Origin of the sequence: Microbacterium enclense (genome assembly GCA_038182865.1) — a bacterium.
GTDB lineage: Bacteria > Actinomycetota > Actinomycetes > Actinomycetales > Microbacteriaceae > Microbacterium > Microbacterium enclense_B.
Genome location: CP116226.1, coordinates 1482967 through 1598309, shown reverse-complemented (window position 1 = coordinate 1598309; position 115343 = coordinate 1482967). Strand labels below are relative to the sequence as shown.

Annotated in this window: 104 protein-coding genes (2 of these 104 only partly in view); 48 read left to right on the top strand and 56 right to left on the bottom strand. The window is 71.1% G+C overall.

Annotated elements, in window-relative coordinates; genetic code table 11:
• Positions 1–230, bottom strand: the start of a protein-coding gene (locus PIR02_07515) for an LssY C-terminal domain-containing protein (GenBank protein WZH38511.1). 646 nt of this gene lie to the left of the window's left edge; only the first 230 of its 876 coding nucleotides appear in the window; the start codon lies at positions 228–230; its stop codon lies off the left edge, out of view.
• A 7-nt stretch (positions 231–237) separates the two neighbouring features.
• Positions 238–1302, bottom strand: a complete 1065-nt coding sequence (locus tag PIR02_07510) for an enoyl-CoA hydratase/isomerase family protein (GenBank protein WZH38510.1) — start codon at positions 1300–1302, stop codon at positions 238–240.
• Between the two features lie 109 nt (positions 1303–1411).
• Between PIR02_07510 and PIR02_07505 the strand changes: the two genes are divergently transcribed.
• Both PIR02_07505 and PIR02_07500 read left to right on the top strand, forming a co-directional pair.
• Positions 1412–2665, top strand: a complete 1254-nt coding sequence (locus PIR02_07505; protein WZH38509.1) for an ATP-binding cassette domain-containing protein — start codon at positions 1412–1414, stop codon at positions 2663–2665.
• Complete coding sequence (locus PIR02_07500) at positions 2662–3477, top strand: ABC transporter permease (protein WZH38508.1); 816 nt, start codon at positions 2662–2664, stop codon at positions 3475–3477. The genes PIR02_07505 and PIR02_07500 overlap by 4 nt, the downstream gene beginning before the upstream one ends.
• Positions 3478–3485: 8 nt before the next feature.
• Here PIR02_07500 and PIR02_07495 read toward each other — a convergent pair whose 3' ends face one another.
• A complete protein-coding gene (locus tag PIR02_07495; protein ID WZH38507.1) occupies positions 3486–4058 on the bottom strand; it encodes an NUDIX hydrolase in 573 nt (190 codons plus the stop codon).
• Positions 4059–4183: 125 nt separating this feature from the next.
• On the opposite strand from PIR02_07495, the gene PIR02_07490 reads away from it, so the two are divergent.
• Complete coding sequence (locus PIR02_07490; GenBank protein ID WZH38506.1) at positions 4184–5002, top strand: TSUP family transporter; 819 nt, start codon at positions 4184–4186, stop codon at positions 5000–5002.
• Positions 5003–5107: 105 nt separating this feature from the next.
• Here the strand turns inward: PIR02_07490 and PIR02_07485 are convergent, their stop codons facing one another.
• A complete protein-coding gene (locus PIR02_07485) occupies positions 5108–5497 on the bottom strand; it encodes a hypothetical protein (GenBank protein ID WZH38505.1) in 390 nt (129 codons plus the stop codon).
• A gap of 108 nt (positions 5498–5605) precedes the next feature.
• Here PIR02_07485 and cofG point away from each other — a divergent pair, with 108 nt between their 5' ends.
• The 6 genes from cofG to PIR02_07455 all read left to right on the top strand — a co-directional run bounded on the left by cofG (position 5606) and on the right by PIR02_07455 (position 13173).
• Positions 5606–8032 (top strand): 7,8-didemethyl-8-hydroxy-5-deazariboflavin synthase CofG, encoded by a 2427-nt coding sequence (gene cofG, locus PIR02_07480; protein WZH38504.1) that lies wholly within the window; start codon positions 5606–5608, stop codon positions 8030–8032.
• Positions 8029–9519: an NAD(P)/FAD-dependent oxidoreductase gene (locus PIR02_07475; GenBank protein ID WZH38503.1), complete on the top strand. Its 1491-nt coding sequence runs from the start codon at positions 8029–8031 to the stop codon at positions 9517–9519. The genes cofG and PIR02_07475 overlap by 4 nt, the downstream gene beginning before the upstream one ends.
• The gene (gene fgd / locus PIR02_07470; protein ID WZH38502.1) at positions 9516–10526 is read left to right on the top strand and encodes a glucose-6-phosphate dehydrogenase (coenzyme-F420); all 1011 of its coding nucleotides are present in this window, start codon (positions 9516–9518) and stop codon (positions 10524–10526) included. The genes PIR02_07475 and fgd overlap by 4 nt, the downstream gene beginning before the upstream one ends.
• An 82-nt stretch (positions 10527–10608) precedes the next feature.
• Entirely contained in the window at positions 10609–11247 is a 639-nt protein-coding gene (cofC, locus tag PIR02_07465; protein ID WZH38501.1) for a 2-phospho-L-lactate guanylyltransferase, read from the top strand.
• A 281-nt stretch (positions 11248–11528) separates the two neighbouring features.
• Complete coding sequence (locus PIR02_07460) at positions 11529–12110, top strand: RNA polymerase sigma factor (protein ID WZH38500.1); 582 nt, start codon at positions 11529–11531, stop codon at positions 12108–12110.
• Positions 12103–13173 (top strand): CU044_5270 family protein, encoded by a 1071-nt coding sequence (locus tag PIR02_07455; protein WZH38499.1) that lies wholly within the window; start codon positions 12103–12105, stop codon positions 13171–13173. The genes PIR02_07460 and PIR02_07455 overlap by 8 nt, the downstream gene beginning before the upstream one ends.
• A gap of 211 nt (positions 13174–13384) precedes the next feature.
• Here the strand turns inward: PIR02_07455 and cofD are convergent, their stop codons facing one another.
• The 7 genes from cofD to PIR02_07420 all read right to left on the bottom strand — a co-directional run bounded on the left by cofD (position 13385) and on the right by PIR02_07420 (position 19541).
• The gene (cofD, locus tag PIR02_07450) at positions 13385–14350 is read right to left on the bottom strand and encodes a 2-phospho-L-lactate transferase (GenBank protein WZH38498.1); all 966 of its coding nucleotides are present in this window, start codon (positions 14348–14350) and stop codon (positions 13385–13387) included.
• 46 nt (positions 14351–14396) lie between these two features.
• Entirely contained in the window at positions 14397–14585 is a 189-nt protein-coding gene (locus PIR02_07445) for a hypothetical protein (GenBank protein WZH38497.1), read from the bottom strand.
• A gap of 78 nt (positions 14586–14663) precedes the next feature.
• Positions 14664–16004: a glutamate-1-semialdehyde 2,1-aminomutase gene (hemL, locus tag PIR02_07440; GenBank protein WZH38496.1), complete on the bottom strand. Its 1341-nt coding sequence runs from the start codon at positions 16002–16004 to the stop codon at positions 14664–14666.
• Between the two features lie 78 nt (positions 16005–16082).
• On the bottom strand, positions 16083–17066 hold the full coding sequence (gene hemB, locus PIR02_07435; GenBank protein ID WZH38495.1) for a porphobilinogen synthase: 984 nt from the start codon (positions 17064–17066) through the stop codon (positions 16083–16085).
• Positions 17063–17878 (bottom strand): uroporphyrinogen-III synthase, encoded by an 816-nt coding sequence (locus PIR02_07430; protein ID WZH38494.1) that lies wholly within the window; start codon positions 17876–17878, stop codon positions 17063–17065. Before PIR02_07430 ends, hemB begins: the two co-directional genes overlap by 4 nt.
• Entirely contained in the window at positions 17875–18873 is a 999-nt protein-coding gene (gene hemC / locus PIR02_07425) for a hydroxymethylbilane synthase (GenBank protein ID WZH38493.1), read from the bottom strand. Before hemC ends, PIR02_07430 begins: the two co-directional genes overlap by 4 nt.
• A complete protein-coding gene (locus PIR02_07420; GenBank protein ID WZH38492.1) occupies positions 18870–19541 on the bottom strand; it encodes a chlorite dismutase family protein in 672 nt (223 codons plus the stop codon). The genes hemC and PIR02_07420 overlap by 4 nt, the downstream gene beginning before the upstream one ends.
• Positions 19542–19696: 155 nt before the next feature.
• Between PIR02_07420 and PIR02_07415 the strand changes: the two genes are divergently transcribed.
• Positions 19697–20485, top strand: a complete 789-nt coding sequence (locus tag PIR02_07415) for a DUF4239 domain-containing protein (GenBank protein ID WZH38491.1) — start codon at positions 19697–19699, stop codon at positions 20483–20485.
• Between the two features lie 248 nt (positions 20486–20733).
• Here the strand turns inward: PIR02_07415 and PIR02_07410 are convergent, their stop codons facing one another.
• From PIR02_07410 to hemE, 5 genes are all read right to left on the bottom strand, one after another.
• On the bottom strand, positions 20734–21012 hold the full coding sequence (locus PIR02_07410) for a hypothetical protein (GenBank protein WZH38490.1): 279 nt from the start codon (positions 21010–21012) through the stop codon (positions 20734–20736).
• A complete protein-coding gene (locus PIR02_07405; GenBank protein WZH38489.1) occupies positions 21002–21412 on the bottom strand; it encodes a phage holin family protein in 411 nt (136 codons plus the stop codon). The genes PIR02_07410 and PIR02_07405 overlap by 11 nt, the downstream gene beginning before the upstream one ends.
• A gap of 3 nt (positions 21413–21415) precedes the next feature.
• Entirely contained in the window at positions 21416–21817 is a 402-nt protein-coding gene (locus tag PIR02_07400) for a hypothetical protein (protein WZH38488.1), read from the bottom strand.
• Positions 21818–21928: 111 nt separating this feature from the next.
• Positions 21929–23443 (bottom strand): protoporphyrinogen oxidase, encoded by a 1515-nt coding sequence (gene hemG, locus PIR02_07395; GenBank protein WZH38487.1) that lies wholly within the window; start codon positions 23441–23443, stop codon positions 21929–21931.
• Entirely contained in the window at positions 23440–24477 is a 1038-nt protein-coding gene (gene hemE / locus PIR02_07390) for a uroporphyrinogen decarboxylase (GenBank protein ID WZH38486.1), read from the bottom strand. The genes hemG and hemE overlap by 4 nt, the downstream gene beginning before the upstream one ends.
• Positions 24478–24577: 100 nt before the next feature.
• Between hemE and PIR02_07385 the strand changes: the two genes are divergently transcribed.
• The 10 genes from PIR02_07385 to eccCa all read left to right on the top strand — a co-directional run bounded on the left by PIR02_07385 (position 24578) and on the right by eccCa (position 35599).
• Positions 24578–25912 carry a glutamyl-tRNA reductase gene (locus PIR02_07385; GenBank protein ID WZH38485.1) on the top strand — a complete coding sequence of 445 codons (1335 nt, stop codon included), beginning with the start codon at positions 24578–24580 and terminating at the stop codon, positions 25910–25912.
• 160 nt (positions 25913–26072) lie between these two features.
• Positions 26073–26354 carry a hypothetical protein gene (locus tag PIR02_07380; protein WZH38484.1) on the top strand — a complete coding sequence of 94 codons (282 nt, stop codon included), beginning with the start codon at positions 26073–26075 and terminating at the stop codon, positions 26352–26354.
• A gap of 145 nt (positions 26355–26499) precedes the next feature.
• Entirely contained in the window at positions 26500–27087 is a 588-nt protein-coding gene (locus PIR02_07375) for a Fe-S cluster assembly protein HesB (protein ID WZH38483.1), read from the top strand.
• A 121-nt stretch (positions 27088–27208) separates the two neighbouring features.
• Entirely contained in the window at positions 27209–27541 is a 333-nt protein-coding gene (locus PIR02_07370; GenBank protein WZH38482.1) for a hypothetical protein, read from the top strand.
• A gap of 28 nt (positions 27542–27569) precedes the next feature.
• Positions 27570–27881, top strand: coding sequence for a pore-forming ESAT-6 family protein (locus tag PIR02_07365; protein WZH38481.1), 312 nt, complete (start codon positions 27570–27572; stop codon positions 27879–27881).
• Between the two features lie 129 nt (positions 27882–28010).
• A complete protein-coding gene (locus tag PIR02_07360; protein ID WZH38480.1) occupies positions 28011–28784 on the top strand; it encodes an FHA domain-containing protein in 774 nt (257 codons plus the stop codon).
• Positions 28784–29041, top strand: a complete 258-nt coding sequence (locus tag PIR02_07355; GenBank protein WZH38479.1) for a hypothetical protein — start codon at positions 28784–28786, stop codon at positions 29039–29041. The genes PIR02_07360 and PIR02_07355 overlap by 1 nt, the downstream gene beginning before the upstream one ends.
• Positions 29038–30387, top strand: a complete 1350-nt coding sequence (locus PIR02_07350) for an EsaB/YukD family protein (GenBank protein WZH38478.1) — start codon at positions 29038–29040, stop codon at positions 30385–30387. The genes PIR02_07355 and PIR02_07350 overlap by 4 nt, the downstream gene beginning before the upstream one ends.
• On the top strand, positions 30384–31178 hold the full coding sequence (locus PIR02_07345) for a hypothetical protein (GenBank protein WZH38477.1): 795 nt from the start codon (positions 30384–30386) through the stop codon (positions 31176–31178). Before PIR02_07350 ends, PIR02_07345 begins: the two co-directional genes overlap by 4 nt.
• Entirely contained in the window at positions 31175–35599 is a 4425-nt protein-coding gene (gene eccCa, locus PIR02_07340; GenBank protein WZH38476.1) for a type VII secretion protein EccCa, read from the top strand. Before PIR02_07345 ends, eccCa begins: the two co-directional genes overlap by 4 nt.
• A gap of 283 nt (positions 35600–35882) precedes the next feature.
• On the opposite strand, the gene PIR02_07335 is transcribed toward eccCa, so the two are convergent.
• From PIR02_07335 to PIR02_07315, 5 genes are all read right to left on the bottom strand, one after another.
• Complete coding sequence (locus tag PIR02_07335) at positions 35883–40574, bottom strand: hypothetical protein (protein ID WZH38475.1); 4692 nt, start codon at positions 40572–40574, stop codon at positions 35883–35885.
• A 77-nt stretch (positions 40575–40651) separates the two neighbouring features.
• Positions 40652–42352: an amidase gene (locus tag PIR02_07330; GenBank protein ID WZH38474.1), complete on the bottom strand. Its 1701-nt coding sequence runs from the start codon at positions 42350–42352 to the stop codon at positions 40652–40654.
• Positions 42349–43383 (bottom strand): agmatine deiminase family protein, encoded by a 1035-nt coding sequence (locus tag PIR02_07325; GenBank protein ID WZH38473.1) that lies wholly within the window; start codon positions 43381–43383, stop codon positions 42349–42351. Before PIR02_07325 ends, PIR02_07330 begins: the two co-directional genes overlap by 4 nt.
• Positions 43380–45122 (bottom strand): amidohydrolase family protein, encoded by a 1743-nt coding sequence (locus PIR02_07320; protein ID WZH38472.1) that lies wholly within the window; start codon positions 45120–45122, stop codon positions 43380–43382. Before PIR02_07320 ends, PIR02_07325 begins: the two co-directional genes overlap by 4 nt.
• The gene (locus PIR02_07315; GenBank protein WZH38471.1) at positions 45119–46378 is read right to left on the bottom strand and encodes an MFS transporter; all 1260 of its coding nucleotides are present in this window, start codon (positions 46376–46378) and stop codon (positions 45119–45121) included. Before PIR02_07315 ends, PIR02_07320 begins: the two co-directional genes overlap by 4 nt.
• 199 nt (positions 46379–46577) lie before the next feature.
• On the opposite strand from PIR02_07315, the gene PIR02_07310 reads away from it, so the two are divergent.
• Both PIR02_07310 and PIR02_07305 read left to right on the top strand, forming a co-directional pair.
• On the top strand, positions 46578–47576 hold the full coding sequence (locus PIR02_07310; GenBank protein ID WZH38470.1) for a LacI family DNA-binding transcriptional regulator: 999 nt from the start codon (positions 46578–46580) through the stop codon (positions 47574–47576).
• Positions 47577–47782: 206 nt separating this feature from the next.
• A complete protein-coding gene (locus tag PIR02_07305) occupies positions 47783–50629 on the top strand; it encodes an ATPase (protein WZH38469.1) in 2847 nt (948 codons plus the stop codon).
• On the opposite strand, the gene PIR02_07300 is transcribed toward PIR02_07305, so the two are convergent.
• The 8 genes from PIR02_07300 to menC all read right to left on the bottom strand — a co-directional run bounded on the left by PIR02_07300 (position 50626) and on the right by menC (position 58761).
• Complete coding sequence (locus PIR02_07300; GenBank protein ID WZH38468.1) at positions 50626–51429, bottom strand: ABC transporter permease; 804 nt, start codon at positions 51427–51429, stop codon at positions 50626–50628. The two genes, PIR02_07305 and PIR02_07300, sit on opposite strands and share 4 nt — an antisense overlap.
• On the bottom strand, positions 51426–52436 hold the full coding sequence (locus PIR02_07295) for an ATP-binding cassette domain-containing protein (GenBank protein WZH38467.1): 1011 nt from the start codon (positions 52434–52436) through the stop codon (positions 51426–51428). Before PIR02_07295 ends, PIR02_07300 begins: the two co-directional genes overlap by 4 nt.
• A gap of 133 nt (positions 52437–52569) precedes the next feature.
• Positions 52570–52833, bottom strand: coding sequence for a hypothetical protein (locus tag PIR02_07290; protein ID WZH38466.1), 264 nt, complete (start codon positions 52831–52833; stop codon positions 52570–52572).
• Positions 52834–53115: 282 nt separating this feature from the next.
• Complete coding sequence (locus tag PIR02_07285) at positions 53116–54162, bottom strand: hypothetical protein (protein ID WZH38465.1); 1047 nt, start codon at positions 54160–54162, stop codon at positions 53116–53118.
• 1 nt (position 54163) lies between these two features.
• Complete coding sequence (locus PIR02_07280) at positions 54164–55477, bottom strand: AAA family ATPase (GenBank protein ID WZH38464.1); 1314 nt, start codon at positions 55475–55477, stop codon at positions 54164–54166.
• A gap of 7 nt (positions 55478–55484) precedes the next feature.
• Positions 55485–56873, bottom strand: a complete 1389-nt coding sequence (locus PIR02_07275; GenBank protein ID WZH38463.1) for a glycine--tRNA ligase — start codon at positions 56871–56873, stop codon at positions 55485–55487.
• Positions 56874–56929: 56 nt separating this feature from the next.
• Positions 56930–57610: a hypothetical protein gene (locus tag PIR02_07270; GenBank protein ID WZH38462.1), complete on the bottom strand. Its 681-nt coding sequence runs from the start codon at positions 57608–57610 to the stop codon at positions 56930–56932.
• Positions 57611–57627: 17 nt separating this feature from the next.
• Positions 57628–58761 carry an o-succinylbenzoate synthase gene (gene menC / locus PIR02_07265; protein WZH38461.1) on the bottom strand — a complete coding sequence of 378 codons (1134 nt, stop codon included), beginning with the start codon at positions 58759–58761 and terminating at the stop codon, positions 57628–57630.
• Between the two features lie 294 nt (positions 58762–59055).
• On the opposite strand from menC, the gene PIR02_07260 reads away from it, so the two are divergent.
• Positions 59056–59865 carry an SDR family oxidoreductase gene (locus tag PIR02_07260; GenBank protein ID WZH38460.1) on the top strand — a complete coding sequence of 270 codons (810 nt, stop codon included), beginning with the start codon at positions 59056–59058 and terminating at the stop codon, positions 59863–59865.
• Between the two features lie 8 nt (positions 59866–59873).
• Positions 59874–60083, top strand: a complete 210-nt coding sequence (locus PIR02_07255) for a multidrug transporter (protein WZH38459.1) — start codon at positions 59874–59876, stop codon at positions 60081–60083.
• A gap of 3 nt (positions 60084–60086) precedes the next feature.
• Here PIR02_07255 and PIR02_07250 read toward each other — a convergent pair whose 3' ends face one another.
• Both PIR02_07250 and PIR02_07245 read right to left on the bottom strand, forming a co-directional pair.
• The gene (locus PIR02_07250) at positions 60087–60770 is read right to left on the bottom strand and encodes a GNAT family N-acetyltransferase (protein ID WZH38458.1); all 684 of its coding nucleotides are present in this window, start codon (positions 60768–60770) and stop codon (positions 60087–60089) included.
• Positions 60771–60951: 181 nt separating this feature from the next.
• A complete protein-coding gene (locus PIR02_07245; protein WZH38457.1) occupies positions 60952–62280 on the bottom strand; it encodes an MFS transporter in 1329 nt (442 codons plus the stop codon).
• Positions 62281–62391: 111 nt separating this feature from the next.
• On the opposite strand from PIR02_07245, the gene PIR02_07240 reads away from it, so the two are divergent.
• The gene (locus tag PIR02_07240; protein ID WZH38456.1) at positions 62392–63597 is read left to right on the top strand and encodes a cobalamin-independent methionine synthase II family protein; all 1206 of its coding nucleotides are present in this window, start codon (positions 62392–62394) and stop codon (positions 63595–63597) included.
• Between the two features lie 7 nt (positions 63598–63604).
• Here PIR02_07240 and PIR02_07235 read toward each other — a convergent pair whose 3' ends face one another.
• Complete coding sequence (locus tag PIR02_07235) at positions 63605–64180, bottom strand: TetR family transcriptional regulator (GenBank protein ID WZH38455.1); 576 nt, start codon at positions 64178–64180, stop codon at positions 63605–63607.
• Between the two features lie 83 nt (positions 64181–64263).
• Between PIR02_07235 and PIR02_07230 the strand changes: the two genes are divergently transcribed.
• Positions 64264–65382 (top strand): zinc-binding alcohol dehydrogenase family protein, encoded by a 1119-nt coding sequence (locus tag PIR02_07230; protein ID WZH38454.1) that lies wholly within the window; start codon positions 64264–64266, stop codon positions 65380–65382.
• A 62-nt stretch (positions 65383–65444) separates the two neighbouring features.
• Positions 65445–66326, top strand: coding sequence for a formyltetrahydrofolate deformylase (gene purU, locus PIR02_07225; GenBank protein WZH38453.1), 882 nt, complete (start codon positions 65445–65447; stop codon positions 66324–66326).
• 203 nt (positions 66327–66529) lie between these two features.
• Here the strand turns inward: purU and PIR02_07220 are convergent, their stop codons facing one another.
• The 5 genes from PIR02_07220 to PIR02_07200 form a co-directional block, all read right to left on the bottom strand.
• On the bottom strand, positions 66530–67285 hold the full coding sequence (locus PIR02_07220) for a FadR/GntR family transcriptional regulator (GenBank protein WZH38452.1): 756 nt from the start codon (positions 67283–67285) through the stop codon (positions 66530–66532).
• Positions 67286–67295: 10 nt separating this feature from the next.
• Positions 67296–68456 carry a mandelate racemase/muconate lactonizing enzyme family protein gene (locus PIR02_07215; protein ID WZH38451.1) on the bottom strand — a complete coding sequence of 387 codons (1161 nt, stop codon included), beginning with the start codon at positions 68454–68456 and terminating at the stop codon, positions 67296–67298.
• Positions 68457–68487: 31 nt separating this feature from the next.
• The gene (locus PIR02_07210; protein WZH38450.1) at positions 68488–69393 is read right to left on the bottom strand and encodes a carbohydrate ABC transporter permease; all 906 of its coding nucleotides are present in this window, start codon (positions 69391–69393) and stop codon (positions 68488–68490) included.
• The gene (locus PIR02_07205; GenBank protein WZH38449.1) at positions 69380–70255 is read right to left on the bottom strand and encodes a sugar ABC transporter permease; all 876 of its coding nucleotides are present in this window, start codon (positions 70253–70255) and stop codon (positions 69380–69382) included. The genes PIR02_07210 and PIR02_07205 overlap by 14 nt, the downstream gene beginning before the upstream one ends.
• A 74-nt stretch (positions 70256–70329) precedes the next feature.
• Positions 70330–71700: an ABC transporter substrate-binding protein gene (locus PIR02_07200; protein WZH38448.1), complete on the bottom strand. Its 1371-nt coding sequence runs from the start codon at positions 71698–71700 to the stop codon at positions 70330–70332.
• A gap of 220 nt (positions 71701–71920) precedes the next feature.
• On the opposite strand from PIR02_07200, the gene PIR02_07195 reads away from it, so the two are divergent.
• Positions 71921–72445 (top strand): helix-turn-helix domain-containing protein, encoded by a 525-nt coding sequence (locus PIR02_07195; protein WZH38447.1) that lies wholly within the window; start codon positions 71921–71923, stop codon positions 72443–72445.
• Entirely contained in the window at positions 72442–73659 is a 1218-nt protein-coding gene (locus tag PIR02_07190; protein ID WZH38446.1) for an MFS transporter, read from the top strand. Before PIR02_07195 ends, PIR02_07190 begins: the two co-directional genes overlap by 4 nt.
• Positions 73660–73662: 3 nt before the next feature.
• Here the strand turns inward: PIR02_07190 and PIR02_07185 are convergent, their stop codons facing one another.
• Positions 73663–74631, bottom strand: coding sequence for a class A beta-lactamase-related serine hydrolase (locus PIR02_07185; protein ID WZH38445.1), 969 nt, complete (start codon positions 74629–74631; stop codon positions 73663–73665).
• A gap of 42 nt (positions 74632–74673) precedes the next feature.
• Entirely contained in the window at positions 74674–76650 is a 1977-nt protein-coding gene (locus PIR02_07180) for a peptidase M13 (protein WZH38444.1), read from the bottom strand.
• 92 nt (positions 76651–76742) lie between these two features.
• On the opposite strand from PIR02_07180, the gene PIR02_07175 reads away from it, so the two are divergent.
• Positions 76743–78071: an MATE family efflux transporter gene (locus PIR02_07175; protein WZH38443.1), complete on the top strand. Its 1329-nt coding sequence runs from the start codon at positions 76743–76745 to the stop codon at positions 78069–78071.
• 78 nt (positions 78072–78149) lie between these two features.
• Here PIR02_07175 and PIR02_07170 read toward each other — a convergent pair whose 3' ends face one another.
• Positions 78150–79202 (bottom strand): hypothetical protein, encoded by a 1053-nt coding sequence (locus PIR02_07170; GenBank protein WZH38442.1) that lies wholly within the window; start codon positions 79200–79202, stop codon positions 78150–78152.
• A 96-nt stretch (positions 79203–79298) separates the two neighbouring features.
• Positions 79299–79946 (bottom strand): RNA methyltransferase, encoded by a 648-nt coding sequence (locus PIR02_07165; GenBank protein WZH38441.1) that lies wholly within the window; start codon positions 79944–79946, stop codon positions 79299–79301.
• 70 nt (positions 79947–80016) lie between these two features.
• Between PIR02_07165 and PIR02_07160 the strand changes: the two genes are divergently transcribed.
• The 3 genes from PIR02_07160 (at position 80017) to PIR02_07150 (ending at position 82714) form a co-directional block, all read left to right on the top strand.
• On the top strand, positions 80017–81294 hold the full coding sequence (locus PIR02_07160; protein ID WZH38440.1) for an Nramp family divalent metal transporter: 1278 nt from the start codon (positions 80017–80019) through the stop codon (positions 81292–81294).
• Positions 81295–81304: 10 nt separating this feature from the next.
• Entirely contained in the window at positions 81305–81940 is a 636-nt protein-coding gene (locus PIR02_07155) for a metal-dependent transcriptional regulator (GenBank protein WZH38439.1), read from the top strand.
• A gap of 342 nt (positions 81941–82282) precedes the next feature.
• On the top strand, positions 82283–82714 hold the full coding sequence (locus tag PIR02_07150) for a hypothetical protein (protein ID WZH38438.1): 432 nt from the start codon (positions 82283–82285) through the stop codon (positions 82712–82714).
• Positions 82715–82739: 25 nt separating this feature from the next.
• Here PIR02_07150 and PIR02_07145 read toward each other — a convergent pair whose 3' ends face one another.
• Both PIR02_07145 and PIR02_07140 read right to left on the bottom strand, forming a co-directional pair.
• Complete coding sequence (locus tag PIR02_07145; GenBank protein ID WZH38437.1) at positions 82740–85178, bottom strand: HAD-IC family P-type ATPase; 2439 nt, start codon at positions 85176–85178, stop codon at positions 82740–82742.
• Positions 85179–85220: 42 nt separating this feature from the next.
• Positions 85221–86168 (bottom strand): SDR family NAD(P)-dependent oxidoreductase, encoded by a 948-nt coding sequence (locus tag PIR02_07140; GenBank protein ID WZH38436.1) that lies wholly within the window; start codon positions 86166–86168, stop codon positions 85221–85223.
• Positions 86169–86359: 191 nt separating this feature from the next.
• Between PIR02_07140 and PIR02_07135 the strand changes: the two genes are divergently transcribed.
• From PIR02_07135 to PIR02_07125, 3 genes are all read left to right on the top strand, one after another.
• Complete coding sequence (locus tag PIR02_07135; GenBank protein ID WZH38435.1) at positions 86360–86530, top strand: CsbD family protein; 171 nt, start codon at positions 86360–86362, stop codon at positions 86528–86530.
• 91 nt (positions 86531–86621) lie between these two features.
• A complete protein-coding gene (locus PIR02_07130; protein WZH38434.1) occupies positions 86622–87452 on the top strand; it encodes an HAD-IIA family hydrolase in 831 nt (276 codons plus the stop codon).
• Positions 87453–87477: 25 nt separating this feature from the next.
• Entirely contained in the window at positions 87478–87621 is a 144-nt protein-coding gene (locus PIR02_07125; GenBank protein WZH38433.1) for a hypothetical protein, read from the top strand.
• A 143-nt stretch (positions 87622–87764) separates the two neighbouring features.
• Here PIR02_07125 and pyrE read toward each other — a convergent pair whose 3' ends face one another.
• On the bottom strand, positions 87765–88343 hold the full coding sequence (gene pyrE / locus PIR02_07120; protein WZH38432.1) for an orotate phosphoribosyltransferase: 579 nt from the start codon (positions 88341–88343) through the stop codon (positions 87765–87767).
• Between the two features lie 368 nt (positions 88344–88711).
• Between pyrE and PIR02_07115 the strand changes: the two genes are divergently transcribed.
• The 3 genes from PIR02_07115 to PIR02_07105 all read left to right on the top strand — a co-directional run bounded on the left by PIR02_07115 (position 88712) and on the right by PIR02_07105 (position 91510).
• Positions 88712–89557, top strand: coding sequence for an exodeoxyribonuclease III (locus PIR02_07115; GenBank protein WZH38431.1), 846 nt, complete (start codon positions 88712–88714; stop codon positions 89555–89557).
• Positions 89558–89842: 285 nt separating this feature from the next.
• Complete coding sequence (locus PIR02_07110; GenBank protein ID WZH38430.1) at positions 89843–90268, top strand: YciI family protein; 426 nt, start codon at positions 89843–89845, stop codon at positions 90266–90268.
• Between the two features lie 6 nt (positions 90269–90274).
• A complete protein-coding gene (locus tag PIR02_07105; GenBank protein WZH38429.1) occupies positions 90275–91510 on the top strand; it encodes an RNA polymerase sigma factor in 1236 nt (411 codons plus the stop codon).
• On the opposite strand, the gene PIR02_07100 is transcribed toward PIR02_07105, so the two are convergent.
• Positions 91507–91776, bottom strand: a complete 270-nt coding sequence (locus PIR02_07100) for a hypothetical protein (protein WZH38428.1) — start codon at positions 91774–91776, stop codon at positions 91507–91509. The two genes, PIR02_07105 and PIR02_07100, sit on opposite strands and share 4 nt — an antisense overlap.
• A 141-nt stretch (positions 91777–91917) precedes the next feature.
• Positions 91918–92490 (bottom strand): NAD(P)H-dependent oxidoreductase, encoded by a 573-nt coding sequence (locus tag PIR02_07095; GenBank protein ID WZH38427.1) that lies wholly within the window; start codon positions 92488–92490, stop codon positions 91918–91920.
• A 143-nt stretch (positions 92491–92633) separates the two neighbouring features.
• Between PIR02_07095 and PIR02_07090 the strand changes: the two genes are divergently transcribed.
• The 5 genes from PIR02_07090 (at position 92634) to PIR02_07070 (ending at position 98036) form a co-directional block, all read left to right on the top strand.
• Positions 92634–93893 carry a sensor histidine kinase gene (locus PIR02_07090; protein ID WZH38426.1) on the top strand — a complete coding sequence of 420 codons (1260 nt, stop codon included), beginning with the start codon at positions 92634–92636 and terminating at the stop codon, positions 93891–93893.
• The gene (locus PIR02_07085) at positions 93886–94551 is read left to right on the top strand and encodes a response regulator transcription factor (GenBank protein ID WZH38425.1); all 666 of its coding nucleotides are present in this window, start codon (positions 93886–93888) and stop codon (positions 94549–94551) included. Before PIR02_07090 ends, PIR02_07085 begins: the two co-directional genes overlap by 8 nt.
• Positions 94552–94786: 235 nt before the next feature.
• Positions 94787–95671 (top strand): ATP-binding cassette domain-containing protein, encoded by an 885-nt coding sequence (locus PIR02_07080; protein ID WZH39091.1) that lies wholly within the window; start codon positions 94787–94789, stop codon positions 95669–95671.
• On the top strand, positions 95668–96780 hold the full coding sequence (locus PIR02_07075) for an ABC transporter permease (protein ID WZH38424.1): 1113 nt from the start codon (positions 95668–95670) through the stop codon (positions 96778–96780). The genes PIR02_07080 and PIR02_07075 overlap by 4 nt, the downstream gene beginning before the upstream one ends.
• Positions 96781–96878: 98 nt before the next feature.
• The gene (locus tag PIR02_07070) at positions 96879–98036 is read left to right on the top strand and encodes a hypothetical protein (GenBank protein ID WZH38423.1); all 1158 of its coding nucleotides are present in this window, start codon (positions 96879–96881) and stop codon (positions 98034–98036) included.
• 7 nt (positions 98037–98043) lie between these two features.
• Here the strand turns inward: PIR02_07070 and PIR02_07065 are convergent, their stop codons facing one another.
• The 3 genes from PIR02_07065 to PIR02_07055 all read right to left on the bottom strand — a co-directional run bounded on the left by PIR02_07065 (position 98044) and on the right by PIR02_07055 (position 101118).
• On the bottom strand, positions 98044–98424 hold the full coding sequence (locus PIR02_07065) for a VOC family protein (protein ID WZH38422.1): 381 nt from the start codon (positions 98422–98424) through the stop codon (positions 98044–98046).
• 14 nt (positions 98425–98438) lie between these two features.
• Positions 98439–99137: a hypothetical protein gene (locus PIR02_07060; protein ID WZH38421.1), complete on the bottom strand. Its 699-nt coding sequence runs from the start codon at positions 99135–99137 to the stop codon at positions 98439–98441.
• A 208-nt stretch (positions 99138–99345) separates the two neighbouring features.
• Complete coding sequence (locus PIR02_07055) at positions 99346–101118, bottom strand: glycoside hydrolase family 15 protein (GenBank protein WZH38420.1); 1773 nt, start codon at positions 101116–101118, stop codon at positions 99346–99348.
• A gap of 102 nt (positions 101119–101220) precedes the next feature.
• On the opposite strand from PIR02_07055, the gene PIR02_07050 reads away from it, so the two are divergent.
• The 3 genes from PIR02_07050 to PIR02_07040 all read left to right on the top strand — a co-directional run bounded on the left by PIR02_07050 (position 101221) and on the right by PIR02_07040 (position 104552).
• Positions 101221–102582: a glucose-6-phosphate dehydrogenase gene (locus PIR02_07050; protein ID WZH38419.1), complete on the top strand. Its 1362-nt coding sequence runs from the start codon at positions 101221–101223 to the stop codon at positions 102580–102582.
• Positions 102583–102727: 145 nt separating this feature from the next.
• On the top strand, positions 102728–103312 hold the full coding sequence (locus PIR02_07045) for a nitroreductase family protein (protein ID WZH38418.1): 585 nt from the start codon (positions 102728–102730) through the stop codon (positions 103310–103312).
• A gap of 139 nt (positions 103313–103451) precedes the next feature.
• Positions 103452–104552, top strand: a complete 1101-nt coding sequence (locus PIR02_07040) for a hypothetical protein (GenBank protein ID WZH38417.1) — start codon at positions 103452–103454, stop codon at positions 104550–104552.
• Between the two features lie 76 nt (positions 104553–104628).
• Here PIR02_07040 and PIR02_07035 read toward each other — a convergent pair whose 3' ends face one another.
• Both PIR02_07035 and PIR02_07030 read right to left on the bottom strand, forming a co-directional pair.
• Positions 104629–106827, bottom strand: a complete 2199-nt coding sequence (locus PIR02_07035) for an AAA family ATPase (protein WZH38416.1) — start codon at positions 106825–106827, stop codon at positions 104629–104631.
• A 360-nt stretch (positions 106828–107187) separates the two neighbouring features.
• The gene (locus PIR02_07030) at positions 107188–108177 is read right to left on the bottom strand and encodes a helix-turn-helix domain-containing protein (protein ID WZH38415.1); all 990 of its coding nucleotides are present in this window, start codon (positions 108175–108177) and stop codon (positions 107188–107190) included.
• A gap of 87 nt (positions 108178–108264) precedes the next feature.
• Here PIR02_07030 and PIR02_07025 point away from each other — a divergent pair, with 87 nt between their 5' ends.
• On the top strand, positions 108265–108660 hold the full coding sequence (locus tag PIR02_07025) for a hypothetical protein (GenBank protein ID WZH38414.1): 396 nt from the start codon (positions 108265–108267) through the stop codon (positions 108658–108660).
• Between the two features lie 7 nt (positions 108661–108667).
• Here PIR02_07025 and PIR02_07020 read toward each other — a convergent pair whose 3' ends face one another.
• The 5 genes from PIR02_07020 to hutI form a co-directional block, all read right to left on the bottom strand.
• Positions 108668–109954, bottom strand: coding sequence for a glycosyltransferase (locus tag PIR02_07020; GenBank protein WZH38413.1), 1287 nt, complete (start codon positions 109952–109954; stop codon positions 108668–108670).
• A gap of 4 nt (positions 109955–109958) precedes the next feature.
• The gene (locus tag PIR02_07015) at positions 109959–111191 is read right to left on the bottom strand and encodes a glycosyltransferase (GenBank protein WZH38412.1); all 1233 of its coding nucleotides are present in this window, start codon (positions 111189–111191) and stop codon (positions 109959–109961) included.
• Positions 111192–111323: 132 nt separating this feature from the next.
• Complete coding sequence (locus PIR02_07010) at positions 111324–113369, bottom strand: ABC transporter ATP-binding protein (GenBank protein WZH38411.1); 2046 nt, start codon at positions 113367–113369, stop codon at positions 111324–111326.
• Entirely contained in the window at positions 113366–115093 is a 1728-nt protein-coding gene (locus tag PIR02_07005) for an ABC transporter ATP-binding protein (protein WZH39090.1), read from the bottom strand. Before PIR02_07005 ends, PIR02_07010 begins: the two co-directional genes overlap by 4 nt.
• Positions 115094–115202: 109 nt before the next feature.
• Positions 115203–115343 carry the 3' end of an imidazolonepropionase gene (gene hutI / locus PIR02_07000; GenBank protein WZH39089.1) on the bottom strand. The gene runs 1002 nt beyond the window's last position, so only the last 141 of its 1143 coding nucleotides appear in the window; its start codon lies beyond the right edge, outside the window — the gene reads right to left on this strand; it ends in the stop codon at positions 115203–115205.

The following is a 115343-nucleotide window of genomic DNA, read 5'->3' as shown; positions in this document are numbered from 1 at the left end:
ATGAAGTAGTCGGGGACGTAGACGGCGGTGAGGATGCGGTGCAGCCGGGGAAGGACGAGGTACGCGAGCAGTCCCCAGAAGGCGATCGCCAGCAGCACCCCCGCCCATCCCACCTGGAACGCCTGCGTGAGGCTCAGGTACGCGAGCCAGATGGCCGCGAGACCCGCGAACACGAAGAAGAAACCGTCGAGCAGGCGCCCGATCGACCATCGACGACGTGCGCGGCTCACGGGCGCGTCACCAGAGCGCGAGCGCGGGTTCGTAGGCGAGGGCGGATGCCACGATCCCGGGATCGAGATCCTCGTGCCGCCGGGGCGACCACGAGGGCGACCGATCCTTGTCGATCAGCTGCGCGCGGATGCCCTCGACCAAGTCGGGCTGGGTCTGGGCGAACCACATGACGAGACCGTACTCCTGCGCGAGCGCCGCGCGCAGGTCCGGGAGGCTGCGTGCCTGACGGACCGCGGCCAGCGTCACGGCCACGGCGGCCGGCGCCGACGAGGCGAGCAGATCCGCCGTCTCGTGCGCCTCGGGTTCGGACCGCGCGCGCAGACGCTCCAGGATGCCGTGCACGTCGTCGGCGGCGAAGGCGTCGTCGATCCACGGGCGGGACGCCTCGAGCCGCGAGGGTCCCGCGGTCTCGTCGAACAGCAGCACGAGCTCGGTCGGGCTGGCGGGGTCGGCGCGCACCTGGAACGCGTCGTACAGCGCCGCCAGGTGAGCCGTGGGGACCAGGTGATCCGCGAAGCCCGCGTAGATGGCGTCCGCGGCATCCATCGTCGCCCCGGTGAGTCCGAGGTACTCGCCCAGCCGCCCCGGGGCGCGCCCGAGCAACCACGATCCGCCCACGTCGGGCGTGAACCCGATGCGGGTCTCGGGCATCGCGAGACGCGAGTTCTCGGTGACGATGCGGATCGCGGCGTGGCCGGCGAGACCGATGCCGCCGCCCATCGTGACCCCGTCGGCGATCGCGACGACCGGTTTCGGGTACGTGGCGATCAGGTGGTCGAGCGCGTACTCCTCACGGAAGTAGGTGTGCACCTCGTCGACGCGGCCGTCGACCACCAGACCGTGCAGGGCCCGCACGTCGCCCCCCGCGCAGAATCCGCGCTCGCCCGCGCCGTCGAGCAGCACGAGCTCGATGTCGGTGTCGTGCTCCCACCGCTCCAGGGCTGCGGCCAGATCGCGGATCATGTCGAGCCCGAGGGCGTTGATGGCCCGGGGTCGATTGAGGGTCAGATGCGCGACGCCGCGAAGGGCTCGCGCCAAGACGGCGTCGTCGTCGGCTCGCTGAGCGTTCACGCTGCCACGTTACACAGCCGCGCGGCGGCCCCTCCGCCCCGCCGGAGATGGGTTTTCGGCCCCGGATCGGGGAAGATGGGCTGAACGCCCGCCCAACGAAAGGTGCCGTATGCCCGACGGACAGGTGCTCGAACTCTCCGGCCTGACCAAGCGGTTCGGCGCGGTCTCCGCCGTCGACTCTCTCGACGCCCGCATCGAACCCGGGCTCGTCACCGGCTTCCTGGGTCCCAACGGTGCCGGCAAGACCACCTCGTTGCGCATGCTCCTGGGTCTGGTCCGCCCCACGTCGGGCACGGCGACGATCGGCGGCCAGCGGTACGCCGACCTCTCGTCGCCCCTGCAGACGGTCGGCGCGGCCCTCGAGGCATCGAGCTTCCACCCGGGCCGATCGGCCGCGAACCACCTCAAGGTCTACGCGCGCGCCGCGAAGCTGCCGACCTCCCGCATCGACGAGGTGCTGGGTCTCGTGGGCCTCGCCGACGTCGCGGGACGCCGCGTCGGCGGGTACTCGCTCGGCATGCGCCAGCGCCTCGGCCTGGCCACGGCGCTCCTCGGCGACCCCGGCGTGCTCGTGCTCGATGAACCCACGAACGGGCTCGACCCCGAGGGCATCCGCTGGATGCGTTCACTGCTGCGCCACCTCGCCGAGGAGGGGCGCACCGTGCTCATCTCCTCGCACCTGCTCGCCGAGGTGCAGCAGACCGTCGACGCACTGCTGATCATCTCCCACGGACGCCTCGTGTTCCAGGGCGGCGTCGAAGACCTCGCCGACCCCGACGAGTACGCCACCGTCGTCGACTCCCCCGACCGCGCGGCGCTCTCCGCGCTGCTCGACGAGCGCGGCATCGACTACCAGCTGCTTCGCAACGGTTTCACGATCCGACACCTCGAACCGGTCGAGATCGGAGCGCTCGCCGCGGGCGCCGGTATCGCGCTGTCGCACCTGCAGAGCAAGGGCGCCAGCCTCGAAGACATCTTCCTCGAGCTCGTCAGCGGCGTGCGGGTGCACGCGAGCGCGGGAGGCACGACGGTTCCGGATGCCACCTCGGTTCCGGATGCCGAGACCTCGGCGACCGGCGCTCCTCCGGCCGAGTCGCTGCCGGTCGCCGCGCCGGTCGCGCTGCCGGTCGAGGCGCCCGCCGAAGCGCCCGTCGCTGACGTGCCGGCTTCCGTGCCCGATTCGGCTCCGGAAGAGCCCGCTTCCGTCTCGACCGAGATGGTCGCGATCGTCGCGCCGCCCCGCTCCGCCCGCGCCGCCCACGCCGAGGCGCCGCCCGAGGATCCGCGGCCGTCGTACTCCGTGGCATCCACGGGTGTCATCGACGTCGTCCCGCCCGCCCCCGACACGGAGGTGCAGCGATGAGCCTCGTCGCCGTCACGCGTTCCGAGTACACCAAGCAGTTCTCCACCGTGGGGTGGTGGGTACTCGCGATCGTGCTCGTGGTCTACGTCGCCTTCACGGCAGGCGTGCTCGCCCTCGTCTTCGGTGGCGTCGCCTCGGGTCGGTTCACCGGCAACGGCCCCACCCCGCAGACGGAGGGGCTCGCGGGTCTCGTCTACAGCTCCGCCAGCGGAGTCGGCTACGTCTTCCCTCTCCTGGTGGGCACGCTCATGGTGACCACCGAGTTCCGTCACAAGACGCTGACGCCGACGTTCCTCGCCACCCCACGTCGTGGGATGGTGCTGGCGGGCAAGTTCTTCGTGGGCATCATCGTGGGCCTGCTCTACGGCGTCCTCGGGTCCGCCGCGGCGCTCGTCGCGGGGGCGGGCGTGCTCAGCATCTTCGGCGTCGACGCAGAGCTCACCTCCGCTGACACGTGGACGCTCGTCGGACGGATGCTGCTCGCCTTCGCCCTCTGGGCCGTGGTCGGCATCGGTGTCGGCACCGTGGTGCGAAACCAGGTCGCGGCGATCGTCATCGTCCTTGCGGTCACGCTGTTCATCGAACCGATCGTGCGCACCCTGGGCGGGCTCGTCTCAGGCTTCAGCGACGTCGTGAAGTGGTTCCCCAGCGCCGCGAGCGACGCTCTGGTCGGCAAGACGATCTTCGGCGCGATGTCGAGCGGCGGCTCGGGTGCGCTCGACTGGTGGGTCGGCGGGCTGGTGCTCCTCGCCTACGCGGTCGTCTTCCTGGTGATCGGGCTCTTCACGACCTGGCGTCGCGACGTCGACTGACCGCGGCATCACGCGGTCGGGCCGAGCGGCGGGAGAAGTCCGCGCGCGGCGGCGCTCGCCCGCGCCACGATCAGTGACGGATCGACGATGTCACCGCGTGCGATCGCGGCATCCAGCTCCCTGAGGGAGATCCGAGAGTGCCGGACCTGCTCCGCGGGGTCGGAGGCGTCGGCGGTGCCGCGACGAGTGCCGGCACGGCAGAGGAAGAGGTGCACCGGCCACGCGGCACGACCCGGGTTCACGAAGAACGTCTGGAGCGGGACGAGCTCGCTCGGCACGAGCCCCAGCTCTTCCTCGAGTTCGCGTCGTGCGGCGGCCTCGGGCGACTCGTCCCGGTAGCCGGCCCCGCCGGGCAGATCGTCGATCCAGCGGTCGAGCGGGTACCGATACTGGCGGGCGAGGACGACGTCCTGCCCATCGATCACGAGCGTCGCCACGGCGAAGGGCACGCTTTCATCCACCTCGTACGTCGAGGGCGATCCGTCGGCCAAGATCACCGCGTGCTCGACGATGCGGACCCGACCGGCGTAGACCTCTCGACGACCGGCCGTCTCCCACCCCCGCTCGGTTTCGTCGCCCACGCACCCACGCTACGCGCCCCGTCGCACACGGTGCGCGGGAGGAGCTCCAGCGGGCCGGGCTGCGCGATCCGGCCGGCGACGTCCGGCGCTTTTGGACTCGCTCGCGGCACCGGCGAGAATCAACTGTGCTCGATGGACCGGTGATCGCCGAATGGCTCCCCGTGTCGGTGGCATCCCTGCTCCTGCTGCTGCTCGCCGCGGGCGTGGCCGGATGGGTCGATGCCGTCGTCGGCGGGGGCGGGCTGATCCAGCTGCCGGCGCTCGTCATCGGCGTACCGAAAGACGTCGCGACCCCGTTCATCCTCGGTACGAACAAGCTCTCGTCGTTCTTCGGCACGCTCTCGGCCAGTTGGGTGTACCTGCGCAAGATCCGGGTGCAGCTCGTGCTGCTGCTCCCGCTCGTCGTCGGGGCGTACGCGGGGTCGACGATCGGCGCCGCGCTCTCGCGATACATCGCGCGCGAGGTGCTGACACCGATCGTCCTGGTGGCCGTGATCGCCGTCGCCCTGTACACGCTGCTGAAGCCCCGCATGGGTCTCGAGCACGAACCCCGGCACAGCGCCAAGAAGGCCATCGCCTGGCGCGCCGCGGCCATCGGCCTCGCGGTCGGCTTCTACGACGGCATCCTGGGTCCGGGCACGGGATCGTTCTTCGTGATCCTCATCGTGAGCGTGCTGGGCTACGGGTTCCTCCAGGCGAGCGTCAACGCGAAGATCGCGAACCTCACCACCAACCTCGCAGCTCTTGCGGTCTACGGCGTGCACGGCGAGATCCTGCTCGTGCTCGGTCTCGCGATGGCCGTGATGAACGTCACCGGCGGCTTCATCGGTGCGCACATGGCCACGCGTCGCGGCAGCGGGTTCGTGCGCATCGTGTTCCTGGTGACGCTGTCGATCCTCATCGTGAAGCTCGCCTGGGACACGGTGGTGCAGTTCACGTCGTGAGCGCACCTTCGCACCACGGTTGAGTGTCCAAGACACCCGGACGATTTTTCGCGGGCTCCGGGTGTTCTGGACACTCAACCGGCGTTGGGCGGCAGAGCGTGCGCGTCAGGCGACGATGTCGGCCACGTCTTCGGGCTCGGATGCCACGTCGAGACGCAGCGCCTTGAGCAGCGGCACACCGTGCTTGGTGGTGAGCACGAGACGCTCGAACTCGTCGTGACCGGTGAGGTCGATCACGACGCTGGGCTTGCGACCACGGATGATGACGAAGTCATTGCCGCCCGCGGACTTCCACGTGCCCGCGCCGACCGCCACGGGCAGGTTTATGCCGGGGTTCGGAACGCCGCGCAGCCACGTCCAGGCGTCGTCGGTCAGCTGGACGCGCTCGATGTGCTCGCGCGGGACGACGATGTTGTTCTTCCGGAACGACACAGCGCGCTCGGTCGGCGACAGCACGACCTCGAGCTGCGTCGCATCGAGCAGCAGGGTCACCATGGCATCCATCCTGCCAGCCACCGCTGACACTCACCGGAGAGCGACCTCACGAGAAGGCAACGATCGGGCACCGGCCCGGATGTCGGAGCCGAGGGATAGCCTGGAGCGATGAGTACGGGCAGTGTTGCGCCGAGAGTCGCACCGGCCCGAGGCGCATCGATCGACGATCTCCTCGATCGCGTGCGTGCGGGCCACCGGCCGGACGTCGACGAGACCGAGACGCTGCTGCAGGCTCCGCTCGACGACCTGTTCCGCGTCGCCGGGGCCCTGCGCGACGACGGCCTGACCCGCGCGGGACGCGCCGGGGTCCTGACGTACTCGCGCAAGGTCTTCGTCCCGCTGACGACCCTGTGCCGCGACCGGTGCCACTACTGCGTCTTCGTCGACACCCCCGGCCAGCTGAGCCTCCTGCGCAAGCCCACCTACATGAGCCCGGAGCAGGTGCTCACGGTGGTGCGGCAAGGCCAGGCCCTCGGCTGCAAGGAGGCGCTGCTCACCCTCGGCGACCGCCCCGAGGAGCGCTGGCCCGAGGCCCGGGCGTGGCTCGACGAGCACGGCTTCGCGTCCACGATCGACTACGTCGCGCACATCGCCCGGCTCATCACCGCCGAGACCGGCATGCTCGTGCACGCCAACCCCGGCGTCATGCATCCCGACGAGCTCGCGGCGCTGCGGCCGGTGTCACCGTCGATGGGCATGATGCTCGAGACCACCTCCCGGCGTCTCTACGAAGAGCCCGGCCAGGTCCACTACGGCTCCCCCGACAAAGACCCCGACCTGCGCCTGACGGTCATCGACGACGCCGGAGCCGCCGGCATCCCGTTCACCACCGGCATCCTCGTCGGCATCGGCGAGACGGTGCGCGACCGCGCCGAGTCGCTCGTCGCGCTGCGCGACCTGAACGACCGCCACGGCCACGTGCAGGAGGTGATCGTGCAGAACTTCCGCGCGAAGCCCCGCACCGCCATGCAGGGCGCTCCCGACGCCGACATGGCCGAGTACCTCGCGGCCGTCGCGACCGCGCGGATGGTGTTCGGCGCCGACATGCGCATCCAGGTGCCACCCAACCTGTCCGACCCGCGCGAGCTCGGCGCCCTCATCGCCGCGGGCATCGACGACTGGGGCGGGGTCTCCCCGTTGACCGCCGACCACGTGAACCCCGAGCGTCCGTGGCCGCAGATCGACGACCTCGCCGCCCAGACAGCGGCCCACGGCTACACGCTGCGCGAGCGGCTGACGGCGCACCCCGAGTTCGTTCAGGATGCCGAGACCTGGATCGACCCGGCCCTGCACGCCCCCGTGCGGGCTCTGGCGGACGCCGAGGGGCTCGCGGCCGACATCATCCCGCGCGCCGCCGTCGGTCCCCGGACGGGAGGAGATCCTGCCGACGGAGGAGACTCCGGCCGCGCGGCATCCTCCGCTCCCCGGATCTCCTCCGCTCATCACCAAGACCCCGTCGTAAGTGTCCGCGACCCCGGCGTGAAGCGCCTCGCCGAGCGGGCGGCATCCGACCCCCTCGCTCTCGACGACCCCGAGTGGACGCGCCTGCTTCGCGCCACGGGCACCGACCTCGACGACCTCGCCGCCACCGCCGACGACGCCCGCCGCTACACGGTCGGCGAACCCGTCACCCTCGTACAGAACCGCAACCTCACCTCCACGGGTTTCCGCCGCGGCGGGCGGAGCGCCGCGGGCGAGTTCGATCTCGACGACGCAGCGGCCATCGCCGCCGACGCTGCGGAACACGGCGCGACCGAGATCTGCATCCAGGGCACGCTGCGCCCCGACGAAGATCCGACGGGCTACCTCGACCTCGTCCGGGCCGTGAAGCGCGGGGCTCCCGGCATCCACGTCCACGCGTACCGCCCCGCCGACGTCCGCGACCTCGCCGACCGCGGCGGGCTCGGCCTCGACGGTGCCCTCGCCGCGATGCGCGCCGTCGGCGTCGACACCGTACCCGGCACGGGCGTGAAGGTCCTCAGCGAGCGTGTCCGCGCACTCATCGCCCCGGGCGACCTCGAGATCGACCGCTGGGTCGAGGGCATCACCGCGGCCCATCGCGCGGGATTCCGCTCGACGTCGGTGCTGTTCTACGGCCACGTCGAGACGGCCGGCGAACGGATCGCGCACCTGCGCCGACTGCGCGAGATCCAGACCGAGACCCGGGGCTTCGCGGAGTTCGTGCCCATCCCGCTGCCCGGCGGCGACGTGCCCCTCGTCGACGGGCGCGCCCCCATCGACGAGCACCGCGCCATGGTCGCGGTCTCCCGCCTTCTGCTGTCGGGGAGCATCCCGCACGTGCAGATCCCGTGGACCCGCGTGGGTCGCGAGACCGCCGGCGCGCTGCTCCGCTCCGGTGGCGACGATCTCGGCGGCACCCTGTACGACGGACGCGTCCTGCCCGACACCGGCATCGAACAGGGGCTCGAACTGCCGGTCGCCGCGGCCGAGCGCATCGCCCGCAGCCTCCTCCGACCGTTCCGCCTGCGCACGACCGATTACCGGGTCGCCGCAGAGAGCGCGGTCCGCGCATGAGGATCATCGACGTCGCGATCGTCGGCGCCGGCTTCGCCGGTCTCGCGATGGCCGGCGCGCTCCGGCGCGCCGGTCGCGACGACATCGTGGTGCTCGAACGCGCCGACGACGTGGGCGGAACCTGGCGTGACAACACCTACCCGGGTGTCGCGTGCGACGTGCCCGCCCACCTCTACAGTCTCGCCGCGCACCCGAACGCCCGGTGGTCGCAGACCTTCGCCCCCGGTGGCGAGATCCAGTCGTACCTGCGCGACGTCGCGGCACGAGAGGGTCTCGGCGACCGACTCCGCCTGCGCACCCCGCTGCTCGGGGCGGAATGGGATGCCGTCGACGCGGTGTGGCGGCTCGACACCGGCGCCGAACCGCTCGTCGCCCGCTCCCTCGTCCTCGCGTGCGGCCGTCTCACCGAGCCGCATGTGCCCGCCATCGAGGGCCTTGAGTCGTTCGATGGTCCGCTCTTCCACTCCGCTCGGTGGGATCACGACGTCGACCTCACCGACGCGCGCATCGCCGTCGTCGGCACGGGTGCCAGCGCTGTTCAGCTCGTGCCCGAGCTCGCGCGCCGAGCGGCGCACGTGACCCTGTTCCAGCGCACACCCGCCTGGATCGTGCCGCGCGGCGGGGGCGACATCCCCCTCGCCGAGCGCGAGCGCCTCGACGACAGCCCGGGAGATCTCGCCCGCTTGCGCGCGGGCCTCTACACCGAGGGGGAGGCACGGTTCGCCTCGCGGTCGGGCGACGCCGCCGCGTCCGCCGCCGCCCGCGCCGTGGCCCTCGATCACCTGCACGCCCAGGTCGCCGACCCCGCACTGCGCGACGCCCTGACGCCCGACTATGCCTTCGGGTGCAAACGCGTGCTGCTCTCCGACACGTTCTACCCCGCCGTCGCCTCGCCGGCCGTGACCCTGGAGCCCACCGCGCTGGCCGCGGTCGACGGGTCCACGCTCACCGCGGCGAGCGGGGAGCGGTACGAGGCCGACGTCCTCGTGCTCGCGACCGGATTCGCCTCGACGCAGCAGCCGTACGCCGAGCTGGTGCGCGGCGACCACGGCAGCCTCGCGGAGCACTGGTCCGCGGGCATGACCTCGTTCGGATCCACCGTCGTCGCGGGCTTCCCGAACCTCTTCGTCCTGAACGGCCCGAACGCGAGCCTCGGGCACAACTCGGCCGTGCTCATGGCCGAAGAGCAGGCGGCGTACGTGGTGCGTGCGCTCTCGGAGCGCGACCGGCGTCCCGACCGGGCGCTGCGTGTGCGCCCCGAAGCCGAAGCGGCATACACCGAGGAGATCGCCGCCGCCGCGGCATCCACCCCCTGGCTGACCGGCGGGTGCCGCAACTGGTACGTCGACGACCGCTCGGGGCGCTTGACCCTGCTCTGGCCCGGTACCGTACAGGCGTTCCATGAGCGGCTCGTCGGCACCGACGGGTCGGAGTTCGAGCCCGCGCACACCCCCGTGCGCGGCTGCGAAGTTGGAGGAGAGAAATGACCGTTCCCCTGCGATTCGGATACAAGGCGTCGAGCGAGCAGTTCGGACCCAACGAGCTGCTCGACTTCGGCGTGCTGGCCGATGAGATGGGCTTCGACTCCGTCTTCCTCTCCGACCACCTCCAGCCCTGGATGCACGACGGCGGCCACGCCCCCAATGCGCTGCCGTGGCTCGGCGCGCTGGGGGCACGCACCGAGCGCGTGATCATCGGCACGAGCGTCCTCACCCCGACGTTCCGCTACCACCCGGGCGTCATCGCCCAGGTCTTCGCGACCCTCGGCGTGATGTATCCGGGACGCGTCGTGCTCGGCGTCGGCACCGGCGAAGCGCTGAACGAGGTGACGCTCGGCCTGGAGTGGCCCGAAGCCCCGGAACGCTTCCAGCGGCTCAAAGAGGCCATCACGCTCATCAACGAGCTGTGGGCGGACGAGCGGGTCACGTACGAGGGCACCTACTACTCGGTGAAGGATGCCACGATCTACGACCGCCCCGAGCAGAAAGTGCCGATCTACATCGGCGCCTCGGGCCCGGCGGCCACCCGTCTGGCCGGCCGCATCGCGGAGGGCTACATCACCACGAGCGGAAAGGAACCCGAGCTCTACACCGAGAAACTCCTCCCCGCGCTCGACGACGGGCTGTCGAAAGCCGGTCGCACGCGCGACGACGTGGACACCCTGATGGAGGTCAAGGTCTCGTACCACCCCGACCACGACACCGCGCTGGAGAAGACGCGTTTCTGGGCCCCTCTGGCCCTCACCGCCGAGGAGAAGATGAGCGTGCACGACCCCCTCGAGATGCAGCGGCTCGCGAACGAGCTGCCCATCGAGCGGGCGGCATCCCGGTTCATCGTCTCGACAGACCCCGACGAGCACGTCGAACGCATTGCGCGCTACGTCGACCTCGGGTTCCGTCACCTCGTCTTCCACGACCCTGGCCACGACCAGGAGGAGTTCCTGCGCATGTACGGCGCAGAGATCCTCCCCCGCCTCCGCGCGCGCTTCGCCTGACGCCGCGACCCACTCGCACGTTTTGCGGGCACACCGCTACCCCCATCCGGAAATGTCGGGGGCACGACCCACAATGGATGCGATGAGCACTCCCGAGATCCGCGACGGCTGGTTCGTCGTCGTGCCGGTCAAGCCCGCCGCGCTCGGCAAGACGCGGCTGACCGTCGCGACGTCCGACCGAGAGGCACTGGCCCGCGCCATCGCGCTCGACACGATCGCCGCTGTCGCGTCGACGGCCCGCGTCACGCGCGTCCTCGTGGTGACCGACGACGCCGAGGTGCGCACGCAGGTCGCTCAGTGGCCCGCGGTCGACGTGATCGCCGAGGGCGACGTGCGCGGCCTCGACGCGGCGATCGCGCTCGGTGCCGATGCCGCGGGTGTGGGTGCCGCCCGGGCGGCGTTGCTGGGCGACGTGCCGGCCCTCCGGCCCCACGATCTCGAGGCGGCACTGACACTCGCGGGAGACGTGGAACGGGGCCTGGTGTCGGATGCCGAGGGCACCGGCTCCACCCTCGTCACCGCCCGCCCCGGGGCGGTGTGGGTCTCGGCGTTCGGCGCCGACTCCGCTGCCCGCCACCGCCTGCTGGGGTGCACCGACCTCGCGGTTCCGCGAGAGTCCACGCTGCGCCGTGACGTCGATACGGCTGCGCAGCTGGCCGAGGCCGTGGCGCTGGGCGTGGGCCCGCGGACGGCCGCGGTCCTGCGCGCCGCGGTGGCCTAGCCCCCGAGCGCACGCCGAGGTCGCAGAATTCTTCGCACTTCGCCGCTGTGCGGCGAGATTCTCCGAACGTCGCTCGATCCTCCGAGAAATCGCTCGCGTCCTACGCGCGCACGGCGGCTCGTGCGGCTCCGGGACGTTCCTCGCGCCCCGCGACGACATCGGACGCGTGCATCGGAGTCGGCCTCGATCAGCCGTGGCATCCGAATCCGTCGCACTCGTCGCGATTCCGGGGCGATCGCGACGAATCGAGAACTGATTCCGCGAATCGGACAATACCCAGTGTGAGCATCCACGACGGCGACATCATCGTTCGGTCCCTGACGCACGGGGCCGTCTTCGCCGACCTGTACGACCGGCACGAGCGCGTCATCCACCGCTACGTCAGCAGGCGCCTCGGCACGAGCTTCGCCGAAGACGTGACGTCGGAGACGTTCCTCGTCGCCTTCGCCCGCCGAGCGTCGTTCACCGGCGGCCTCGACGCGCGACCGTGGCTCCTCGGCATCGCCACGGTGCTCATGCAGAAGCACGCGCGGCTGGAGGCGCGTGCATGGCGCGGCATGCAGGCCGCCGACATCGCCCGCGTCCACGTCGACGACATCGAGAGCGCCGACGAGCGGATGGATGCCGACGGCCTCGCACCGCACCTCGGTGCCGCCCTCGCGGGCCTCTCTCGCGGCGACCGCGACGTGCTGCTGCTCCACACCTTCGGCGAGCTGGACTACGCCGGTATCGCCGAGGCCCTCGGCGTCCCTCTCGGGACCGTCCGCTCCCGCCTCAGTCGCGCGCGCCGGAAGATCCGCGCGGCCCTCGCCCCGCATACGACCCCGACCATCGGTCGAGAAAGAGAGCACCACCATGGATGACATCTCGCTGCTGAACCGTGTGCGAGCCGACGTCCCCGACCGCGCTCCGCAGGACGTGATCCGCGGCCGCGCGGCACTGCTGCGCGCGATCGATGCGCCGCCCGCTCCCGCTCCCGTTCGCCACCCGCGTCGGCGGTGGATCTGGGTCGGATCGGCCGCGGCGGCCACGTGCGCCCTCACCGGGGTGATCGTCTTCGGCGGAGCCTTCGGCGCACCCGTCGGCGCCGACCCGGCCGCCGCCGCGGTGCTCGGCACGGCGGCCACCGCCGCACGGAACGTCGTCGACCCGGTCGTCGGCGCCGGTCAGTACCTGGAGATCCGGACGGATGCCGTGTACGCCGCGTCGGGGACGACCGAGGCGGATGCCGAGGAGGCGCGCGAACGCGACGGCACCACCGAGGAGGGCGACGTCACGTCGTTCCTCGAGCGAGACGTGAGCGCCCTGTGGGTGCCGGCCGACCGTTCGGGCGAGTGGATCGAGGTCCGGTGCGCACGGACCCCGGTGCAGACCTTCGGCCCCCAGTCCGAGACGTTCGCCGCCGAGATGGGCATCGTGGGAGGCGATAGGCGCACGGTGTTCCCGGGGGGAAAGACGGAGTACGGCGCGCCCATCACGATGTTCGACGCCGATACCGCCGCCGACCTCCCCCGCGATCCTCATCGGTTGCTGGAGAGGATCTACGAGGAGAACGGCAACGCCGGCCCCTCGCGGGACGGCGAGGCGCTCGTGTGGCTGGCCGACCGGCTGCGCTCGGGCACCGTCCCGGCCGATCTGCGCTCGGCCTTCTACGAGACGGCCGCGCTGATCCCCGGCGTCACGATCACGGAGGAGCAGGCGACCCTGAACGGCCGAACCGGCACCGCGATCGGCCGCGATGAGGGTGCGAACGGCTTCCGGCAGGACATCATCATCGACCCGGAGACGGGGGCGTTCATCGGCGAACGCCAGGTGCTGCTGCGCCCCGGCGCCGACATGCCCGCGGGAACGGCCATCGGATCCACGTCGGTGACGACCACCGTCGTCGATGCGGCACCCGAGGGGACGAGCCTGTGCGCGGGGTGACCGGTGTCGGACCCGCCGATCTGGTGCTCCCGCCCACACAGGTGCTCATCCTGAGCGGGGAGCCGCAGCCGTTCGCGCCTCCCGCAGCGCGACTCTGAGGGTCGCGGATACGGAAAGGTGCACCGGATCCGGACCGAAACGCCCTCGGCATCCGGATCCGTTGCGCTTCTCCGGATCCGTTGCGCGGCGCCGAGCTCGCCCCGGCCGACGCTCAGGCCCGCAGCGCCGCCTCGGCGATCGCGGCCGAGGTCTCCTCGTCCCGCATCCAGAGCGGCGCGACGAGCGCACGGATCCCCACGGCCTCGACTCTCGCGGCGTCGGAAGCATCTTCCTCGGCGAGCAGCCAGGCATCCAGCACCCCGCCCGCCGTACGCGCGCCGTAATGCTCGGCGACGGCCGCGGCCGAGGTCTCCACGCCGATCGCCGTGAGACACACGTCGGCCATCCCCCGCACGACACGTCCCCCGATGATCGGGGACACACCGACCACGCGAGCCGATGTCGCGCGCAGCGCCTCCGGGATACCGGGGACCGCCAAAATCGGGCCGATCGACACCACGGGGTTCGACGGCGCCAGCAGCACCACGTCAGCCTGCGCGATGGCATCGACGACGCCGGGAGCCGGCGTGGCATCCGTGATCCCCGGGTTCTCGAAAGCTGTCGGGGTGAGCTGTGCACGGTGGCGCGTCCACCACTCCTGGAAGTGCAGGCGCCGCCCGTCGTCGAGCAGCACGTGGGTGTCGACCTCGCTGTCGGTCATGGGGAGGAGCCGGATGCCGAGCGGCCACCGCTCCGCCACCCGCTCCAGCACCTGGGTCGGCGTGAGGCCGTCGCGCAGCCATCCGGTGCGGGCGAGATGCGTGCCCAGGTCGAGGTCGCCCAGCGTGAACCACGGCCAGCCCGCGCCCCACGCCTGCAGCTCCTCGTTCACGCGCTCGGTGTCACCCGCACGCCCCCAGCCGCGCTCGGTGTCATTGACTCCGGCGAGGGCGTAGGTGATCGAGTCGACGTCGGGCTGCAGACGCACCCCCGACAGCCAGAGGTCGTCACCGGTGTTGACGACCACCGTGGCGTCGGGTGCGCCGAGCCGGCGCAGAGCGGTGCGGACCCCGAGGGTGAACTTGGATCCTCCGACTCCACCGGCGAGGACGACGACGCGAGGGGCGGAGATCTCCATCCCCCCAGTCTTCCATTCGGGGAAGCGGCAGACCTCGTCGGCTCCCTCAGGACGATACGGGGCCGATCGTACGCCGCGCCCCCGGGGCCGTCGCACGCGGGCGCCAGGTCGCGCGACGACGGCGCGGCAGGTGGCCAGCGAGGGCGAGATCGGTACGACGCGCCAACGCAACGGCAGCCACAGCGACCACGGCGACGGCGAGAGCGAGGACCACGAGGGCGGAGACGACGAGCATGCTCCCAGCCTCGCGATCGCGACGACGACGCGCATCGTCAGGAAGGACGATGCCCCTCCCCCGAGAGGATGAGATCCGTCACTGCGCGAGCAGCGTGGGGTCCAGCGCCTCCGCGGCCGCCTTCGCCGCCGTCGGCAGCGCGTCGAGCACGTGCTCGAGCGCCGCGTCGTCGTGCGCGGCGGTGAGGAACCACGCCTCGAACACGCTCGGGGGCAGCGAGACGCCGGCATCCAGCATCGCGTGGAAGAACGGGGCGTACCGGTACGACTGCTGTGTGAGCGCCGCGGCGTAGTCGCGCGGGACCTCGGGCAGGAAGGCGACGCCGAACAGGGAACCCGCGCGCGGCACGGCGTGCACGACGCCTTCCGCGGTGAGCGCAGCATGCAGCGCGTCGGCCACGCGGGTGGCGGCGGCGTCGACGGCGGCATAGACCTCGGGCGTCGCCAGTCGCAGCGTGGCCAGGCCCGCGGCGACCGACAGCGGATTGCCCGACAGCGTTCCGGCCTGGTACACCGGGCCGAGCGGGGCGAGGTGGTCCATGACGTCGGCTCGGCCGCCGAGCGCGGCCAGCGGCATCCCTCCGCCGACGACCTTGCCGAACGTGAGGATGTCGGGCAGGTACGTCTCTCCCTGCGAGACCTGCAGCCCCCAGAAGCCGGCGGGGTGCACGCGGAATCCGGTGAGCACCTCGTCCATGATCAGGAGCGACCCGTGGCTGTGCGCGATGTCGGCGAGAGCGGCGTTGAAACCGGGCAGGGGCGGGACGACACCCATGTTGGCGGACGCCGCCTCGACGATGACCGCGGCGATGTTCTCGCCATGCACCGCGAACGCCTCGCGCACGGCGTCGAGGTCGTTGTAGGGCAGCACGAGGGTCTGAGCCGCGATCGGCGCGGGCACACCGGCAGAACCCGGCAGGGCGAGAGTGGCGACGCCGGAGCCCGCCGCGGCCAGCAGCCCGTCGGAGTGTCCGTGATAGTGCCCGGCGAACTTGATGAGGAGGTCGCGGCCGGTCACGCCGCGCGCGAGGCGGATCGCCGTCATCGTCGCCTCGGTGCCGGTGGAGACCAGGCGCACCTTCTCGACGGGCTTCAGGTCGCCGACCTGCACGCGGTGCGCGATGAGATCGGCGAGCTCGACCTCGGCGCCCGTGGGCGCCCCGAACGACAGACCCCGGGATGCCGCCTCCCGCACGGCCTCGACGACCTCGGGGTGCGCGTGCCCCAGGAGCGCCGGACCCCACGAGGCGACGAGGTCGACGTAGGCGCGGCCCGTGGCATCCGTGATCCGGGGACCCGAGGCCGACTGCACGAACCGCGGCGTCCCGCCGACGGATCCGTAGGCGCGGACGGGAGAGTTCACCCCGCCCGGGATGACGTCCATGGCGCGGGCGAACCACTGGTCGTTGAGGTCGGTCATGGCATCCATTCTTCCGGGCGCGCCCTCGAGACGGGCCGAACCCGGCCGCTTCTCAGGCGACGGTCGGGGGAAGGAGGCTCAGAGCTCTGCGCGGAGCCAGCGGGCGGCCTCGAGCGCCCAGTACGTCAGGATCGCGTCGGCGCCGGCACGACGGATACCGAGCAGGCTCTCCAGGATCGCGCCACGGCGGTCGATCCAGCCGTGCGCGGCAGCGGCCTCGACCATCGCGTACTCCCCCGACACCTGGTAGGCCCACACCGGCACGTCGACCGAGGCCTTCACGTCGGCGAGCACGTCGAGGTACGGCAGCGCGGGCTTGACCATGACCACGTCGGCCCCCTCTTCGACGTCGAGAAGGGCCTCGCGCACGCCCTCGCGCCCGTTGCCCGGGTCGAGCTGGTACGACCGGCGGTCGCCCTTCAGCTGCGAGTCGACGGCCTCGCGGAACGGGCCGTAGAAGGCCCCGGCGTACTTCGCCGAATACGCCAGGATCAGCGTGTCGGTGAAGCCCTCGGCATCCAGGGCCTCGCGCACCGCCCCCACCTGGCCGTCCATCATCCCCGACAGCCCGAGCATCGCCGAGCCCGCGCGGGCCTGCGCGAGACCCATCGCCGTGTAGCGCTCGAGGGTCGCGTCGTTGTCCACCGCACCGTCGGCCCGGAGGACACCGCAGTGACCGTGATCGGTGAACTCGTCGAGGCACAGGTCGGTCTGCACGACGAGCGCATCGCCCACCTCGGCGACCACGGCCTCGGTGGCGACGTTCAGGATGCCGTTCGGGTCGTCCGCCCCGGAGCCCACCGCGTCACGCGTCTCGGGCACACCGAAGAGCATGACGCCCCCGATGCGCTCCTCGGCGGCCTCGACGACGGCGCGGCGGAGCGAATCGAGCGAGTGCTGCACGATCCCCGGCATCGAGCCGATCGGGCTCGGCTCGGTGATGCCCTCGCGCACGAACATCGGCAGCACGAGCTGCGAGGGGACGAGGTGCGTCTCACGGGCGAGACGGCGGACGGCGGGGGTGCGGCGCAAACGCCGCGGGCGGTGCTCGGGAAAACTCATGGGGTCGATTCTTCGGGGGGAAGGGGGAAGCGCGCGACGGCCTCGATGAGCGACTCGACGGTCTGCCTCTCGGCGACGACGTCGACGCTGAGCCCGGCACGCTTGGCATCCTTCGCGGTGCGCGGGCCGATCGCGGCGATGACGGTGGATGCCGGGATCTCGGGGAACTGCGCGACCACCTGTTCGGCGACCGAACCGCTGGTCACCAGGATCGCGTTGATGCGTCCGGAGTGCACATCGCCGGCGATCTTCTCCGTCACCGGGACGCCGACCGTGCGGTAGGCGACGACGCTGCGCACGTCGTGACCCGCCTCCATGAGCAGGCGCGTGAGCACCGGCTTGGCGATCTCGCTGCGGAGGGTGAGGACCTTCCGCGGTTCGGTCTCGAGCGCGATCATCTGCTCGGCCATACCCTGGGCGGAGTTGTCGCGCTCGGGCACGAGGTCGACGCGGTAGCCGACGGCCTGCATCGCCGCGGCGGTGGTCTCGCCGACGGCCGCGACCTTGGTCGACGCGGGGATCTCGGCGCGATACGCGTACAGCACGTCGACCGTCGTCGCGCTGGTCAGCGTCAGCCAATCGAACGCACCGGCGGCGAGATCAGCGAGAGCCTGCTCGAGGGTGGCCTGATCGTTGGTCGGGGCGAAGTTGATCAGGGGCGCGATGACCGGAACGGCCCCACGCTGGCGAAGACTGGCGGCGACGCCGTCGCCCCAGGGACCACCTCGGGGCACGAGCACCCGGCGACCGGCGAGCGGCTTGGGCACGCTGCCCGTCGAGGTTGTCGGCGTCTGCCGGTGGCCTTCATTCATGTGGTCGACTCTCGTGGTACCAAGTCGGCCGCCCCACGTTCGAGCAACCGACGCGCGGCTTCGCGGCCTACACGCGCTGCCCGCGCGATCAGACCCCCGTCGTCGGCAGCATCCGCTCCATTGCCACTGCCCGTTTCCCGAGCATACCCCGGCTCGACACGCACTGTCCGGTCGATGCCGATGCGGTGGGCCCCGTCGAGCGCGTAGACCACGGCTCGCAGCCGCAGATCACCCTCGACGATCGCGGCGTGTGTGCCGACGGGGGCGTGGCATCCGGCGTCCAGGACCGACAGCACGGTGCGCTCGGCCGTGATCGCGGCGCGGGTGTCGTCGTCGTCCAGTGCGGCAAGCGCCGCGAGGATGTCGGCGTCGATGTCGGCGCGCGTCTCGACGGCGAGCGACCCCTGCCCCGGGGCGGTCGGCCACTCCGCGAGGCCGAGCGGCTCGGCCAGCAGGCCGCCGAGCTCTCCGCCCAGCCGCGAGATGCCGGCAGCGGCGAGGATGACGGCATCCAGCTCTCCATCCCGCACGCGCGCGAGGCGCGAGTCCACGTTGCCGCGGATGTCGCGGATGTCGAGGCGCGGGTTGTGGCGGAGAGCCTGGGCGATGCGACGGGGAGACCCGGTACCCACGCGCGCACCCGCTTCGAGGGCGTGCAAGGGCGTGCCGTCGCGCGTCACCACGACGTCGCGGGCGTCTTCGCGCGGCGGGGTGGCGGCGATCACGAGCCCCTCGGGCTGCGCCGTCGGCAGGTCTTTCAGGGAGTGCACGAGGAAGTCGCACCGACCGGCGGCCAGCGCCTCGCGCAGACCGTTCGCGAACACCCCTCGACCGCCGAGCTGCGAGAGCGAGGCGCGGTTGACGTCGCCCTCCGACACGATCGGGACGAGTTCGACCGTGCGACCGGAGGCCTCGGCGACGGCGTCGGCGACCATCTGCGACTGCGCCAGTGCCAGCGCGCTGCGCCGGGTGCCGAGACGCAGAGGCGCGCTCACTGGAGGATCTCGGGGATCTCGTCGAGCGTCACGAGGCGGCCGGTGTAGAACGGCACCTCCTCGCGGACGTGGCGACGTGCCTCGGTGTAGCGGAGGTCGCGCATCATGTCGACCAGATCGGTCAGGAGGTCGGCTTCCATCGGCAGGAGCCACTCGTAGTCGCCGAGGGCGAAGGATGCCACGGTGTTGGCGATCACGCCGCGGTACTCCGAGCCCTTCTTGCCGTGCTCGATGAGCATCTCGCGGCGCTCGGACTCGGGCAGGAGGTACCACTCGTAGCTCCGGACGAACGGGTAGAGGCACAGCCACCCCTTCGCCTCGATGCCGCGGAGGAAACCGGGCACGTGCGAGCGGTTGAACTCCGCGTCTCGGTGCACACCCATCGCGTTCCACGTGGGCAGCAGGTTCTTCAGCAGCTCCGTACGGCGCAGGCGACGAAGGTCGCGCTGCAGGGCCTGGGGGTCGGGTCCGTGGAGCCAGACCATGAGGTCGGCGTCGGCGCGCAGACCGCTCACGTCGTAGAAGCCGCGGACGGTGACGCCGTCGGCTTCGATGAGGGCGGTCACGTCGGCGAGCTCGACGGCGTCCGTCGCCGTGACGGGGTTCTCGGGGTCGCGGCGGAAGATGGCCCAGAGCGTGTAGATCGAGGAGGAGCTGTCATCGGACATGCTCTCAGTCTCGTCTTGTGCGCGCGGGCGATCAAACCGGTTGGCTCACCGACGAAGCACCGATCGGCCGTTTTCCGCATCCGCGTGCCACATTGCGTCCGGCGTTGGTACTGTGCGACGACGGCGTCGGGGGACGCCCGCCGAAAGGGTGCCCCATGTGGCTGTACGACTTCCCCATGTCCGTGGGACTGCCGCTGTTCATCGTCTTCGTGGTCGGCATCTCCTGCGGCATCCTGCTGATCCTGCGCAAGTGGGTCTTCCGGGTCGCGCCTCAGGGTGAGGAGTGGGACCGCGTGCTCAGCTACGCGGTCGGCGCCTACGGCGTGTTCTACGGAGTCACGCTCGCCCTCATTGCCGCCGCGGCCTACGGGAACTTCACCGAGGTCGACGGCGTCGTGCTGGAGGAGTCGTCGTCGCTCGCGTCGCTGTACCGCACGGCGACGTTGCTCCCCGAACCGCAGCAGAGCCAGTTGCAGGAACAGATCGTGCAGTACACCCGCGCGGTGATCGACGAGGACTGGCCCCAGCAGCGCCGCCTGCAGCTGCCGTCGGAGTCGGATGCCAACATCACCGGCATCCAGCAGGCCATCGACGCGGTGCAACCGTCGTCGGCGGTCGAGGTCGTCTACGTGCAGGAGGCTCTCGAGCAGTTCCGGCAGCTCGTGCACGACAGGCGCGACCGCATCGCGCTGACCCACTTGTCGCTCCCGGGCGTGCTGTGGATCGTCCTGAGCGTCGGGGCGGTGCTGAACGCGGTGCTGATCGGGCTCATCGAGGTCCGCAACCTCCGGATCCATCTGCTGATGTCGGGCATGCTCGCCCTCTTCGTCGCGCTGCTGCTGTACGCGATCGCAGGGTTCGACCACGCCTACGCCGGTCCGATCGCGGTCACGCCCGAGTACTTCCAAGACCTCCTCGACGGACTGTTCCGCAAGGAGCCGTAGGCCGCGATTCGCGCCGCGGCGCGCCCGACCTCGACTCCGCAGGACGGCACGTGGGCGGCATCCGGATCCCCGACATCCCGGGCCGACCCGCGGCGTGCCGTCACGCGGAGATCCCCGGCGACACGCCGCTGCCCCGGCCCTCCCGGCGGCGCGCCCGCCCTCAACCCCGCAGGACGGCACGCGGGCGGCATCCACCTCCGCACGACGAAGCGGCCCGCCCCCATCGGGAACGGGCCGCCTTGCAAATCTCAGCGCGTGTAGGCGCGGACGATGCCCCAGACGGCGAGACCGACGAGGCTCGCGACGCCCGCGACGACCGCGGCCGCCGCACCGGGATTGCGCTGCGCAGCCTCACGGACTTCGCGGACCTTGTCATCGACGGCCTGGCTCGCGCGACGCGGGATGTTCGCCTTGTCTTCGAGAGCGGCCAACGCGGCCTTCAGCTCGGCGCGGGCCGACTGCACCGGGTCGGTGATGCCCAACGGCACCGCGGTACGGGGAACGGGGACGGGACGCTCAATACTCACTGCCGGCCTCCTTGACGATGCGGACGTCTTCGGCGATGGCCTCGCCCGGGTTCTCGCGGTTCGACAGCTTCTTGAACCGCAGCCAGCCGAGCAGGGCCAGCACCGCTGTGATGAGGATCATCACGCCGAAGACGATGAGCGCCGCCGCCCACACCTGCAGCCACAGCGACAGCAGGGCGATCACGAAGGCAAAGAACACCGGTACGGCCCAGAACACGACGATCAGGGCGCTGACGAACCAGCCCGCGCCGATCCCGGCGTCTTTCGCCGTGCGCTGCGCCCACGCCTTCGCCCCGTTGATCTCCGCGATCACGAGGTTGCGGACGAGTTCGGGGATGTCGCCGATCAGCGTGAACAGGCTGTCGTCGGAACGGTCGCGGAACCCGCGAGGAGTGGTCATGCCTCAGCTCCCGGACGAGGTGGAGCCGCTCTTCGACGTGCGAGCGCGCGTCGTCGCCGTCTTCTCCGCCTGCTTCGCGTCGTCGACGGAGTCCTCGACGACGTCGGCCACCTCGGATGCCGACTCCTTGGCGGCGCGGCCGGCCCGCTCAGCGCGCTCCGAGACGCTTCCGGACTGGGCTGCGGCGCCGGTGACCGACTTCGCGCCCTTCCAGACCACGCCGGGGACGGACTTCAGAGCGGACACGCCGAAGGCCTTGACCTTCTCGACCTGTCCCTGGACGACGGGCTGTTCCCAGACCTTCTCGGCCTGCGCCTTGATCTGCTCGTACCGTTCGCGGCCCGCGCGGGCACCGAGCACGTAGCCCGCCACGAGTCCGACGACGAGTGCTGCTTTGCCCCTCATGGGGTCTCCTCACGCTCGATCGAGTGCTGGTCGACTCTCACGATAGTCACGTATTCCGATTCCGGCATCCGCCCTTGACAGACCGGGGGATGTGAGCGAGCCGCTCGAGGCTCAGCGGTGCCACAGCGCGGCGCTGCGCACCCGGTCCGCCTCGACCCTCGCGTCGGGGATGACCTGCGCGAGTCCCGTGCCCGCGACCCAGGCCCCCGTCACTCCGAGACCCTCCACCGCGTGCACGGCCCCGCGTGCCGCGGCCGTCTCGGCGGCACGGCCGATCGTGGCGGCGGGTTGCGACTGTACGTAGCGCACGCGGCGCGCGGCGCGGAGAGCGGATGCCGGCAGCTCGACGCCGAACATCGCCGCGGCCTCCGACAGGGCGAGTCGTGCCGCCGCGTCATCATCGAGGGCGGCGGTCGCCGGTTCCTCGCCCTGAGCACCGAACGACACCCGGACGACGTGGACGCCGGGCTCGGTGGCATCCCGAACCCAGTCCCACTTCGCGGTCGAATGCGTGAGGGCCTTCGCGACGTGGCTCCCGGGCACGGTGAGCACGCCGGTGCCGCGCGGGGCGGAGTCGAGAACGGGCGCGTCGACGACGAGCGTGACGACCTCGACCACCGGCGCGACCGGGTCACCCGCCTCGAGCGCCGGGACCACCGGCGCGAGCAGCGCGCGGGCCGCGCCTTCGGGCAGAGCGACGATCACGGCTCGCGCGGGGAGCGGTTCGCCGTCGTCCGAGGTGGCGACGCGCCACCCGTCGTCCGTCGGTTCGAGCGCGTCGACGGCGACTCCCGTGCGCAGGTCGACGCCAAGCTCGACCAGATGGGCGACCAGGGCGTCGACGAGTCGCGACATACCGCCCGCGATCCCGAGCACGGCCCCGCCGGGAGCCGGCGTACGCGGCGCGCCGTCGGACGCCGTGACGGGGACATCCGACGCGGGAGCATCGACCGGTCGGGCCGCCGCCGCTCGGCCGAGTCGCATCTCGGCGACCGCTCCCGAGAGCGAGCCGGTGCGGGTGAGGGCGGCGTTGAGCCCGGGAGCGGCGAGATCGACGTCGATGTCGTCGGGACGTGCGGAGTAGACGCCGCTCGTGACGGGCGCGACCAGGCGATCCAGGACGCGCGCGCCCATCCGAGTGCGCACGAGAGTGCCCAGGCTGCGCTGGTGACCGATCGTCAGCGGAGGGCGCAGTCGATCGAGGTACGCCCGCCAGGTTCCGGACCAGCCGATGACGCGGCGTACGTCGGGCGAGAACGGGTTGTCGGGGATGCCGAGGACTCCGCCCTTCGGCAAGGGCGCCGCCCCCACGCCCGGTACGCCCGCGACCCAGGCGCCGGCCGGGTTCGGCGAGACCACGGCGTCGCCGAGGCCGAGGTCGTCGAGGAGGTCGCGGACGACACCACCGCGCGTCGCGAAGCTCTCCGCGCCCACGTCGAGGGTGAGACCCCCGACCTCGGCCGAGCGCACGACACCGCCGAAGGTCTCGGAGGCTTCGAGGACCGTGACCCGCAGCCCCACCTTGGCGCACTCCCACGCGGCGACGAGACCGGAGATGCCGCCGCCCGCGACGACGATGTGGGTCTCGGACGCCTGCCGGGCGAGGCGGTCCAGGGGGTCGCTCACGCGTGTTCCCCGTGGGCGTGCGCGACGATGCGTGTCAGCACGTCCGGGTCGGTGTCGGGCGGCACGCCGTGCCCGAGGTTGAGGATGTGGGCCCGGGCCGCGCGACCGCGCGCGAGTACATCGTCGACGTGCGCGGCCAGCACCGGCCAGGGCGCTCCCAGCAGCGCCGGGTCGATGTTGCCCTGCAGCGTGACGTCGGGGCCCACGAGGGCCGCTGCCTCGTCGAGCGGCATCCGCCAGTCGACGCCGACCGCGTCGGCGAGGCCGCCCAACCGCATGTCGTCGAGGAAGGCGCCCGTGCCGACGCCGAAGTGGATGCGCGGCACGTCGATACCGTCGAGAGCCTCTCGCGAGTGCGGGGCGATGAACTCGCGGAACGTGGCGGGCGCGAGCGAACCGGCCCACGAGTCGAACAGCTGCACGGCCTGCGCTCCGCCGTCGATCTGCGCGTCGAGGAACGCCCGTGACACCTTCGCGAGCCACCCGGCGAGGCGATGCCACGAGGTGGGGTCGGCGTGCATCATGCCGCGCGCCCGCAGGTGCTCCTTCGACGGACCGCCCTCGACGAGATAGGCCGCGAGCGTGAACGGCGCTCCCGCAAAACCGATCAGCGGCACGGCGTCGTCGAGTTCGGCGGTGACCATCCGGACGGCCTGGCGCACGGGCTCCGCGGCCGCGGCCACGTCCGCCGGGTCGATCGCGGTGATCCGCGCGACGTCGTCGGCGGTACGCACGGGATCGGCGAAGACCGGCCCGCGTCCCGGTTCGATCACGACGTCGACACCGGCGAGGCGCAGCGGAACCACGATGTCGCTGAAGAAGATCGCGGCGTCCACCCCGTGGCGACGGATCGGCTGCAGCGTGATCTCAGCGGCCAGGTGCGGGGTAAGGCACGCGTCGAGCATGCGGGTCCCCACGCGCAGCTCGCGGTACTCGGGAAGCGAGCGCCCGGCCTGTCGCATGAACCAGACGGGCTGCCGTTCAGGACGGTCGCCGCGAAGGGCACGGAGCAGGGGCGCGTCGGGGGAGGCCATGGCATCCATTGTCCCATTCGGCACACGGGTGCACGGGGGATGCCTCGACGTCGAGCGGCTCTCCGGACGACCTCGCGAGACCCGGGCGTAGAATGGGCGGGTGCTGCTGTGTGTCAGCGCGAGTCACAAGACCGCGTCCTTCGAGCTCCTCGAGCGACTCAGCGTACCCAGCACCCCCGTCGCGCCCCTGATCACCGAGCACGGCGAGTGCGTCCAGGGCGCGGTCGTCGTCGCGACCTGCAACCGCTTCGAGGCGTACGTCGACATGGACGAGCCGGTCACCGCCGGTGTCGCTCTCGGCGTCGAGGCCACTCTCGCCGCGATCGAGGCCGCCACGGGTGTCCCGGCGAGCGAGCTCGAGGGCGCGTACACGGTGCTCGGCGGCAGCGAGGTCGCGGAGCACCTGTTCTCGGTGGCATCCGGACTCGAGTCCGTCGTCGTCGGCGAGGGAGAGATCGCCGGTCAGGTGCGGCGCGCCCTCACCGAATCGCGGCAACAGGGCACCACGTCGGCCGAGCTGGAGCGCCTCTTCCAGCGTGCCTCCGAAGCCCAGCGCGGTGTGAAGAACTCCACCGCGATCGGCCGCGCCGGGCGCTCGCTCGTGCGTCTCGGTCTCGAACTCGCCAGCAGCCGTATCGCCGACTGGTCGACGCAACGCGTGCTGCTCGTGGGCACGGGCGCGTACGCCGCCGCGACCGTCGCCGCCCTCCGCGACCAGGGCGCCGAAGACATCTCGGTGCACTCCCCCTCGGGCCGCGCCGCCAAGTTCGCCGCCAAGCACGGCCTGCACGCCGTCTCGACCGAGACCTTCCCCACCGCCGTGGTGCACGCCGACCTCGTGATCACCTGTACGACGAGCGAGCACCACGTCGTGAGCGCGGCGACCTACGCCGCCGGTCGCACCGCGGTCGAGGCCGCGGCGCCCGCGACGGCCGGTTGCCCGGTCGGTCATTCCGGGCGGCGCCTGGTCATCGACCTCGGCCTCCCGCGCAACGTCGACCCCGACGTCGCGACCGTCCCCGGCGTCGATCTTCTCGACCTCGAGACCATCCGCCTGCACGCCCCTCTCGAGGAGCTCCAGGCGACGGATGCCGCGCGCGACCTCGTCCGCGATGCGGCGCGCCGCTTCGTCTCGGTGGGCGAGCGCAAGAACATCACCCCCGCGGTCGTCGCCCTGCGGGCGCACGTGTTCGGCGTGCTCGACGCCGAGGTGGCGCGCGTGCGCGCCCGCGGCGACGAGGGCGGCCAGACCGAGCAGGCCCTGCGGCACCTGGTCGGCGTGCTGCTGCACACCCCGACCACCCGCGCGCACGAGCTCGCCGAGACGGGCCGCGCCGACGAGTACATCGACGCGCTCTCCGCATTGTTCGGCATCGAGGTCGCGGACCCCGCGGCATCGAGCATCGTGGAGCGCCCGGTCGCCGACGCCGGCTGACGCGTCGCGGGGCCCGGGCGGCCACGGGGCCCGGGCGGCTGCGGGCCACCGAGCTGCGGAGGAGATCCCGGGAGCGGAGGACCACGGCCGAGACATCCGTCCTCCCGCCGCCGGAACTCCTCCTCCGCGACCGGCATCCGCGTCGGGCAGGATGGATGCCATGAGCACTCCCGCATCCGAGGTGTACCGCGTCGCCGGCGAGAAGCGCTCGGGCAACGGCCTGCGCTGGGCGGCGACAGTGGTGATGGGACTGTTCGACGCGGGGACCGATGCCCCCTCGGTGAGCGACGTCGTGATCCGGCGGGCCGACGGCTCGCTCGTGAAGCGCCTCCCGGCCGGAGACGTCGAGCACTTCGAGAAGCAGCTGACCGAGGTAACGGCCGACCTGAACACCCTGGATGCCGTGCCCTTCGCCGAGAAGTGGATCGCCGAGCCGGAGTGAGGCCCTCCGGGGAGGAGAGCCGACGAGACCGTACGTGGCTGACATGTCCACCGCGAGGTCTCGACGAGAGGTCAGCGGGATGCTGCCTCGACGCGAGCGCGATCGGGGGCGAGCGCCGTCGCGCCGTCGGCGCGAGAATGGGCGCATGAGCCTGCACATCACCGACGACCCCGCCGCCGACGACCTGCTCTCGAGCAACCCGCTCGCGCTCCTGATCGGAATGCTCCTCGACCAGCAGGTGGCGATGGAGACCGCGTTCGCGGGACCGTTGAAGATCCAGGAGCGGACCGGGGCGATGGATGCCGCGACCATCGCGCACGACGACCCCGAGGCGTTCGCCGCCGCCTTCGCACAGTCGCCGGCGGTGCACCGCTTCCCGGGATCGATGGCGAAGCGCGTGCAGTCGCTGTGCGCCGCCATCGAGGAGGACTGGGGCGGGGATGCGTCGGCTATCTGGACGCGCGACGACCCCGACGGCGCGACGGTGCTGAAACGGCTCAAAGCGCTCCCGGGCTTCGGCGAGCAGAAGGCCAAGATCTTCCTCGCGCTCCTGGGCAAGCAGCGCGGCTTCACGGGTACGGGATGGCGCGAGGCCGCTGCCCCGTACGGCGAGGACGGGTCGTTTCGTTCCGTCGCCGACATCACCAGCCCGGAGTCGCTGACGAAGGTGCGCGAGTTCAAGCGCGCGGCCAAGGCCGCCGCACGCGAGGACGCGCACGGCGAGAGGTCCTGACTCTTCCTGCACAACATGAGGGTTTGGGGAGAGTCCTCCACATCGGCTTTCGCGGGCGTCCCGACGGAATTAGTGTCTTCACGTTCGTCATCCCCGTTTCACGACCGAAGGGTGGGCTCTCGTGAAGTTCGCAATGGGTTCCAGCACGCTGGGCGTGCTCAGCAAGGCAACGTCGGGTTCGAGCGACGAGTTGTCGCTGCTGGTCCGACAGCTGTTCGAGGCGGCCGAGCCGCTCGAAGGTCAGTTCCAGGGCGCCGGCCGCGCCGCCTTCGACCGCTTCAAGTCCCGGACCGATGAGATCTCGGCCGAGCTCAAGCTCTCGCTCGACGGCGTGCTGAGCGGCATCACCGGAATGGATCGCTCCTTCCAGGAGGGCGAGACCGCCATGATCGACCAGACGACGAGCCTCGAGTCGGGGTCGTCGTTCGACGCCGCCCGCTTCGGCGCACGCTGAGATCACGGGAAGAGAGGAACACGTTCTCATGGTGAACCACGCAGATCGCCGCGATTACTCGATCGCGGCCTCGCAGAACGCACAAGACAACTTCAACCGGGTCGCGGCGCAGCTCGAGTCGCTGATCGACCAGCGCGATCGCGACGTGCAGGCCGCGATGGCCGACTACGCGGCCGACGGGGTGTCCGAGGACTACCACGGCAAAGAGGTGCGGTGGAAGAACGCCGCCGCCGAGGTGCGCGGCATCATCCAGACGCTGCGGTCCTCGCTCGAGCGCAACGACGAGTCGGCGCAGACGGCGCTGAGCAAGGCCCGCGCCGCGGTCGAATCCATCGGCTGACACGCGACACGACGGCGCCGGACGATTGCGTCCGGCGCCGTCTCCGTGCGCTGTCCACACGGACGATCCATCCGCCCGGGCCGGGTCGAGGACCCGCATAAGGTGGTGGTCGACATGCAGGGAGGCGGCATGACCACGCACGACGCTCTGCGGCTCGCCGACGTCGATCCGCTGGTGTTCACCCGACGCGCACGAGCGACGCAGATCGTCGGCGCGGTCGCTCTCGATGTCGTCATGCCCGTGGCCCTGCTCGCCGCCGGAACCGCCGTCTCCCTCGCCGGTTTCCTCGCCGTCGGCGCGGTCCTCATCGCCGCGGCCGTGGTCCTGCTCGGTGTCGCGGTGTGGCTGCTGGGCCGTACCGGGCGCACCCTCGGCGCCGCCACGGTCGACATCCGTTTCGTCCGGCGCACGACGGGCGCCGCGGCCGGCGGGGGTGCGCTTCTGGCCGTGGTCACCGGCGGCGTGGGCGCCTACGACCTGCGACGTGGCCGTGATCCGTTCGCCCCCGCGATCGCGGCGTTCGCGTTTCCCGACGCAGCCGCGGGGGCTCTGGCATCCCGCGCCCGGCGAGCGGTCGCGCCCACCCTCACCCTCGACTCCGGCGAGCGGCTCTCGCTCGATTCCGCGCTCGTGCTCGGCCGCGATCCGGTCGCGCCTCCCGACGCTCCCGCGCAGGTCTACCGCTGGGCCGACATGTCGCGAACGCTGTCGAAGTCGCACGTGCGGTTCGAGTGGGACGGTCGGCAGGTGTGGGTCACCGATCTGGGATCGACCAACGGCACGCTCGTGCGCGGAGCGGGGGCACCGACACCACTCCTCGCCCACCAGCGCACCCCGATCCCCGGTTCGGTGACCCTCGAGATCGGCGACCGCATCCTCACCATCCGAGAGGGGGGCCACTGATGCCCGATCAGCGCGATGCCGTGCTCATCGAGCAGGCGAAGATCCAGCGCATGCGCCTGGGGTCGGCCCTGCTCTACGGCCACATCGGCGAGCGCCGCACCGTCAACGACCACGCGAAGCGATTGATGGGGGCGATCGTCGTTGCCGCGGTCGCGTGCGCCGCGTGCGTGGGCGTGTCCTTCGTCTCCCAGCTGCTCGGCGAGCGCGCGCAGTCATCGTCGACCGTCCAGACCCCGACCGGAGCCGTGACCCCGTGAGCATCTACACCCGCATGACCGTGGCGGGCGCCGAGCGCCGCGCCGAGGTCGTCGTTCCGAGCGCCGAGCCCCTGGGCGCAGCTCTGCCTCGGCTCCTCGACCTGCTCGGCGAGACCGCGGGCACCGTTGCGCGTCCCCTCGCAGTCGTCGCCCCCGACGGCGAACAGATCGACATCGCACTCTCCCCTCAGCAACTCGACCTCGTCGACGGCTCGCTCGTCCGTCTCGTCCGCCTGGATGCCGCTCCCCCGCCCCCCGTCGTGATCGACGTCACCGACGCCGCCGCCGATGCGCACGACGCCCGCCCGGACCGGTGGGACGACCGTGCCCGCACGATCGCCGGCGCGGTGGGGATTGCGACCGCGTTCGCCCTCGCCGGGTGGATGGCACCCTGGGAGACGCCGGCGACGGGCGCGTTCACCCTTCTCGCCGTCGCCGTCGCCCTCCTCGGCCTGACGACCGCGCTCGGACTCGGCGGCCTGCGTCGCCTGTCGGTGTGCGTCGCGGCCGCTGCTGCCGGTCTCGCGCTCCCGATTGGGAGCGCCACGACGACGGCGCTCGCGTCGACCGAGTACTCCTCGACCGCCGCGCTCACGGCCGGTGTCTCCGCGGTGGTCGCGGTCGGGGCGACAACGGTGGTCCTCGCCATCGGGGTGGCCCATCGTCGCCGGGGAGCCGCGGCCGGAGGGGCTCTCGGTGCGGTGCTCGCCTCCGTCCTGCTGGGCCTGCTGCTCGCCCGCATGGACGCCGTGTCGGCCGCGGCCATCGCGGGTGTCGTGGCCGCCTTCGCGACCGGTCCGCTGCCCTGGATCGCGCTGTCGGCCGCCGGACTCACCGATCTCGACCAGCGCGCCGCCGAGGGGTCCCCTCCGACGCGCTCCCGGACCTTCACCGCGATCGACGAGGCTTACGCAGCCCTGACCTGGAGCGTCGCCTCCACCGCGGTGGTCATGGGTGTGACCGGTGTCGTCCTCGCCCTGTCGGGGGCGATCTGGACGGAGCTTCTCGCCCTCGCGCTCTTCCTGGTCGCGGCGTTGCGCACCCGGGCGTTCCCTCTTCGTTCGCAGGGCTGGCTGCTCTGGGCGGCCGCGGGAATCATCGCCGCAGCGGCGCTGACGGTGCTCTTGTCGGGCGAACGCGCGTGGATCGGCACAGCCGTGGCCGTCGTGGCGGCTGCCGTCATCGCGGTGCTGATGCTCGTCCGGCCGCGGCCGCACGTGCGCGCCCGCGTGCGCGGGGTCGGCAACGTCATCGAGACTCTCGCGGTCGTCTCCCTCCTGCCCCTGCTCGTCGGGGCGCTCGGCGTCTACGCCGACCTGCTCGCGATGTTCGGCGGCCGACCGTGAGCGTGCTCGACGCCCGCGCCCTCACCACCGCGGTGTTCGGGAGCGGCGCGAGCGGGCGCATCGACCTCACCGCGTGGGATGCCGCGATCCGTGGCGGTCTGTCGACGACGCGGCGGATCGGCGTGCTGTCATTGTCGCCCGGCGCCGGGACCAGCACGGTCGCCCACCAGCTGACCCGCGTCGTCGCGGCTCGCCGCAGCGATCCTGTGCTGGCGGTCGATGTGTCGGCCGGTGACACCGGGCTCGCCGCGCGCCTCGGCGCCTCGCCGGTAGCGCCGGATGAGACGCGAGCGGAAGCGCGCACGACCATCGAAGCGCTGTCCGGTCTCGACGTCGTCGGCGGGATCGTCGCTCTGCGTCCGCGTGACGACGACGACGCGGTGGGTGCTTGGCTCGGGGAAGCGGCCCCCATCACCCGCTTCTTCGACGTCGCGATCACGGACTTCGGGGCGCGGCATCCTGTCGTCGACCTCGCCGCCTGCGCGGCGCTCTGCGACGTGGTGTGCCTCGTCAGTGACGCGCGGCGTTCTCCCGCCGAGCATGCGCGTTCCGTCGTGAGTGCGATCGCGTCGCTGCCCGAATCTCCGACCGTCGCTCTCGCACTGGTCGACCACGCTCGCGAGGGCGATGCGGTCGCGCGGGCGATCGCGGTGGCCGCCACCGTCCCGGTGATCGCGATTCCGTTCGACCCCGGCCTCCACGCCGGCGGGAACGCTCGACGGTCACTCACGCACCGAGCCGTCGTGCGTCTGGCCGCAGCACTCGTGCGCGCAGAGGAGAAGGCGGCGTGAACGTCCGGATCGTGCATCGCCCCGCCCGCATCAGCGAACCCGCCGAGCCTGCGGCCGACGTCGTCCTGGCGCCCCCTCCTCCCATCGGGGAGGGACCGACGGGATTCCCCCTGCAGTCGCTCCTGCCGATCGTCGGGAGCCTGTCGTCGATCACGATGATCGTGCTGCTGCGCAACAACCCGATCATGGTCGTGGTCGGCGCGGTCATCCTCGTGGTCGCGCTCGTCGGCGGGCTCGGCATGGCGTTCACCCAGCGAGGCAACGCCGCCCGCCAGCGTCGGGTGCAACGCGAGCGCTACCTCGACTACCTCGAGGAGACGCGCGAAAAGGTGCGGGAGAGCACCGATCGGCAGCGGCACGCCGCGCTGGCCCTGAACCCGGCCCCGGGCACGCTCGTCGAGATCGGAGCCGACCCGGCGAGGCGCTGGGAGCGACGGCCCGGCGACGCCGACTTCCTGCGCGTACGGATCGGCACGGGCGATCTCCGCGCGGTCGAGGTCGCTCTCCCCGCCGAGCAGAACCCGGTGCAGCCCTTCGATCCGGTCATGCGCGAGTCGGCCGAGCGGATGGTGCGCCTGGCCGGGGTCGCCCAGGGCATGCCCGCGACCGTCGACCTCGAGCGCGGCGGACACGTCTCCCTCGTGGGCCCGCGCGCCGACACCCTCACCGTGGCCCGCGCGCTCGTCGCGCAGATCGCCGCCTTCCACTCCCCCGACGACGTGCACATCGCGGCCGCCATCGGCCCCCAGCACCTCGGCGAGTGGCGCGGGCTCGATCTCGTCCCCCATCTTTCGTCGGACACCCCGCCCTCCGGCGCCGTCGCCGCGCGACGCCTGGCTCCGACCCTCGACGACGTGCTCGCTCTCCTGGGTACCGAGCTGCGCGACCGCGTCGCGACGGCCGCGGCGAGCAGGCGCGCCGGACGACGTACCAAACCCGGGCGGCTCATCGTCTTCGTCGACGAGGGCGACGGCGCCGCGAGCGAGATGCCGCGGCTCGATGCCGCGCTGGGACTCGCCGACCTGGGGATCACCGTCGTCCACCTCCTCGACGACCGGCTGAAGGAGCCGCCCACGGTCGGCGTGCGCGTGAGGATCGCCGACGGCCTGGCTACCGTCGAAACGCCGGGGTCGGGTGAGGCCGCGGCGAGTGGCATCCGGATCGATCCCGTCACCTGCGACACGCTCGAGGTGATCGCCCGCCCGCTCGCCGGTCTGCGGCTCACCCGCACCTCCGCGGAAGACGCGGGCACGTCGCTCGCCCCCGATGTGACGCAGCTCCTCGGCGTGGACGACGTGGATGCCATCGATGTGAAGGCTGCGTGGCGCGTACGCAGCGCCGCCGAGTTCCTGCGCGTGCCGATCGGCGTCGACGACCGCGGCGGTCCGGTGCTGCTCGATCTGAAAGAGTCCGCACAGCTGGGCATGGGCCCGCACGGCATCTGCATCGGTGCCACCGGCTCCGGAAAGAGCGAGCTGCTGCGCACGCTCATCCTGGGACTGGCGTTGACCCACTCCCCCGACGATCTCAGCATGATCCTCGTCGACTACAAGGGCGGGGCCGCGTTCGCCCCGTTCGCACGCCTCCCGCATGTCGCGGGGATCATCGACAACCTCGCCGACGACCCGCAACTCACCGAACGCGCGCGCTCGAGCATTCAGGGCGAGATCGTGCGGCGCCAGCGGCTGCTCAAAGACGCGGGGAACGCGGCATCCATCGGTCACTACCGGCAGATGCGCCGGGACCGGCCCGACCTCCCGGCCCTTCCGCACCTGTTCCTCGTCATCGACGAGTTCGGCGAGCTGTTGACCGCCGAGCCCGACTTCGTCGAGCTCCTTCTGACGATCGGACGCATCGGCCGCTCGATCGGGGTGCACCTGCTGCTGTCGAGCCAACGCATCGAGGGCGGGCGCCTTCGAGGTCTCGACACCTACCTCTCGTATCGCATCGGTCTGCGCACCTTCTCGGAAGCAGAATCGGCCGTCGTCCTCGACACCCCCGACGCCTTCCACCTTCCCGCCATCCCCGGCTTCGGTTACCTGAAGGTCGACACGTCGGTCTACACGCGCTTCCGCGCCGGATACGTCTCCGGCCCCGTCCCCGATCCGGTCGAGGCCGGGCCTCGTCACGACGAGGCTCCCCCCGTGCTGCCGCTGCCCACGTTCGACCCGCCCGAGCACGAGGTCGAGGCCGAAGAGTTCGACAGCGCCGAGCCCGAGACCCCCACCACCGGGCGCACGCTCGTCCAGGCCGCGACCCAGCGCCTCGCCCGCGGCGTCACCCGCACACGCCCGGTCTGGCTCCCGCCGCTCCCTCCGGTGCTCACCCTCGGCGGCGTGCTCCCACAGGCCGACGGCGCCGGCACACTCCGCGCGCCGATGGGGCTGCTCGATGACCCGTCGACTCAGACGCAGTCGCCATGGATGCTCGACCTCACTCGCTCGGGCGGACACGTGTCGATCACGGGGGCGCCCCAGTCCGGGCGGTCGATGTTCCTGCGCACGCTCGCCGCCTCCCTGTCGTTCACCCACTCGCCCCGTCAGGTGAGCATCTACGGCATGGACCTCACCGGCGGTGGGCTCGCGCGCATCGAGCCGTTCCCGCACGTCGGCGGTGTCGCCACGCGCGGCCACCGTGAACGTCTGACCCGCCTTCTCGAAGAGCTCACCGGCATGCTCACGACGCGCGAGCGCGTGTTCCGCGACCACGGTCTCGACTCGCTCGCCGATATGCGGCGACAGCATGCCCAGGGGCGGTTGCCCGAGGTTCCGAGCGCGGATGTCGTGCTGCTCGTCGACGGTCTCGGGGCTCTGCGTCAGGACTTCGAGGACCTCGAGGCCCCGCTCGCGCACCTCCTCGAACGCGGCGGGAGCTTCGGCATCCACGTGGTCGTCGCCCTCTCTCGCTGGAACGAGCTGCGCATGAACCTGCAGGGGCTCATCGGCACGCGCCTGGAACTCAAGCTCAACGACCCGGCCGATTCGCAGATCGCCCGAAAGCTCTCGACCACGCTCAAAGCCGACCAGCCGGGACGCGTGCTGACCGACGACAAGCTCTTCGCCCAGGTCGCACTGCCCCTGCTCGAAGAGGTCGACGACGGAGACACCGGCGAGGCGCTCGAGCAGTTGGCCCGAGAGAGCGCGGCGCGCTGGGGCGGTCAGGGCGCCGCGCCCATCCGCCTCCTGCCCGAGGAGCTGACACCGACCGAGCTTCCCGACGCGATCGACGAACCGGATGCCATTCCCCTGGGGCTGCGCCAAGACACGATGGCGCCCGTCCTGCTCGACGTCGTCGCCCGCGACCCGCACCTGCTCATCCTCGGCGACAGCCGCTGCGGCAAGACCACGGCGCTGCGCGGCATCGCCCGCGGGGCGATCGACCGGCACACGCCCGAGGAACTCGTCATCGCCCTCATGGATGCGCGCGGGGAGCTGGCATCCGAGATCCCCGACGCCTACCTCGGCGGGCACGCCTCGTCCGGACGCCAGGCACGCCTGCTCGCCGAGTCGATCGCAGTCGAGCTCGAGAAGCGGCAGAGCGACCGCGACGCGGGTCCGCGCATCCTGGTGATCGCGGACGACTTCGACATCCTCGCAGCGGGCGGCACCGAGCCCCTGCGCCCGCTGCTGCCGTACCTCGCGTCGGCCCGCGATCTGCGGCTAAATGTGGTCGTGAGCCGCCCCGTCGCCGGTGCGTCGCGCGCGATGTTCGACCCCGCGCTGCAGGGCATCCGCGACACCGGCGGCACCTCGCTGATCATGTCGGGCGACCGGTCGGAGGGCGCGATCCTGCCCAAGCTGTACGCCGAGCCCATGATCGCGGGCCGCGGGCGCCTCGCGCGTCGCGGCGAGCGGCCGACGCTCGTGCAGGTCGCGAACTTCGTGTCGTCGGATCCGGATGCCGGCGCGCCCACGGGTGCTGTCGCGGATGCGGGGAGCGCTGTGGGCGCGGGGAGCGTCGGGGGTGCTGGGGCTGGTGCTGGTGCTGTCGCGGCCGGGGCCGGGGCTGGTGCTGGGGCCGGGGCCGGTGCTGTCGCGGCCGGAGCCGGAGCTGGGGCCGGGGCTGGTGCTGGGGCCGGGGCCGGTGCTGTCGCGGCCGGAGCCGGAGCTGGGGCCGCGGATGGGGCTGGGGCCGCAGGCGTCTCGGGTGGTGCCCAGAGGAGCGCCGACGCGGCGGGTGCCGGGCGACACGGCGCCGAGCGAGACGGTGCTCGGCGAGATGCGGAGACCGGACGCGAGGCGGGCTCATCGTCGGTGCCCGCGCCCCGGGCCGCGGCGCTCGACGAGTCGCAGGGCACGACAATGCCCGTGGCACCGCGCCCCACGTCCGCCGTCCCCGCCCCCGCCAGTGGCGAGATCCCGTTGACGCGCCGTCGGCGCTCGAACCGGCCGGAGGAGAGCGGGACCGGCCGCGGGGCCTGACAACGGAACCGGATGACGGCGTCAGAATCGGACGCGGAACCTGTTTCCATCCGGATCTGCGACCCATCTCCGGTTCTGCGACGCTGCGCGAATCGGCGTCGCATCGCGAATCCGCGGCGCGCCCCCGAACTCGGGACGCGAACCAGCGCCGCGCGACCCAGCGCAACGCGGCGCAGCGCTGAACCGGCGCCGCGCGGCTCAGGGCAGCGCGTTCCCGCGCAACGCGAACCCGCGCAACGCGGCGCAGCTCAACGCAGCGTCGCACGAGTCAGGGCAGCGCGACTCAGCGCAGCGCGCGAATGGCCAGCGCCACGGCCTTCACCTCGCGGATGCGCCGCTCGTACGTCGCCGCGACGACGATGAGCAGCACTCCGGCGATACCCAGCCACAGCCACCACAAGCCCGACACGCTCTCGTAGATCGACGCGATCCACGGCCAGAGCTGGGCGACGGCATGCACGATCAGCACGATGCCACCGAGAAGCACGGGGGCCTGCAGCTTGTACCGCGCACCGGCCAAGAGCACCGCGAGAGCGACGACGCCCAGCGCGATCACGCGCCAGAGCACGTTGTCGTCGGCGAAGTCGAACACGAGCGACGGCAGGAGCAGGAGGGCCAGCGCCACACCGAGAGCAGGCCAGCTTCGCAGTGCGGGGTTACGGCGGAGCGATCGGACACCGTGCAGCACGAGTGCCACCGCGAGGGGAGTCGTGACGAACTCGACCGGATCAGCGGATCCCGTCGCCAGCGCGGTCGCGCCGACCACGCCTCCGAGACCCACGCCTGCCCAGAACACCAGCGAGCCCTGAGAACCACGCCACAGCAGGCCCACGGCGAGGAGAACGACGATCGTCAGGGCAGCGCGAAGACTCTCGTCGCCGACCGTCGCGAGGCGCACGGACGACAGCACAGCGGCGACCGTCAGCCCGGTCAGAACCGCAGCGGTCGCGGTGACCGCAGGGAGGCCATCGCGGCGCCGCTGCAACAGGACTCCCGCTGCGACGAGGGGCACCACCACGGCGAGGGCCCACGCGTCGAAGAGGGGGCGGTCCAGATCGCCGAGCGCGCGCACGCCGCCTGCGATGACGAGCGACAGGGCCGCCACGCCGAGGGCGGGCAGGCGCAGCGGACGCACCGACTCGTGGGAGACGAGGGATGCCGCGACGAGCAACGCGACCGAAACGGTCAGCACCGCGATCGCCCGCGGCAGCTCGTCGGCCACCAGCGCGGCGGACGGCAGCAACGCCACCGCCAGTCCGACGGTGGCCAGCCCCACGACGAGAGGCGGGGCCGAACGCGTGCGCACGACCACCGTGGTCGCGAGGAGCGCCGCCGCCAGGGGCACCGTCATCCACTCGACCGGGCGGACACCGGCGCCCAGCCCGACGAGAGCCACGAGCGCCGCCCCACCGAGCAGGACGGCCGCAATCGGTACGCCCGTCAGGGCGTGGGAGCCCCGCGAGGCGAAGGCGCCGACGGCACCGAGCGCGACGACCGCCAGGACGGCTCGTACGACGGGGCCTCCGTCGACGGCGATGAGCACCGTTTCGCCGACGACGAAGACCACAGCGGCCGCGATGGCGGTCGCCCGGCCGACGGAGGGGGCCCACGATGCTGTTCGGCGGACACATCCCAGGGCCGCGGCGCCCAGCGCCACCGCGCTCACGACGACCAGCGCATCGACGAGCGGGCCGCCGGACTCGCCCCGCTGCGCCACGTGCACGAGCCGCGCGCCCCCTGCCACCACGAGGGCCAGCGCCCCCGCCGCAGCGACCGCCAGAGGAAGCAGGTCGGGCGTGCGCGGGGGGCGCGCCCAGGCGCCGGCGAGGAGGAAGACCACACCGAGACCGGTGGCGACGAGCACGCGCACCGTGTCGTCGACATCCGCCACAGCCGTCGGTACCAGAGCGAGCGCCACTCCCGCGAACGCGATGACGGCAGGAGCCGCCACCGACCGGTCGGCAACGCGGCGACGGGCGCGCTCGTTCGCGGCGGCGAGGAGGATCAACGCCACGGCGACCGGCAGCGTGTAGACCTCGACCGTCTCGACGCGTGCGCTGAACAGCTGCAGCCAGAGTGCGCTCGTCGCCAGAGCGAGAGCGAGCCACACGAGGTGGCGGCGCGGACCGCGCGAGACGAACAGGCCATCGGTGTCGACCGCCCAGATCAGGGTGGTGACCGCGACGATGAGGAGCGGAATCCACACGTCGCCGCGCGGAGCGAGCACCGTCACCGCGACGAGCGCGGCCACGGCGGTGCCGGCGTCGGAGAGCACGCGGGGAATGACCTCGCGTCGCAGCACGCTCACCCCGAGAGCGGCGGCGACGAGCGCCACCGCGGAGACCGCGGTGCTCGGCGCGAGCTCGCCGTCGGTGAGCGGGCGGACGACCGCGAGGGCGGCCATCGCTCCCAGCAGGGACCAGGTCACCGCGGCCGCCGGCCGCAGCACTGCCCAGCTGCGATTCGCGGAGCCCAGCGCGACCCACGCCGCTGCCGCCGTGGTCACCACACCGATCGCGGCCCACCAGACGCTGACCGGTCCGTCGCCCGAGCGCAGGACGGCGTGAACGAGCGACGAGAGGAAGGCGATCGCCAGGGCCGCAAGAGCGGCCGCTTCGCGCTGCGGTCGATCCAGCCCGCGCGGAGGAGCGAGAGCGCCGCGCCACGGGAGGAGAGCAACGACGAGGCAGATCACCGCGGTGAAGGCGCCCGCCTCCAACGGGCCGAATCCGACGACGTCGACGCCCAGACCGCGCTCCGCGGCGGCCGGTGCGAGCCACGCGCTCCCCGCGGCGAACACGACGAAGGACACGGCCGCCGGGACCCGGGCGGCGGGAGTGACGGACGCCAGCATCCACACGACCACGAGAACGCCCAGGGTCGCGAGCGTCCACGCCAGGGGCGAGGGGAAGGAGAGGAACCACCCGGCGAGCAGCGCGAGGCTCCCGACGACGGAGGCCACCGCGACGTCGCCGCGACGACGCCGGAGCAGGACGACGCCCGCGACCGCCATCGCCACGTACCAGAGCACGATCCCGACGACGACGCGCAGCTGCGGACCGATCAGCAGCATCACGATCGCGGCGGACCACAGCACGGCGAGACGACGGCTCGTCGCACGGCCCGTGAGACGCCATACGACGGCCGCAAGGACCACCGCGGCCACGAGGGTGATCGCGGCGGCGGTGCTCGTGGCATCCACATCGTTCACCGCGAAAGCGGAGTCGCCGAAGAGGGGCACGAGACGACGCAGAGGCTCGGCCAACGCCGAGAGCGCCCAGGCGACGGGCACCACCGCGGCCAGACCGGCTCCGATCGCGGCGGTCAGGGCGGCGACGACGACGGTCGTGCGGGACGCGCCTGCGGCGAGGCGTGCCGAGACGGCCTCCAGAGCGAGTGCGATGACCACCGCCACGAGGAGCGGCACCGTCACGGCGATGGTCGTGTCGGCCACACGCGCAACCGTCGCCGCGACACCGGCGCCGAGGGCCATCACAGCGAACGGCGACGCGATCGGCGCGACCTTCTCGGCACCGGTGCGGACGAGCACTGCGGCGTGCGCGGCGAGCAGGAGAGCGATCGGCGCGCTGGCTGCGAGCGGCGCCCACGCACGGTCGGGGTCGAGCACGAGAGCGGCGATCAGCGCCATGAGCGCTCCCACCCCGCCGAAGACGCGCAGCGCCGTGATCTCGACGGCGACCGAGCCGACGTCCGCCCGGGCGAGCCGCGGTACGAGCGACGACGCGAGCGTGAGAACGAGCGCCGTAAGACCGGCCGCGTACACCTCGAGAGTCGTGTCGCCGCCGAAGAGGCCGGCGGCGATCAACGGCGGTCCCACCGCCAGAGCCGCGATCCCCGCTGACAACGGAGCACGCAGCCCGGCAAGGCGCGCCCAGGCCACGAAGCCGACACCGGCCAGGAGGGCCGCCCAGCCCCAGTAGACGCGCGCGTCGACGCCCGCAGCCCCCGCAAGGTCGTTCGCCCGCACCGCCCACACGTCGAGCGCGACGAACGCGATCCCGAGCAGGGCGATCCCCTCCGCCGTCGCGGTCAGTCGTCGACGACGCAGGATCGACGCCGTGACGATCACGGCCGCGGTCACCGCGCCCACGATGATCGAACGCAGGACGAGGCCGCCGCTGACCCACGCCACCGTGAGGAAAAAGGCTGCAGCCACGGCGAGCAGCACGACACCGACCGAGAGGAGGAACACCTGCACGCCCGAGCGGCGCGGCTTGCCCGGCTGGGGTGCAGGCGGCGAGGTCGGGGTGCCCGGCGCACCCGCGGCCGGACCGCCCTGAGTGCCGGGTGCGGCCGTAGACGGCGCCCCCTGACGCACGGACGGATGCAGCTCGCCCGGCGGAGCGAACCCCGGCGGCGCGGTGAAGGTCGGAGTGACCACCGCGTTCGCCGCGGCCGATACAGGTTCGACGGAAGCGGCGGGCACGACAGGCCCGCCAACTTCAGCCGGCGCATCGGGCGCGACAGGCCCGCCAGGCTCATCGTGCGCGACAGGCCCAGCCGGATCGGCGGCCACGGCAGGCACAGCCGGCTCCGCGGGCACAGCACGCGCACCCGCGTCGGCAGGCTCGCCAGACACACCTGGCTCGACGGGTACACCCGACTCCGCGGGATCGACGGGTCCGACAGACGCAGCCGACGCCGATGCGCCCGCACCGGAACCTGCGACCGGGGCGGGACCCGACGCCGGAACAGGGCCCGTCCAGGCGGCGGCACTCGCCCGGATCTGCCGGAGCACCTCGTCGCGCTCCTGCACGAGTCCCGCGATGTGCTGTGACAGCGACAGCACACCGAAGGTGCGCGGGTCGCTGAGGTCGAATCCGCACGTCGCACACGGCGAGGCGGTGATCGGCGCGAAGCACCACGGGCACCGTGAGGTGTCGGTCAGCAGCTCAGGCTGCGCGGGCCACACCCGTCGGGTGCGCGCGGCATCCCCTGCGGCGACTTCCGTCATCGTGCCCCCTCGGCGTCGGTCGTCGCTCCAGGGTAGCGAAGCGACTCCGCCCGAGGAGGTTGTCCACAGGTCGGGTCTCAGACGACTCTGCGCAGCGGAGGAGTCCGCGGCGGTGCCGTCCGGCGCGCACCCGTCGCCTCGAAGGCCGCCGCGAGTCGCAGCAGGGCGGTGTCGTCGTAGGCCCGGCCCGCGAAGGTGAGGCCGACCGGCATCCCGATGTCGTCGAGCGTGCCCATCGGCACCGTCACCGTCGGCACTCCGCAGTGCCGGATCGCGAGATTGCCGGTGGCGACCCACACGCCGTTGCGCCACGCGATGTCCGCCGACGCGGGGTTCACGTCGGCATCGGCGGGCGCCACGTCGCTCATGGTCGGGAAGACCACGGCGTCGAGGCGCTCGGCATCCATCCACTCCTCGAGATCGCGGCGCCGGGTCTCCTCCAGCCCGCGAAGGCCGTCGGCGAGGTGGGGGATGTCGACGAACGAGGCGACCGGACGCTCGCGGACGTGCGCGGGGTACTCCGCGATGTCGTCGTCGAAGCCGGTGTAGCGATCGGGCAACGACCCCTCGGGGTGGGGGAAGATCTCGGCGCCGTCCACGACGGCGAGACCCGGGTGCCCGTTCGCGCGCAGGAAGTCGTCCCACGACCACGCCGAGAGATCCACGATCTCTCGCTGGAGGAACTCGGGCGACACCAGCCCGCGCGTCGAGATCGTCGGTGCACCGGGACGGTCGCCCTCGTAGTTGCTGACGAGCGGGAAATCGGTCTCGACGACGATGGCCCCCGCGGCCTCGAGGTCGGCGCGCGCGGTCTCCCACAGGGCGAGCACCGACGGTCGCGGCACGATCCGCTCACCCGTCGGCCCGCCCACGCCCTTCGGACCGGTGCCCGCGAGCGGATCGGAGCCGAGGAACATGCGCGGGACGCCGATCCGCTTCCCGGCCAGCGAGGCGTCGGCGGCGAGCGCGGCGTACGACTCCGGTCGCACGTCTGACGCCGCGGGCAGGGTCACCCACGGCTGCGCGCGCCAGAAGTCCCCCCGCGTCTCGGGGTCGTCGGCGACCACGACGTCGAGGACGGCGAGCAGGTCGGCCATCGAGCGCGTGTGCGGCACGACCACGTCCATCGTCGGCACGAGTGGCCAGTTGCCGCGCACCGAGATCACGCCGCGGGAGGGCGTGTACGCGCAGAGCGCGTTGCAGGATGCCGGGGCCCGCCCGCTCGACCAGGTCTCCTCCCCGAGTCCGAAGACGCCGAACGACGCCGCGGTCGCCGTCCCGGAGCCGTTGGACGACCCGGAGGCGAAGGCCGAGGTGAGGTAGTCCGCGTTGTACGGGCTCTCGGCGCGTCCGTAGAGGCCGCGCTGCATGCCGCCGTTGGCCATCGGCGGCATGTTCGTCCGCCCGAGGCAGATGGCCCCCACCTCGCGCAGCCGCTCGATCGTGAAGGCGTCGCCTCGCGCGACGAGGTCGGCGAACGCGGGACTGCCGGAGGCTGCGGTGAGACCGCGGACGAGATAGCTGTCCTTCGCGGTGTACGGGATGCCGTCGAGCGGGCCGCGCGAGCGCCCGGCCGCGCGTCGCGCGTCGGATTCCTCCGCCTCGGCTCGTGCCTCGGGGTTGAGCACGACCACAGCGTTGAGCCGCGTCGACGTCTCCGGTCCGTCGTACGCGGCGATCCGCTCGAGGTGCGCCTCGACGAGTTCGACCGCGGTGGTCTCGCCCGCCGCGAGGGCGGCGGCCAGCTGAGCGATGGAGGCTTCCGTGACCTCGATCATGCGGTGACCTCGGGCTGCTGCTGGGTGATGCAGTGGATGCCGCCGCCGCGGGCGTACAGCTCGCGCGCGTCGACCGTCACGACACGGCGCCCCGGGTAGGCCTCCTCGAGGATGCCGCGCGCCCTCGCGTCGGCCTCGGGCTCGTCGAAGCCGCACGCGAGCACGCCGCCGTTGACGACGAGGTGGTTGACGTAGCTCCAGTCGGTGTCGCCGTCGGCGTCGCGCAGGGTGTCGGGAGCCGGGAGGTCGCGCACGGTGAAGGGGCGGCCCGTGGCATCCGTCTGCTCCGCGAAGAACGCGCGCAGCTCGGCCGAGACGGCGTGGTCGGGGTGCGCGGGGTTGCGCTGGTCGTGCAGCAGGACGGTGCCCGGCGAGGGTATCGTCGCGACGATGTCGACGTGCCCGCTCGTCCCGAAGTCCCCGTAGTCGCGGGTGAGTCCGCGCGGTAGCCACACGGCGTGGGTCGCGCCGATCGTGCGAGCCATCTCTGCCTCGACGCGCGCGCGGTCGGCGTAGGGGTTGCGGCGCGGGTCGAGCTGGACGGTCTCGGTCAGCAGGACGGTGCCCTCGCCGTCGACATGGAGGCCACCCCCCTCGTTCACCAGGAGAGAAGAGACGAGCTCGGCGCCCGCCGCGTCGGCGATGAGGCGTCCGAGACCGGCCGACTTCCGCCACGCGCCCCACCAGTGGTCACCCCAACCGTTGAACGTCCAGGCGACCGCGCCGAGCACACCCGGGCGCTCGGGGTCGAGCACGAAGGTCGGACCGACGTCGCGCATCCAGAACTCGTCGACGGGGGCCTCGACGATCTCGATGTCGGCCGAGAGCATGCGCCGGGCCCGCTCGCGCTCGGCAGGGTCGACCGCCATCGTGACGGGCTCGAACTCGGCGACGGCGTGGGCGACCGCGGTCCACGCGGCGTACCCGGCATCGCGTTCGGCGTCGGTCTCGCCGAGCGTCGGCCCCTCGGCGGGGAAGGCCATCCAGGTACGGGTCTGCGGGGCGGTCTCAATCGGCATGCGCCAGCTCATCGTCTCTCCTCCTCGTGCTCGTCACACGTCTCCCCGGTGAGCGCCGCGTCTCCGTGCGCCGCCACCTCGGTGAGCGCGGACGACGCCGGCGTGCGTTCGCCCGAACGCAGCGCGGGCGAGCCGGCGGGAGGGGGGAAGACGGGGGTGCCTGCGACCAGGGTCGTCACGGCGCGAGCGCTCAGAAGCGTCGCCTCGCCCGAGACGAACGGGTCGGCGTCGACCACGACGAGGTCGGCCGCGAACCCGGGAGCGATGCGGCCGCGCCACTCGCCGTCGCCGAGGGAGGCCGCGGCATCGCGAGTCGCGTGCCCGATCGCGCTCGCCAGCGGCAGGGCGTAGTGGGGATGCACGGCGGGAACACTCGGGTCGAGGGCCGATGCGCGCGTCGCCGCGACGTACATGTTCGCGAGGGCGTCGAAGGGGGCGGTCGGCGCGTCGGTCGAGAACGCCAGGAGCGTCCCGGCCTCTTCGTATTCGCTCCACGGGAACGCACGTTCCACACGCTCATCGCCGAGCATCGCGGCCCAGTTGGCGAAGATCGCCGGATCGGCGTGCACGGGCTGCATGGATGCCGTCACCCCCAGCCGCGCCATCCGTCGGGCCGTGCCGGGCGCGGCGTACTCGAGGTGCTCGATGCGGTGCCGCCGCGGGCGGTCGCCGTTGGCCGCGATCGCGCGCTCGATCGCGGTGAGGGCGTTGTCGCTGGCGGCGTCGCCGATCGCGTGCATCGCGATCTGGAGCCCCGCGGCGTCGGCCGCGGCGACGACGGGCGCGAGGTCGTCGAGCGGCCAGATCGGATCCGCGCTCGACCCGTCGGCGTACGGGGCGCGCATCGCCGCGGTACACGCGTCGATCACCCCGTCGAGGATGAGCTTGATCCCCATCACCCGCAGCCACGGCGACGCGGATCGTCGTGCCAGCTCGACCACCCGATCCAGCTGGGCGAGGTTTCGCGCCCGGTCGCCGGTGTTCTCGATGAGCCAGTGCGCCGCCACACGGATCGGCAGGCGACCGTCGTAGCGGTCGAGGGCACGCTCGAAAGCGGCGAGACCGTGCTCGTCGAAGGCCATGTCGACCACGCTGACGACTCCGGCCCGCACGTACGCGTCGATCACGCGGTCCACAGCCTCGTCGCGCTCGGCGTCGGTGGTCGCGGCGTCGCGCTGCGCCCAGGCGTACTGGATCGCCGCGGTCTCGTACAGCATTCCGGTCGGCTCGCCCTCGGCGTCACGGGCGATCTCGCCGCCGAGCGGATCGGGGGTGTCCCGTGTGATCCCGAGCTCGGCCAGCGCGGCGCTGTTCACCCAGCACGAGTGGTAGTCGTTGGCATCCAGGTATACCGGGACGTCGGACACGACGGCGTCGATCATCGCCGCCGTGGGCGCGCCGCCGGGGACCGAATCGAAGAGCCACCCTCGTCCGCGGAGCACCGTCGCCTCGGGATCGGCGTCGCGCGCCGTGCGCAGCAGCGTCTGGATCTCGTCGAGCGAGCGCGCGTCGGTCAGCGGTACCTGGCCGAGAGCCGCGCCCATCATCAGCAGGTGGGTGTGCGCGTCGGTGAATCCCGGCAGCACGAGACCGCCGCCGAGGTCGACCGTCTCGTCGACCGCCATCGCTTGCGCGTCGGCGCCGATCGCGACGATCGTCTCGCCGTCGACGGCGATGGCGTCCGTCCACTGGCGGGATGCCTCGACCTCCGCCGTGAAGACGCGGGCGTTGCGGTAGAGCGTGCGGGTCATGCGGAGACCTCCGCCGCTTCACGTTCGAGTCGACGCGAGAGAAGCCCGATGACGCCCGCGGGAACGGCGAGGAGGAAGCTCGCGATGGCGAGCGCGAGAGTGAAGCCCTGGTAGCCGAGGAGGGCGACGAGGTTGGCCCCGATCACGGGCGTCAGCGCGGAGCCGACGAGGTAGGTCGCCAGGAGCGGACCCGACCACCGCCCCTCCGCATCGAGCGCCGCCGAGGTCGACACGAAGAAGGCGAAGACCAGGGCATAGGTGGTGTTCCACACGATGAAGACCACGACGAACAGGGTGGGGTCGGTGACGTAGCCCTGCACGATCTTCAGGATGCCGCCGATCACGAGCAGCACGATGAGCGGCACGCCGCGGCCGAGACGGTCGCCCACGATCATCAAGGCGACCGAGGCGACGAGCCCGCCCGCCGTCGCCCCGCTGAGCGCGATGCCGAGACCTTCGGCGGAGAGGCTCGCCTGGTCGGCACCCATGACGCCGACCATGGCCCACAGCGAGTCCTCGCTCGCAGCCCACAGGGCGAAGACGATGAGCAGGGTGAATCCGGCCACGGTCACGGTGCGCGAGGGGCGTGCGGTCGTCCGCGTCGTCCCCGTGGGCGGGATCTCGAGCGGAATCGCGGCCCCGGTGGCAGCGCCCGGGCTGGCGGCTGCGGCCGGAGCGCCCGGAAGCCACGTGGCCAGCACGAGACCGACGAAGCTGAAGACGGCCATGGAGCCGAAGACGTCGATCGGCGCGAGGCCGATCAGCGGCACCACCGCCAGCACGACGGTGATGATGCCACGGTTCGCGAGGCCGTAGAAGCCCGCGACGCGGTCGGGGTTGCGGAAGGCGGCGAGCGCCGCTCCGGACGCGGCGACCGCTCCACCTGCGCCGACTCCGCCCAGCAGGAGCCCGGCGAGGAGCAGGCCGGGGGCGAGCGCAGCCAGGCCGAACCCGACCACGGCGACCAGGAGTCCGACCCGCGCCACCGCGCGGCGACGATGGCCGGCGCACAACGGCGCCACGGCGAGCCCGGTCAACGCGGTGAGCAGGAGCGCGCCGGTGACCAGCCAGCTGGCGGTCAGCACGTCGGCATCCATGCCCTGTTGCACGGCGATGATCATGTAGGGCGAGAGATTCACGCCCAGGTACCCGGCGATGCCGACGATGAACGTCGAGCTCGCGGTGGGCAGGCGCAGGGGTACTCGGGCGGAGCCCACCGATGCGGTCGCGGTGGTGGTGCGGGTGGAGGAAGACACGGAGGGCCTTTCGCGGGTGCCGGAGGACCGGCGGAACGGGTGTGGGCCCCGGTCGGATCGGCGTCGATCGCGACCGGTTGTGGCCGAGGCTAGGGACCGTGTGTTTCGGTCGAGGAGCCGGATCTGTTTCAGGGACATTAAACGTTTAAGTTCATCGTCGCGCAAGAGGCGATTCGCCCGTCGGGTAACGTCGGCCCACGTGACCCCCCGCAAACCGACACTGCACGACGTGGCCGCCGCGGCCGGTGTGTCGATCGCGGCAGCGTCGTTCGCCCTGCGCGACAAGGCGGGGGTCTCGCCCGAGACGCGAGAGCGGGTGCTGGCATCCGCCCGCGCGCTCAACTACGTCGTCAACGCGCCCGCACGCAGCCTGCGCACGTCCCGCTACGGCACGGTCGGTCTCCACCTGCCGCCGGGCTCGACGCGCCTGCCGTACTACACCGAGTTCGCCTTCGGCGTGGTCGATGCTGCCGATCACCGCGGACTGTCGGTGATCCTCCTCCCCCACCGCCTTGCCGACGACTCGACACCGCCCGCGGCGTTCGTGGACGGGTACATCGTGGTCGACGCGACGGTCGAGGATGCCGGCATCCGGGCCATCCTCGACACGGGCCGCCCCGTCGTGAGCGGCGAGCACGTGCTCGGCGGGGAGGACCGGGTCGCGGGCAGCGTCGTGTACGACCACGACACTGCCCTGCGCGGCCTTCTCGGTCACCTGACCGATCGGGGAGCCGAGCGCATCGCCGCCGTCCTGCCGCCCGACGGCACCAGCTGGAGCCGCGAGCTCACCGCGACGTTCACGTCGTGGATGACGGAGCGCCGCGGCATCCCGATCATCCGCACGATCGGCTTCGTCCCCACCGCCGACGAGGTCGACACAGCGGTCGCCGACATCCTCGCCACCGAGCGGATCGACGCCCTCATCGTCGCGCCGAGCGGGTCGGCCGCCCCCGCACTCCAGGCCGCTGCGCGCGCCGGACGACGCGTCGGCGACGACCTGCTGCTCGCCGCCTACGTCGACGAGCCGATGCACGCGCTCCTGACCCCGGCGGTCACCTCCTTCGATCTCGAGGCCCGAGCCTTCGGCTCCGCCTGCCTCGAGCTACTGACCGCGGTGACGGATGCCAAGCCTCCGGCCGATCGCGTGCGCGTCATCGCCCCCCGGCTCCAGGTGCGCGCGAGCACAGCCGGTGCCTAGCGGGCCTTGCGCTCCCTCGCGCACCTCGAGTTGCCGCCGTATCCCGTACCTCGGATCCGGAGATCGTCGTCGGATCCGGACGATGCTTCTCGTTTCGTCCGGATCTGCTGACCATCTCCGGATCCGTGTACGGGCACTCCGCTGTTCGACGCGACCCGCACTCGCACGGACCCACGCGCGAGGGGCCGCGACCTAGAGTGAATCCCGTGCGGGTGCGGTTCTTCGGCGGATTGAGCGTCGCCACGGATGACGGGGATGCCGTCGTGCCCGGGCGCGGCCAACAGTCGTTGCTCCTGCGCCTCGCGGTGGACGCCGGTACCACCGTGAGCGTCCGCGCGCTGGCCGAGGACCTCTGGCCGATCGACACTCCCGACGACCCGCGCGCCGCGTTGCAGTCGCTCGTCTCCCGTCTTCGTCGCGCTCTGCCCGCCGGCAGCGTGTCGTCGGCCCCGGGCGGCTACCGCCTCGACGTCTCGCGCGCCGAGGTCGACATCACCCGGTTCCAAGACCTGGTGGCCGACGCCCGAACGAGCGGAGACGCCGCGCGCGCCCGCGAAGCACTGGCGCTGTGGACGGGAGACGTCTGGACGCCGGGCGACGGCTTCGACTGGCTCGTCCGCGACCTGCTCGAAGACCGCGCCCACGCCGAGCGGCTCGCGGCGACGGTCCCCATCGCGATGGCTCCCGCGGCCGTGGTTCCCGCACCGCTTCCCGCGCCCGTGACGAGCCTGATCGGCCGCGGCGATGAACTCGACGCCATCCGCGCGCGCCTCACGACCGATCGCCTGGTCACCGTGATCGGTCCGGGCGGCGCCGGCAAGACGACCCTCGCGGTAGAGACGGCCCGCGCTCTCGCCGACGCGATCATCGTCGAGCTCGCGCCGGCCGCTGCGGGCGAGGTGTGGACGGCGATCGCCGGTGCCGTCGGTCGCGGCGTGCGCGTGCGCGACACGAGCGGTCCACCCTCGACCTCGGCCGAGCGCGTGGCCGAAGCCGTCTCGGGTCGCGAGGTCGTGATCGTCCTCGACAACTGCGAGCACGTGTCACGCGAGGCTGCGGAAGCCGCCCTGACTCTGCTCGGAATGAGCGCGGGGGTGCGCGTGCTGGCGACGAGCCGTGAGCCCCTCGGCATCCCGGGCGAGGCCTTCGTCGATCTCGGCCCCCTCCCGCCCTCCGACGCCGAGGAGCTCTTCGCCCGGCGCGTGCGCTCCGCGCGGGGGAGCGAACCTCGCGCAGACGAGCGCGACACCGCCGTGCGGATCGTCCAGCGCCTGGACGGGCTCCCCCTGGCCATCGAGCTCGCCGCCGCGCGATCCCGCACACTCGACCTCGCCGAGATCGACGCCGGCCTCGACGATCGCTTCGCCCTGCTCTCCCACGGCCCCCGGCTCAGTTCCGAGCGGCACCGCACCCTGCGCGCGCTCATCGACTGGAGCTGGGACACCCTCACCGACGACGAGCGCGTCGCGCTGCGTGCGGCCGCGGTGTTCCCCGACGGGATCGGCGCGTCCGACGCCGCCGCGGTGGCCGACGTCTTCGGGGTGGATGCCGACGCCTTCGACGCCCTCGTCGATCGCTCGCTGCTGACGCGGCGCGACGGACGCTTCCGCATGCTCGAGACCGTCCGCGAGTACGGACTCGACCGCCTGCGCGCCAGCGGTGACGACGAGCGATACCGGATCACCGCAGCCGATGTGCTGTCGAGGCTCGCGTCCGGCAGGGAGCGGGACGTCCGAGGCCCGGGGCTGCCCGCAGCATTGGCCTGGTTCGATGCGAACGATGAGAATCTCACGGCGGCGCTGCGCACCCGCGTGCGGGCACACGACCGACGCGGCGGCGCGCGGTTGGTGCGCAGCCTGCTGTGGCCCTGGGCGATCCGCGAGCGTAGCGACGATCTGCGACGCGCGGTCGCCGATGTCGCCGATACGGACGCGGAGCTCGACGATGAACCGACCGTCGTGGTCGAGGCCGTCGCCCTGTTCTCGAGCAGCTTCCCCGAGCGGGGCGAGACGGCCGGATTCTCTCCCGCGGCGTTCGCCGCGCGTCGCGCCCAGCTCGAGGAGGCCGCCCGTCGATACCCGTCCGAGGTGACCGCGCTCGTCCCTCCGCTCCTGCGGCTCGCGGGCTCGGTCCTCGCTGCCGGCGACGGGGATGCCGCGCGCACCTGGCACGTCGACGTCACCGACGAGGAGTTCGCCGCCGCGCCCCCCTGGTCTCAGGCGATCCTCCACACGCTCGGCGCGGGTGCCGCGCAGAACTCCGGCGACATCCGCACCCTCGGCGAGGAGAGCGAGCGGGCCGTCCAGATGTTCACCGAGATCGGCGACCCGTGGGGGCAGGGTTTCGCGAGCCAGCTGCACGCGGAGTGGCTCATCCTCGAGGGGCGCCTCGAGGAAGCGCTCGCAGTGACGGACCGCTCGAGCCAGGCGATCCGCGGACTCACCTCCCTCTCCGACTATCTGCAGCAACGCGCGCAGGCCGTCGGCATCCTGCTCCGACTCGGGCGCGAGGACGAAGCGCGCTCTCGTACCGAAGAGATCGAGAGGCTCGCCGCCGCCGACGGCTCGGTGCGTTCCCTCGGACAGGCCGCCATGACGACCGCCCACGTCGACGTGGCCACCGGCGACGGCGAGGCAGCGCTCCGCGCGGTCGAGAGCATCGCTTTGGAGCCGGGCTTTCCCGACCAGTTCATCGCGTGGCGAGACGCGCAGCGCGCTCAGGCCCTGCTGCTCCTCGGCCGGCACGAGGAGGCGCGGGCCGCGCTCCGCGAAGCGATCCGACGCGCCGCGCTGTCGCGCGACTACCCGATCGTCGCCATGGTGCTCCTCGCGGTCGCCGGGTGGAACGCCGCAACCGGGCGCCGCGCTCTCGCCGAAGAAGCCCTGGCCCGCGCCGCCGCCGTCCGCGGCGCCGCGGACGTGCTCGACCCGTTCCACGTCTGGGTCCGCGCGCGGCTGGCCGCGCTCCCCGACGCTCCCACGACGGAGGGCCCCGGCATCCGGTCGCCCCTGACGGACGTGGATGCCGAGGCCCTCGCGGCCCTGCTCGACTAGGCCTTGCGCATGTAGGCGCGCACCGTGAGCGGAGCGAAGACCGCCACGATCACCGCGGCGCCGATCAGCGAGATGACCGCATCGGAACCGAGCGTGCCGGAGTTGACGAGATCGCGCACCGCGGTGACGAGATGCGAGACAGGGTTGGCGTCGACGAACCACTGAAGCCACGACGGCATGGTGTTCGCCGGGACGAACGCGTTGGAGAGGAACGTCAGGGGGAACAGGATGATCATCGAGATCCCCTGCACGCTGGACGCGCTGCGGGCGATGACGCCGAAGAACGCGAAGATCCAGCTGATCGCCCACGAGCACGCGATGACGAGGAGTCCCGCCGCGACGACCGCCCAGAGACCGCCCTCGGGCCGGAAGCCCATGATGTAGCCCATCGTGAAGGTCAGCGTCGTCGCGATCGCGTACCGCACAGTGTCGGCCAGGAGCGCGCCCGAGAGCGGCGCGATGCGCGCGATCGGCAGCGACCGGAACCGGTCGAACACGCCCTTGTCCATGTCTTCGCGCAGCTGCGTACCGGTGACGACCGAGGTCGTGATGACCGTCTGCACGAGGATGCCGGGGATGATGATCGGCAGATAGCTCTGCACGTCTCCGGCGATCGCGCCGCCGAAGATGTAGGTGAACATCAGCGTGAACAGGATCGGCTGCACGGTCACGTCGATGAGCTGCTCCGGCGTGCGCCGGATCTTCAGCAGACCGCGGCCCGCCATGGTGAGGGTGTTCTGCACGGTCTGCGAAAGGCTCGCGGTGCGGGGCAGATCGCGTTCGAGGGTCAGGGCGCTCATCGGCGGACTCCTTCCAGGTCGTCGGCACTCTCTCGCGCCGCGGTGTCGTCGGCCGGCACACCCGTGCCGGTGAGGGTGAGGAAGACCTCGTCGAGCGTGGGCTGCTGCACGCTGAACTCGCTCAAGTGGAGGCCCGCGTCGCGGAACGCGACGAGCAGATCGGTGACCTGGTCGGGGTCGGACATCGGCACCGTGAGACGCGCCGCCTCCGGCGAGACGATCGCCGTGGCATCCAGGACCCGTCCCACCGTCGCGCGGGCGACGTCGAGGTCGGAGCCGGGTTGGAGCCGCAGCACGAGCGAGGCTTGGCCGACCGACGCCTTGAGCTCGAGCGCCGTGCCCTCGGCGACCACGCGGCCGCGGTCGATGACGGCGATGCGGTCGGCGAGCTGGTCGGCTTCGTCGAGGTACTGCGTGGTGAGCACGACGGTGGATCCGGATGCCACGAGCCGCCGGATCGTGTCCCACATCTGTCCGCGGGTGCGGGGGTCGAGACCGGTGGTCGGCTCGTCGAGGAAGATGAGCGGCGGCTGGGCGATGAGGGATGCCGCGAGGTCGAGGCGGCGACGCATGCCGCCCGAGAACTTCGCGAGCGGCCGGGATGCCGCCTCGGTGAGGCCGAACTCCTCGAGCAGCTCGCTCGCCTTGCGGCGGGCGTCGGCACGGGAGAGGCCGAGGAGGCGACCGAAGATCATGAGGTTCTCGGTGGCCGAGAGCTTCTCGTCGACCGAGGCGAACTGCCCGGTCAGGCCGATGAGCTGGCGCACGACGTGCGGCTCGCGGGCGACGTCGTGGCCGAAGATCTCGGCACGGCCGCCGTCGGGACGAAGCAGCGTCGTCAGCATGCTGATGGTGGTGGTCTTGCCGGCGCCGTTGGGGCCGAGCACGCCGTAGACCGTGCCGGCTTCGACGACGAGATCGACGCCGTCGACGGCCCGGTTGGAGCCGAACGTCTTGACGAGCCCTTCGGCGCGGACCGCGGGAGAGCGGGTGGATGAAGTGGTCATGACGACAGAATGCGCCGGGTGCGCTGTCGCGCTTCTGTCATGACGGAGGGGGCGCTGTCAGGGTGCTGTCAGGGACCCTGACCTGCCGGTCGATGCCAGCGACCTCGATCGCGCGTTCCGTGGCGCCGGGCCGTCAGCGACGGTCCAACACGTCATACGCCGCGAGCAGGCGACGCGTCCTCAGCGACTCCGCCTCGCCGATCACGGCGGCATCCGTCTCCGAACGAGCACGGGTCCACGGCCCGGGTTGGCCGGAGCGCTGAGCGATCCACGGCAGAGCGGCGCCGCCGTGCGCGTCGACGATCGGTCCGCGTTCCGGACCGAGACGATGGAGCTCTGCCACCCACCGTTCGCCCCTCCGGCTCCAGCCAAGCGTCGTGATGATCACTGCGCTCACGCCGGGACAGACCTTCGGGCTCTTCCGCGCGTTCGGCGGAAGAGAGGAGATACCCGCCCTCGTGCGGGGAAACCGTATAGCGAATTTCCCCTCCGGTGTTGGCCAACGTGGCGTCTCCTCGGTGAGGACGCCCCGGCCGACGCGGAGCCGCGCTGGTGGATCGATCTCATGGTCCCGTGGGAGGCAGACGACCGCGCCGCCCCGGTGGTCGCCGCTCTCACCGCCGTGTCGGGCGGCACGACCCGAAACCTCGCTCCGGGCGGACGCGGCTGAACTCCTCCCTCACTGCGCCGGCGGGCGCAGCTGCGTCAGCTTCACCTCGTGCACGGTCCATACCGTCAGGGCGAGCAGGGGCATCAGGGGGATGAGCGGGAAGAAACCCGTGACGATGACGACCAGATACCCCAGGGCGATCACGCCCACCGTGACCGCGGCCACCACCTCGATCGGACGTTGACGCAGGAAGAGCCGGACCGCACGGGCGACACCCGGGTCGCGGAGTGGGCTCAGCACCCCTACGCAGATCACACCGACCGAGCCGAACGCTACCGCCGCGCCCACGCGCGAGCCGATCGGCATCCCGGAGATCTGCGCGAAGATCGCGAACGTGAGGAAGGGCGTGATGACGGTGACCAGCGTGACCAGTCCGATCAGGAATCGGACGAGTAACGCCGTCGCCACCTGCGCGATGTACGGGGGAACACGCGCGACCGGGTTCTCGCTGAGGATGCGACGCGCGGTGACGATCGCCTGAGTCCGTCGCCCGCTCGCCATCTGCGCCGCTGCCAGCATCTGACCCACCGAGGGATTCGTCGGGTCGATACGGGCGGCCTCCTCCGCCAGACGGTAGGCCTCCTCACGACGAGGAGCCAGTCGCATGGCGATCGACGAGGCGGTGACGAGGGCGTCGACACGCTCGCCGTCATCGACGGCAGTCGTCAGACCCGCCTCCGCCTCCTGTCGGGCAGCATCGAACTGCCGTCGTTCGCGCAGGACGCGTGCGAGGACAAGCCGAAAGCCGCTCCGCCCCGGTTCAATGCGTACGGCCTCGCTCGCCCAGCCCAGCGCCTCGGTCGAGTCGCGCGCCATTGTGATCCGGGCGAGGAGCGCAGCGGCATCCGCTCGCAGGTCCGCGTGCGCGAACGCGAGACGCGCGTCGCGCTCGGCCCCTTCGGCATCGCCGATCTCGGTCCGGGTGATCGCCATGAGCAGCAGGGACGGCCCGTGATCGGGATGCTCCGACAAGACGAGTTCGAGCACGAGGCGCGCCTTCTGCGGCTCCCCGAGGAGCAGGTATCGCCGCGCCTCGTCGAGGGGATCGGATGCCATGTCAGATGCGGTGCCGCTTCAGATAGGCGCGCAGCTGGCCGAACGTGCCGTCGTCGATGCCGTACTCGAGCACGGGCTTGATCTGCTCGAACCATTCGCGCGTCGACGGGACGACCCGCGCGGCCGCGCGCTCGAGGTCGGCGGTGCCGATCATGCGGGGGACTCCGGATGCCACCGACTCGGTGAACGCCGTCTCGACGGCCTGGTCGACCACGTAGGCGATGTCGGCCCCGGAGAACTCCGTGGTCCGTCGCGCCAGCTCCCGCGCGTCGACCGCGGCCGCGGGCTTGTCGCGCAGGGCGTTCTCGACGATCGCGAGCCGCGCGGGCTCGTCGGGCGGCAGGACGAGCACCGTACGGTCGATGCGCCCCGGGCGCCGGAGGGCGGGGTCGACGTCCCACGGCCGGTTCGTGGCCGCGAGGATGTAGACGCCGTCGTTGTCGGCATCCACCCCGTCGAACTCCTCGAGCAACTGGCTCGCGAACATGCGCAGGGACTGCGCCGAGGAGCCGCCCGAGGTGCGCCGGCCGCCGATCGCGTCGAACTCGTCGATGAACACGACGCACGGGCGCGCGGCACGCGCCGCCTCGAAGAGGGAGTGAATCGACTGCTCGGTCTCGCCGAAGTGCGGACGCACGAGGTCGGCGAGGGTCGCGTGCACGAAGTTCGCCTCGAGCTCGCCCGCGATCGCGCGCGCGATGAAGGTCTTGCCGCAGCCCGGGGGGCCGTACATGAGGAGGCTCCCCCGCGGGGCCTTGCCGAACATCCGCGCCATCTCGGGGTTGCGCATCGGCAGGAGGAAGGCGCCGTTCAGGTGCTGCTTCACCTCGTCGAGGCCGGCGACATCGGAGAGCGTCACGGCCGGCCGCTCGACGTCCCAGACCGGCTTCTCGACCTGGTCGGTCGACACGTCTAACAGGGGCGCATCGCCGGGCCGCGTGTCGTCGACGGAGCCGGTCGCGGGCGCGGCCGGCTCTCCCGGTGCGGCAGGAGGGCCGGGCACGAACGGTGCGGCGGGTGCCGGCGGGAGCACGACCGGCGCGACGGGCCGCGTACCCGCACCCGGATCCGGCGCCGGGGGCGTGACATCCGGAGCCTGGCCCGCGCGCAGACGCGCCGCCGCCAACCGCGCGCGCAGCACGCTCACGGTCGCCGCGTTGGCACCGAGCTCGGCGATCCGTTCGATCTCGGCGGCGGCCTCGTCGAGTCGTTCCTGCAGGAGCAGCTCGACGAGGTCGACGCGCAGGCCGATGTTTCCGGGATCGGCCGCGACGGCCGCCCGGATGATCTCGACGAAGTCCTCGGAACCCGTCATGACCGGATCAGGCTCCGCGGAGCCGTTCGGCGAGGTAGCCGTGCAGCGCGTCGAGGGAGATGCGCTCCTGGCCCATCGTGTCGCGGTCGCGGACGGTCACGGCGTTGTCGTCGAGCGAATCGAAGTCGACCGTGACGCAGAAGGGGGTGCCGATCTCGTCCTGGCGACGGTAGCGACGGCCGATGGCCCCCGCGTCGTCGAAGTCGATGTTCCAGCCCGCCGACCGCAGGGCGTCGGCGACCTCGCGCGCCAGCGGCGACAGGCGCTCGTTGCGCGAGAGCGGGAGGACGGCGACCTTGACCGGGGCGAGGCGCGGATCGAGCTTGAGCACCGTGCGGGTGTCGGTGCCGCCCTTGGCGTTGGGCACCTCTTCTTCGCGGTAGGCGTCGACGAGGAAGGCCATCATGGCGCGCGTCAGACCGAACGACGGCTCGATGACGTAGGGCGTGTACTTCTCGCCCGACGCCTGGTCGAAGAACGTGAGCGACTGGCCCGAGGCTTCCGAGTGGCTCTTGAGGTCGTAGTCGGTGCGGTTGGCGACGCCCATGAGCTCGCCCCACTCCTTGCCGGGGAAACCGAAGCGGTACTCGACGTCGATCGTGCCGGCGGAGTAGTGCGCACGGTCGTCTTCGGGTACGTCGAAGCGCTTCATGTTCTCGGCGTCGATACCGAGGTCGATGAACCAGTTCCAGCACGCCTCGACCCAGTGCTCGAACCACTCGTTCGCCTCGGCCGGAGGGGTGAAGTACTCGATCTCCATCTGCTCGAACTCGCGCGTGCGGAAGATGAAGTTCCCGGGGGTGATCTCGTTGCGGAACGCCTTGCCGACCTGGCCGACGCCGAACGGGGGCTTGCGACGGGATGCCGTGAGCACGTTCGAGAAGTTCACGAAGATGCCCTGCGCGGTCTCGGGGCGCAGGAAGTACAGGCCCGACTCGTCGTCCACCACACCGAGGTAGGTCTTGACCAGACCGGAGAAGGACTTGGGCTCGGTGTACTGGCCCTTCGTGCCGCAGTTGGGGCACGGGACGTCGGCGAGGCCGTTCTCGGCCTTACGGCCCTTGCGGGCCTCGAAGTCTTCGATCAGGGTGTCGGCGCGGAAGCGCTTGTGGCAATGCAGGCACTCGACGAGCGGGTCAGTGAAGGTGGCGACGTGACCCGACGCCTCCCAGACGCGCTTGGGCAGGATGATGCTCGAGTCCAGACCCACCATGTCGCCACGACCGCGCACGAACGTCTGCCACCACTGCCGGCGGATGTTCTCCTTCAGCTCGGTGCCGAGGGGGCCGTAGTCCCATGCCGAGCGCGAACCGCCGTAGATCTCACCGGCCTGGAACACGAACCCGCGGTGACGGGCGAGGGCGATGACCTTGTCGAGGCGGGACTGTTCGGCCACGGTGGCTCCAATGGTCGGAAAATCGTGGGGGCGGGCGCGAGGGCGCGGCATCCAGTTTATCGAAGCAACCCGTCCTCGCCGGGCCGGCCGGCGCGGGCACCGTCGCGCTCGTCACGCCACGACTGCAGGTAGGGCATGGCGACGTTCGTCGCGTGAGCGGTGAGGGTCGCCCGGGCTGCGGCCGCGAGCGCCTCGGGCATGGGGACGGACGCCGCGGGCATGTGCGCGATCGGATACGGGAAACGGTTGCGGAACATGTCCATCCACAGCAGCACGAGGTCGCCCGGGTGGGTCAACGACGCCCGGGTGCGTGAGCCGCGTTCGTGCCGCTCGATCTCCCACCCCTGCCGCGTGGGCGTCGCCGCGTAGTCGGGATCCCCGCCCCAGGCCCAGCCGCCCCGACCGCGGACGGGCACACCGTAGCCGAAGCCTTCCAGAGCCAGGGCAAGCGCCTCGGGCGTCCACGGCGCAGGGAAGAAGGTCGACATGCTCACGCGAAGGGCCAGCGGCGACAGCCGCGCGGGCACCTCGTGCGAGGTCTGCGGGAGTTCCGCCTCGAGCGCGGCGGCCAGAGCGATCGTCACGGCCGACGGCTCGCCCTGATCGAGCAGGAGCACGAACGTCTGCAGGCAGCGCAGATAGGTGCGGTGCTCCGCGGCATCCGCGAAGGGCGGGATCGGGATGCCGTCGACAGCGGGCCGCCCCCACGGCACGTCCTCTCGGTCGGTCTCCGACATGCCCTGTGGTCCGCCGGTCACCGCGTGATCCGCTCACGACGCACGGTGAAGTCCTCCAGCGCCGCCGTGTCGATCTCGACGCCGAGTCCCGGACCCGTCGGAACCCGCACGTGCCCGTCCTCGATCACGGCGGGCTCGGTCACGATGTCGCGATCGTAGAAGCGCGCGGATGCCGAGATGTCGCCGGGCAGCGTGAAGCCGGGGAGAGCGGCGAGCGCGGCGTTCGCGGCCCGGCCGATGCCCGTCTCGAGCATGCCGCCGCACCAGACGGGGACACCGGCGGCGAGCGCGCGGTCGTGGATCGCGACAGCCTCGAGGTAGCCGCCCACGCGTCCCGCCTTGATGTTCAGGATGGCCGCCGCCCCGAGCGCCAGGGCGTCGGCCGCGGCCTTGTCGGACACGATCGACTCGTCGAGGCAGACCGGGGTGCGCAGTCTCTTGGCAAGGGTGGCATGGTCGACCAGGTCGTCTTCTTGCAGCGGCTGCTCGATCAGCAGCAGACCGAAGCGGTCCAGTTCGGCGAGGGTGTCGGCATCCTGAAGCGTGTACGCCGAGTTGGCGTCGACCTGCAGGGGGATGTCGGCGAACGTGCCGCGGACGGCGGAGGTGTCGTCGATGTCGCGGCCCGGTTTGATCTTGATCTTGATGCGCACGTAGCCCTCATCGAGATAACCGCCGACCGCGTCGACGAGCGCCGCGGGATCGCGCTGGATGCCGACGGAGACGCCGGACGGCACGCGGGCCTTCTCGGCCCCGAGGTAGGCGCCGAAGCTCCGGCCCTCGGCGCGGAGCGCGGCGTCGGTCACGGCGAGTTCGAGGCCCGCCTTGGCCATGCGGTGTCCGACGAACGGACGCAGCAAGCCGGGGACCTCCTCGGCGGCGAGCGTGCGGCGCTCCAGCAGCGCGGGCGCGAGGTAGCGGGCGAGGACATCCCAGGCGCTCGCGGTGTACTCGCTCGAATAGAGCGGCTCCGCCATCGTCACGACCTCTCCCCAGCCGAGCCCGTCCGCGGTCTCGGCGGTGACGACGATGACCTCCCGCACGGTCTCGGTGCCGAACGACGTCGTGAACGGAGAGACCAGGGGGATATGCAGCACGCGGAGGCCGATGGCATCCAGGGTCACGGGCGAGGTGGGGTGCGTGAGGGGCATGACGGCAGGCTAGCCGCGCCGCCGCGCGGACCGGGGGCGCGGGCGCGGCGAGCCGGTGGCGCGGCCGGGGCGAGCGAAACTCCTGAGAGATCAGCGCTCGGGCCGCCTGTCAGGGGACGAGCGACCTGCCGGCGCCGATTGTTCAGGAGTTTCGCTCGCGCCCCTGCCGGAAGGCGGGCCGCGGCGCGGGCGGATACGCCTGGGTGGCCCCGCCGAGAGACGCGACCGTAACGCCCGCGCCCGCACCTGGCAAGGCCGACGACCTCACGGACGCGCGCGCGTAGCGTCGAGCGCATGAGCGACGACTTCACTCCCCGCCACGCGATCGTCACCGGCTCCGACTCGGGGATCGGCGCGGCCACCGCGCTCGCCCTCGCCGAGGCCGGGATCGACGTCGCCATCACGTACCACTCCGACAAGGACGGCGCCGAGGAAGTGGCCGAGGGCGTACGCGCCCGGGGCTCGCGGGCGATCGTCGCGCAGTTCGACGCGACCGACTTCGACGCGGTCCCGGATGCCGTGAACTCCATGGCCGACGAGCTCGGCGGCCTCGACGTCTTCGTCAACAACGCCGGCGGCGGCGTCGGCGGCTCGTTCCTCGACCTCGACTTCGACACCTGGCGTACCGACATCTCGCTCAACCTCGACGGCGCGTTCCTCGCGCTGCACACCGCGGCGAAGCGCATGGTCGCGGCCGGCAACGGCGGGAGGCTCATCGTCGTCTCGAGCGTGCACGAGCACCAGCCGCGCGTCGGCTCCGCTCCGTACGTCGCCGCCAAGCACGGCGTCGGCGGCCTCATCAAGACGATGGCGCTCGAGCTCGGGCAGTACGGCATCACGGCCAACGCGGTCGCGCCGGGCGAGATCGCCACGCCCATCAACGACATGTCCGCGGAGGATGCGGATCGCGTCCACCGCCCCGGCATCCCCCTCGGTCGCCCCGGCAAGCCCGAGGAGATCGCCGACGTCATCCGCTTCCTCGCCTCGCCCTCCGGCTCGTACGTCACGGGCGCGAGCTGGGTGGTCGACGGCGGCATGCTGCAGATGGGCCCGCAGGCGGGCTCCCACATGGACTCGGACGCGTGGCGTTCGGCCGGAGAGTGAGGACGGACATGACCGACGAGAAGAGCTTCGAAGAGAATCGTCACGATCAGCTGACGAGCGCCCCCAAGGCGACGGAAGAAGACGCGGCCCCGCGCTTCGACGTCACCGAGCACGACGGCGTGACCCGCATCGACGTGCGCGACGACGCGGCCGTGCGTCCGGGTCCGGGCCAGGGCGATCCTGCGGCGGAGAAGGACGAGCCCGTCTCGGGCGCCTGACCCTCAGACGATCAAGTAGCCCCGGCGGTCGAACCCGCCGATCCGGTGACCGGATGCCAGCTGCCCTCGCAGCTGGTCCCGAAGGCGTTCCCGCCATGCGGCGGCGGCCGCCGGGTCGCTGCGGCGAAGGCCCTCGATGTCGTCGGGCACCTCGACGATCGCGAAGATCGCGTCGTCCGACGGGGTCGGAGCAGGAGGCTCCGCGAGCGCCCACGTCACCATCAGACGGTCGGACTGGTCACCGCGATTCACGCCGTCGGCCATGGCACCGTACTGGTCGACCAGGTACTCGGTGACACGGGCGCCGAGGACCGAGAGATTGAAGTGGGCGTTGCGCGGGATGAGGGGATCGAAGGTCCAGGTGATGTGGCCGATGCCCCGTTCCAGCGCCCACGCGCGCTGGTGCGTCTTGAGCTGACGGCCCAAGCCGCGTCCCTGATACCCCGGCAGCACCCCGGTGATGTGCGAGTGCAGCGACCGCGCCGCGGGCGGACCGAAGAAGGCCGCCGACGCCCCGATCATGCGCCCGTCGTCGAACAGGCCCACGACGTAGTTGCCCGCGTGTTCGAGGGCACGGAGGATGTTCGCCGGCATCGTGCCGCGCTCGTGCCAGACCTCGTCGAAGACCCGCGCCGCCTCGTGGATGCCGTCGACGGTGTCGAGGGGACGGATGTCGATCTCGCTCATGCTTCGAGTCTGGCACCCCGCGTGCCGCGTGACGGATCGGCTCGTCGCCTCGTCTTCGTGACGACGCCCGCAACAGAGTTCCCGCTCATCGCGTCGGCATCCGGCTCCGCGGAGCGAGTCTCCGACGTCGCACCGATCATCGGCGAGCTGTGGGGCAGGCTGACCGGTCAGGGGCAGACGCTCAGCGTGGCAGCTTGTCGAGCCCGCCCACGTGGCGGATCGTGCGGCCGCGCTCGATGGCGATCGCGATGCCGCCGACCAGCCACAGCGGAACCTGGGTGAGGAACGCCAGGCGGAAGGCATCCAGAGAATAGGTCTCGGGGGTCCCCGCACCCTGGACGTCCATGGCGATACCGATGAAGAGGATCGCGAGCAGCGCCGCGAGGAACCCTCCGCCGTTCACGATTCCGGTCGCCGTGCTGAGGCGGTGACTGGGCGTGAAGGTGCGGGCATGGTCGAAGGCGATCATCGACGCGGGCCCGCCGGTCGACAGAGCGAACATCAGCACGATCAAGAGCCATACGGGCGCGGGCCCGGGCCACGCGACGACGGCGATCCACGCGGCCGCCTGGAACATGACCACCGGGAGCACGAGCCAGCGCGACCGGCGGGTGGGATGCCGGCTCGACAGCGCACCGATGACCGGACCGCACAGGATGCCGAAGAACACGAGCGTCGTCATGATCAGTGACGCGGTGGCCGGGGGCAGTCCCTCGCCGGCGGTGAGGAACGGGAAGCCCCACAGGAGCATGAACGCCGTGCCCGCGAAGGGGGTCGCGAAGTGCGACCAGAAGCCGAGACGGGTACCGGGGTGCGCCCACGACTCGCGGAAGCCCTTGCGCAGGTCGGCAGAGGATTTCACGACCCGGATCGCACCCGTCTGCGTGTCGACCGAGGTGTCGACGGGGTCGGCTCGGCGTTCGGGCGGGCGGTTGCGGATGATGAGGTAGGTCAGCACCGCGAACAGCACGCCGAGGCCCGCGAGGGAGCCGAACGCGACGCTCCAGCTCGTGGCGTGCAGGAGGGCCGCGAGCGGCACCACCGCGATGATCTGACCGAACTGGCCGATGATGCCGGTGAGCTGCACGAGAAGGGGCGCGCGCTGCGCCGGGAACCACGTGGCGATCACGCGCAGCACGCTCGGAAAGATCGCGGCGTCGCCCGCGCCGATGAGGACGCGCGCCAGGATGCCGATCCCCACCGCGTCGGCGAAGGCCATGACGAGTTGACCCGCCGCCATCAGGACCATGCCGATCGCGATCATCGGGCGCGCGCCGAACCGGTCGAGGAGGAGGCCCACCGGGATCTGCATCGCCCCGTAGACGAAGAGCTGGATCACCGCGAACATCGACAGCGCGGAGGCATCGGCGTGGAACCGTGTGGCCGCGTCGACGCCCACGGCCGACAGCGAGGTGCGGTTGACGATCGAGACGACGTACGCGAGCAGGCCGATGCCCCACAGCGTCCACGTGCGCCACCCCGGGCGGTCGAAGCGCAGGGTGTCGGTCACGCCTTCCAGGCTATCCGCGCCGGGCCGCGGAGGGCGGCGCCACGGAACGCAACACGACTGGCCGGTCGGGAAGACCGCGAGTAGGTTCGCACCGACCCCCGGAGGAACGCCATGACCCAGATCCAGACCACCACCGCCGGCAGCCTCCCGCGCACCGACGCCCTGATCGCCGCGAACGCCGCTCGTCCGTTCGCCGATGACGGCTTCACCTTCGTTGCGGGTGACGCCACTTTCGACGCCCTCGTCGATGACGCCGTCGCCGACGTCGTGCGCCGCCAGCGCGAGGCGGGCGTCACCCAGCCCGGCGATGGCGAGTTCGGCAAGGCGATGTCGAACGCCGTCGACTACGGTGCCTGGTGGTCGTACTCCTTCCAGCGCGTCAGCGGACTCTCGCTCACCGAGGTCAACGCCTTCACGGAGCCGCCTGTGCGCTCCGAGCCCGGTCACGTGCGCCTGACGTCGTTCCTCGATCGCCGCGACCGCCAGTTGTTCGCCGAGGCCTACGCGAGTCCCGACAGCGGCATCGCCACCGGGCGGGTGGCCACGGCCTTCCCCACCACGACGGGCGCGATCTCCTACCGCGGGGCCGATGCGGTCGCCGCCGACATCGGGCACCTGCGCTCGGCGCTCGGCGACGGAGAGACGGGCTTCCTCACCTCGATCGCCCCCGGGAGCGCGGCGCGCGTGCGCAACGAGTACTACGCCACCGACGAGGAGCACGTCTGGGCGTGGGCGGAGGCCCTGCGCGAGGAGTACCGCGCCATCGTCGACGCGGGCCTGCTGCTCCAACTCGACGATCCCTCGCTCGCCGAGAGCTGGGACCAGATCAACCCCGCCCCCTCGGTCGACGACTACGTCGCTTTCACGCGCATCCGGGTCGAGGCCCTCAACCACGCGCTCGAAGGCCTCCCCCGCGACCGCGTGCGCTTGCACCTGTGCTGGGGCTCCTGGCATGGCCCGCACGTCACCGACATCGAGCTGCGCGACATCCTTCCCGTCGTGCTCGAGGCGAACGTCGGGCAGATCTCCTTCGAGGCGGCGAACGTCCGTCACGAACACGAGTGGGGCGTGTGGGCGGATGCCGATCTCCCCGACGATCTCGTGCTCGTCCCGGGCGTGGTGAGTCACGCCACCAACGTCGTCGAGCACCCCGATCTCGTCGCTCAGCGCATCGAGCGCTTCACCCGCATCGTGGGACCGGACCGCGTGATCGCCTCGACGGACTGCGGGCTCGGGGGACGCGTGCACCCGCAGATCGCGTGGGCGAAGCTCGAAGCCCTCGGCGAGGGTGCGCGGCGCGCCGCGGCGCGCACCTGACCGGCGATCAGGACGAGACGATCTCGCCGAGCACGTCGGACATGCGATCGCGGACCTCGTCGAAGTACTGCGTCAGCGGCATCCTGTCGTCGTCCGCCAACCACCGCTCGAGAGCGGTCTGCAGCAGTTCGACGGTGAGGCCCGCCACCACCCGCGAGGTGAGCGGGTCACTCCCGCGCGCCGCGCATCCCGCGCGGATGGCGTCGCGCAGGTCGGCCTGTTTCTGCAGGTCGCGTTCGCGCAGGGCGGGTTCGGTCTCGATGATGCGGCGCGAGGCACGCATCTGATCGCGGCGCGGCTCGAATCTCTCCGCGGCGAGCACGCGCAGCCCCGCCCAGGCGATCGAGAACGGCGGCGCACCGGGCGGGGCGGCCTCGAGCATGGCCGTCGCGAGGGCGGGGATCTCATCGTCGCCGAAGAAGACCTCGCGCTTGTCGCTGAAGTGACGGAAGAACGTCCGCCGGGTCACGCCGGCGCGCTCGACGATGTCGGGGACTGTCGTGGCGCCGAACCCCCGCTCCTCGAAGAGCTCCAGCGCGGCGGTGCGAAGGCGTTCTTTCGTGTCCGGAGCCCACCTTCCCATGGGTGTGAGCCTACGTGATGCCACGGAGTGTCATCATCGTCTATAGTGAAGACACTGCGTGTCATCACTGCGGAAAGGCTCCGATGTCCACTCACTCTGCGGCGACCATGCCCGCGCCCCGTGCCCGCCTGACCGTGAGCACCGTGCCGACCCCCGAGCCGGCGGCCGACGAAGTGCTCGTTCGCGTGGGGGCGGTCGCGGTCAACCCGGTCGACTGGGTCATTCAGGGCACGAGCCGCATCACCTACCGATGGCTCCGCACGCCCGCGGTACTCGGCTCCGACGTCGCGGGAGAGGTCATCGCGCTCGGCTCGTCGGTGACGCGTTTCCGCGTCGGAGAGCGGGTTTTCGGTCTCGCGACAGGAACCGACCGCGGGCGCGATCCTCTCCGCGAGGGGGCTTTCCAGGGAGCCACCGTGCTGAGCGAGCGACTCACCGCCGCGACGCCTGCCCACCTGTCCGACGAGGAGGCCGCGGTGTTCCCGCTCGGCCTCTCCACCGCCGCCTGCGCGCTCTTCCAGCCCGCCCACCTGGGACTTCCCCTCCCGTCGGCCAGTCACCCGGCCGCAGCGGCCGGCGTGGTCGTCGTCTGGGGCGGATCGACCAGCGTCGGCATGAACGCTATCCAGCTCGCGCGCGCCGCCGGGTACGACGTGGTGAGCACCGCCTCCGCGCGCAATGCCGATCTCGTCCGATCGCTGGGGGCGGACACCGTCGTCGACCACCGGTCCCCCACCGCGGTCGACGACCTCGTCGCCGCCATCGGCTCGCGCGCGGTCATCGGCGCCGTCGCTCTCGGCGCGGGGTCGGCCGACGCGTGCATCGACATCCTCGCGCGCACCGGTGGCACGCGCCTCGCCCTCGCCAGCACCCCCTACTCGCTCGCCGCACTCGCGGGTCGGCGTCAGCTCTTCCCCGCGATGCTCCCCGTCTTCTCGAGGATCGGCCTCTCCACCGTCCGATCGATGCTCCGCGCCCGACGCCGCGGCATCCGTGCCGGCTTCGTGTGGGGAAGCAGCCTGCGTGACGACGACCTCGGGCCTCGCCTGTGGGGCGACATCGTTCCCCGTCTCCTCGCCGACGGAGGCCTGCGCGCCGTCCCACCGCCGCTCGTCGTCGGCACCGGTCTGGCCACGATCCAGACGGCTCTCGATCGACAGCGCGCCGGGGTGTCGGCGCAGAAGGTCGTGGTCCGACTCTGACCGCCGCCCACCGAGCGCGGGCCGTGGTCGGCGACGCCACCGCGGCACGGCAGAATGGTCCGATGGTCTCCGCGAGCCCCCACCTGCAGCCCGATCACGCGTGCCTCATCGTGCACGGCAGCGACACCCCCGGCATCATCGCCGCGGTCTCGGCCCTCATCGCACGTCAGGGCGGCAACATCGTCGCCTTCGACCAGTACTCCGACGACCCGCGCGGGGGCGCGTACTTCCAGCGGGTCGTGTTCTTCCGACCCGACCTGGCGGCCGCGTTCCCCGAGATCGAGGCCGACCTCGCCACCACGCTCGGGGACGGGTTCGAGCTGGAGTGGACGCTCACCGACCTCTCCACGCCGAAGCGGATGGCGATCCTGGCGTCCAAGCAGGATCACTGCCTGCTCGACCTGCTGTGGCGTCACCGCCGCGGTGACCTGCCCGTCAGCATCCCGATGGTCGTGTCCAACCACACCACCGCCGCTGACGACGTCCGCTCCTTCGGCGTTCCGTTCTTCCACGTGCCCTCGACCCCCGGCCCCGACAAGTCGGCATCCGAGGCCCGTATCCTCGAGCTCCTGGTCGGCAACGTCGACTTCGTCGTGCTCGCGCGGTACATGCAGATCCTCTCGCCCGACTTCCTCGAGAAGATCGGGGTGCCGGTGATCAACATCCACCACTCGTTCCTGCCGGCCTTCATCGGCGCCGAACCGTACAAGAAGGCGAAGCAGCGCGGCGTCAAGCTCATCGGCGCAACCTCGCACTACGTCACGAGCGACCTCGACGAGGGCCCGATCATCGAGCAGGACACGGTGCGCGTCACACACGCCGACTCCGCCTCCGAGCTCGCCCGCCGCGGGGCCGACGTCGAGCGTCAGGTGCTCTCTCGCGCCGTGCTGTGGCACGCGGAAGACCGCGTGATCCGCCACGGCAACCACACGATCGTCTTCTGACGCGCGGCGCCTCGGCGACGCCTACCTCGCCGAGACCGTACCCGATTCGCGAGGCCGCACCCGATCGTGCGCAATCACGTGCGTTTTCGACGAACGAGTACGACCTCGGCGAACGGATGCCGCCGGCCCCGCGTCAACCGGGATCGGTCGCGCGGGCTGAGCGGGCACGCGCCACCGCGCGGGGGGGGTGATGGGGCAGCCGGTCAGGGACTGAGGTGGTGCACGCCGTCGGGGAGGCGCCGGCGGCGCCACGACCCGAGGATGTGCTCCTCCATCGCCACGCGGGCCGCCACCGCGTTGCCCGCTTCGATCGCCTCGAACACGCGCTCGTGCTCGGCGAGGGTGCGAGGGACCGCGTCGACGGGGTTGTTGCCGTCCCAGCGGGCGCTCTGGCGCGGACGCACGAAGAACGACCGGGCGATCGTCGCGGCGATCTGGTTCTTCGATGCGGCCATCACCGACAGGTGGAACTGCATGTCGGCCTCGAGGAAGGCGGGGTTGTCGTGTTGCCGCCGCCGCATGTCGTGCAGGTGCCCCTCGATCTGCAGCCGCGACTCGGCGCTGCCCGTCGCCGCGACCTCTCCGGCCATCACGCCCTCGAGCGCGGCGCGCACGACACTGACCTCGTCGAGCACGCCGAGCGACTCGTCGTGACGCACGAGTGAGTCGAAGACCAGCGGGTCGAGCACGTTCCAGTCGTTGAAGGGACGCACCCGCGTGCCGCGGCCCTGGGCGACCTCGACGAGCCCCTTCTCCTGGATCCGCTTGACGCATTCACGGATGACGGTGCGGCTCACCCCGAACTCGTCGCACAGGGCCTGCTCCGGTGGGAGATACTCCCCGATCGCGATCCCGCCGGTCACGATGAGCTCGACGAGATCCTCCAGGACCCGTGCGCCGATGCGGTCGATCTGCCCACGCTTCGGCACCCCGGCGCGGGGCTCGGCGGCGGGAAGCATGGAGAGCACTCTACTCCGCCCGTCGCCCCACGCTCCGGCGCACCCCGAGTTCGAGACCGGTGCGGCTGTCGCGCACGTGGGGGCCTCCCTCGCCACCCCAGACGAAGTCCGCCGTCCCGTGGTGCACCGACTCGTCGATCGAGATCCCGCCACCGGGAAGGTCGCCCAGCACGAGCCCGCCGTCGGCCACCTCGTAGTCCACCGTCACCCCGAGCGGCATCTGCGCGGTGGTGACCTCGGTCAGCAGGTGGTTGGGGATCGCGGTGGCGACCGCCATCGTCGACGGGTTCGACGTCATCCCGATCGGACTCACCGGCAGATCGCGCGCGTGAGCGGCGACGGCCACGCGGAGCGAGTGCGTGACGCCCCACACCGCCGCGGCCTGGACGATGTCGACCGCCTCCGCGTCGAAGAGCTGCCGGTACTGCTCGAGACCGGTGAGGTTCTCGCCGGTCGCGATGGCCGGGGAGATGGCATCCCGAAGCCGTCGCATGCCGGTAGCGTCCCAGCGGCGGAGCGGCTCCTCGACCCACGCGATCTCCACGCTCCGCTCGAGGTGCTCGATGTAGCGGATCGCCTGGGGGAGGTTCCACGACTCGTTCGCGTCCAGCATGACGAGCGGTTCATCCGTCGCATCGCCCAGCACGTCGCGCACGAGCGCCAAGCGCTCGGCGTCGTGACGGTAGTTGCGCCCGCCTTTGAGCTTGGCCGCGGTGAACCCGCGGTCACGCATGGACGCGTAGAAGGAGCTGAGGCCGTCGGCATCCAGAGCGATGTCGAGACCCGAGGCATACCCCGGGATGAACCGGTCCCGCCCGCCGAGCAATCGCCACAGCGGTTCGCCCAGCGCCTTCGCCTTGATGTCCCAGAACGCGCTGTCGAGCGCACCGATGCCACCGAACACCGCGCCTCCGTGCCCGTTCTTGAACATGCGCGAGATCATGCGGTCGTACAGCCATGACGTCGCGCGCGGGTCCTCTCCCTCGACCGCTTCGAAGAGCTGAGGGATGCCGTCGTGCATCCCCATGCCGACACCTTCGATGCCCTCGTCGGTCTCGACGATGACCAGCGGCAGGGCGGTGACGCCCGACGCGATGAAGCCGTTGACGTCGCCGACCGGGCGACCCCAGTCGAGGGTGGTGTTGATCAGGCGGTATCCCGTGATCTTCATGACTGGACCTCTTCCGCCCCGGTATCCGGGGTCATTCCTTCGTCCCTCCCGCAGTCATCCCTTCGACGAGGAAGCGCTGCGAGAACAGGAACACGATGAGGATCGGCGCGATGGACACGAGCGTGGCGAGCGCCATCACCGGCAGATCGAGAGTGACGGACGCCGACGAGGTCGGGTTGAACAGCGGGACGTTCGACAGCAGTTCTGCGAGCCCGACCTGGATCGGGGCCTTGCGCCCCGGCTCCATCACGAAGGGGAGGAAGTAGTTGTTCCAGTTGCCGACGAGGTTGAAGAACCCGACGAGCGCGATGACGGGAGTCGCCAGGGGCAGGGCCACCGAGCGGAACACCCGCAGCTCACTGGCCCCGTCGATGCGGGCCGCGTTCAGCAGGTCCTGCGACACGCTCGTCGTGAAGTAGATGTACGTGAGGTACACCCCGAACGGGAAGAACGAGAACGGCAGGATGACGGCCCACGGGGTGCCCACGAGCCTGAGCGCGCTCATCTCGAGGAACACCGGCAGCACGAGCGCGGTGTTGGGGATCAGCATCACCACGAGAGTGAGGAGGAGCAGCACGCCCCGGAACCGGAATCTCGTCATGGCGAGCGCATACCCGGCGGGGATCGTCACCACGAGGGTGATCACGAGCGCCACTCCGGTGTACAGGACGGCGTTTCCGGTCCACTGCCAGATGATGCCGTTCTGGAACTCCGACAGCCGCGAGAAGTTGTCGGCGATCGTGGCGAACGAGCCGAAGCTGAACGGCGGTTGGCCTGTCAGCTCGGTCGACGACTTCGTCGGGGCCAGCAGGAGCCAGACGATCGGCATCCCGAAGACGACGACGAAGAACAGGACGATGACGGTGACGAGCGCCTTCCCGAGGAAGGCCGCCGGGGACGGGGTGCGCGTCGTCGTGGTCGACTTAGTCGCGTTCAAAGAGTCCTCCTCGGAAGACGAAGAAGGCCGCGAGGCCGGCGGCGACGACGAGCAGCATCAGCGAGATGGCCGCGGAGCCGTTGAAGTCGTTCTGCCGGAAGGCGTAGAGGTAGGCGACCTGGTTGAGGGAGTAGTCGAGGCCTACGACGCCCTTGCTGGCCTGCGACAGCACGCGCGGCTCGACGAAGAGCTGAGTGCCGGCGGCGAGCGACATCACGGCCATGTACGAGATCCACTTGCGCAGCAGGGGGATCTGGATGTACCAGGCGGTGGCGATCGGGCCCGCGCCGTCGATACGAGTGGCCTCCATCACCTCGACGTTGATGTTGTTCAAGGCGCCGTACATGATGACGATCCATCCCCCGGCACCCGCCCAGAAGGCGATCACCGTGAAGACGACGGGGAGGTTGCCCTCGTTGCCGACGACGTCGACGAACGTGTTGAACCCGAGGGAGCGCAGCAGCCCGCTCACGGGGCTGACGGTCGGGTCGAGCATGAACAGCCACAGCAGCACACTCGATGCGCCGGCGAGAGCACCGGGGATGTAGAAGATGAAGCGCGATGCCGACGACAGCCACCGCACACGGATGGCGTGCACGATCACCGCGAGGATCACGACGATGATGACGAGGCTGGTGAGCCAGATGGCGATGAAGGCGGCGACGTGGCCGACGGCGGGGAGGAAGCGGTAGTCCTGGACCGCTTTCAGGAAGTTGTCGAAGCCGACGAAGGCTCCGTCCTTGGTGAACGCCAGGTACGCGGCGTAGAGGGTCGGCAGGATGCCGAAGGCCAGCAGCAGGATGACGTATCCGCTGACCATCAGGTAGCCGAACGTCGACTGGGCTCGACGCAGAGAGAGCATGCTCGGTCCGTTCTCAGGGGGAAGGGGCTGGCCGCATCCGCGGACGAATGCGGCCAGCCCGGGAGGGGTGCGGGTTACTTCGCGACGTCGTAGCCCTGGACCTGCGCCTGGTTGTCCATCTCGGTCTGCCACGCCTGGGTGGCGTCCGAGAGGGGCTTGCCCGCGGAGATCACCGGCAGCGCGACCTTCGAGAACGCGGCCTCGATGCTGAAGCTCGGGTAGCCCCAGCCCTGCCAGACGGAGCTGGCGGCGGTCGAGACGCTGGACTGCAGGTCGCCGGCGAAGAAGCCCTCCGCGGCCTGTTCCTTCAGCCACGCGTCGGCCGCGGACTGGTAGGCGGGCAGACCGGAGGCCAGCTTCACGGCGTCGTCGGAACTGGTGACGTAGGTGAGGAAGGTCTTCACCGCGTCGAGGTTCTTGGAGTGGCTCGAGGCGTACCAGACACCACCGCCGACGTTGCCGGTGACCTTCTCGCCGTCCGACCAGGTGAGCGGGGCTCCCGCGCCGATGGTTCCGGCGGTGTAGTTCAGGCTCTGCTCGTTGTCGAACAGGGCACCGGCGTACCAGGCCGGGCCGGGGATGCCGACGAGCTTGTCCTTGTACTTGCTGACGAAGTCGGCGCCGAACACGCTGTCTGTCACGAGCGTGCCGTTGGCGAGCATGTGGTCGATGAGGTCGGTGGCCTTCTTCGCCTTCGGGTCGGAGAAGTTCGAGGTGAAGGTGTTGCCGTCGACCTGGAAGATCGGGGCCTCGGCACCCCAGTAGTAGACGTACGGGGCCTGGAACGAGTCGCCGACCGAGCCGAGGATGTAGCCGGGGTGCTCCGCGGCGATCTTGTCGCTCAGGGCTTCGTAGTCCTCCCACGTGGTGGGCACGGTGTAGCCGAACTGGTCGAGCAGCGGCTTGTTGTACCAGAACAGCACGGGCGCGAGGTCGTTGCGCAGGCCGTAGACCGTGCCGTCCACGGTCATGGGGCCGAGGGCGCCCTCGGTGAAGCCGTCGAGGAAGCTCTGGTCGAAGAACCCCTTGTTCAGCGGGGCGGCGAACGCCTGCTGTCCGTTGTTCTCCTTCGAGGCCCACGAGGTGTCGTTCTGCTGGGTCGAGAAGACGACGTCGGGCCAGCCCTCGCCGGACTGGTCGAAGAGGGCCACCTTCTGCTGGAACGAGCCCGAGCCGCCGGAACCGCCGTCGTAGGTCTCGATGTTGATCTTCACGTCCGGGTTGGCCTTCTCGAACGCCTGCGCGAGCGGCTCGCGTGACGAGTCGACCCACACGGTGATGGCGCTGGACGAGTCCTGCTCCGCGGTGGCGAAGCCGTACGGGCTGTCGGATTCTCCGCCGCCTCCCGTGCTCGGGCTGCATGCGGAAAGGGCGAGGGCGGACGCCACGGCGACTCCGCCCACGAGGGCGAGGCGACGATGAGCGCGAGAAACATGCTGCGTCATTGCGGAAGCTCCTGTCTTCTTCGACGAGGTCGGGTGACCGGATGCCAGCATAGGGCATACGTCATATGTTTACGCAAGGACCGTCATCGATCCGTGACGAGATACGCGCGCATCGGCACTCTCCCGGGCGTTTCGTCCGACCTTCCGGAGCGAGGCCCCCCTTCACGCGACCCCCAAAGAGGCATTTGACGGTGCGGAGTGCTCCGGCGACCATGTCACCATGACCTCGCTCGACCAGCTTCGCGCTCTGTCGCACCCCCTGCGGCTCCGACTGCTGTCACTGCTCACGGCGACCGCGCTCAGCGCGGCCGAGGCGGGGCGCGAACTCGGCGTCTCGCAGGCATCCGCGAGCTACCACCTGCGCGTCCTGGAGCGGGCAGGGCTCATCCGGGTGGTCGAGGTCGAACGCGTGCGGGGCGGCGAGGCGAAACGTTACCGCCACGAAGCGTCGTCGCAGCGCTACGACGTCGACGTCCCGGCCGTGACGCGCTCGCCCGAGACGGAAGCGGAGTACATCGACGCGCTCTCCGATGAGCTGCGCCGTCGATCGCGTCAACGCGTCGACGGTCCCGCCCTCAGCACCGACGCCGAACTGTGGCTCGACCCCGCGGTCTGGCGCCGCATCGTGCAGCACGTCGGCGAGGCATCCGCTCTCCTCCACGCGGCGGCACAGCCACCGCGCACCCCGGGAACCGTGCCCGTGTCGATGACGGCGGCGCTGTTCCCCCTGCGGCGGACCCGATGACCGGCTCGACACCGGGGCCCCTCGCACACGCGCCCTTCCGGTGGCTCCTGGCCGCCCGGACCACCGCGATCGTCGGCAACGCGGTCGCCCCGATCGCCCTCGCCTTCGCGGTGCTCGACCTGACCGGATCCGCCGCCGATCTCGGCCTCGTCGTCGCCGCGCGCTCGCTCGCGAACGTGGGCATGCTGCTGTTCGGCGGAGTGATCGCCGACCGCCTGCCCCGAAACGTCGTCCTCGTGGGAACCTCCCTCGCCGCCGCGGCCACCCAGGGAATCGTCGCCGCCCTGGTCCTGACGGGCACGGCCGCCGTCTGGTCGCTGGCTCTGCTGGGCGTGGTGAACGGGGCGGTCGCCGCCGTGAGCCTGCCGGCGGCGGCCGCGCTCGTTCCCGACACGGTTCCCTCCGCGCTGCTGCGGCCGGCCAACGCCTGGCTGCGGCTCGGGCTGAACGCGGGAAGCATCCTCGGCGCCTCGGCGGGGGCGGCCGTGATCGCGCTCGTCGGGCCAGGCTGGGGCCTCGCCATCGACGCGGTCGCGTTCGCCGTGGCGGCCACCCTGTTCTCCCGCCTGCGCCTCCCCCCGGCGCCTGCGACGGTCTCCCCCGGCGAGGCGCCGTCGGTGCTGACGGATCTCCGCGACGGATGGCGGGAGTTCTCGACTCGCCGATGGATCTGGATCGTGGTCCTGCAGTTCGCCGTCCTGAACGCCGCGTTCACCGGGGCCACCACTGTCCTGGGACCCCTGGTCGCCGACGAGACGTTCGGCCGCGGCGGGTGGGGCCTCGTCGTCGCCGCGCAGACCGCGGGCTTCGCCGGGGGAGCACTCGTGGCCCTCCGATGGCGGCCGCGCCGGGCGCTCGGCATCGGCGTCGCCGCGATGGCATCCGCGGCCCTGCCCGTCGCCACCCTCGCTGTGGCTCCGACCCTCCCCGCGCTCATCGCCGCGTTCGCGCTCGGTGGCTTCGCGATCGAACTCTTCGCGATCGCCTGGGATCAGTCGCTTCAGGCCCACGTCCCGCGCGAAGCCCTCTCCCGCGTCTACTCGTACGACATGGTCGGCTCGTTCATCGCCGTGCCGCTGGGGGAGATCGTCGTCGGGCCGCTCGCGCACACCGCCGGCACCGTCCCGGTCCTGCTGGGGTGCGCGGCGATCATCGTCCTCGCGACGGCGGTCGCCGCCTCCTCGCGGAGCGTCTGGAGCATCCGCGCCGCGTGAGCGTCAGTACACGTACTCCATCAATTCGACGCCGAGCACGCGGAAAGCATCGTGCGCGCGCAACCGGTGCGCGATGGAGAGGTCGTCGAAGTTCACGATCAGGGCGTACGACACCCCGGCGCGTGGCCCGCCCAGCACGCCCGCCTCGGCCCGCACCCCGGGTGCCCGACCGGTCTTGTTGACGAAGAGCAGCCCGTGTTGATCGTTCTCGTGCGCGAACGGATCGAGCCCGGTCGCGGATGCCACGAGCGACAGATCGTGGTTCAGGCTCAACCACTCGGCGACCTGGGCGCTGACGCCCGGGGAGACGACCGCCGAGTTCACGAGCCCCGCGAACAGCTGCGCCATCTCGCGCGCGGTCGACAGGGCGACGTGGGGAGCGTCGTCGGGTCCGCGGTCGTCTCGGAAACGATCGAGCAGAGCCGTGCGTCGCAACCCGAGCTGTTCCAGCCGCGACCGCACCGCCTGCAGGCCCACGCGCTGGAGCAGGGCGTTCACCGCCAGGGCGTCGCCCGCCGACGCGGCGAGCACGGCCACGTCCGACACCGGCAGAGCCGGGGCTTTGAGGTGCTGCCACATCCCGCCGACGGCGGCGCCGTGCACCGTGGAGCGATCGATGATCTCTAAGGCGTCGAGCGTTCCCGCCTCGATCGATGCCGCGACCTCGACGAGCAGCGGCACGACGCCGAGCCCGCCGACCGGAAGCGTCAGGAAGTCGTCGCCGACGAGCACCTGCGCCCCGCCGTCGAGCTCGTCGATGCGCACCGACACGCGGGCGCCCGACGCGGCCAGTTCGTCGAGCGCGCGCAGTGTGGCCGTGAAGGAGCGCCGCCCCGCGGCCGCCCGGCGGGGAAGCCGCTTGGGCCCTTTCCGTCCCGCCCCTCGGAGGGCGGGCGCGTCGCGTCGGGTGGACTCGACGGGCCCACCGAGGGGATCGGGGACGGCGGGTTCGGGAACCGGGGGCATGCCCACGAGCGTGGCTCCTTCCGGGTCAGAAGAGCAACAAACTCCGCCTCACCAAATGGTGACGCGCTGGTCGACGTCGAGCCAGAGGGCGTCGCCCTCCGTGACCTCGAACGCCTCGTAGAAGGCATCGATGTTACGCACGATCTGGTTGCAACGGAACTCGTTGGGCGAGTGCGGGTCGATCGTCAGAAGGCGGATGGTCTCGGCATCCCGGCCCTTCTGCTGCCACACCTGCGCCCAGCTCAGCAGGAGACGCTGGATGCCGGTGAGTCCGTCGACCACCGGACCCTCGGGGTCCAGCCCCTCGGCCTCGAGCGAGAGCCGATAGGCCGAGATCGCGATACCCAGCCCGCCGAGGTCTCCGATGTTCTCGCCGATCGTGAGGGCGCCGTTGACATGGTGCTCGGGGGACAGCCCTTCGGGCACGAGGGCGTCGTACTGGGCGATGAGGGCCTTGGTCCGCTCCTCGAACGCCGAGCGGTCGGCATCCGTCCACCAGTCGCGCAGCGACCCGTCGCCGTCGAAACGGCTGCCCTGGTCGTCGAAGCCGTGCCCGATCTCGTGTCCGATGACCGCTCCGATCCCGCCGAAGTTGGCGGCGGCGTCGCGCTCGGCGTCGAAGAACGGGTACTGCAGGATCGCAGCCGGGAACACGATCTCGTTCATCAGCGGGTTGTAGTACGCGTTCACCGTCTGCGGAGTCATGTGCCACTCGTCACGGTCGATCGGCTGGCCGACCTTGGCGAGCTGCCGATCGTGTTCCCACACGTTCGCCCGACGGACGTTCCCGATCAGATCGTCGGCCTCGATCTCGAGATCCGCGTAGTCCTTCCAGCGGACGGGGTAGCCGATCTTCGGGGTGAAGGCATCGAGCTTGGCGAGGGCGCGTTCGCGGGTCTCGGCCGTCATCCACTCGAGCGCCTGGATCGACCGTCGATACGCCTCGATCAGGTGGGCGACGAGATCGTCCATCGCGTCCTTCGCCGTGGGCGGGAAGTGGCGCTCGACGTAGACCTTGCCGATCGCCTCGCCCAGAGCCGCCTCGGCGAGGCTGACCCCGCGCTTCCAGCGCTCGCGGTTCACCGGCACCCCGGTGAGCTGGGTGCCGTAGAAGGAGAAGTTCTCCGCGACGAAGGCGTCGGGCAGGAACGCGGCGGACGTGTGCACGATCTTGAAGCGCAGCCACGCCTTCCAGTCGTCGAGGCGCTCCTCGACGAGCAGCGACCCGAGCGACTCGACGAAGCTGGGCTGGTAGACCACGACCTCGTCGAGGGCGCTCTCGCGGCCCGGCGCGACACCGGCGCGCCACGGCGCGAGGTCGATGCCGGCGAGGGCGACGGTGTCGTCCCACGACTTCAGGTTGTACGTCTTGACGGCGTCGCGGCTGTCTTCGCGCGACCAGTGGTGCGTGGCGATCTCGGTCTCGAGGGCGAACACCCGCGCGGCGGCATCGCCCGCGTCGACCACTCCCGCCAGGGCGAGGATCCGCTCGATGTGCGCACGGTACGCCTCGCGCGTCTCTTCGAAGTTGTCGAGGCGGTAGTAGCTCTCGTCGGGCATCGACAGCCCCGACTGGTAGAGAACGGGCACGTAGCGCGTGGGGTCACCCGGGTCGGGTTCGACGAAGAGGGCGATGAGGCCGCTCATGCCCTCGCGCTCCATCTCGCCGGTGAGGCGCAGGAGCGAGGCGATGTCGGTGACGTCGTCGACGCGACGCAGCTGCTCCTCGACGGGCGCCCGGCCGAGCTCGTCGATGCGGGCGGTGTCCATGAAGCTCGCGAAGAGGTCGCCGATCTTGCGGGCCTCGGTGCCCGGCTCGGCCTGCTGCGTCTCTTCGACGATGGCACGCACGTCTTTCTCGGCCTGCTCGGCGATGAGGTGGAACGCGCCCCACCGGGCCTTGTCGTCGGGGATCTCGGTGCGCTCGAGCCAACGGCCGTTCACGTATCGGAACAGGTCGTCCTGCGGGCGGATCTCGTCGCTCAGTTCGTCGAGCGCGAGGCCGGAACGGGGGGTCTCGGTCATTCAGCCAGGATAAATCCCCCATCTTCGGTGCGGGCTGGGGATGCCGACATTCGTCACGTCGCGATGTCGGCGGGGCGTCCTAGGCTCGACGGATGACGACACGACAGCCCGAGACGCTCAATCGAGCGATCCTCCGGCTGGCCGTTCCAGCGCTCGGAGCGCTCATCGCGGAGCCGCTGTTCCTCATCGTCGACGGCGCGATGGTGGGGCACCTCGGCGTCGCTCCCCTTGCCGGGCTGGGGATCGCGGGAGCGGTCCTGCACACCGTCGTCGGCCTGATGGTGTTCCTCGCGTACTCCACGACGCCAGCGGTGGCGCGCCGGTTCGGCGCCGGAGAGATCGGCCGCGCGGTCTCCGTCGGCATCGACGGCATGTGGCTCGCGCTCACGCTCGGCGCGGTGCTTGCCCTCGCGGGTGTCTGGGCGACGCCCGCGGTCGTCGATGCGTTCGGCGCGGCGCCCGACGTCGCCGAGAACGCACGGATCTATCTCTCGATCTCGGTGTGGGGTCTGCCCGCCATGCTCATCGTGTTCGCCGCGACCGGACTGCTGCGAGGGCTGCAGAACACCGTGACCCCGCTGTGGATCGCCGGCCTGGGCTTCGCCGCCAATGCGGCGCTGAACGCCGTCTTCATCTACGGCTTCGGGTGGGGTATCGCGGGGTCGGCGGCGGGCACCGTGGTGGCGCAGTGGGCGATGGTCGGCGCCTACGTGGTCGTGGTCGGGCGCCTCGCCCGTCGGCACACGGCATCCTTTCGCCCGGAGCGCGCCGGACTCGGCGGCACTGCGCGCTCGGGCGGCTGGCTGTTCCTTCGCACGCTGAGCCTGCGCGCGGCGTTCCTCGCCACGGTCGCCGTCGCCACACAGCTCGGGTCACCGGAGCTGGCGGGGTGGCAGATCGCCTTCACGATCTTCTCCACCGCCGCCTTCGCACTGGATGCGCTGGCCATCGCGGCCCAGGCGTTGATCGGCAAAGGACTCGGGGCGGGAGATCTGGAGAGCGTCCGCCGGGTGCTGCAGAGGACGGTGGCGTGGGGGATCTGGTTCGGCGTCGCCGTCGGTGGGGTCATCGCCGCCGCGTCATCGGTGGTCGGGCTGGTCTTCACGGGCGATCCCGCGGTCGCTGCGCTGATCCAACCGGCGTTGCTGGTGCTCGCCGTCGCGCAGCCACTCGCGGCGGTGGTGTTCGTGCTCGATGGGGTGCTGATCGGCGCCGGCGATGTGCGGTACCTCGCCCTGGCCGGGGTGATGAACCTCGTTCCCTACGTGCCCGCGCTGGTCGCGGTAGGCGTCTGGGCCGGTGGCGGTCCGAGCGGGCTCGCGTGGCTGTCCGCGGCGTTCTTCGGCGTCTACCTCCTCGCTCGAGCCGTGACCCTCGGGGTCCGCGTGCGCGGGCAGAAATGGATGACGGCGGGCGACTGACGGTCTCACGCCTGAGCGCGCGGGGGCGCCGATCACGGCTCGCGGCGACCCGAGTGACCGCGGACCCCGCGGCAGGGGTCAGCTGCTGGGCTGGTCGACGTACGACACGTTCATGCCGCGCTGATCGGCGGAGTTGGCCGAGACCGGCCAGTAGCCGATCTGTGCGGCAGCGCCGGGGGTTCCGCCGGTCCCCGCGGAGTACGAGAGCGTGAACGCGACCTTGTCGCCGGCGGCGAGAGGCTTCGCCAGCTTCAGAAGCACCGATCGCCGTCCGCCGGAGACCGTGTTCTCCGCGACCGTCAGCAGCGTGGACGCGGCGGTGCCGTTGAGGGTGACGCTCTTCGGCTGCACCCCGCCGCCGACCGCCGCGTCGAAGGACACACGGATGCCGTCGCCCGCCGCGATCGGCTTCGGCCCGATCGAGGTGAGGGTGGCGGAGGTCGGACGATACGCCGACCCGCTTCCCGACGCCACCTTCGCGAAGGTCGCCGTCAGGGCACCGCCGAAGGGAGCTGCGCTGACGGGTGCGCCCGCGGTGATCTTCCACACGTTGTCCGAGGTGTCCGCGTCGTCGTTCGGGGTGCGCAGCTTCCACGTGTATGCCGTGTCGGCAAGGGCGAACGTGTCGTTGGGATAGGCCCCGAGGAAGCTGGCTTTCGGGCGCACCAGGACGCCCGTGAACGGGTCCGTGCCGGGGGCGATCGTCGCGGTGAAGGTGGCCGTGTACGTGGCACGGTTGCCGGAGATCGTCGGCCCACTGAAGGTTGCCGCTTTGGCACCGGCGGACGTCCGCGTGTCGTAGGTGAAACCCGTCACCTTCCACAGGCGGCTATCGACCTCGAGGGTCAGCACGATCGAGCCCGTGTAAGCGGTCGTACCGGTGTTGGCGATGACGGTGCCGGCGGGTTCGGAGGCGTCGAAGCGCTGCGTCAGCGCGGGCGTGAACAGGGGGATGCTGCTGCCGAACTGCGGACCCTGCAGCGCCAGGTTGACCGTCTTCGGTGTCCCCGCCCACGCGGGCGGCGCGGCGAGAGCCCCCGACACCGCCAGCGCCGGGACGGCCCACGCCCCGATCCTCAGAAACGTGCGGCGGTCGTATCCAGAAGCGGGGGTCGAGGGCGACGAGTTCACGAGAGGTCCTATCCGTTCGGGGGGCGAGAAACGGCGTACCCGACGATTATTCGCGTCGCCAGCCCGTTTGTGAGGCCCCCGACCGTGAGAAAACTCTCATGCCCATCGGCGACACCACTCGTACATCACGACCGCGGCGGCCGACGCCGCGTTGATCGAACGGGTGGACCCGTACTGCGTGATCTCGACGACAGCGGTCGCCGCGGCGAGCGCCTCCGGAGAGAGACCCGGCCCCTCCTGGCCGAAAAGGAGCACGCACGCGGGCGGCAGATCGGCCCGATCGACCGGCACGGATCCCTCGACGTTGTCGACGGCGATCACCGGGAGTCCCGCCTCGCGCGCCCAGGCGGTGAAGGTCTCGACGTCCTCGTGGTGGCGCACGTGCTGATAGCGATCGGTGACCATCGCTCCGCGACGGTTCCAGCGCCTCTTGCCGATGATGTGCACCTCGGCGGCGAGGAACGCGTTGGCGCTGCGGACGATCGAGCCGATGTTGAGGTCGTGCTGCCAGTTCTCGATCGCGACGTGGAACGGATGCCGCTTCGCGTCGAGGTCGGCGATGATCGCCTCCATCGTCCAGTACCGGTAGGCGTCGACGACGTTACGACGGTCACCCTCGGCCAGGAGTTCGGGGTCGTAGCGCAGGTCGTCGGGCCACTCACCCGGCCAGGGACCGACGCCGTGCGTGGGGGCGACGTCCGCCGGGTCCCGGTCCGCGGACGTGGGGTCTTCGGCATCCGTCACCGCCCCAGGCTACCCGCGGCATAACCGAGCCCCGCTTTTCGGGTACCCGAAATATGGCTAAGGTTTCGGCATGCCGAAAACTTTGGATGCCGTCGACCGACGACACGCGCCCGGCCGGGCCGCGTGGCTGCTCGGGCCGGCCATGGTGGCCGGTGTCGCCTACCTGGATCCCGGCAACGTCGCGAGCAACATGACCGCCGGGGCGAGCTTCGGGTACCTGCTGGTGTGGGTGGTCGTCCTCGGCAACGTGATGGCATGGCTCATCCAGTACCTGTCGGCCAAGCTCGGCATCGTCACGGGCGAGAGCCTCCCCCAGATCCTCGGTCGCCGCCTCCACCGCCCCTGGGCTCGTCGGGCCTACTGGCTGCAGGCTGAGCTCGTCGCGATGGCCACCGACGTCGCTGAAGTGATCGGCGGTGCCGTCGCTCTGCACCTGCTGTTCGGCATCCCCCTGGTCTGGGGCGGAGCGATCACGGGCGTCGTCTCGATGCTCCTGCTCGTCGTGCAGTCGCGGCGCGGCGCGCGGGCGTTCGAGACCGTACTGATCGGGCTCTTGATCGTCATCGCCGTCGGCTTCACCTTCGGCCTCTTCTTCGCACCGCCCGATGCGGGAGGGGTCGTCGAGGGGCTCGTACCGCGCTTCGAGGGGACCAACTCGGTGCTGCTCGCCGCCTCGATCCTCGGCGCGACGATCATGCCCCACGCGATCTACGCGCACTCCGCGCTGAGCCGCGACCGCTTCGCCCCCGGCGCGCCGACACCGGCGTCTGGGCTGGAGGATGCCCGAGGAATCTCGACTCCTCGCCTGCTGCGCGCCACGCGCTGGGACGTCACGATCGCGCTGGCCGTGGCCGGCACCGTCAACCTCGCGATCCTCCTCCTCGCCGCAGCGAACCTCTCGGGCGTCGACGGCACCGACAGCCTCGAGGGCGCCTACGCGGCCCTCCGCGACGGCCTCGGACCCGTGGTGGCGACGATGTTCGCCGTCGGACTGCTCGCGAGCGGTCTCGCATCGACCTCCGTCGGCGCGTACGCGGGAGCGGAGATCATGCACGGGCTGCTGCGGATCCGCGTCTCCTTGCTGGCGCGGCGCCTCGTCACCCTCGTTCCCGCGCTGGTGATCCTCGCGATAGGCGTCGACCCGACTCTCGCGCTCGTTCTGAGCCAGGTCGTCCTGTCGTTCGGCATCCCGTTCGCCCTGGTCCCCCTCGTCGCGCTCACGGCGCGCCGCGCGGTCCTCGGCGAGTACCGGAACCGTCTGCTGACGACAGCGGCGGGGATCGCCGCGGCGGTCTTCCTGATCGCGTTGAACGCCGTGCTCCTGTGGCTGGTGTTCAGCGGCGGATAGGCTGACCCGCGTGGAATCGCCCGTAGCCGACGACTATCTCAAGGCGATCTATCACCACACCGAGTGGCAGGACGATCCGATCACTCCGTCGCAGCTCGCCGCGGTCCTCGGACTGGCGCCGTCGAGCGTGACCGAGATGGTGAAGAAGCTCGCCGCACAGGGATTGGTGACGCATCGCCCCTACGGCCCGGTCTCGCTGACCCCGGCGGGTCAGCGACGTGCGGCGGGGGTCATCCGACGCCACCGCCTCATCGAGACGTGGCTCGTCCGCGAGTTCGGGTACGCCTGGGACGAGGTGCACGACGAGGCCGAGGTGCTCGAGCACGCCCTCACCGATCGACTGCTCGAGGGAATCGACGCCCGGCTCGGACGCCCGAGGTTCGACCCCCACGGCGATGCGATCCCGGATGCCACCGGCTCGGTCGACCGCGAACCGTTCGTGCTGCTGTCGGTCGCCGCCGCCGGGCACTCGGGGCGCGTGCTGCGCGTGAGCGACCGCGACCCCGAGCTGCTCCGGGCGCTGGTCGACCGCGGGATCGACGTGGGGCACGAGCTCGAGGTCGTCTCCGAGTCGGTGGTGCGCGCCGACGGCGTCGAGGTGACACTGCCCGCGGGCGCCGGCGCCTCGGTCTGGCTGACCCGCTGATCCGTTCGCGCGGCCCACGGGCGGCGCCGGGGCACGAGGGCACCGCGGGCCGGGCTGTCGCGGTGGCGGGGTGCCGGGGTGGCGGGCCGTCGTGGTGCCGGGTCGTCGTGGGCCGGGCCGGGCTTTGGGGCGCCAGGGTGTCGCGGGCCGGCCGTCGTGGCGGACCGTCGTGCGGAGTTCGTCGGCGCCACGCCCGTCGGGGGCGCACGGGAGCGGCGTGTCTTCCACGGACTCCGCAGGACGGATGCCACGAGCCCGGGGGCTCGGTACGAGCGAAGGGGATTCCCCGACCGCTACGCTGGCCGCACCGGTGGCGGGCCGGTCGGAGAACGCGAGGGCACTATGACCATTTCGGTACCGGCGCGACCTCCGGTCGCGGTCATCGTCGCGATCGTCCTCGTGTACATCGGGGGAGTACTGAACACCGCCCTGGGGATCCTCGTCCTCCTCTCGCGGTACGAGGTGACGCCCGACCTCGTCCTGCCCGTCTCCCTGGTGGGCGCGGCGACGATCCTGCTCGGCCTGCTGACCATCGCCGGCGGCTCGGCGCTGTCGCGCGGGAGTCGGCTCGCGCGCACCCTCCTGACGGCATACCTGTCGGTCCTGGTGGTCCTCCAGGCCGCGGCCATGGCGCTCACCGAGCTCGATCCCGTCCTCGGCGTGGCGGTGGTCGCCGCCCTCGCGGTCATCGCCGCCCTCTGGATCCCCGCCGGTGCGCGCCGGTACTTCCGGCGGTCCGCGCCCGAGACCCCCGCAGCCGTCCTGACGACCTGACCCGCGGCCGCCGCGCGGGCGAAGCTCAGGAGGGAACGGATCCCGGCAGTTCGCGCTCCAGCAGGCGCCGCACGAGCCGGCGGTGCACGAAGCGCACCACCTCGATGGCCGCGAGCGCGATCACGACGACCGCCGTGATCAACCAGGCGCCGTCCTCGCCGGGATCGCGCAGCTGGAAGAACTCCCCGAGTACGGGCACCGTGAAGATCGCGGTGAGGGCGATGAACATCGCGCCGATCACGAGAACCTTCACACGGGTCACGGGACGAGACAGCACCGTCAGCACCCAGATCGCGACGATCGCGAGAATGATCGTGGCCCCCGTCCGCAGCTGCTCCACCGCGAGGCCGAGGTCCATCGCGAGACGCGTGTACACCGTCAACGAGACCGCGATCACGATGCCCGCGGGGATCGCGAAGGTGAGTGAACGCTTCAGGAAGCCGGGGACGTACCGCTGCGTGTTCGGCAGCAGTGCGAGGAAGAATGCCGGGATGCCGATGGTCAGACCATCGGTGATCGACAGCTGCCGCGGGAGGAAGGGGAACTCCATGACGAGTGCCCCGAAGAGGATCGCGAGTCCGGTGGCGTAGACCGTCTTGGTGAGGAACAGCATCGAGACGCGCTCGATGTTCGCGATCACCTGGCGCCCCTCGGCCACCACGGAGGGCAGGTGAGAGAACCGCCCGTCGAGCAGCACGAGACGGGCGACGGCTTTGGTCGCGGCCGCTCCGGAATTCATGGCGATCCCGATGTCTGCCGTCTTGATGGCGAGGGCGTCGTTGACGCCGTCCCCGGTCATCGCCACCACGTGCCCCCGCGCCTGGAGCGCGGTGACCATGCGTCTCTTCTGATCGGGGGTGACGCGACCGAAGACCGTGTGCTCCTCGAGGATCTTCCCGAGCTCGACATCGTCCTCCGGAAGACGGCGCGCGTCGTACCCCTCGTCGACCTCGAGCCCCACCTCGCGGGCGATCGCCGCGACCGTGCGGGGGTTGTCGCCCGAGATGACGCGCACCCCCACCCCCTGCTCGCGGAAGAACGCCAGGGCCCCGGCGGCATCCGGGCGAACGGCTTCGATGAAGGTCAGCACCGCGACCGGCACCGGTTCGTCGGGGAAGCGCTCGGCCTCGACATCGGCGTCTGCGAGCGGCGCGGCGGTGTGGGCGAGGACGAGGGTGCGCCGGCCCGACGAGGCGAGGCGCGTGACCGCGGCCCCGAGAGCAGTGGCGGTGTCGGCGGCCTGGTCGCCGAAGACCATCTCGGGTGCCCCGAGCACCCAGGTGCCCTCGGCGCCGGCGGAGAACGACACCGCACTCCACTTGCGCGCGGACGAGAACGGGATCCGGCGCGCGGTCGCGAGTGGTGCCCCGAGGGGGAAGGGCTCGCGCAGGCAGCGCGCCGTGGCGTTCGCGTCGTCGGCGGCGCCGTACCAGCCGAGCGCCTCTCGCCATCCGGCGCGCTCGGTCAGCATCAGCGCATCGTCGAAGCGGATCTCCCCCGCGGTGAGCGTTCCGGTCTTGTCGAGGCAGATCACGTCGACGCGAGCGAGGCCCTCGACTGCGGGGAGCTCGTTGACGAGCACCTTCTTTCCCGCGAGTCTCGCCGCGCCGACCGCGAACGCGATGGAGGTCATCAGCACGAGGCCGAGCGGGATCATCGCGGTGAGCGACGCGATGGTGTTCACCACGGCTTGCGACCACGTGCCCTGTCGGAAGGCCTCCACCCATCCGCCGGCGACCATCATCTGCGCGTTGAGCACCAGCAGGCCGACCGGCCCGATGCCCCACCCCACCCACCGCAGAACACGATCGATCGAGGTGCGCAGCTCGCTCGAGACCAGCTGGAACTTCTTCGCCTCGCCCGCGAACGTGTTCGCGTACGACTCCGCACCGACGCGCGTGGCACGGGCCAGCCCCTCGCCGCCGACCACGATCGATCCGGACAGCGCGTCGTCGCCGGGGCGCTTGTCGACGGCATCCGACTCGCCCGTCAGCATCGACTCATCGATCTGCAGGCCGCGGGACTCGACCACCGCGGCGTCAGCAGGCACCTGGTCGCCCGCGCGGAGCACGAGCAGATCGTCGCGAACGACCTCGCCCGGAGCCACCTCAGCATCGGCGCCATCGCGGCGCACGCGGGCGCGCGGCGCGTTGAGCAGCGCGAGCCGGTCGAGCGCGGCCTTGGCGCGGAACTCCTGCACGCAGCCGATCACCGCGTTCGACAGTGCGGCGACGCCGAAGAGCGCGTCCTGCCAGCGCCCGAGGAGCAACAGCACCAGGAAGCACGCCCCCACGATGCCGTTGAACAGCGTGAAGACGTTCGCCCGCACGATGTTCCACGCGCTCCGACTGGTGTCGGCCACGTACGCGTTGGTCTGGCCGGAAGCGACCCTCTCGGCGACCTCGGCGGCGCTCAGCCCGCGGATGTCGTCGGCATCGATGCTGTCGGCGATCGCCTGGCCCATGCGATCACTGTAGGGGTAGGCGGCGACATCGACGGGCCGGACTCAGGATGCCGCGCGCCGCGCCCGGTCGAAGGGCCACCGCACGTGGGTGGCGGTCTCGCACGCGCGCCAGAGGTCGACGCCGAGATCGTCGGCGCGGGTGCGACGTGCCGGCGTCGCTGGGCGCGGCAGGCCACGAGCCACGAACGCCGGGCCGTACATCGTCCCGCCCTCGGCCGCGGGGTCCACGAGGGCCCGCACCAAGGGCCATGCCCCGTGCTCCTTGGACTGCGTGATCGGCGCCTGGAGGTTATCGACGAAGCGTGAAAGGCGGCTCGGCTCGTTCACCCCGCGAACGCCGCGCGTGCGTCCGCTCGTCGAGTAGCCGGGATGGGCGACGAGGCTCTGCACCTGCACGCTGTGCGCGCGCAGACGCCGGTCCGCTTCCAGGGCGAGGGCGGTGGTGGCCGCCTTGGACTGCACGTACGCGCGCCACGGCGAGTAGCCCTCGACGAGCTCGGGATCGGTGGGGACGTGCTTCCACAGGGAGGTGGACATGCTCCCGACCCAGACCATGCGCCCGTCCGCCGCGGCGAGAGGCTTCAGCATCTCGCCGGCCAGAGCGAAGTGGCCGAGCACGTTGGTGGCGAAGACGAGTTCGTGTCCGCCGGCCGTCTCGCGCGTCTTCGGGGGATGCACGATCCCGGCGTTCAGGAGAAGTCCGTCGAGACGTCCACGCGCGCGCGCTGTCGCCGCGGCCGCCCGCACCGAGCCGAGGTTGCTCGTGTCGAGAAGGAGCGTCTCGATCGAGGCATCCGGGTTCGCCCTCTTGACCGCCTCTTTCGCCGTCACGAGCTTGTGCGGGCTGCGCCCGGTCAGCAGGACATGGGCGCCGGCCGCGGCGATCTGCTCGCACGCGAAGAAGCCGAGTCCGCGCGTCGCCCCGGTGATCAGGTAGGTGCGGCCCGCGAGGTCGGGGAGGTTCCGGGGGTCCCACTCGGCACGCGTCACCCTCCGACCCTAACCAGAAGAGGCGGCGGCGTCACGGGTGCATTCCGATTCAGGCATACCGGGGCCGTCCGAGATTTTTCGGACATCGGCGTGACGAATCGGCCGCATCCTCCGTCTCCTTCCTGAGCGCCTTCGCTCCGCCGCGCGACCATCGTGTCCCGCGACGCCGACATCCGCGAAAGGAACAGATCATGGGACTCGACGACAAGATCAAGAACGCCGCGCAGGACATCGTGGGCAAGGCCAAGGAAGTCATCGGCAACGCCACCGACAACGACAAGCTGGCCGCCGAAGGCAAGCTCGAGCAGACCGAGGCGCACGCCAAGAAGGCCGGCGAGAACATCAAGGACACCTTCAAGTAAGGCTCAAGACCCCGCGGGCGGGCAGGGTGGCGGCCCTGCCCGCCCGCGGCAACCCCCTCGCAGTGTCGGAGGGCGAGACTAGGCTGACGACATGCGAACCCGTGCTGAGATCGAGTGCTGGCTCACCGACATGGACGGGGTTCTCGTCCACGAGAACACCCCCGTGCCCGGAGCCGCCGAACTCCTCGCGCAGTGGCGGGCCGAGGGAACCCCCTTCCTCGTCCTGACCAACAATTCGATCTTCACGCCGCGCGACCTGAGTGCCCGGCTGCGGGCGTCGGGCCTCGTCGTGCCCGAGTCGTCGATCTGGACCTCGGCCCTCGCCACCGCCGACTTCCTCAGGTCGCAGATGCCCGGCGGCTCCGCGTTCGTCATCGGCGAGGCGGGTCTGACCACCGCTCTGCACGAGGCGGGCTTCATCATGACCGAGACCGCGCCCGACTACGTCGTGGTCGGCGAGACGCGCAACTACTCGTTCGAAGCGATCACCAAGGCAATCCGCTTCATCCGCGGCGGTTCCCGTTTCATCGCGACGAATCCGGATGCCACGGGCCCCTCGACCGAGGGAGTACTGCCCGCGACCGGGGCCATCGCCGCGCTCATCACCAAGGCGACGGGGCGCGAGCCCTACATCGTCGGCAAGCCCAACCCGATGATGTTCCGATCGGCGCTGAACCGCATCGGCGCGCACAGCGAGAACACCGGCATGATCGGCGACCGGATGGACACCGACATCGTGGCCGGCATCGAAGCGGGCCTGCACACCGTGCTCGTGATGACGGGCATCAGCGACGAGCGCGAGATCGAGCGGTACCCGTTCCGTCCCGATGAGATTCTCGGGTCCGTCGCCGAGCTCGTGCGCGACGAACCTCTCGAGAGCGATCTGGCCGACGGCGAAGACGGGCTCGCCGAGGGCCTCTGACGCCCACCCCCGAGAGGACGCATCCGTGGACGACCGCACACTCTGGCTGATCACGGCTTTCTTCATCACCGCGGGCACGCTCGTGGCCTTCATCGTGCAATGGCGCCGCTCCCGTCGCGGTGACAGGCGAGACCCCTTCGACGGGCCGGGCGACGATCAGCCGCGCTGACCCGGGCGCGCGGCATCCCGGACACGGTGCCACCGGAACAGGGGATGCCGCCGAAACGGGGCGGCCGAGACGATAACGCCCTGTTCTCGTCGCGGGCCCTGTCCTCGTCGCGACGCCCGGCGGCGTCACGCCTTGCGCGCGACCTACTGCGGCTGCAGACCGAGGTCGTCGAGGTCGATCGAGCCGAGCCACTGCAAGCCCTCGGCCTCGACCGCCGCCTGGGCGCCGGTCTTGCGGTCGACGATCACCGCGACGGCGACGACCTCTGCGCCCTCGCGGCGCAACGCTTCGACGGCCTTGAGCGCCGACTGGCCGGTGGTCGAGGTGTCTTCGACGACGACGACGCGCTTGCCTTTCACGTCGGCGCCCTCGATCTGGCGACCGCGACCGTGGTCTTTCGGTTCCTTGCGGACGACGAAGGCGTCGAGCGGGCGCCCCGCGTGGACCGACTCGTGCATGACGGCGTTCGCGATGGGGTCGGCGCCGAGGGTCAACCCACCGACGGCGACGACACCGTCGAGGTCTCCGATGAGATCGAGCACGAGACGACCGATCGCGGGGGCCGCGCGGTGATCGAGCGTGAGCTTGCGCATGTCGACGTAGTACGTCGCCTTCTTCCCGCTCGAGAGGGTGAAGTCACCGTGGAACACCGCCTCGTCCTTGATGAGGCCGATAAGGGCCTGACGGTCGGCTTCGAGCTCGGGAGTGGAGGCGGTGGTCACGGCGTCGATTCTAGAGGGACAGGATGCCGGGGGCCGGGCCGGGTTCTCGGCATCCCTGTGCCCGTCGTGCGGAGTTCTCGGCCGACACGACGGTGGAGCGAAGGCCGAATCGGCATGTTCCCGCCGGACTCCGCACGACGGCTCGAGGGTTCGAGCCGGGCCGCCGGGCCGCCCGCGCCGCCCGGCCGCCCGCGCCGCCCGGCCGCCCGCGCCGCCCGAGTCGGGGGCCACCGAGCCGCCAGGCGGAGTCGGCCCGGACACGCCGGTGAACTCCACGTCGGAACGGCGTGTCGACGCCGAACTCCGCACGAGGGCCCGGGCCGCCACGACGGACGGCGATGTCGGCGGGCGAAAGTAGGCTGGATGCCATGCGCCTGGCCACCTGGAACGTGAACTCCATCCGCGCCCGCGTCACCCGCACCGTCGAGTTCTGCGTGCGCGAGCACATCGACGTGCTGGCGATGCAGGAGATCAAGTGCAAGACGGAGCAGTTCCCGTACGCCGCCTTCGAAGAGGCGGGGTACCACGTCGCCGCGCACGGACTGAACCAGTGGAACGGCGTCGCGATCGCGAGCCGTGAGCCGCTGGAGGACGTCGAGATCGGCTTCCCCGGCATGCCCGGATTCGAGAAGGGCAAAGAGGGCCCCGACCTCCCGCAGGAGGCGCGCGCCATCGGCGCGACCGTCGGAGGCGTGCGCGTGTGGAGCCTGTATGTGCCCAACGGGCGCGGCCTCGACGACCCGCACTACGTCTACAAGCTCGACTGGCTCGAGAAGCTGCGGCAGTACACGGCAGATACCCTGTCGAGCGACCCCGATCTGCCTCTCGCGCTGACCGGTGACTTCAACATCGCGCCGACGGATGCCGACAACGGCGACCCCACCGTCGTCGAGGGGGCGACCACGCACGTCTCGCCGCCCGAGCGCGCGGCCTTCGCCGCGTTCGAGGCGGCCGGTCTGACCGACGTCGTGCGTCCTCTGATCCCGACCGGCTACACCTACTGGGACTACAAGCAGCTGCGTTTCCCCCGCAACGAGGGCCTGCGCATCGACTTCATCCTCGGCTCGCGCGCGTTCGCCGACGCGGTTCAGGGCGCCGAGATCCACCGCAACGAACGCAAGGGTGAGGTCCCCAGCGACCACGTCCCCGTCGTCGCCGACCTCGACCTGACGGATGCCGGAGACGACGACGATCTGCCGATGATCTTCGGCTGAGCGCCGGGTTGCGGCATCCCGCGAGGCGGAGCTGCTCGCGGCCGCCCCGGTATCGACGCCTGGCATCCGACGTCCGGATCCGGAAACGGGCGACGGATCCGGACGTATCGTGCGCATAGATCCGGATCTGCGGCCGATCTCCGGATCTGCGACACCGCCCGGTGGTGCGCGAAAGAATTTCTCGGCCCCCTGTCGATTCCGCACGGCGCCGTTCGACGCGATAGTAGGGGCAGGCAATCGCTCCCCTCCGATCGCTCGACTGAGCACCCACGAGAAGAGTTCACGATGAAGTTCATGCTGATCATGCGCGGTACCGACGAGGCGTACGCGGCGTACAAGCAGATCCCGTTCGAGCAGATCATCAACGAGATGGGCGCGTACAACGAATCCATGGTCAACGCCGGCGTGCTCGTCGCGGGCGAGGGCCTGGCCGAGGACACGAGCAAGAACTTCGTCGTCGAGTTCGGCGGGGAGGAGCCGGTCGTCACCGACGGCCCGTACGGCGAGACGCACGAGCTGTTCAACGGCTTCTGGATCATCGAGGTGTCCTCGCGCGACGAGGCGATCGAGTGGGCGCGCCGCGCTCCCCTCATCGCGGGCAACAAGCTCGAGGTGCGCCGCGTGACCGACGAGACCGACTTCGCGGCGTTCGCCGACAACGAGTACATCCAGAAGGAGGAGGGCTGGCGCGAGGAGCAGGCCTCCCGCTGAGCCCCCGTGACCACCGACGTCGCGCGCCGCGTCGCGGCGATCTGGCGCATCGAGGGCGCCCGGATCGTCGCGACGATCGCGCGCGTGGTCGGCGACCTCGCGACCGCCGAGGATCTGGCTCAGGATGCCGTGGCCGAAGCGCTCTCGCAGTGGCCTCGGGACGGCATCCCGAACAATCCGGGCGCCTGGCTCACCGCCGTCGCGAAGCGCCGGGCGATCGACGGATGGAGGCGCGAGCGGAACCTGAGTGAGAAGTACCGACTGATGGGCGCGGACCTGGACGAGATCTCGGATGCTGAGTGGCAGCCGATCGACGACGACGTGCTGCGCCTGGTGTTCGCGGCGTGCCACCCCGTGCTCCCGCGCGAGGCGCAGGTGGCGCTGACGCTGAAGGTGGTCGCAGGCCTCGACACCGAGGCGATCGCGCGGCTCTTCCTCGTGCCCGTGCCGACGATGCAGCAGCGGATCGTGCGCGCGAAGAGAGCGCTGACGGCCGCACGCGTGCCTTTCGCGGTGCCCGAGCCGGCGGAGTGGCCGGCGCGACGGGGCGCGGTGCTCAGCGTGATCTACCTGATCTTCACCGAGGGGTACGCCGCGAGCGGCGGCGACGCCGTGCTGCGCACCGAGCTCGCGCACGAAGCGGTGCGACTCGGTCGCGTGGTGAACCGTCTGATGCCGCGCGAGCCCGAGGCGCTGGGGCTGTCGGCGCTCATGGAGCTGCAGGCCTCGCGCTTCGCGTCGCGCGTCGATGCGAGCGGGGATGCCGTGCTCCTCGCCGACCAGGACCGTCGGCGCTGGGACCGTTCGGCGATCACGCGCGGTCGCTCCCTGCTCGATCGGGCCGACGCCCTCGGGCGCGGGCGCGGGCCGTACCAGCTGCAGGCCGCGATCGCCCGGTGTCACGCCGACGCGGCGAGCGTCGACGACACCGATTGGGACGCCATCGTGCAGCTCTACGGGATGCTCGGCCGCGTGGCATCGAGTCCCGTCGTGGAGCTGAACCGCGCGGTGGCGGTGTCGATGGCGTCGGGGCCCGCCGACGGACTCGCTCTCGTGGATGCGCTGTCGGCGACCGGGGCGCTGCGGGGCTCGCACCTCCTCCCGTCGGTGCGCGGAGAGCTGCTGTCGCGGCTGGGACGCACGAGCGAGGCGCGATCCGAGCTGCGCGCGGCGGCGGAGCTCACCCGCAACGAGCGCGAAGCGGCTCTGCTGCGGAGGAAGGCCGACGCGCTGCCGCTCTAGCCGACCTCCCCGACCGCGTCGGGGGCGGCCAGCTTGGCGCGCATGGTGGGGGTGCCGTCCGACCACAGCTCAGCGTCGACGCGGGCGACGGCCAGCACGTCGTCGATCATCGCCGTGCGCACCGGCATCCCGGCATCCCTCGCCAGGGATCGCACCCGCGCTCGCACCTCGTCGACGGGGATCGTCGCGTCGCACCGCACGACCGCCTGCCCGCGGTCTCGCGCGCGGGCGACGAGCGCCTGGGCGAGGTCGTCGACGGATGCCATGACCGCACCCTACGCCGCGTTCGGCGAGGAAGGGCGGGCATCAGGGGCTCAGCGGCGTCGCCACCGCGACGCACGCGGCTCCGCCCGATGAACGAGCGACGGCGGGGCCGGGGCGAACCCCGACCCCGCCGTGCGGGAGCGTCAGACCGAGGGGACCTCGGCGGGAGCGGTGCGCTGGATGAGCGTCACGAGCGCCTCGATGATCGAGCGGAGGAACGCGGCGGTGCCCTCGTCGGTCACGGTGCCGTCTTCCTCGAAGAGACCGGGAGTGGACTGGATGTAGCCCTCGGGCTGGCCCAGGACCAGGGCGTTGTAGTGCAGGAGCACCGAACGCAGGTGCTGCTGGCCCGCGGCGGTCGCGATCCCGCCCTGGGAGGTGCCGATGACGGCGGTGGGCTTGTCGTTGAACGAGGCCTCGCCGTACGGGCGCGCCGACCAGTCGAGCGCGTTCTTGAGCACGCCGGGGATCGAGCGGCTGTACTCGGGGGTCACGATGAAGACGCCGTCGGCATCCTCGATCGCCTTCTTGAAGTCCGTCGCGACCTCGGGGAAGTTCCCGTCGTAGTCCGGCGAGTAGAAGGGGAGGTCCTTGATCGGGATCTCCGTGAGGGTCACGCCCTCGGGCGCCACCTTCTCGAGTGCCTTCGCCAGACGGCGGTTGATCGAGGTGCTGGAGATGCTGCCGACGATGTAGCCGATCGTGTAGTCGGTCACGGTGATCCTCTCTGGGATGACGGGGGCGCCGAGCGCCCTGGTTCATTCACCTGCAAGCATCGCGAACGCGCGGCTATTCCCCCGCGGGTTGACTCCGTCGCGTGGGGGATGCAGGTGCCGGAGGTCCCCCGTAGCGTGGGGGAATGCCACGGCTCACCCCCGCCCAACAGCGCAACGACATCGTGCTCGCGGTCGTGCTGCTGCTCGGCGGACTGCTCAGCGCGGTGCTCTCGGCCGTTTCGGGCCTGTACGGCGACGAGCAGGCCTCTCTCGCCCTCGCCGTGGGCTACGTCCTGATTCTCGCGATCCCCCTCGCCGTCCGGCGACGCTGGCCCTCCATCACCGCCGTCGTCGTGTCGTTCGCGTACTTCCTCGCCGTGACCCTGCGTATCCCCGAGATCTATGCGGGCAACATCGCGATGTTCATCGCGCTGTACACCGTGGGCGCGTGGGAGACGAGCCGCCGACGCGCCACGATCGTGCGGGTCGCGATCATCGTGGGCATGTTCACCTGGCTGTTCGTGGTGATGTTCCAAGACGCCACGCAGCCCATCGACCCGAACGTCGAGGGCGCGTTCTCGCGGGCCGGGGCCTTTTCTCCCTTCGTCGCGTACCAACTCCTGATGATCGGCGTGAACGCGCTGTTCTTCGGTGGCGCGTACTACTTCGGCAACCGCTCCTACCAGCAGATGCGCGAGCGCGCCGCGCTCGAGGAGCGCACGGCCGAGCTCGAGGCAGAACGCGAGGTCACGGCGGCTCAGGCCGTGGCCCTCGACCGTGTGCGCATCGCGCGCGAGCTGCACGACGTGGTCGCGCACCATGTGTCGCTCATGGGGGTGCAGGCCGGCGTCGCTCGGTCCCTGCTGACCCGCGACCCCGACAAGGCGCGCGAGGTGCTGTCGGGCGTCGAAGCCTCGGCTCGTACGTCTCTGCACGAACTACGCCACCTGCTCGAGACGCTCCGCGCGCCCGGGAGCGAAGCCGAGCCCGACACCGCTCCGACCACGCACGGGCTCACGTCGATCGCCGCGCTCGTCGACGAGGCCACGGCCGCGGGCCTGCCCACCACGTTCACGGTGGTGGGCGAACCGGCCCACGATCCCCCGCCTCTCGTGCAGGTGAACCTGTACCGCATCGCTCAAGAGGCCCTGACGAATGCGCGCCGGCACGGCGGACCCGAGGCGACCGCCGACGTGCGGCTGCGATTCGACGCGGATGCCGTCGAGCTCGAGATCGCGAACACCGGACGACGCGGCTCGACCACGCCGGGCCTCGGGCAATTGGGCATGCGCGAACGCGCGGCGGTCTCCGGCGGCACGATCGAGATCGGCCCGCGCTCCCGCGGGGGGTACTTGGTCCGCATCCGCGTTCCCGTCACCGCCGAGGAGGCCACCCGTGTCTGACCTGCGCGTCCTCTTGGTCGACGACCACGCGATGATGCGGGCGGGGTTCCGCACGATCCTGTCGCTCGAAGACGACATCACCGTCGTCGGGGAGGCGTCGTCGGGCATCGACGCGTTGACCGCGGCGAAGGCCCTGCGTCCCGACGTGATCTGCATGGACGTGCAGATGCCCGACATGGACGGTCTCGAGGCGACGCGCCGCCTCACCGCCGACCCCGACTCCGACGCGGCCGTGCTCATCGTCACCACCTTCGACCGCGACGACTACCTGTTCGCGGCGCTGTCGGCCGGTGCGAGCGGGTTCCTCCTCAAGAACGCCGGGCCCGAAGAGCTCGTCTCCGCGGTGCGCATCGTGGGGGCGGGTGACGCGCTGCTCGCACCCGAGGTCACGCGCCGCGTCATCGAGCGCTTCGCCGTCGGCACACCCGGGCCCGTGGGATCCGTCCCTCCGCCCCTTCCCCTGGGGGAGCCGCTCACGGAGCGGGAGTCCGAGGTTCTCACGCTCGTCGCCGAGGCGCTCAGCAACGCCGAGATCGCCGCACGCCTGTTCATCGGCGAAGCGACGGTGAAGACGCACGTGTCGAACGTGCTGCAGAAGCTCGGGGCGCGCGATCGCGTGCAGGCCGTGGTGCTCGCGCACCGGCACGGCCTGGCCTGACGGCAACCGGTCCCTCCGACAGGCTCGGGGACCTCACTCGAGCCCGATCCTCAGCGAACCGAGGTGGCTGAACCCGTCGAAGCCACCGGGCAGCCCGCCCCTCGACGAACTCGAGGACCTCGGGGGACGCTCGGGGCCCTCCCCCGCACGGTGGAGCACACGACCCCACCGGCGGCGGAGGTGCGCGGACCCGGGCGTCCCTAGCGTGGAGAACATCGAGAAGAAGGGATGCACCGTGCTCCAGTTGGACGGCATCACCAAGAGCTACGGCGGGCGCCGGGTGCTCGACGACGTGAGCTTCACCGTCGCCCCCGGGCGGCTGACGGGCTTCGTCGGTGGCAACGGCGCGGGGAAGACCACCACCATGCGGATCGCGCTGGGGGTGCTCGGTCGCGACGGCGGGACGGTGGCCCTCGACGGGGTCCCCCTCACGACGGAAGACCGCCGCCGCTTCGGCTACATGCCCGAGGAGCGCGGGCTCTACCCGAAGATGAAGGTCGCCGAGCACATCGCCTACCTCGCACGCCTCCACGGGTTCGGCAAGGCCGAAGCGACTGAGAAGGCGACGGCGCTGCTCGAGCGGCTCGGACTCGGTGAGCGCCTCGGCGATCTCGTCGAGACGCTCTCGCTGGGCAACCAGCAGCGGGCCCAGATCGCGGCATCCCTGGTGCACGAGCCCGAGGTGCTCATCCTCGACGAGCCGTTCTCGGGCCTCGACCCGCTCGCCGTCGACGTCGTCGCCGGCGTGCTGCAGGAGAAGGCGGCGGCGGGGGCGGCCGTGCTGTTCTCGTCGCACCAGCTCGACGTCGTCGAGCGGCTGTGCGACGACCTCGTCATCATCGCCGGGGGCACGATCCGCGCCGCCGGCACCCGCGACGACCTGCGCGCCCAGCACGCCACCCATCGCTACGAGCTGGTGTCTCGCGGCGACGCGGGATGGTTGCGCGACGAGCCCGGGGTGACGGTGCTCGACTTCGACGGAGGCTACGCCCTCTTCGACGCCGTCGACGACGACACCGCGCAGCGCGTGCTGCGAGGTGCGGTGTCGCGCGGCGACGTCGTGAGCTTCGCCCCGCAGAGACCGACCCTGGCCGAGATCTTCAAGGAGGTCATCCAGTGAGCACCTCGACCGCCCACAAGGCTCCGAGCGACCTGCAGAGCGTGTGGCTCGTCGCCGAACGCGAGATCGGCTCGAAGCTGCGGAGCAAGGCGTTCGTCATCTCGACCGCGATCCTCGTGCTCGCCGCCCTCGCCTCGGTGCTGTGGGGCGGCTTCACGGCGAACACCCTCTCCGGTGGTGGCATCCCCGTCGCCGTCACCTCGCAGACGCAGTCCGCGGTGGCCGACGTCGAGGGTCTCGAGGTCACGGTCGCCGACGACGACGCGGCGGCCACGGCCCTCGTCGAAGACGGGACGGTGGATGCCGCCCTGGTCTCGGGATCTTCGGATGCCGCGTTCGACTACACCGTCGTGGTGAAAGACAGCGTCCCTTCGACGCTGCTGCAGATGCTCAGCGAGACCCCGTCCGTGCAGGAGCTCGAGCCGGGCGCGGGCGCGGCGAGCGCGCTGCGCTACTTCATCGCCCTCGGCTTCGGTCTCGTATTCCTCATCGCGGCCTCGACGTTCGGCGGCACGATCGCGCAGAGCGTGGTCGAGGAGAAGCAGACGCGCGTGGTCGAGATCCTCATCTCGGCGATCCCGGTGCGCGCCCTCCTGGCGGGCAAGGTGCTCGGCAACACCGTGCTGGCGATGGCGCAGATCGTGCTGCTCGCGGCCGTCGCGGTGATCGGCTTGGCCGTGACGGATCAGGCGGGGGTGCTCAGCACCCTCGGCGCCCCGATCGCGTGGTTCGCGATCTTCTTCCTCTTCGGCTTCGTGCTGCTGGCGGCGCTGTTCGCCGCAGCGGCGGCGATGGTCTCGCGACAGGAGGACATCGGCGCCACGACCACACCGATCACGATGCTGATCATGGCGCCGTACTTCCTCGTGATCTTCTTCAACGACAATCCCGTCGTGTTGACGATCATGTCGTACGTGCCGTTCTCGGCTCCCGTGGGGATGCCGTTGCGGATGTACCTCGGCGACGCGCAGTGGTGGGAGCCCGTGCTCTCGCTGGTGATCCTGATCGCCTCGTGCGTCGCGGCCATCGGCATCGGCTCGCGGATCTACCGCAACTCGCTCTTGCGCATGGGCGCCCGTGTGAAGCTCGCGGAGGCGCTGAAGGGCTGAGGGCAGCTCTCCGCGAGGGGGGAGAGGGGAGGGATGCCAGGGCTTCGGCATCCCTCCCCTTCTCTGTCGTGTTCACCCGGGGCGACTAGGCTCTCTCGGTGCTTCGCCTTCTTGCCTTCGCGTCGTTGGGCGCGGTGATCGGCGGTCTCGTCGTCGCCCTGCTGGGAAATCCGGACACGGGGATGCCGGTCTTCGGCATCGCCCTCACCGTCCTCGTCCTCGCGGCCACCCTCGGCCGGCTGGGGAGCAGCCTTGCCGCGTCCGTGCCATCGCCTGGCGCCGTGAACGACGCGCGCGACGCGCGGCGGCTGGGGCGGGCACGCATCGACGCGCTGCGCCAGACCGGCACGCAGATCAACGATCAGCCGGTCTGCGACCTGGATGTCACGGTCGTCTCGCTCACGGGAGACGCCTGGGCGACCACCCTCCGCACGGTCATCCCCCTGACCGAGCTGCCGGTCTTCCAGGCCGGGATGGAGCGGGATGTCGCGATCCTGCTCGAGGGCGAACCCGAGATCGCGTTCGTCGACGGGGAACTCTCGCCCGCCGAAGCAGCGCTGCTGGTGGTACCGCCGCGCTCCGACGTCGAGGTGCGTCCGATCCCGCCGGGAACCCGGATCGACAAGGGACGACGCCGAGGACCCCTTCTCGGCATCGGCAGCCGCGGACGCCCCCTCAGACTGGCGCTGTTCGCCGTGGTGGCGGTCGTCGCCGGTGCCGCCGTGGTGTTCCCGTTCCGTGAGGCGGTCGGACTGACGATCGACGCATGGGCCGACGGGCGGTGGAGCGTCGACATGCGTCGCCCCGACGCCCTCCGCACCGCGGAGAGGTCGCTCGAGGAGCAGATCGGCCACGACCGGATCGTGTCGATCACCGTGATCCCGGATGCCGTCATCGTCGACGCCCCGATCCGCGCCGGGGCCGTCGAGACCGACGAGTGGACGTATCGCGGCGGGCGCGTCACGCACGACGGCCCGGCGCACAGCCAGCCGGAACTCCCCGCGGAGCAGTTCTCGTGGTCGGATGTGGCCCTCGACCGCCTCTGGCCGACCGTCGAAGACGCCTCGGCGCAGAGCGGCCTGCCCACCGACGGAGCGACTCTTCTCATCCAGCGCGCGACCGACGACGACGTGCAGAGCCCGACCTTCATCCGCAACGTAGGAGTGCCGGAGGTCTCTTTCGGTCTGCGCGACGACTACCGCGACGCGTCGTTCCGCCTCGACGCGACCGGCACGGATCTGCAGGCTCGCGGCTGACGCGCGGTCATTCCTCGAGAACGGCGAGGACGTTCCCGGCAGGGTCGCGGAACCACGCGATGAGCGGTCCGCCCTCGCGCATGATGCCCCGCGAATCCGTGGGGAAGTCGGCGTCGTCGTAGATCTTCGTCTCGACGCCGCGGGAGCGGAGGTCGTCGACGGCGGCCTCGACGTCGGCGACGGGGAAGTTCAGCACGGTGAACGACGCGGGCTGGTGATGCGGCTTGCCATAGACGAGCACGGTTCCCCCCGAGCCGAGCCGGAGGGAGAGGAAGCCTGTCGCCCCGACGACCTTCACCGTGAGACCGAGGGTGTCGGCGTAGAACCGATGGGCGGCCTCGAGGTCGTCGACGGCGAACCCCGGAAAGGCGCCGGAGGGATCGAACATGGAATCTCCTTCGCTCAGCGCGCCACGAACGCCGTGACGCTGTCGGATAGACGGATCGGGATGCCATCGACCCCCGACGACACCGGTTCGCCGATCGCGACGGTGAGTCTCCGGTCGATACCGAAGACGGCGGCGCCGATCTGCGCGCCGCTCGCGCACCCCGCGGACCAGGGGTCGTTGTCGGTCGAGGTGAAGGTCGCGATGCACCGACCGTCGCCGTCGTCGGGCTGGGCCAGGTAGATACGGAAATCGCTCACCGTGGCGATGTAGCGCGTGCTCGCGGGGTCGATGCCGCTGTCGCGCAGGATCTCGGCCGAGATGACGTCCTCCACGGTCTGGGGGAACATGAGCTCGGGAAGGCTCGCGGTCGCGGGGTCGGCCGTCGCCGCCGTCGAGGGAACCGCCGACAGCCCCGACCCGATCGCGTCGCCGATGCCGACGAGGGCGAGGGCCGCGAGCGCGGTGAGCGTCCCGCGCACGAGCGAACGGCGGGGGTCGCGCGCGATCGTCTCCTCGGCGGGCACCGGGGGCTCGGCATCCGGAGTCGCTCTTGTCGAGGGATCCGGCGAGGACTCCTCGGACGGCTCCGCCGCGGCGCCGCGGGCGCGTTCCTCGAGCTCCGCGAGGCGGTCGACCATGGCCGGGGTCGCCCGGGCCCCGTCGACGCCGTAGACCTGCTCGCGCAGGCGGCGCAGCTCGACGTCGTCGTCCATGCGACGACTCTAGGCCCGCGCCGCGGGGTCGAGGGCGGCGCAGGCGGAGGCGGTGTGAGAGCGGGCGGCCTCGGACTCGACCGTCGAGCCGCGTGGCCCGTCGGGCGGACTCCGTGGGTGACACGCCGGTTCCGGATGCCGACGTCCCGGCGAGCCGGCGACGAACTCCGCATGACGGTGCAGAGGCAGTGGGCCCTCAGACGGCACCTCAGCGTCGGGCCGTGGCATCCAGGGCATCGGCCGCGCCCACCAGGGCGAGGTGCGACAGCGCCTGCGGGGTGTTGCCCGCCTGCCGCTTCGAGGTCGGGTCGTACTCCTCCGAGAGCAGACCGAGGTCGTTCGCCACCGCGGTGAGACGCCTCATCAACGCCACGGCCTCCTCGCGTCGGCCGCTGTGCGCGTACTGTCCGACCAGCCAGAACGAGCAGGCGAGGAACGGATGCTCGTCGCCGCTCAGCCCATCGACGCCGGTCGTGCGATAACGCAGCAGCCACCCGTCGGGCATGAGCGTCTCTTCCATCCGGGCGACGGTGGCGAGCATGCGCGGGTCGTCGTACGCGCAGAAGCCGACCTGCGGAAGCACCAGCAGCGACGCATCGACCTCGTCGGTGCCGAAGTGCTGCGTGAACCAGCCGCCCTCGTGCACGCCGCGCGCGTCGATGTCGGCGCGCACCCTGTCGCGCAGGGTGCGCCACGTGTCGACCTCGCCGTCGTGCCCGCTCTCTTCCACGGCCCGGATGCCGCGATCGAACGCCGCCCACACCATGGCCCGGGAGTGGGTGAAGAAGTGCGGGTCGCCCCGCATCTCCCAGATGCCGAGGTCGGGCTTGTCGACCTCTCCCGCGAGCTGGTTCAACAATGCCCGCTGCAGCGACCACGAGAAGGTCGTCTCCTCGACGCCGGCGCGACGGGCGGCTTCGAGAGCGACCATGACCTCGCCGATCACGTCGGCCTGATACTGGGTGACGGCTCCGTTGCCGATGCGCACGGGCGCGGCGCCGCCGTATCCCGGGAGGCTCGTGATCTCCCGCTCGGGCAGATCGCGCTCGCCCGCGATCCCGTACATGATCTGCACGTCGGCGGGGTCGCCCGCGATCGCCCGCAGCAACCAGGTGCGCCAGTGCTGGGCGGCATCCAGGTATCCGTGATCGATGTACGCGCTGAGGGTCAGCGCGGCGTCGCGCAGCCAGACGTAGCGGTAGTCCCAGTTGCGCGACCCGCCGAAGGCCTCGGGGAGCGACGTCGTGGCCGCCGCCACGATTCCCCCGGTCTCGGAATGGGTGAGCGCGCGCAACACCATGAGCGAACGCGTGACGAGCGCGGCGTGGGTGCCCGCGGACTGGACCCGGTCGGCCCAGGCCGCCCACCACTCGCGGGTGCGTTCGAGAGCGGCCTCGACGGTGAACGCGGCGGGAGCGTCCCGCCAAGAGGGCCCCCACGACAGCACCGAGTCGACGCTCTGCCCGGCAGCCGTGGTCCAGCGACCCTTGTGGGCGGTGTCGACGGCGATGAGCCGGGGACCACGGATGACGACCGCATCGGGACCGGCGACGGCGAGGATCGCGTGGTCGCCGCCATGGCCGATCTGCTGAACCCACGGCACGGCGCGGGCGTAGTCGAAGCGCAAACGCACCTCGCTGACGAAGTCGACCTCCCCCGACACTCCGACGACGCGGCGGATGACGCTCTCGACGCCTTCGTCGATCGGCATCGCGTCGTAGACATCGGCGATGCCCGTGGCCGTCTCCCATCGGGTCACGAGCACGAAGGTGTCGCCGTCGTACCGACGCGTCGCACGCGCATCGGCGTCGGCCGGCCGCAGCGACCAGGCACCGTGCGACTCGTCGCCGAGCAGTGCGCCGAACATCGAGCCGCTGTCGTACCGGGGCAGACACAGCCAGTCGATGCTCCCCTCGCGGGAGACGAGCGCGGCGGAGCGGCAGTTGCTGAGGACGGCGTAGTCCTCGATCGGAGTCGTCACCCTCGGATCATGGCAGCAAACACCGGCTCCGACCTATGCACCTCCTGAGCGGTCCACCGCAAGGGCACGGTGACGTCGGAGGGGGTCGCTACAGTGAGCGGCATGGCGGCGGACACGACCCTGATCATCCTGGGCGCCTCGGGCGACCTCACCTCCCGACTGCTCCTCCCGGCGCTCGGTCAACTGCTCGCGCGCGAGCCCGGCCGGTCGGTGCGACTGCACGGCGCCGGCATGGACGACTGGACCGATGAGCACTGGCGCGAAGTCGTGCACAAGGCCTTCCAGACGATGGATGCCGAGTCAGCCTTCGACCAGGTAGCAGCGACGACCTACTCGCAGGCCGACATCACGAAGGCCGCCGACCTGCAGAAGCTCCTCGACGCGGCGGAGGGACGCCCCGCGCTGTACTTCGCCGTTCCGCCGGCGGTCACTGAGAAGTCCTGCATCGCGCTCGGCGACGTGACCATCCCGGCGGGCACGATCCTCGCCCTCGAGAAGCCCTTCGGCACCGACGAGGCGAGCGCGCACAAGCTCAACCAGCAGCTGGCCACCCTCGTTCCCGAGGACCAGGTCTTCCGCATCGACCACTTCCTCGGTCGCTCGACCGTGCTGAACCTGCTCGGCGTCCGCTTCGCGAACCGCCTCGTCGAGAGCGTCTGGTCGGCCGACGACATCGCCGCCATCACGGTGGACTTCCCCGAGAAGCTCGGCCTCGAGGGCCGCGCGGGCTACTACGACGCCGCGGGTGCCCTGGTCGACATGATCCAGAGCCACCTGCTGCAGGTCATGGCCTTCGTCACGATGGAACCGCCCTCCTCGCTCGACCAGCTCGACCTGCGCGACGCGACGTCGGCGGTGCTGCGCGCCACGCACGTCCTCGATGACGACCCCGTGACCAACTCCCGCCGTGCCCGCTACACCGCCGGCGAAGTGGGCGATCGGCACTTCGTGTCGTACGTCGACGAGCCCGGCGTCGACCCCTCGCGCCAGACCGAGACGCTCGCCGAGATGACCGTCGAGGTGCGCACGGCCCGGTGGCAGGGGGTGCCGATCACCCTGCGGTCGGGGAAGGCTCTGGATGCCGGAGACCCGGCGGTCACGGTCACTTTCAAGCCCGTGCGGCACCTGCCCGGCGGCTTCGTGGGCGAGAGCGAGCCGTCGAAGCTGGTCTTCTCGCTCGGCCCCGACACGATGAGCCTCGAGCTCAACGTCAACGGCGCCGACGACCCGCTCGAACTCGAGCGGGTGACGCTCGCCGCCGACCTCGGCGAGGGCGCGCTCAAGGCGTACGGCGAGGTGCTCTCCGGCATCCTCGACGGCGACGCCATGCTCGCCGTACGCGGCGACGCGGCCGAGCAGTGCTGGCGGATCGTCCAGCCGGTGATCGACGCGTGGCGCGAGAACGAGGTGCCCCTCGACGAGTACGCCGCGGGAAGCGCCGGACCAGCCTCCTGGCAGGGCTGAGACGCCGCGGCGGGGCGCGGCATCCTGAAACCTCCCTATGAGGTCGATGACGCGCGCCGTCACACGGGAACATCCGGCGGGGAAATGGCGTTCACTGGATCGGGTCAACGGCGTCCCGGCTCAGTTTTCGTTCTCAGGAGGACCCATGTCTCTCGTTCTCGATCGCACCGCCCGTACCGACGCGCCCATCCTCGACGTCCTCGCCGAGCGCTGGAGCACCCGCGTCTTCGATCCTGAAACCCCCATCGACGAGGAAGCCCTGCGCTCGGCCCTCGAGGCGGCGCGCTGGGCGCCGTCGGGCATGAATTTCCAGCCCTGGCGCTTCATCGTCGCCCGTCGCGGCTCTGAGGCGTTCAGCCGCGTGGTCTCGGCGCTCATGGGCTTCAACCAGGCCTGGGCCCCGAACGCCGGCGCCCTGATCGTCGCGCTCGCCGAGACCCGGACCGAGGACGGCGAGGATCGCACCTGGGCGCTGTACGACACCGGACAGGCCGTCGCGCACTTCACCGTGCAGGCGCACGCCGGCGGTCTCGCCACGCACCAGATGGGCGGCTTCGTCGCCGACGACCTGCGCGCCGCGTTCGGCATCGAGCCCCGCTTCGTGCCGGTCACCGTCATCGCCGTCGGCACCCTCGGCGACGTGGAAGCCGCCGAAGAGGGCCTGCGCCAGCGTGAGCTCGCTCCGCGCGAGCGCCGCACGGTCGCGGAGTCGCTTCTCGTCGACGAGTAAACGCGCGGAGTCGCTCCCGCGAAACGCCGTTTCGAGCGAGACACGCGCTGATGCAGTGCGTCTCGCGCGGGGCGGCGTTTCTCGTGGACCGGGTGATCTCTGACACCCGCCTGCGCGAGGGGCCGTACGCTCCCGCGTTATGACCGTTGACATCTCCCCTTCCCCCCAACCTCTCGCCACTCCACCGGCGGGTGATCGCTTCGGTGCGTGGATCCTCTGGCCCGCCGCGACGGCGATGCTGGGAGGTCTCCCCTTCCTCTTGGCGTCGGCCCTCTCGAACGGGAGAAATCGCACCGGCGACGACTTCTGGGAGCCGATCCGCGCGATCGGTCAGTGGGCGCAGCCGGCGTTCTCGACGGGCTTCGATACTCTGGCCCTGTTCGGCGCGCTGGTCGCCCTGATCGGGGCGATCACGGGATTCTCGGGCGATTGGTCCCGCTTGACGAGACGAGCGCGCAACCTCTTCTCCGCGCTCACCACGCTCGCGGCCGTCCTGCTCCTGGCGCTTGCGAACCTGACCCCCTCGGTGATCGCGACCTCGCCGGGATCGTCGTCCCAGACCATCGTCCTCTGGGCCGCCGCCTGGGGCGTGATGCTCGTGACGCTGGCCGTCAGCGAAGTGCTGCCGTTGCGGAAGCAGGTGGCGCTGGCGCGTCTGCGTGCTCTGCGCGCGGCAGAGCGCGTGACGAGGATCGGCTACGGCCTGCCGCCCGACGACGCACCCCCGGTCCGCTTCCCCGCGGGTTCGTTCCTCGCGCTCTTCGGCGTCCCGATCGCCGCGTGGTCGGTGTTCTGCATCGTCGTGGCGAGCGAGATGAACGCCCCCGTCTCGATCGGAGCACTCTTCGTGGCCTTGGGATACGGCGGGTTCATCTCGCTCGTCGGCTGGGTACTCCGCAGCGATGCGACCTCGACGACGCTGCCGCGAACGGTCTCCCTCATCGCGATCGTCCTCGGAATCCTCGTCTCGGTCATTTTCGGGATCGTCAGCGCCCCCGTCTCCGGCGCCATCAGCATCGGGCTGTTCGTCGCCGCCGCCGCCAGCCTCGTCCTCCTCCTGCCGGAGACGGTGACGCGGCGCCTCCCGGTTCTCGGGAGGGTGCAGCGGTGGCGCACCCTGCAGTCACTGCAGAGCCTGCGCACCCGGTCGAAGACCATGCAGGAGCGGTGGCGCGCACGACGCCCGACCACGGACCGCCCACCCCTGTGGAGACGGCTGATCCGGGCATTCATGGACTGAGCGCCGCACTCGTCCGTCGGACGAACGCGAAAGGGGGATGCCACGCACTCGCGCGGCATCCCCCTCCCTGTTCGACTTACTCGACGATCTCCGCCTCGATGACGTCGTCGTCTTCGGAACCGTCCGACGCCGGGCCCGTGCTCACGAGCATGAGCGAGTCGCCGTCGCTGGCCACGTCGACCTTGACGACATCGCCGTCGCGCACCGTGCCCGCGAGGATCGCCATGGCGAGGCGATCCTGGATCTCGGACTGGATGAGCCGCCGCAGCGGGCGCGCGCCGTACACCGGGTCGTAGCCGCGCTCCGCGAGCCACGAGCGGGCATCGGGCGTGACCGCGAGGGTCAGCCGGCGCTCGCGCAGGCGCTTGTGGAGGGCGTCGACCGCCAGCTCGACGATCTGGGCGAGATCGTCCTGGCTGAGGGCCTGGAAGATCACGATGTCGTCGAGACGGTTCACGAACTCGGGCTTGAAGGCCTGGCGGACCAGCGCCTGCACCTGCTCCCGCTTGGCATCCATCGACAGCGTCGGATCGATCAGGATCGGCGAGCCGAGGTTGGAGGTCAGGATCAGGATGACGTTGGTGAAGTCGACGGTGCGCCCCTGACCGTCGGTCAGGCGCCCGTCGTCCATCACCTGCAGCAGCACGTCGAACACCTCGGGGTGCGCCTTCTCGACCTCATCCAGCAGCACGACGCTGTAGGGGCGTCGGCGCACGGCCTCGGTGAGCTGGCCGCCGGCCTCGTATCCGACGTACCCCGGAGGGGCACCGACCAGACGCGAGACGGAGTGCTTCTCGCCGTACTCTGACATGTCGATGCGCACCATGGCGTGCTCGTCGTCGAAGAGGAAGTCGGCGAGCGACTTCGCCAGCTCGGTCTTGCCGACACCCGTGGGTCCGAGGAACAGGAACGAACCGACCGGACGATTGGGGTCGCTGATCCCGGCGCGCGAGCGACGGACGGCGTCGGACACCGCCTTCACGGCATCCTTCTGTCCGATCAGGCGCTTGCCGAGCTCGCGCTCGAGGTGCAGCAGCTTCTCGGTCTCGCCCTGCAGCAGACGCCCCACCGGGATACCCGTCCACGCCGCGATGACGGCCGCGATGTCTTCGTCGGTCACCTGCTCGTTGACCATGCGGTCGCCCGCGGGCTCCTCGCGCTCGGCGACCATCAGCTCGCGCTCGAGCGCCGGGATCTCGGCGTACAGCAGGCGCGACGCGCGCTCGAGGTTTCCCTCGCGCTGGGCGCGTTCGGCATCCACGCGGGCCGCGTCGAGACGGGTCTTGAGCTCACCCACGCGGTTGAGGGATGCGCGTTCGCGCTCCCACCGGGCCTGCAGTTCGTCGAGCTTGGCCTGCTCCGCCGAGAGCGTCTCGCGAAGGGTCGCCAGACGCTCCTTCGAGGCGTCGTCCTTCTCCTTCTTCAGCGCGAGCTCTTCGAGCTTCAGGCGGTCGACATGCCGGCGCAGCTCGTCGATCTCGAGCGGGGCCGAGTCGATCTCCATGCGCAGGCGCGACGCGGCCTCGTCGATCAGGTCGATGGCCTTGTCGGGGAGCTGGCGCGACGGGATGTACCGGTTGGAGAGGGATGCCGCGGCCACGAGCGCCGCATCGGCGATCGCGACCTTGTGGTGCGCCTCGTACCGCTCCTTGAGGCCGCGCAGGATCGCCACGGTGTCCTCCACCGTGGGCTCGCCGACGTAGACCTGCTGGAAGCGGCGTTCGAGGGCGGCATCCTTCTCGATGAACTCGCGGTACTCATCGAGCGTGGTCGCACCGATCAGCCGCAGCTCACCGCGGGCGAGCATGGGCTTGAGCATGTTGGAGGCTGCGACCGAACCCTCGCCGCCGCCCGCACCCATGAGCACGTGCAGCTCGTCGATGAACGTGATGATGCGTCCGTCGGACTCGGTGATCTCTTTGAGGACGCTCTTGAGGCGCTCCTCGAACTGGCCGCGGTACATCGCCCCGGCGACGAGCGCCGAGATGTCGAGCGAGACGAGCTCTTTGTTCTTGAGGCTCTCGGCGACGTCGCCCGCGACGATGCGCTGGGCGAGGCCCTCGACGACGGCGGTCTTGCCGACGCCGGGCTCGCCGATGAGAACGGGGTTGTTCTTGGTGCGCCGGGTGAGCACCTGGCTGACGCGGCGGATCTCGCCGTCGCGCCCGATCACGGGGTCGAGCTTGCCCTGGCGGGCCCGGTCGGTGAGGTTGATCCCGAACTGCTCGAGGGCGCTGCGCGCGTCCTCCTGCCCCGGCTGTTGAGTGGCGTTCATGGTGTCTCCTGGAAGTCTGTTTCGCTGCCCTCAAAACTTGAGCTGCGTTGACTCAAGTTTAGCAGCGTGAGGCTCCCGGAGCAATGGGTGGGGCGTTTCGCGAGACGTTGGGCTGCGGCATGCGAGATTCCCTTCGAGGTTGAGGGCGGGGCGCGGGGCGACCACGGGACCGTCGCGCGGAGTTCAACCCCGACACGCCGCTATAGACACCGCCCGAGCGGCGCGTCGGCGACGAAGTCCGCACGACGGCGCACGACCCGGCAACGACCCGGCGACGACCCGGGCCCTCGACGGCGCGCGACGAGCAGGACCGAGACGAACAGGACCCGGGGATGCCGCACCCCGGGGCAGCGGGCGACGTCAGGCCGGCACGGCCTCGCCGGCTGCCGCACGCACGTCGTCGGCGCAGGAGAAGCGCGCACGATAAGCCGTCGGAGTCAGGCCGAGGGTGCGAGCGAAATTCTGCCGCAGCACGGCCGCGGAGCCGAAGCCGCACTCCGCCGCGATGCGATCGAGGCCGAGATCCGTCTCCTCGAGGAGCCGCTGCGCGTGGAGCAGGCGCTGTCGCGCGAGCCACGCTGCCGGAGTGGCGCCCAGGTCGGCCTTGAAACGCCGGGCGAACGTGCGCGCCGACATGTGCGCGCGGGACGCGAGCTGGTCGACCGAGAGCTCGGCATCGAGGTTCTGGAGCATCCATTCGGTCACCGGGGCGAGCGAGAGCGAGGGGGCCGCAGGAAGCGGCGATGCGATGAACTGGGCCTGTCCCCCGTCGCGCTGCGGGGCGACGACCATACGCCTCGCGATGCGGTTGGTCAGTTCCGCGCCGAGCTCCTGGCGGAGCAGGTGCAGGCAGGCGTCGAGCCCTGCCGCGGTCCCCGCGCTCGTGATGATGCGCTCCGATTGCACGTAGAGCACGTCGGGGTCCACCTCGATCGAGGGGTACATGCGCGCCATCACGTCCGCGTAGCGCCAGTGCGTGGTGGCACGCTTGCCGTCGAGCACCCCCGCGGCGGCGATCACGAAGGCGCCGCTGCACACGCTCAGCAGCCAGGCGCCTCGCGCGTGCGCAGCACGCACGATCTCTGTCACGCGTGGATCGACGGCGCCCCACTGGTCGCGGGGAATCGGCGAGAGCACCACGATGTCAGCGTCGGCCGCCGCCTCGAGTCCGAGCTCGACATTGACCGAGAACCCGATGTTCGAGGGCACCGCGCCGGGATCGGGCGCGACGATCCGGAAATCGAAGTTCGGGATGCCGTCGTCGCTGCGATCGAGGCCGAACGCCTCGCAGGCGAGACCGAACTCGAACGGGGCGAACCCGGGCTGGATGACGACGGCGACAGAACGCATGCGCACCTCTCGGAGTGGCAGAAATCAATCGAACAGCGTCCATTATGCCACTCGCGGCAGAAATTATCGCTGCGTAGCGTTTCTGCCATGGCTTACTTGATCGCTCTCGCCCTCCTCGCCCTCGTCAGCGTGGTCGCGTCGGTGTGGCTGATCCGCACCGACGGCTACCGTCCCATCCCCACCGACCCCGAGCGGGAGGCCCGTCGGCGGGATAACGCCTCGCCGCGCCGGGGCCGCCGCCGGTCCCGCGAGGCCGAGGCGACCGCTCGCGCCGCAGACACGCCGCGCCCGGTACGTGCGCCCGAATCGACGACGCGCACCGCCGTCGCCGAGGAATCCGCCGAGGTCCCGGCTGTCGCCCCGGCCCCGGCCGTAGCACCGGCATCGACCTCGGCGCCCGCGAACACCGGCGCCCGCCGGGCCGGCGACGCCACCACCACCGACGCGGACGACCGGGTCCTCGTGACCCACGCGGCCGACTGACCCGGGGTCAGCGCCCGCGGGCGACCGCTCGTTCGTACACGGCGATCATCGCCGCGGTGCGCGAAGACTGGCGGAAGCGCTCCGCAATCGTCGGGTCGACCTCGACCGGGGTGCCGGCGGTGATGTCGGAAGCCGCGCGGCGCAGGGTCTCGGCGAGGGCGGAGGTCGTGGCATCCGGAACCGCCCACACACCCGCCCCCAGTTCGGACGCGATATCGGGGTCGCTGACCACGGCCGGGGTCCCGAGCGAGGCCGCCTCGAAGACCGTCATCCCCTGCGTCTCGAACCCGATCGAGGTCTGCACGACAGCGTCGGCGGCGGCCAACCGGGCCAGCGTCTCGGCGTAGCTCAGCCGCCCGGAGAAGACCACGGATGCCACCGGCCCGGTCTCGGCGACGAGCTTCTGCGCCGCGCGGAGTTGCCCGCCGCCACCGATGATCTCGACGTCGGCGTCGATCCCCGACCGGGCGACCGCCTCGAGGAAGGGCAGGAGACGCTTTTCGGGGCTCATGCGTCCGAGCCAGACGAAACGCGGCTTCCCGGGGCGGCGGGCCTCGGCACCGACGGCGAGGGCGGCGTCGAGGAGGTCATCGTCGATGCCGTTCCACACGACGTCGACTCCCGCGTCCCGCGGGACGACACCGTGCTGTTCGAGCCGTCGCGCGAAGTGCGCGGAGGGCGCGGTGATCGCGCGGGACAGCCCGGCGAAGCGGCGGAGGTACGCCCAGCCGCCGGCCGATTCCGCGGCGGGAACGGCGGTCGCGGAACCCGCAGAATCGCGCGGACCTCGCGGATTCTCACCCGAGGACTGCGAGATCACCGCACTCCTCCGAGTTTCCGGTCCGCGCAACGCGCGCCGCGCCCAGGAGTTCAGCACCCGCAGCACGAGCGACGGGAACGGCGCCGTCGCCTCGATACCGACGTCGACGCGGTTGTGCATCGTGTGGACCACGGGCAGGCGATGCCGGGCCGCGAATCGGTGACCGATGAACGCGCCCCAGAAGTCACCCTGGACGTGCACGACGTCGACGGGCAGGCGCGCACCGAGTTCGGCATCCACGAACCGGTCCGTGCGGGCACCCGGCCAGGTCAGCGCGTACTCGCGATCGGGCGTGATGGCGAGCGAAGGGAGATCGACGTAGGCCCCGTCATCGGGCGCGGGCCGGTGCATGCGCGGAGCGACGACCGTCACGACGTGGCCGGCGCGCTCGAGGAACCGCTTCTGCAGCCGCATCGACACCTGCGCGCCGCCGAGCGACTCGAGGTGCTGATCGGCGAACATCACCACGTGCACGTGGTCACTCCGGGATCGGCTGTCCGCGGTACAGCGCCTCGAAGGTGTCGAGGGTGCGGCCGATGTCGTGCACGATGACACCGTCGAGCGAGGCCTGCTGCATGCGCCGCCGCTCTTCGGGGTCGGCGGTCAGCACGTCGGTCAAGCGAGCCGCCAGCTCCTCGGCGTTGCCCGGCTCGAACAGGTAGCCGTTCTCCCCGTCGTGCACGAGGTGCGGCAGTGCCACGGCGTCGGCCGCGACCACGGGGAGACCGGATGCCATGGCCTCCATCGTCGCGATCGACTGCAGCTCCGCGATCGACGCGATGGCGAAGACGGTCGCCCGCGTGTACAGCGAACGCAGCTCCTCTTCGGAGGTGTGGCCGTGGAAGATCACGCGGTCGGCGAGACCCAGCTGCTCGGCGAGCTGCTCGAGACTGCGACGCTGGTCGCCGCCCCCGACGATGTCGAAGGTCACGTCGAGCGCGGGGTCGAGCATCGCGAGCGCACGCAGCACCACGTCGATGCCCTTCTCGGTCGTGAGACGGCCGACGAAGAGGACGCGGCTCGCCTCGCGAGGCCCGAGATCGGGCGTGTAGTTGGAGCGGTCGATCCCGCACGAAATCGGAATGACGCCCCGGATCCCGATCGTCGATTCGAGGAAGTCGGCAGCCCGGCGAGTGGGGGTGGTCACCGCGCGGGTCATCGCGAACGTCCGCGCCGCATCTGCCCAGGCGAGCTTGACGAAGATGCGATCGAGGAAGTCGGGGAGGGTCGTGAAGTCGAGGATGTTCTCAGCCATGACGTGGTTGGTCGCGATGACCGGGATGCCGCGCGTGCGCGCTTCGCGGGTGAGCCCACGACCGATCACGATGTGCGACTGGATGTGGACAACGTCGGGCTTCACCTGGTCGAGCACCTGACGCGCGTAGTGCTTGGCCCGCCACGGGAGCACGAACGTCAGCCAGTCGTGCGGGAGGAAGCGGTAGGCGGGGAGCCGGTGCATAGTCATCGGCTCCCCCTCGATCACCTCGGTGAAGGTGCCCGAGTGGCTGTGCCCGATGCTCGGGGCGGCGACGTGCACGTCGTGCCCGCGGGCGACGAGCCCCGCGGCGAGACGCTCCGCGAAGCGGGCGGCACCGTTGACGTGGGGGAGGAAGGTGTCGGCGCCGATGAGGACGGTCAGGGGACGGTCAGCGGGCGCGTCGACCGGACTGTCGTCCGGCGTCGGATCGGAGGGCGTCGCAGGAGTGGTCACGGGTGGTGAGGCCTATCTGAGCGGCGGAAGCGGGCGCGCGGGGCGGGATCGCACGGCGCGTCCACTGTACCTGAGGCGCTTTTGCACACCCCGAAGGCACCCCCGGTCAGGGCTGTTCAGGGGCAAGCGCCCTCAGGACTCGACGCCCTGAACAGCTCCCTGCGCGTCGGCACGCGCGTCGGCATCGAGCTCCGCCGTGGCGGCGTTCTGGAACTGCGACTGGTAGAGACGCCAGTACGCGCCGTGCTGGGCGATGAGCTCGTCATGGGTGCCCTGCTCGACGATGTCGCCATGCTCCATCACGAGGATGAGATCGGCGTCGCGGATGGTCGAGAGACGGTGCGCGATGACGAACGAGGTGCGTCCCTCGCGCAGAGCCGCCATCGCCTGCTGCAGCAGCGACTCGGTGCGGGTGTCGACCGATGAGGTGGCCTCGTCGAGGATCAGCACGGATGGGCGGGCGACGAACGCGCGCGCGATCGTGATGAGCTGCTTCTCACCGGCCGAGACGTTCGCCGCGTCCTCGTCGAGCACGGTGTCGTACCCGTCGGGCAGCGAGTGCACGAACTGGTCGACCCGTGTGGCCACGGCAGCCTCGACGATCTCGTCGTCGGTGGCGCTCTCGCGCCCGTAGCGGATGTTGTCGCGGATCGTGCCGGCGAACAGCCAGGGATCTTGCAGAACCATGCCGGTGCGCGAGCGAACGTCGTCGCGGCGGAGGTCGGCGATGTCCTGTCCGTCGAGCAGGATGCGACCGGAGTCGAGCTCGTAGAACCGCATGACGAGATTGACCAGCGTCGTCTTGCCCGCGCCGGTGGGCCCCACGATCGCCACCGTCTGCCCAGGCTCGACGCGGAAAGACAGATCCGTGATGAGCGGGCGCTCCGGCGTATAGGCGAACGCGACGTTCTCGAACTCGATGACGCCGCGACCGTCGACCGGGCGCGGGGCGTCGGCGGCATCCGGCTCCTGTTCCTCGGCGTCGAGCAAGGCGAAGACGCGCTCGGCCGAGGCGGTCCCCGACTGCACGACGGCCGCCATGCCACCCAGCTGCGACAGCGGCTGCGTGAACTGCTGCGAGTACTGGATGAACGCCTGCACGTCGCCGAGGCGGAGCTGACCGCCCGCGACCATGAGACCGCCGAGCACCGCGATCCCGACGTAGGTGAGGTTTCCGACGAACATCATGCCCGGCATGATCATGCCGGAGAGGAACTGGGCCCGGAAGCTCGCCTGGTAGAGCTCTTCGTTCTCGACCTCGAACTTCTCGCGGGCGTCTTTCTCTCGGCCGTAAACCTTGACCAGCGCGTGGCCCGAGAACGACTCCTCGACGCGGGCGTTGAGACGCCCGACCTTCTTCCACTGCGTGCCGAACGCCTTCTGCGACTTGGGGCCGATCACGCCGAAGATGATCGCCATCAGCGGCAGCGAGACGAGCGCCACGAGCGCGAGCTGCCAGGAGATCGTGAACATCATGATCAGCACGCCGACGACCGTGAGCACCGAGGTGAGCGCGCTCGAGAGCGACTGCTGCATCGTCTGCGTGATGTTGTCGATGTCGTTCGTCACGCGCGAGATGAGCTCCCCCCGCTGCACCTTGTCGAAGTACGACAGCGGCAGGCGGTTGATCTTCGCCTCGACGTCTTCGCGCAGACGCCACATCGTGCGCACCATGATCACGTTGATGACGTAGCCCTGGATCCACGACAGCAGGGACGAGCCGACATAGATCGCGAGGACCGCGACGATGACCAGGCGCAGAGCGTCGAAGTCGACGCCGGCGCCGACCTGGAAGGTGTCCATCGCGGCGACGACGTTGGCGAACTCGTTCTGTCCGCCCGACTGCAGTGCTTGGACGACGGCGTCTTTCGACGTGCCCGCGGGGAAGCTCTGCCCGAGGGCACGCGACACGGCCCCCTCGAAGATGATGTTCGTCGCGGTACCGAGCACTCGCGGCGCGAGGACCGCGAGCACGACCCCGAGCGCCCCGAGGAGCGAAACGACGGCGAAGGCCCACGCGTGCGGGCGCAGCAGCCCGATCAGGCGGCGGAAGCTCGCGCCGAAGTTCGCGGCCTTGCCGGGGGCGACGCTGTCCCAGTCACCGGAGTTCAGCCGGGCCTGCTCGGCGAGCTCGAACTCGGCGCGCTCTTCTTCGGTCAGGGCGTCGGGAGTGCTCACGCTTCCACCCCCAGCTGCGACTCGACGATCTCGCGGTACGTGGCGCTCGTCTCGAGCAACTCCTCGTGCGTGCCGAGACCGACCATGCGGCCGTCTTCGAGAACCACGATGCGGTCGGCGCCGGTGATGGTGGACACGCGCTGGGCGACCACGATCTTGGTCACCTCGGGCAGCTCGTCCCACAGGGCTTGCCGAAGGCGCGCGTCGGTGCTGAGGTCGAGCGCCGAGAACGAGTCGTCGAAGACGAGGACCGCCGGTCGGTGCACGATGGCGCGGGCGATGGCCAGACGCTGACGTTGCCCACCGGACACGTTCGTGCCGCCCTGCGAGATGCGCCCCTCGAGCCCGCCCTCCATCGCTTCGACGAAGTCCCGACCCTGCGCGATCTGCAGCGCGTGCCAGAGCTCGTCGTCGGTGGCGTCTTCGCGCCCGAAGCGGAGGTTGGATGCCACCGTGCCGCTGAAGAGGAAAGGCCGCTGCGGCACCAGACCGATACCCTTCCACAGCACGTCGAGGTCGGCCTCGCGCACGTCGACGCCCCCGACGCGCACGGCACCCGCCGTCACGTCGAACAGGCGCGGGATGAGCGAGACGAGAGTGGTTTTCCCCGCCCCCGTGGAACCCACGATCGCGACGGTCTCACCCGGCTTCGCTGTGAAGCTCACGCCCGCGATCACCGGCGACTCGGCGCCGGGGTACGCGAAGGCGACGTCGTCGAAGGCGACCGAGCCCGGTGTCGGGAAGACGCTGACGGGGTTCTCGGGGCGCTCGAGGGTCGAGTGACTGTCGAGCACTTCTCCGATGCGCTCGGCCGAGACGGCGGCGCGCGGAATCATCACCGTCATGAAGCTCGCCATGAGCACACCCATGAGGATCTGCGCGACGTACTGCATAAACGCGAACAACGTGCCGATCTCGACGGAGCCGCTGTCGACCTGGATGCCGCCGAACCAGATGACCCCGACCACCGTGACGTTGAGCACGAGCATGGCGAGCGGGAACAGGAGGACGAACAGCGAGCCGACCTTGCGGCCCACGATCATGATGTCGGTGTTGGCCTCGCGGAAGCGCTCTTCTTCGATGCGCTCACGCACGAAGGCGCGGACGACACGGACACCGGTCAGCTGCTCGCGCATGACGCGGTTCACGGCGTCGAGCTTGGACTGGTAGCTGCGGAACAGCGGCACCATGCGGGCGATGATGAGGCCTGCGGCGATCAGGAGGGCCGGGACCGAGACGCCGATCAACCAGCTCAGCCCCACGTCTTGCTGAAGGGCCATGAAGATGCCGCCGATCGCCAGCAGCGGCGCGCTGACGAGCATGGTCGCGCCCATCATCGCGAGCATCTGCACCTGCTGCACGTCGTTGGTGTTGCGGGTGATGAGGGAGCCCGCGCCGAACTGCGACAGCTCGCGCTCGCTGAAACCACTGACCTTCACGAACACGTCGCGACGGATGTCACGGCCCGCTGCCATGGCGGCACGGGCGGCGAAGTACGTGGCGATGACCGACGCGGTGATCTGGCCGAGCGAGATCACGAGCATGATCATGCCGCGCGACCAGATGAAGTTCGTGTCGCCGCGAGCGACGCCCTGGTCGATGATGTCGGCGTTGAGACGCGGCAGGTACAGGGATGCCATCGCCGCGGCGAACTGGAAGACCAAGAGCGCGACGAGCAGCCAGCGGTACGGCGCGAGATAACGGACGAGGAGTTTTCCGAGCACGGGGCCCTCCGAGGGCGAGTCGATCACGGTCGCGATGACCGTGACTCCAGCCTGGCACGGACCTCCGACATCGGCATGCCCCGGGTCAGGAAGTCGGGAGTGGGGCCGGTCAGCGCGCGACGAGCGGCGCCGCCACGCGACGCCCGTCCTTCCATACGCCCGCGGTCAGCGGCATCCCGGGTCGATACGCGAGGTGCGTCGCCGACGGCGCATCGAGCAGGTGCAGGTCGGCGCGGTGCCCCACCGCGAT

Coding starts and splice junctions, on each gene's coding strand:
- PIR02_07505 (WZH38509.1), top strand. CDS start 1,412: ATGCCCGACGGACAGGTGCTCGAACTCTCCGGCCTGACCAAGCGGTTC.
- PIR02_07500 (WZH38508.1), top strand. CDS start 2,662: ATGAGCCTCGTCGCCGTCACGCGTTCCGAGTACACCAAGCAGTTCTCC.
- PIR02_07485 (WZH38505.1), bottom strand. CDS start 5,497: ATGGTGACCCTGCTGCTCGATGCGACGCAGCTCGAGGTCGTGCTGTCG.
- cofG (WZH38504.1), top strand. CDS start 5,606: ATGAGTACGGGCAGTGTTGCGCCGAGAGTCGCACCGGCCCGAGGCGCA.
- PIR02_07475 (WZH38503.1), top strand. CDS start 8,029: ATGAGGATCATCGACGTCGCGATCGTCGGCGCCGGCTTCGCCGGTCTC.
- fgd (WZH38502.1), top strand. CDS start 9,516: ATGACCGTTCCCCTGCGATTCGGATACAAGGCGTCGAGCGAGCAGTTC.
- cofC (WZH38501.1), top strand. CDS start 10,609: ATGAGCACTCCCGAGATCCGCGACGGCTGGTTCGTCGTCGTGCCGGTC.
- PIR02_07455 (WZH38499.1), top strand. CDS start 12,103: ATGGATGACATCTCGCTGCTGAACCGTGTGCGAGCCGACGTCCCCGAC.
- cofD (WZH38498.1), bottom strand. CDS start 14,350: ATGGAGATCTCCGCCCCTCGCGTCGTCGTCCTCGCCGGTGGAGTCGGA.
- PIR02_07445 (WZH38497.1), bottom strand. CDS start 14,585: ATGCTCGTCGTCTCCGCCCTCGTGGTCCTCGCTCTCGCCGTCGCCGTG.
- hemL (WZH38496.1), bottom strand. CDS start 16,004: ATGACCGACCTCAACGACCAGTGGTTCGCCCGCGCCATGGACGTCATC.
- hemB (WZH38495.1), bottom strand. CDS start 17,066: ATGAGTTTTCCCGAGCACCGCCCGCGGCGTTTGCGCCGCACCCCCGCC.
- PIR02_07430 (WZH38494.1), bottom strand. CDS start 17,878: ATGAATGAAGGCCACCGGCAGACGCCGACAACCTCGACGGGCAGCGTG.
- PIR02_07420 (WZH38492.1), bottom strand. CDS start 19,541: ATGTCCGATGACAGCTCCTCCTCGATCTACACGCTCTGGGCCATCTTC.
- PIR02_07415 (WZH38491.1), top strand. CDS start 19,697: ATGTGGCTGTACGACTTCCCCATGTCCGTGGGACTGCCGCTGTTCATC.
- PIR02_07405 (WZH38489.1), bottom strand. CDS start 21,412: ATGACCACTCCTCGCGGGTTCCGCGACCGTTCCGACGACAGCCTGTTC.
- PIR02_07400 (WZH38488.1), bottom strand. CDS start 21,817: ATGAGGGGCAAAGCAGCACTCGTCGTCGGACTCGTGGCGGGCTACGTG.
- hemE (WZH38486.1), bottom strand. CDS start 24,477: ATGGCCTCCCCCGACGCGCCCCTGCTCCGTGCCCTTCGCGGCGACCGT.
- PIR02_07380 (WZH38484.1), top strand. CDS start 26,073: ATGAGCACTCCCGCATCCGAGGTGTACCGCGTCGCCGGCGAGAAGCGC.
- PIR02_07375 (WZH38483.1), top strand. CDS start 26,500: ATGAGCCTGCACATCACCGACGACCCCGCCGCCGACGACCTGCTCTCG.
- PIR02_07365 (WZH38481.1), top strand. CDS start 27,570: ATGGTGAACCACGCAGATCGCCGCGATTACTCGATCGCGGCCTCGCAG.
- PIR02_07360 (WZH38480.1), top strand. CDS start 28,011: ATGACCACGCACGACGCTCTGCGGCTCGCCGACGTCGATCCGCTGGTG.
- PIR02_07355 (WZH38479.1), top strand. CDS start 28,784: ATGCCCGATCAGCGCGATGCCGTGCTCATCGAGCAGGCGAAGATCCAG.
- PIR02_07335 (WZH38475.1), bottom strand. CDS start 40,574: ATGACGGAAGTCGCCGCAGGGGATGCCGCGCGCACCCGACGGGTGTGG.
- PIR02_07330 (WZH38474.1), bottom strand. CDS start 42,352: ATGATCGAGGTCACGGAAGCCTCCATCGCTCAGCTGGCCGCCGCCCTC.
- PIR02_07325 (WZH38473.1), bottom strand. CDS start 43,383: ATGAGCTGGCGCATGCCGATTGAGACCGCCCCGCAGACCCGTACCTGG.
- PIR02_07320 (WZH38472.1), bottom strand. CDS start 45,122: ATGACCCGCACGCTCTACCGCAACGCCCGCGTCTTCACGGCGGAGGTC.
- PIR02_07300 (WZH38468.1), bottom strand. CDS start 51,429: ATGAGCGCCCTGACCCTCGAACGCGATCTGCCCCGCACCGCGAGCCTT.
- PIR02_07295 (WZH38467.1), bottom strand. CDS start 52,436: ATGACCACTTCATCCACCCGCTCTCCCGCGGTCCGCGCCGAAGGGCTC.
- PIR02_07285 (WZH38465.1), bottom strand. CDS start 54,162: ATGGCATCCGATCCCCTCGACGAGGCGCGGCGATACCTGCTCCTCGGG.
- PIR02_07280 (WZH38464.1), bottom strand. CDS start 55,477: ATGACGGGTTCCGAGGACTTCGTCGAGATCATCCGGGCGGCCGTCGCG.
- PIR02_07270 (WZH38462.1), bottom strand. CDS start 57,610: ATGTCGGAGACCGACCGAGAGGACGTGCCGTGGGGGCGGCCCGCTGTC.
- menC (WZH38461.1), bottom strand. CDS start 58,761: ATGCCCCTCACGCACCCCACCTCGCCCGTGACCCTGGATGCCATCGGC.
- PIR02_07260 (WZH38460.1), top strand. CDS start 59,056: ATGAGCGACGACTTCACTCCCCGCCACGCGATCGTCACCGGCTCCGAC.
- PIR02_07255 (WZH38459.1), top strand. CDS start 59,874: ATGACCGACGAGAAGAGCTTCGAAGAGAATCGTCACGATCAGCTGACG.
- PIR02_07250 (WZH38458.1), bottom strand. CDS start 60,770: ATGAGCGAGATCGACATCCGTCCCCTCGACACCGTCGACGGCATCCAC.
- PIR02_07240 (WZH38456.1), top strand. CDS start 62,392: ATGACCCAGATCCAGACCACCACCGCCGGCAGCCTCCCGCGCACCGAC.
- PIR02_07235 (WZH38455.1), bottom strand. CDS start 64,180: ATGGGAAGGTGGGCTCCGGACACGAAAGAACGCCTTCGCACCGCCGCG.
- PIR02_07230 (WZH38454.1), top strand. CDS start 64,264: ATGTCCACTCACTCTGCGGCGACCATGCCCGCGCCCCGTGCCCGCCTG.
- purU (WZH38453.1), top strand. CDS start 65,445: ATGGTCTCCGCGAGCCCCCACCTGCAGCCCGATCACGCGTGCCTCATC.
- PIR02_07220 (WZH38452.1), bottom strand. CDS start 67,285: ATGCTTCCCGCCGCCGAGCCCCGCGCCGGGGTGCCGAAGCGTGGGCAG.
- PIR02_07215 (WZH38451.1), bottom strand. CDS start 68,456: ATGAAGATCACGGGATACCGCCTGATCAACACCACCCTCGACTGGGGT.
- PIR02_07205 (WZH38449.1), bottom strand. CDS start 70,255: ATGCTCTCTCTGCGTCGAGCCCAGTCGACGTTCGGCTACCTGATGGTC.
- PIR02_07200 (WZH38448.1), bottom strand. CDS start 71,700: ATGACGCAGCATGTTTCTCGCGCTCATCGTCGCCTCGCCCTCGTGGGC.
- PIR02_07195 (WZH38447.1), top strand. CDS start 71,921: ATGACCTCGCTCGACCAGCTTCGCGCTCTGTCGCACCCCCTGCGGCTC.
- PIR02_07190 (WZH38446.1), top strand. CDS start 72,442: ATGACCGGCTCGACACCGGGGCCCCTCGCACACGCGCCCTTCCGGTGG.
- PIR02_07180 (WZH38444.1), bottom strand. CDS start 76,650: ATGACCGAGACCCCCCGTTCCGGCCTCGCGCTCGACGAACTGAGCGAC.
- PIR02_07175 (WZH38443.1), top strand. CDS start 76,743: ATGACGACACGACAGCCCGAGACGCTCAATCGAGCGATCCTCCGGCTG.
- PIR02_07160 (WZH38440.1), top strand. CDS start 80,017: ATGCCGAAAACTTTGGATGCCGTCGACCGACGACACGCGCCCGGCCGG.
- PIR02_07150 (WZH38438.1), top strand. CDS start 82,283: ATGACCATTTCGGTACCGGCGCGACCTCCGGTCGCGGTCATCGTCGCG.
- PIR02_07145 (WZH38437.1), bottom strand. CDS start 85,178: ATGGGCCAGGCGATCGCCGACAGCATCGATGCCGACGACATCCGCGGG.
- PIR02_07135 (WZH38435.1), top strand. CDS start 86,360: ATGGGACTCGACGACAAGATCAAGAACGCCGCGCAGGACATCGTGGGC.
- PIR02_07130 (WZH38434.1), top strand. CDS start 86,622: ATGCGAACCCGTGCTGAGATCGAGTGCTGGCTCACCGACATGGACGGG.
- PIR02_07115 (WZH38431.1), top strand. CDS start 88,712: ATGCGCCTGGCCACCTGGAACGTGAACTCCATCCGCGCCCGCGTCACC.
- PIR02_07110 (WZH38430.1), top strand. CDS start 89,843: ATGAAGTTCATGCTGATCATGCGCGGTACCGACGAGGCGTACGCGGCG.
- PIR02_07100 (WZH38428.1), bottom strand. CDS start 91,776: ATGGCATCCGTCGACGACCTCGCCCAGGCGCTCGTCGCCCGCGCGCGA.
- PIR02_07090 (WZH38426.1), top strand. CDS start 92,634: ATGCCACGGCTCACCCCCGCCCAACAGCGCAACGACATCGTGCTCGCG.
- PIR02_07065 (WZH38422.1), bottom strand. CDS start 98,424: ATGTTCGATCCCTCCGGCGCCTTTCCGGGGTTCGCCGTCGACGACCTC.
- PIR02_07060 (WZH38421.1), bottom strand. CDS start 99,137: ATGGACGACGACGTCGAGCTGCGCCGCCTGCGCGAGCAGGTCTACGGC.
- PIR02_07050 (WZH38419.1), top strand. CDS start 101,221: ATGGCGGCGGACACGACCCTGATCATCCTGGGCGCCTCGGGCGACCTC.
- PIR02_07045 (WZH38418.1), top strand. CDS start 102,728: ATGTCTCTCGTTCTCGATCGCACCGCCCGTACCGACGCGCCCATCCTC.
- PIR02_07040 (WZH38417.1), top strand. CDS start 103,452: ATGACCGTTGACATCTCCCCTTCCCCCCAACCTCTCGCCACTCCACCG.
- PIR02_07035 (WZH38416.1), bottom strand. CDS start 106,827: ATGAACGCCACTCAACAGCCGGGGCAGGAGGACGCGCGCAGCGCCCTC.
- PIR02_07030 (WZH38415.1), bottom strand. CDS start 108,177: ATGCGTTCTGTCGCCGTCGTCATCCAGCCCGGGTTCGCCCCGTTCGAG.
- PIR02_07025 (WZH38414.1), top strand. CDS start 108,265: ATGGCTTACTTGATCGCTCTCGCCCTCCTCGCCCTCGTCAGCGTGGTC.